Origin of the sequence: Salmonella sp. SAL04196, from assembly GCF_046550835.1 — a bacterium.
GTDB classification, from domain to species: domain Bacteria; phylum Pseudomonadota; class Gammaproteobacteria; order Enterobacterales; family Enterobacteriaceae; genus Salmonella; species Salmonella enterica.
Window position 1 is genome coordinate 1,373,410 of record NZ_JBGDXE010000001.1, and the last position, 115,343, is coordinate 1,488,752.

Genomic DNA, 115,343 nt, shown 5'->3' on the forward strand with positions numbered 1-115,343 from the left:
CTGGTCAGAACCCCGCCGGAAAAACGCGACCAGGCGGCAATTGAAGCCGGTATCGAAAAGTGTGACAGCCTGTTTGCGCTGCTTGATGATGCGCTGGCCCACCAGTCGTGGTTCTCCGGGGATAACTTTGGCACCGGCGATATCGCTATTGCGCCTTTCGTCTATAACCTGCTGAACGTGGGTCTGAAATGGACGCCGCGCCCGAATCTGGAACGCTGGTATCAACAGCTTACCGAGCGCCCTGCTTTTCGCAAAGTGGTGATGATCCCGGTGACCTAACGCGTGGCTGCAGGACTTACCTTGAGTAACTGCCCGTCGGACTCATCGGTTAACACATATAAGTAGCCGTCAGGTCCGACACGCACATCCCGAATACGCTGCTTTCTGTCACCCAGAATACGGCCTTCTTCCGTCACCGTATTGCCATCGACGCGCATCACAATGACCTCTTTATCTTTTAGCGCGCCGATAAACAGTTTGTGCCGCCACGGCGCAAAAACGTCGCTGGCATAAAAAGCCATCCCGCTGATCGCCGGAGAATCCTTCCAGTAGTAAACCGGTTGCTCCGTTCCCTCGACAATTTCACCTTTGGCTTCCGGCACTTTCAGACCACTATAGTTGACGCCCCATGTGGCCAGCGGCCAGCCATAATTTTTGCCTTTTTCCGGGATGTTAATTTCATCGCCGCCGCGCGGACCGTGTTCATGCAGCCATAGCGCGCCGCTCCAGGGATTGATGGCCAGCCCCTGCGGATTACGAATACCGTAAGACCAGATTTCCGGACGCGCGCCCGCCTGATGCACAAACGGATTATCCGGCGGAATTTCGCCCTGCCCGGTCAGGCGCACCAGCTTACCCTGTAATTTATCCAAATCCTGCGCGGTAGCGCGCTGGTTATTTTCACCCAGGGCAATAAAAAGAGATCCTTGCGCATCGAATACCATACGTCCGCCGAAATGGTTGCCGGTAGACAGCTTAGGCATCTGGCGAAACACGGTACGAAAATGCTCCAGACGCTGAAGATCGTCGCTCAGCCGTCCAAAACCGACTGCCGTACCGGCATTTCCTTCGCGGTCAGGTTCAGCATAGCTCAGCCAGACGCGGCGCGACTGGGCAAAGTCAGGCGCCAGCACGACGTCCAGCAAACCTCCCTGCCCGTTTGCCCACACTTTCGGTACGCCAGCCAGCGGATCGGAAAGTCCCTTCCCCGTCTGCCAGTGGCGCAGTTGTCCCCCTTTCAGGGTAATGAGCATCCCACGGTTATCCGGCAAAAAAGCCAGCGACCACGGGTGATCGAGTCGGGTTTGCAGCACCTCAACGTTCACCGGCGCAAGATTGGCGTTCGCCCATGAAGAGAAAAGAGAGAATGAAACTATCGCGAGAAGTATTCGACGCATACCGCCTCCTTCAGGGCTCTGCGTTAAAGCGTAGTCAGCATCGCAAGAGGTCGGGTTTATTTTTACAAAACATTAAGCGGCGCGGTTCGATAAAAAGGGGGAGTCGCCTCCCCCTTATTCAGACCTGTGTAAGCGGTGAATGTGCTTTCAGACTCTGAATACTCAGCGTCAAAGTTGTCAGACAGTTTTCAAGTTTATCTGCGTTGACGGCAATAAAGGTCGGACAATCATGGTGTCCGCTCATTAAACAAACGGCGGCGGCTGCAAGCGCGCCTTCGGCACGACGCAGCGCGTTCCACTCTTCCTGATCGAGATGCAGTCCCTGCCGTAAAGCGTGATCGTGGAGCTCGCGATTCAGTTCAAAAAAATTGTCACGCAGAGTGTCACTTTCGCTGACTGACATATACCCCTTCGCTTTTCGCAATTGCAGATAAGCGGCAAGATCGATACGCGCGTTTATCAGCTTGTTGAGAAGATCGGTTCTCAGTCTGTCAACGACCATACCTTTTTTCCTCCTCTTTTCTACCAGGGTTCAACTTAATAGTATGGTCGTTTTTTAGACAAAGGGGTGTCAGAGATCAAGAATTTTCTTAGAATTGCCCTTTTTCACCTTTTGCTGATAACCACAACGGTTGATGCCGCCGCTCACGATGAGATTGCGATACAATTTTTGTTCGGATATCTGTAGAATCCCTGCCCTGACCACTCCAATAAATGAACATTTTTTAAGCTATGAGTAATGTAACCCACCAGCCAAAGATCGGCTTCGTTTCCCTGGGCTGTCCGAAAAACCTCGTTGATTCGGAACGCATCCTGACTGAGCTGCGTACCGAAGGCTATGACGTTGTGCCACGCTATGACGATGCGGATATGGTTATCGTTAATACCTGTGGCTTTATTGACAGCGCGGTACAAGAGTCGCTGGAAGCCATTGGCGAAGCGCTGAACGAAAACGGTAAGGTAATCGTCACCGGCTGCCTGGGCGCAAAAGAAGATCAGATCCGCGAAGTGCATCCGAAAGTACTGGAAATCACCGGGCCGCATAGCTATGAGCAAGTTCTGCAGCACGTACATCATTACGTACCGAAGCCGAAGCACAATCCATTTTTAAGCCTCGTACCGGAACAGGGTGTAAAACTGACGCCGCGCCATTATGCGTATCTGAAAATTTCTGAAGGCTGTAATCACCGCTGCACGTTCTGCATCATTCCGTCGATGCGCGGGGATCTGGTCAGCCGTCCGATTGGCGACGTATTAAGCGAAGCGAAACGTCTGGTTGATGCCGGGGTCAAAGAGATTCTGGTGATTTCGCAAGATACCTCCGCCTACGGCGTAGATGTGAAGCACCGCACCGGATTCCATAATGGCGAACCGGTGAAAACCAGTATGGTGAGCCTGTGCGAACAGTTATCAAAACTGGGCGTCTGGACACGTCTGCACTACGTCTACCCCTACCCACACGTTGATGATGTGATTCCGCTAATGGCGGAGGGCAAAATCCTGCCCTATCTGGACATTCCGCTGCAACATGCCAGCCCGCGGATTCTTAAACTGATGAAACGTCCTGGTTCCGTTGACCGCCAGCTGGCGCGCATTAAGCAGTGGCGCGAAATCTGCCCGGAACTGACCTTACGCTCCACCTTTATTGTCGGCTTCCCCGGCGAAACGGAAGAAGACTTCCAGATGCTGCTCGACTTCCTGAAAGAGGCGCGCCTCGATCGTGTAGGCTGCTTCAAGTACAGTCCGGTGGAAGGCGCAGGCGCGAATGACCTGCCGGATCAGGTGCCGGAAGAGGTGAAAGAAGAGCGCTGGAACCGCTTTATGCAACTGCAACAGCAAATCTCCGCTGAGCGCTTGCAAGAAAAAGTGGGCCGCGAAATTCTGGTGATCGTCGATGAGGTTGACGAAGAAGGCGCTATCGGACGTAGCATGGCGGATGCGCCGGAAATTGACGGCGCGGTCTATTTGAACGGCGAAACCAACGTCAAGCCGGGCGATATCGTGCGCGTGAAAGTGGAAAACGCCGACGAATATGATTTGTGGGGCAGTCGGGTTTAACGCCACCTCCCCCGGCGCGGGTGCCGGATGTGTTACCCCACCTGGCGAGCCCGTTCCAGGCCCGCCAGGCGTCAACGCCACCGGGCTGGCTTACCCCTTAATCTTCGGGTCCAGCGCATCGCGCAACCCGTCGCCTAACAGGTTAAACGCCAGCACAGTCAGGAAAATCGCCACCGCCGGGAAGAGCGCTACGTGCGGCGCGATGACCATATCCGCCCGCGCTTCATTGAGCATCGCTCCCCACTCCGGCGTTGGCGGCTGCGCGCCTAATCCGAGAAATGACAGGCTTGCCGCGGAAATAATTGACGTACCGATACGCATCGTAAAGAAAACCACAATTGACGAGACCGTTCCCGGCAAGATATGGCTAAACAAAATCGTCGTGTCGCTGGCGCCGATACTGCGGGCAGACTCAATAAACGTCTGCTGTTTTAAGACCAGGGTATTTCCGCGCACCAGACGTGCAAACGCCGGAATAGAGAAAATCGCCACCGCAACGATCACATTAGCAATACCGCTGCCTAACACCGCCACAACGGCAATCGCCAGCAAAATGCCGGGGAAGGCGAACAGCACATCGCAAATGCGCATAATGAAACGATCCCACCAGCCTTCATAATATCCCGCTAGCAATCCCAACACCGTGCCGATTATCGCGCCGATAAATACCGCGAACACGCCCGCCGCCAGTGAGATCTGCGCCCCAACGAGAACCCGGCTAAAGATGTCTCTTCCCAGCGAGTCAACGCCAAACCAGTGCTGCAAAGAGGGGCCATTGTTCAGGCTATCGTAGTCAAAATAGTTTTCCGCATCGTAGGGCGTCAGCCAGCGGGCAAAAATCGCCACCAGAATTAACGCCAGTACGAATCCCCCGGCGACCAACGCGACATGCTGGCGGCGAAAACGACGCCAGAACTCCCGCCATGGCGTGCGTATCTGGTCGGGTTTTACCACCGGCATAGCATGTAAAATCGCCTGACGGCGCCAGTTAAATAATCGCATCCTTACTTATACCTGATAGCCGGATTAATGGCGGCATAGAGGACATCCACCACTAAGTTGATAAGAATAAATTCCAGAGAAAACAGCAGCACTTCCGCCTGAATCACGGGGTAGTCGCGCATGTCGACCGAGTCGACCAGTAATCGCCCAAGCCCCGGCCAGTTAAACACTTTTTCGACGACGATCGATCCGCCAAGCAGAAAGCCAAATTGCAGTCCCATCATGGTGACGACCGGGATCATCGCATTGCGCAGGCCATGTTTTAACACCACCCACGTTTCACTGACGCCTTTCGCCCGCGCGGTCCTCATGTAATCCTCGCTCAGGACATCGACAAACGAGGAGCGCGTAAAACGCGCCATGACGGAGGCCACCGCCGCGCCAAGCGTCAGGGAGGGTAAAATATAATGTTGCCAGCTATCCGCCCCCACGGTCGGTAGCCAGCCCAGATCCACGGAAAAAATCTGCATTAACAACATTCCCAGCGCAAAAGCCGGGAAAGAAATGCCGGTCACGGCAAGCGTCATTCCTACCCGGTCAGGCCAGCGATTACGCCACACGGCGGCGGCGATGCCGATCGCCATGCCAAACAGCACCGCCCATATCATACTGGTTATCGTCAGCCACAGCGTCGGCAAAAAGCGGCTGGCGATCTCCTCAGAAACCGGGCGGCGGGAAACCATTGACGTACCGAAATCGCCTTGTAAAACATGAGTGATGTAATGCCAAAACTGGACATGAAGCGGCTGATCAAGCCCCAGCTGCTGACGAACCAGCGCAATCACCTGCGCGTCGGCTTCTGGTCCGGCTATCAGCCGCGCCGGGTCGCCGGGCAACAAATGAACAAATAAAAACACCAGCACTGCCACAATCAACAGCGTAGGAATTAATCCCAGCAGGCGCTTGAGAACATAGTTAAGCATCACACGAACCTTTTACCGGATGGCGGACAACGCGCGCGCCATCCAGCCCCATCGCATTACTTACTTCAAATCCGCATCGTCAAAGCTGAAACCGGTATCCGGCATAATCCAGAAACCGGTCAAATTCTTACTGTGCGCAGAAACCAATTTCTCCACCACCAACGGTATCCAGGGCGACTCTTTCCAGATAATATCCTGCGCCTCTTTGTATAGTCGTGTTTTCTCCTGCGGATCGTTGGTCTTTAAGGCCGCCGCCAAATCGCTGTCGACCTGCTTGTTGCTGTAAAAAGCGGTATTAAACTGCGTCGGCGGCCAGTTTTGTGATGCGAAGAGCGGCGATAACGCCCAGTCAGCTTCGCCCGTCGACGCCGACCAGCCGGTATAGAACATTCGCACGCCGCTCTCTTTTTGCCCTTTGCCCTCAACTTCCGCGGCGCGCTGGCCGGCGTCCATCGCGGTTATCCGGGCTTTAATGCCAATCTGCGCCAGTTGCTGTTGGGTAAACTGCAACACTTTTTGCGCGGTGCTATGGTTGTGCGATGACCACAGCGTGGTACTGAAACCGTCTGGATACCCCGCCTCTTTCAACAGTTCGCGCGCTTTAGCCGGATCATAGGGCCACGGCTGATAGCTTTGCGCATAGGCTATCGACGGCGGCACCACGCCCGTCGCCGGCGTGGCGTATCCGGCAAACGCCACTTTAACCAGCGCCTGACGATTGATAGCGTAATTCAACGCCTCACGCACCTTAGGATTATCAAACGGCTTCTGCGTCACATTCATACTGATGTAACGCTGCATAATAGACGGGCTGGCGACCAGTTCGAGGTTTTTATTTTTCGCCAGTAACGCGGCCTGCTCATAAGGGATAGGAAAAGCAAATTGCGCTTCGCCGGTTTGCAGCATCGCCGCGCGGGTATTGTTGTCAGTAACCGGACGCCAGGTAATAGAATCCAGCTTGGGTAAGCCCTGCTGCCAGTAACCGGCGAACTTTTTCACTTTGACAAAGTCGGTCTGATTCCAGGTTTCAAGCTGGTATGGACCGGTACCGACCGGATGAAAACCAATATCCTTGCCATATTTTTCCAGCGCTTGCGGCGAGATCATCGCCGTCGCCGGGTGCGCCAGAATATTAATGAAAGCGGAGAACGGCTGTTTCAGGGTAATTTTTACCGTTGCCGGGTCGACAACCTCCGTTTTTGCGATATTTTTATACAGGTTATAACGCTTGAGGTGGTTATCCGGATTGCTGGCGCGATCGAGATTCGCTTTCACCGCCGCCGCATCAAAATCCGCGCCGTCCTGAAATTTCACCCCCTGCCGTAGGGTAATGGTGTAGGTCAGACCGTCATCAGAAACGGTGTAGCCCTCCGCCAGGACGTTTTTTACCTTCATGTCTTTATCCAGGCCAAACAGCCCCTGATAAAATGACTTCGCCACCGCCTGCGAGAGCGTATCGTTGGCGTCATACGGATCGAGCGTGGTGAAATTAGACCCTACCGCCACCACCACATCTTTGGCCGCCAGGGCCGGAAAAGCCGCAATGGATGAGGCCAGTCCCAGCGCCGCCAGCCATTTATGCGTAATAAATTGCGTCATGTTGTTCTCCTGAAACCCTGCCTGTCTGAATGTTATAAGCGCGAGAGCGCATTATCCTGCAGCGGCCGCGCAACATAATGTCCCGGCCCGACCAACTGCAATGAAACGGCGGGCGTCTCTTCGCCACGTTTATGAATATTGCTGGGTATATCATCTGATAGCAGAACGCGCCGCGGCCGGTGTCTGGAAGGATCGGCAACCGGCACCGCCGCCATCAATTTACGCGTATAAGGATGCTGCGGGTTTTCAAAAACGGCGCGCCGCGGCCCCATCTCAACAATTTGACCAAGATACATCACCGCCACGCGATGGCTAATTCGCTCCACGACCGCCATATCATGCGAAATAAACAGGTAGGCGATCCCCATTTCCCGTTGTAAATCGAGCAGTAAATTAATGATCTGTCCGCGAACGGAAACATCCAGCGCGGAGACCGCCTCATCGGCAATAATCACTTTAGGATTCAATGCCAACGCGCGAGCTATGCAGATGCGCTGACGTTGACCGCCGGAAAACTCGTGCGGATAACGCCAGGCATGTTCAGGACGTAATCCGACACGCTCAAGCAACCAGGCCACGCGCTTTGCCGCAGCGTCCCCCTGCCCCAGGCCATGAATCCGTAAAGGTTCCATAATGGAATACCCCACGGTCTGGCGCGGGTCGAGCGAGGCGTAAGGGTCCTGGAAAATACATTGAATATCGCGGCGCAACGGCTGGAGTTTACCCGCAGACAACGTGTCAATGCGCTGTCCGTTAAAGATAATCTCCCCCTGCCGGGATTCAACCAACCGCAGCAGCGCGCGTCCGGTCGTCGATTTTCCGCTACCGGACTCGCCCACCAGCGATAGCGTTTCGCCAGGCCAGAGATCGAAACTGATATTCTCAACGGCATGAACTTCACGCGTAACGCGGTTAAAGAGACCGCTACGCAGCGGGAATCGCGTCACCAGCCCCCGAACCTGGAGAATAGGCTCGCCTTCCACCACCGTGTCTTGCTCAATCTGCGATTCATAAAGGGCCGGTTCGTCAGCGGAAATCAACGGGAAACGGCGTGGCAGCGAGTGGTCGTGCATCGCGCCAAGCTGAGGGACGGCGGCCAGTAACGTTTGGGTATAAGGATGCGTCGGCGCATGGAAAATCTGCTCTACGCTGCCGGTTTCCACAGCCTCGCCCTGATACATCACCAGCACGCGATCGGCAATATCCGCCACGACGCCCATGTCGTGGGTGATAAAAATCACGCCCATCGACATCTCTTGCTGCAACACTGTGATAAGTTGCAGAATTTGCGCCTGGATAGTGACATCCAGCGCCGTGGTGGGTTCATCGGCAATCAATACCGCCGGACGGCAGGATAGCGCCATCGCGATCATGACTCGCTGGCGCATCCCACCGGAAAGCTGATGCGGATAACGCGATAAAATCGCCTGCGACTCCGGGATCCGTACCTGATCGAGCATACGTTTCGCTTCCGCCAGCGCCTCTTCGTGGCTGGCGCCCTGATGCAAACGAATAGATTCGGCAATTTGCTCGCCAACGGTAAATACCGGGTTGAGCGAGGTCATTGGCTCCTGGAAAATCATGGCGATATCCGCGCCGCGCACACGCCGCATCTGCGCGTCACTCTGCTCAGACAGCTCAATCACCTGGCGATTACGCCGACGCAACAGCATTTCGCCGCAGCGCACGTTCGCGCCCGACTGCTCAATCAGCCGCATTAACGCCAGCGCCGTCACCGATTTTCCCGATCCCGACTCGCCGACAATCGCCAGAGTCTCTCCACGCTTCAGGCGTAATGACACATTACGCACGGCGTCTACCTGTTGCCCTTCGTGGTGAAACGCGATATTCAGGCCACTGACGGACAGAACATCGCGGCTATCCAGTTCATCGCTGTGCGGCACCTGCGGCTCCTTATTCCCGGTAAATTCCTGTGGTAGGGGTATCCCCGGCATATCCCCAGGCGCGATACATCCCTTCGCTGTTAAACGGCAACGCGACATTACCTTCGTGATCAACGGCGATTAATCCACCGCTGCCGCCCAGTGCCGGTAATTTTTCCATCACCACGCGCTCACAGGCATCGGCAAGGCTGAGTCCGCCATATTCCATCAATGCGGCGATATCGTAAGCCGCGAGCGTGCGAATAAAGACCTCTCCCGTTCCGGTACAGGAAACGGCGACGCTGGCGTTGTTGGCATAACACCCGGCGCCGACCAGCGGGCTGTCGCCGACGCGCCCGGGCAATTTATTGGTCATCCCACCGGTAGACGTTGCCGCCGCCAGATTGCCGAATTTATCCCGCGCCACCGCGCCGACTGTACCCATTTTTTTCGTTTCGTCCAGCGGCGCGCCGCTGTGATCGAGCGCCATTTCGCCCGCCGCACGCGCCGCCAGCAATTGCTCGTAACGCGCCGGGGTGGAAAAGATATCCGGCGAAACGCGCGCCATCCCCTGTGAAAAGGCAAAGTTTTCCGCCCCTTCCCCCACCATGAGTACATGCGGGCTGCGCTCCATCACCAGTCTGGCGGCGAGCACAGGATGGCGAACATGACTCACGCCCGCGACGGCTCCGGCTTTCAGGGTATTGCCGTCCATCACGCAGGCATCCAGTTCATGAGTCCCGTCTCGGGTATAGACCGCGCCGATACCCGCATTGAAGAGCGGACACGCTTCCAGCAGGCGCACCGCTTCCGTCACTACATCAAGCGCGCTGTCACCTGCTTCCAGCATCTTTTGCCCGCTTTCGACAATCTCTGACAGCGCCTGGATATAGCGTAGCTCCTGCTCATGGCTCATTTGCGCGCGAGCAATCGCGCCTGCGCCGCCGTGAATCGCAATCACTGCTTTATTCATTTTTAGGGTCCATTAACGGTGGCACACAACTTTTACTATAACTATCAGAATTGTTGTGAGTTATTCATTCGATTTTTGAATATAGAAAGATGCGTAAGGTATGTAAAGGCGCAAGGCCGTCTCTAAGACCGAGGTAGCATACTGCCCGCCACTGTTTTCTGACATAATAGCCGGATTCGATTTTGCCTCGCAGGAGTATGTTCATGGAATTTTCCGCCGGATTGATGCCGCTTGAAACGGCGCTGACCCAGATGCTTTCACGTATTACCCCGCTCACCGCCGTAGAAACGTTGCCGCTGGTGAACTGCTTTGGCCGCATCCTGGCGACCGATATCGTTTCTCCCCTCGATGTCCCCGGCTTTGATAATTCAGCTATGGATGGTTATGCAGTACGCGTGGCGGATTTGTCCGCCGATAAGCCGCTGCCCGTCGCCGGCAAAGCATTTGCCGGTCAGCCTTACCAGGGAGAGTGGCCTGCGGGCACCTGCATTCGCATTATGACCGGCGCCCCGGTACCGGCAGGTTGCGAGGCGGTAGTTATGCAAGAGCAGACGGAACAAACCGATGATGGCGTGCGTTTTACCGCCGATGTTCGTTGCGGACAAAACATCCGCCGCCGCGGCGAGGATATTCGCCAGGATGCGGTGGTCTTTCCGGCCGGTACGCGCCTGACTACTGCCGAACTGCCGGTGCTGGCGTCGCTGGGAATTGCCGATGCGCAGGTTGTACGTAAAGTGCGCGTAGCGCTGTTCTCGACCGGCGACGAGCTCCAGCTTCCGGGCCAGCCGCTGGAGGCGGGACAAATTTATGACACTAACCGTTTAACCATACATTTGATGCTGCAACAGCTTGGCTGCGAAGTGATCAATTTAGGCATTATTCCTGACGATCCTGGTAAGCTCCGCGCCGCGTTTATCGACGCCGACAGCCAGGCCGATGTAGTGATAAGCTCCGGCGGCGTCTCGGTTGGTGAAGCGGACTATACCAAAACCATCCTTGAGGAGTTGGGCGAAATCGCCTTCTGGAAGCTGGCTATCAAGCCAGGCAAACCGTTTGCCTTCGGCAAACTCAGTAATAGCTGGTTCTGTGGCCTGCCGGGGAATCCAGTCTCTGCGGCGCTCACTTTTTATCAACTGGTTCAGCCTTTACTGGCGAAGCTTGGCGGCAACACGGCAAGCGCTGTACCGCCGCGCCAGCGTGTACGCACAGCATCTCGCCTGAAGAAAACGCCGGGGCGTCTCGATTTCCAGCGCGGCATCCTGCAACGTAGCGCCAACGGCGAACTGGAGGTCACGACCACCGGGCACCAGGGTTCACATATTTTCAGCTCGTTTAGTCTGGGCAACTGCTTTATTGTGCTGGAGCGTGAACGCGGCAATGTTGAGCCGGGAGAATGGGTGGAAGTCGAGCCGTTTAATGCTCTGTTCGGAGGCCTGTAATGGCGGAACTTAGCGACCAGGAGATGCTGCGCTATAACCGACAAATTATTCTGCGCGGCTTCGATTTTGAAGGGCAGGAAGCGTTAAAAGATGCGCGGGTATTAGTGGTCGGGCTGGGCGGACTCGGCTGCGCGGCAACGCAGTATCTGGCCGGCGCTGGCGTCGGGCAACTGACGCTACTCGATTTTGATACCGTTTCCGTTTCCAATCTCCAGCGTCAAACCTTGCACAGCGACGCCACGGTCGGGCAGCCAAAGGTAGAGTCCGCCCGCGACGCGCTGGCGCGAATCAACCCGCATATTACCATTACGCCCGTTAACGCGCGGCTGGACGACGACGCCATGACCAGCCTGATTGCCGGGCATTCGCTGGTACTGGACTGTACCGATAACGTTAGCGTACGTAATCAACTTAACGCCGGGTGCTATACCGCGAAAGTGCCTCTAATCTCCGGCGCGGCAATTCGTATGGAAGGACAAGTTACCGTCTTTACGTATCGGGAAAACGAACCCTGTTACCGCTGCCTGAGCCGTCTGTTTGGCGAAAACGCTCTGACCTGCGTAGAGGCAGGGGTGATGGCGCCGCTGATTGGCGTGATCGGTTCGCTACAGGCAATGGAGGCCATTAAGCTGCTGGCGCATTACGGTCAGCCTGCCAGCGGAAAAATCGTCATGTACGATGCGATGACCTGTCAGTTCCGCGAAATGAAGTTGATGCGCAACCCCGGCTGTGAGGTCTGCGGTCAGTAGTCACTTTACGGATAAACATACCGAAGCACGGTTTATGGCCGTGCTGTATCAACAGATAATTACTGTCATCAGACGCAAAGCCAGCTTACCCAAGCTCCGACTGACGATCGGCTCAAGCAGCGCGGCATCATCTTAAACGCCATATCACAGCCTCAAACCGTGATGTTGTACCTCATTTAACGCCTCTTTATCAGAACCTCTCCATTCGTTGACGCACATCAAGATAACTTTCATTCGAAAGTAGTTTAATCTTTATATGAAATAAGAGAGGCCGTTTATGATCTTCAATATTCAGCGCTATTCTACCCACGATGGCCCCGGTATCCGTACCGTAGTATTTTTCAAAGGCTGTTCGTTGGGCTGTCGCTGGTGCCAGAACCCGGAAAGCCGCGCCCGCGCTCAGGATCTGTTATACGACGCGCGGCTGTGTCTCGAAGGATGCGACCTGTGCGCGCAAGCCGCGCCGGACGTCATTGAGCGCGCGCTAAACGGCCTGCTCATCCATCGCGAGAAACTGACCGACGCCCATTTTTCCATCCTGGCGCATTGCTGCCCCACACAGGCGTTAACCGTGTGCGGCGAAATAAAAAGCGTGGATGAGATCATGGCGACGGTACTGCGCGATAAACCTTTTTACGATCGCAGCGGCGGCGGTCTTACGCTTTCCGGCGGCGAACCGTTTATGCAGCCGGAGCTGGCGGCAGAGCTGTTTAAAGCCAGCCATGACGCCGGTATTCATACTGCGGTTGAGACCTGTCTGCATGTCCCATGGAAATACATTGCGCCCTCACTGCCTTATATCGATCTGTTTCTGGCTGATTTAAAGCATGTCGCCGACGGGCCGTTTAAGCAGTGGACCGATGGCAGCGCCTCGCGGGTGCTGGAAAATCTCAGGAAACTCGCCGCCGCGGGCAAAAAAATGGTGATTCGCGTCCCGCTGATTCAGGGATTTAATGCCGATGAGGAGGCCATTAAAGCCATTACCGACTTTGCCGCCGACGAACTGCACGTCGGGGAAATTCATTTTCTGCCCTACCACACGCTGGGCATCAATAAATACCACTTACTCAGTCAGCCCTATCATGCCCCGGATAAACCACTGGATGCGCCGGCGTTACTTGATTTTGCCCAGAAGTACGCCTGCCAAAAAGGTTTAACCGCGACCCTACGAGGATAATTATCATGACCCAACTGAAACTGGACACGCTCAGCGACCGCATTAAGGCGCACAAAACCGCGCTGGTACATATCGTGAAACCGCCGGTCTGTACCGAACGCGCACAGCATTATACCGAAATGTACCAGCAGCATCTGGATAAACCGATTCCGGTACGCCGCGCGCTGGCGCTGGCCCATCACCTGGCGGAACGCACTATCTGGATAAAACACGATGAACTGATCGTCGGCAACCAGGCAAGTGAAGTCCGGGCCGCGCCGATTTTCCCAGAATATACCGTCTCGTGGATTGAAAAAGAGATCGACGACCTGGCGGACCGGCCCGGCGCAGGTTTTTCCGTAAGTGAAGAAAACAAACGTATTCTGCACGACATCTGTCCGTGGTGGCGCGGTCAAACCGTCCAGGATCGCTGCTACGGCATGTTTACCGATGAACAAAAAGGGCTTCTGGCGACTGGCATTATCAAAGCCGAAGGCAATATGACTTCCGGTGACGCGCACCTGGCGGTGAACTTCCCGCTGCTGCTGGAAAAAGGGCTTGATGGCCTGCGCGATAAAGTCGCCGAGCGCCGCTCACGCATCAACCTGACCGTGCTGGAAGATCTGCATGGCGAGCAGTTCCTGAAGGCGATTGATATAGTGCTGGACGCGGTAAGCCAGCATATCACGCGCTTTGCCGCGCTGGCGCGCCAGATGGCAAGCGAAGAGTCCCGTGAAAGCCGTCGTAAAGAACTACTTACCATCGCCGAAAACTGTGAGGTGATCGCCCACCAACCGCCGCAGACCTTCTGGCAAGCACTGCAATTGTGCTACTTCATTCAACTGATTCTACAAATTGAGTCTAACGGTCACTCGGTGTCATTTGGTCGTATGGACCAGTATCTTTACCCCTATTATCGTCGCGATGTCGAACTAAACCAGACGCTGGATCGTGAGCACGCCATTGAACTGCTGCACAGCTGCTGGCTGAAACTGCTGGAAGTAAACAAGATCCGTTCCGGTTCGCACTCTAAAGCTTCCGCGGGCAGCCCGCTGTATCAAAACGTCACCATTGGCGGTCAGAATCTCATCAACGGTCAGCCAATGGACGCAGTGAATCCGCTGTCTTACGCCATTCTGGAGTCCTGCGGACGTCTGCGTTCTACCCAGCCCAACCTCAGTGTGCGTTATCACGCCGGAATGAGTAACGATTTCCTTGACGCCTGCGTCCAGGTCATCCGCTGCGGCTTTGGGATGCCGGCGTTTAACAATGATGAAATCGTCATCCCGGAATTTATCGAGTTGGGGATCGAACCGCAGGACGCTTACGATTACGCGGCGATCGGTTGTATCGAAACCGCCGTCGGCGGGAAATGGGGTTATCGCTGCACCGGCATGAGCTTTATTAACTTCGCCCGCGTCATGCTGGCGGCGCTGGAAGGCGGTCGCGACGCCACCAGCGGCAAAGTATTTCTGCCGCAGGAAAAGGCGCTCTCCGCAGGCAACTTTAACAATTTTGACGAAGTGATGGCCGCCTGGGATACCCAAATTCGCTACTACACGCGCAAATCGATCGAAATTGAGTATGTGGTCGACACCATGCTGGAAGAGAATGTCCACGATATTCTCTGCTCAGCGCTGGTAGATGACTGTATTGAGCGAGCGAAAAGTATCAAGCAAGGCGGCGCGAAATATGACTGGGTATCCGGTCTGCAGGTCGGTATCGCCAACCTGGGCAACAGCCTCGCCGCCGTGAAAAAACTGGTCTTCGAACAGGGCGTTATCGGTCAACAGCAGCTTGCCGCCGCGCTGGCCGATGACTTCGACGGTCTGACTCACGAGCAGTTGCGCCAGCGTCTGATTAACGGCGCGCCGAAGTACGGCAACGACGATGACAGTGTCGATACCCTGCTGGCGCGCGCTTATCAGACCTATATTGATGAGCTGAAGCAATATCATAACCCGCGCTATGGTCGTGGCCCTGTCGGCGGCAACTATTACGCCGGTACGTCCTCTATCTCAGCAAACGTGCCATTTGGCGCCGCGACCATGGCTACCCCGGACGGTCGCAAAGCGCATACACCGCTGGCGGAAGGCGCAAGCCCTGCATCAGGTACGGATCATCTCGGCCCGACGGCGGTGATTGGTTCCGTAGGCAAATTACCTACCGGTTCCATTCTCGGCGGCGTGCTGCTCAACCAGAAACTGAACCCAACGACGCTGGAAAACGAATCCGACAAACAGAAACTGATGGTTCTGCTACGGACGTTCTTTGAGGTGCATAAAGGCTGGCATATTCAGTACAACATCGTGTCACGCGAAACGCTGCTGGATGCGAAAAAACATCCGGACCAGTACCGCGATCTGGTCGTGCGTGTGGCAGGCTACTCCGCCTTCTTCACCGCGCTGTCGCCGGATGCGCAGGACGATATCATCGCCCGTACCGAACATATGCTGTAATTTGCCCTGGCGCCATCGGCAATATGTCCGAATTGCCTGATGGCGCTACGCTTAACAGGCCTGCGCAGGCCTGTTAATCAGAAGGGATCGGTGCCGTCAAGCACGGCCTGAATGACGTTGAGCGCGCCTTGATGGTTATTATCATCAGTGTGATAGCGTGAAAGCGCTTTGATATTGTCTGCGGCATTGCCCATGGCAAAAGAGTAATGCGCCATTTTCAACATTTCCGCATCATTACCGCTGTCGCCAATGGCGACGACATTCTGTGGCGACCTGTTCCAGCGCTTTAACAGACGACTGATGCCATTCGCTTTATGCAGTCCCGGGATAATCAGGTCGATAAAACCGAAGCCGCTGGTGACGGGCTTCATGATGCCATCCAGAGATACGTGCAGTTTGTCGATAACCAGCGGAATTTGTTCATCAGGCAAATTCAGGGAGAACTTAAACAGGATATCGTCAATGTCGTGATAATCGTTTACCGGCTGCAGGCGGTGATAATGTTTGGCCATCAGCGCCACGAAAGTCTCGGGAGCGTTTTTGCTGACATAAGCGCTTTTCAGACCGCAGGCGACAAAATTAAGCTGCTTATCCTTCAGCAGTTCGCCAATCACAATACGCGATTCATGCCGGGTTAGCTCCCCGTGAAACAACTGTTTGCCATGTTCATACACCAGCGCGCCATTTTCTGCGACGAAGGAAATTTCGTCTTTCAGCTCGGGGAAGAAGGAGATCAACTGGTAGTACTGATTACCGCTAGCGACCACAAATTCGATATTACGTTTTTTCAGTTCCTGGTATTGCGCCATGAAGCGTACACGATCGTACTGCTTGGCATCGTCGAGAAAAGTGCCGTCCATATCGGTAACGACAACGTTAACGGTCATACTTAAGCTCCTAGCTGTAACTGCGACCAGAAACATTTTAATAACAATGTGAGCAGAACCACAAATTTATTTCGAATGAAAAGTGGCTGAACGAAAGGAATAGCCGCATAAGACATTAAGGCGTCCTGGCCACCTTACGTTTTCCTCTCGCTTCCCTCTTTGTATTCCCCTGCAATATTTTAAACTTGCATTAACCTTACTTTAACTTAAAGTATCACATGTAACTAATTTTACTTTCGAACGAAAGATGATGAGGTTGATATGACGACTCCTTTTACCCACGAAACGCTGCCCGCCGACCCAAAAGCGGCCATTCGTCAGATGAAGCAGGCGCTACGCGCGCAAATCGGCGACGTACAGGCGGTGTTCGACCGTTTGAGCGCCACCATAGCAGCCCGGGTGGCGGAAATTAACGATCTGAAGGCGCAGGGACAGCCGGTATGGCCAATTATCCCTTTTAGCGAACTGGCGATGGGCAACATTAGCGATGCCACCCGCGCCGAGGTTAAGCGCCGCGGGTGCGCGGTGATTAAAGGTCATTTTCCACGCGAACAGGCGCTGGCGTGGGACCAGTCGATGCTCGACTATCTGGACAAGAACCATTTTGACGAGGTGTATAAAGGACCGGGGGATAATTTTTTCGGTACGCTGAGCGCCTCCCGGCCTGAAATCTATCCTGTCTACTGGTCGCAGGCGCAAATGCAGGCCCGCCAAAGTGAAGAGATGGCGCTGGCGCAGTCGTTCCTCAACCGTCTGTGGCAGGTAGAGCACGACGGCAAGCGATGGTTTAATCCGGATATCAGCATCATTTATCCGGATCGCATCCGTCGCCGCCCGCCGGGCACCACATCCAAAGGACTGGGAGCGCATACCGACTCCGGCGCGCTGGAACGCTGGCTGCTGCCAGCCTATCAGCAGGTATTCGCCAGTGTGTTTAACGGCAACATCGAACAGTACGATCCGTGGAATGCGGCACACCGTACCGAAGTTGAAGAGTATACGGTGGATAACACCACAAAATGCTCGGTATTTCGCACCTTCCAGGGCTGGACCGCGCTCTCCGATATGCTGCCCGGTCAGGGGTTGCTTCATGTCGTCCCTATCCCGGAGGCGATGGCGTATATTCTGTTGCGCCCGCTGCTGGATGATGTCCCGGAAGATGAATTATGCGGCGTCGCGCCGGGCCGGGTGCTGCCGATTTCTGAACAGTGGCATCCTTTACTGATGGCGGCGTTAACCAGCATTCCGCCACTGGAAGCCGGGGATTCCGTGTGGTGGCATTGCGATGTCATCCACTCCGTCGCCCCCGTAGAAAATCAGCAGGGCTGGGGCAATGTGATGTACATTCCTGCCGCGCCAATGTGTGAGAAAAATCTGGCCTATGCGCGTAAGGTGAAAGCGGCGCTGGAGACAGGCGCATCACCGGGCGATTTCCCGCGCGAGGACTATGAAACCACCTGGGAAGGGCGCTTCACGCTGCGCGATCTGAATATTCACGGTAAACGGGCATTAGGTATGGACGTTTGATGGTCGTACAGCCCTGCCCGCTTAACTGCGGTGCGCCCTTTGTCTGGGCGCACCCGTCTTACCGGACCTACGCGCCAGGATACGTAGGCCCGGTAAGCACAACGCCACCGGGCGTCAGTGTTTAGCTTTCAATCCCTTTACTACGCAAATAATCGTCGTAGTTGCCGCTGAAGTCCACCACGCGCTCCGGCGTAATTTCAATGACGCGGGTTGCCAGCGAGCTGACGAACTCACGGTCGTGCGAAACAAAGATCAGCGTGCCCTGATACAGCTCCAGCGCCATATTCAGCGATTCGATCGACTCCATATCCAGGTGGTTAGTCGGTTCGTCCATAATCAGGATATTCGGCTTTTGCATCATCAGTTTGCCGAAAAGCATACGGCCCTTCTCGCCACCGGAAAGGACTTTCGCAGGCTTTTTGATATCATCCTGGCTAAATAGCAGGCGGCCCAGAATACTGCGCACTGCCTGCTCGTCGTCGCCTTCCTGCTTCCACTGACTCATCCATTCAAACACCGTCAGGTCATTTTCGAATTCATATTCGTGGTCCTGCGCGTAGTAACCAATACGCGCGTTTTCCGACCATTTAACGGTGCCATGATCGGCGTCCAGATCGCCAACCAGCGTCTTCAGCAGCGTAGATTTACCCACGCCATTGGTGCCGAGTACCGCCAGCTTCTCGCCGACTTCGAGCAGCAAATTGACATTTTTAAACAGCGGACCGTTATCAAAACCTTTCGTCAGCGCTTCCACTTCCAGAGCGTTACGGAACAGTTTTTTATCCTGCTCGAAACGGATGAACGGGTTCTGACGGCTGGAGGCTTTCACCTCTTCCAGCTTGATTTTATCAATCTGCCGCGCGCGCGACGTTGCCTGACGCGATTTAGAGGCATTGGCGCTAAAACGGCTAACAAAAGATTGCAGCTCGGCAATTTGCGCTTTTTTCTTCGCATTATCGGCCAACAGACGTTCACGCGCCTGAGTCGCCGCCGTCATATACTCATCATAGTTACCCGGATAGACGCGCAAGTCGCCGTAATCCAGATCCGCCATATGCGTACAAACCATGTTCAGGAAGTGACGGTCGTGCGAAATGATAATCATCGTGCTATCGCGCTCGTTCAGCACCTGCTCCAGCCAACGGATAGTATCAATATCCAGGTTGTTGGTCGGTTCGTCGAGCAACAGGATGTCCGGATTAGAGAATAACGCCTGCGCCAGCAGCACACGCAATTTCCAGCCTGGCGCGACTTCACTCATCAGACCGTAATGCTGCTCCAGCGGGATGCCCACCCCCAACAGCAATTCGCCTGCACGCGCCTCAGCGGAATAACCGTCCATCTCGCCGTATTTTACTTCCAGATCGGCGACTTTATAGCCGTCTTCTTCGCTCATTTCCGGCAAAGCGTAGATACGGTCGCGCTCCTGCTTGACTTCCCACAATTCGCCATGCCCCATAATGACAGTATCAAGTACGGTGAATGCTTCAAAAGCGAACTGGTCCTGACGCAGCTTACCGATGCGCTCATTCGGATCAAGGGAAACATTGCCCAGCGTCGGCTCCAGGTCGCCGCCGAGGATTTTCATAAAAGTGGACTTTCCGCTACCGTTGGCGCCGATCAGGCCGTAACGGTTGCCGCCGCCAAATTTGACGGAAATGTTTTCGAACAGCGGCTTACTGCCGAACTGCATGGTAACGTTGCTGGAAACTAACACAGGCTTATCCTGAAAAAAGATGTGACAAACCGCTTATTATGCCACAAGTCTGAAATAAGATCGCGCCCTGTACAAAGGGCTACACTGAACCGTAAGGGAAAAAAACGTGATTTCGTACACATCTGAATTCCCTGTTTACTGGAATGCACCTATAATGCGCTCCCAACATGACAGAATTCTCAACCTACTAGCCTGCTTGGCACAGAATCTCGCATAACATGAATATGAAATTAACAACGCTTTTCGCGGCGGCTTTCGCTGTAGTTGGTTTTTGTAAAACAGCCTCAGCAGTCACTTACCCGCTGCCTACCGATGGTAGCCGTTTAATTGGGCAAAATCAGGTCATCACCGTTCCGGAGGGCAATACCCAGCCGCTGGAGTATTTTGCCGCGGAGTATCAGATGGGGCTCTCCAACATGCTGGAAGCCAACCCGGGCGTGGATACCTTCCTGCCGAAGGGCGGTACCGTGCTGAATATTCCGCAGCAGCTGATCCTGCCGGATACCGTACACGAAGGCATTATCATTAATAGCGCGGAAATGCGCCTCTATTACTACCCGAAAGGCACAAACACCGTTATCGTCCTGCCGATTGGGATCGGTCAGTTAGGTAAAGACACGCCTATCAACTGGACGACCAAAGTTGAACGTAAAAAAGCCGGTCCGACCTGGACGCCTACGGCAAAAATGCACGCTGAATATCGCGCCGCCGGCGAGCCGCTGCCTGCGGTCGTGCCTGCGGGCCCGGATAACCCGATGGGCCTGTACGCGCTGTACATCGGTCGCCTGTATGCTATTCACGGCACCAACGCCAACTTCGGCATCGGGCTTCGCGTGAGCCACGGCTGCGTACGTCTACGCAACGACGATATCAAATTCCTGTTTGAAAATGTGCCGGTCGGTACCCGCGTGCAGTTTATCGATGAACCGGTAAAAGCCACCACCGAGCCGGACGGTAGCCGTTACATTGAGGTGCATAACCCGCTGTCAACGACGGAAGCGCAGTTTGAAGGTAAGGAAGCGGTGCCGATCACGCTTAATAAGAGTATCCTGGCCGTCACCAACGAGCCTGACGTTGATCAGACCGTCGTACAACAGGCAGTTCAGGATCGTTCCGGGATGCCGGTTCGTCTGAACTGACAGACTCTGCCTGCGAAGCCCGATAGACACTATCGGGCTTCTCTTACGGCATCAGTTGCAATAATCCATATCCCACCAGCGCCGCCCATGCCAGCATCGGCAGTGAATAGAAATGAAATCGCCACCAGATTCGGCGATCGTTCGCCATCCGTAAAGCAATAAGATTTGCCAGCGACCCCGGCAGCAGACCAAACCCGCCGATATTCACCGCCCACGCCAGCAGCGTCGAGGCCGGTACATAGTTCAGCAGGAGAATGGTACTGGGCACATTACTGATAACCTGAGACAAGCCGATAGCGGTTAGCCAAAGTCCCAGGTGAGACAGTGCGCCAACCTGGTTGAAAACGCCCTGCAACGCCGGCAATTGCGTTAGCAGATGGACATCAATAAACATCGCCATAAATACCAGCAGCAGCGTCCAGTCCACGCTGACTATCACCCTGCGCGCCAGCACAATAAACCCAGCCGCCACCAACACCAGTCCCCATAACTCTTGCCTGAGCTCCAGCGCGGTAAGAAAAACGACATATAATCCCAGGCAACTCCACACCAGACGGGGCTGCCACTGCGGCGAACGCGTACCGGTATGGTACTGTAACGCCCTACCCGGAAAACAAAACCAGCACAGGAGCAGTAACGTCAGCATCATCATGACGGCAAGCGGCGCCATTTGCCCGCTAAATTCAGCAAAGGTTAAGCCGGAGCGTCCCCACAACAGAATATTTTGCGGATTACCGACAGGCGTCAGCAGCGAACCGGCGTTCACCGCCAACGCCTCAAAAATAATCAATCGGTTGACCGGAATCGCACACAGTTTTTTCAACGTTATCGTCAGCGGCACAACGATAAACAGCGCGACATCGTTTGTCAGAAAGGTCGACAGCACCGCCGCAGCCAGCACCAGGAACATCGCCAGTTGCCGCTCGGTATGAAATCGGCGCGTCATCTTGCGTCCCAGCACATCGAAATAGCCGCTCAGCTCAACGCCTTTAGTGAGCAACATTAACCCACTGAGGGTAATAATGGTGTGCCAGTCAATCGCGCCAGGCCAGGCGCGAGGCGCAAAAGGAACAAACAGGCTTAACGCCATCCCCACAATGATCAACAACTGAAAAAAACGGTCACGCCGCAGCGCCCGTAAAAAAGCCAGATTCATTCTGCAGATGTTCCATGCTGTTGCGTGAAGGCCAAAAAGGCATCCAATGTCTCCTGGCTGACATGGTGTTCCATCCCTTCCGCATCACGACGCGCGATCTCCGGACTTACGCCTAACACCAGTAAAAAATTTTCGACAATTTGGTGCCGCTCGCGGCTTTCCTGCGCCAGCTTCTCCCCTTCCGGCGTCAGAAAAACGCCGCGCCAGGGGATCATTTGAATAAATCCTAACGATGCCAGGCGCTTAAGCATTTTGGCCACAGTTGGCTGGGAGACGCCGAGCCGAGCCGCCATATCCACCTGACGCGCTTCCCCTACCTCAATAATTAAATCGGAAATCAGCTCAACGTAATCGTCTATCAACTCACGGCGATGCGCCTCTCTGACCTGACGAAATCCTTCAACGTGTTCTTCTACGTTCACCAATTGCGTCACTTTTTTTGTTGTTGGCGTACCTGCGCGACGACCCATTTTGCTTCCTCGTTTCTGTGACGCGTTAACGCGTCAGCTGACAGAGCGCTCATTGTAAACCAGAGTTGTCCGGGCACAAAAAATTAACGTTTTAGCAATAGCTATAAAACATAGCCTGTGCTATATCTGTATGTAATGCAGACATCCCTCACGGATCGATGGGATAGAAACATCAGGAGGTTTATATGAACGAATTTAAGAGGTGTATACGCGTGTTCAGTCACTCTCCCTTTAAAGTCCGGTTAATGCTGCTCTCTATGTTGTGCGATATGATCAACGGCAAACCGGAACAGGATAACCCTTCCACGAAATAACGCGGCGGTGCGGTACGCCGCTTTATTTTGCATCCTCAACGGAAATGGCGCCCATTTCCCCTGTTTTTTTGTGGTTTTGCTATTCTCTTCGCAAAACATTTTCTTTCCGGCGGTTGACCTTCTTACCCGCACGCTCTATCTTCTGGCAGCCCTGAATATTTTGCGACTCGCCGTTGCGAACCCAATACCTTTTTTACGCATAATCAGGCAGGTAATGACCCTTCGCGCCAGGGTTAGCACATGGCGTTTTTGCAATAGTGGCATATGAATTCAACCCTTATCGATTCACTTCTCGCCCGTCGTCGGGCTGTAAGCCCGTGGGCGGGCCTCTACTTTTTACAGTCGCTGCTGATTAACCTCGCGCTCGGCTACCCCTTTAGCCTGCTTTATACCGCGGCGTTTACCTGCCTGTTGCTGCTGCTCTGGCGCTACCTGCCCCGCGGACAAAAAGCGCTGCTCGGCATCTGTTCGCTGGTAGCTGCTTGCTATTTTCCCTTTGGCCAGGCTTACGGCGCGCCGAACTTTAATACGCTGCTGGCGCTGCACTCCACCAATATGGAAGAGTCGAGCGAAATCCTGACCATCTTCCCGTGGTATAGCTACCTGACCGGACTTTTTATTTTTGCGCTGGGTATTATTGCGCTTCGCCGCCGAAAAGAAGAGGTCAGGCCGCGCTGGAATAGCCTCGACAGCCTGTGCCTGCTGATTAGCGTCGCGGCATTTTTCGTCGCGCCGGTACAAAATCTGGCATGGGGCGGCGTTTTTAAGGTTATTGATACCGGCTATCCGGTTTTTCGCTTCGCTAAAGACGTTATCGTCAATAACAACGAAGTCATTGAAGAGCAGCACCGTATGGCGCAGCTATCCGGCATAAAAGATAGCTGGACGGTTACTACGGTGAAACCCAGATATCACATCTATGTCGTGGTGATAGGTGAAAGCGCGCGACGGGATGCCATGGGCGCTTTCGGCGGCCACTGGGATAATACCCCCTTCGCCAGCCATGTGAATGGCGACTTCTTTATGGATTACATCGCCGCCAGCGGCTCAACGCAAAAATCGCTCGGTTTAACGCTCAATCGCGTGGTGGATAACAAACCGCAGTATCAGGATAACTTCGTCACGCTGGCTAACCGCGCCGGTTTTCAGACATGGTGGTTTTCCAATCAGGGGCAAATCGGTGAATACGACACGGCCATCGCCAGTATCGCCAAACGCGCCGATGAAGCGCATTTCCTGAAAAACGGCGATTTTGAAGCGGATAAAAATACTCGCGACGACGCGCTGTTAACCATGACGGCGCAGGTATTGGCGACAGAACGCACGCAACCGCAGTTGATTGTGTTGCATTTAATGGGATCGCATCCCCAGGCCTGTGACCGTACTCAGGGAAAATACGCGACGTTTGTCCAGTCGAAAGAGACGTCTTGTTATTTATACACCATGACGCAAACCGACGATTTGCTCCGTCAGCTCTATACTCAGCTTCGTCATAGCGGCGACAGTTTTTCGCTCGTGTATTTCTCCGATCACGGGCTGGCGTTTAAAGAGCGCGGCAAAGCGGTACAGTACCTGGCGCATGACGACAAATTCCAGCAAAACTTCCAGGTGCCGTTTATGGTGCTATCCAGCGACAGTAAAGCGCATCGGATCATTAAAGCTCGCCGTTCCGCGAACGATTTCCTGAGTTTTTTCTCGCAATGGACAGGAATTAGCGCTAAAGAGATCAAAAATCGCTATCGATTTATTTCGGAACAGAAAGCCGGGCCCGTTTATATCACCAATTTCAAATTACAGAAAGTGGACTATAACCATCTGGGCAGCGATATTTTTTCACTAAAATAATGCATGTTTCAGGCAAAAAAAATCCGCCCCGAAAGGCGGATTTTTCATTTTCACCGACGTGATTAGAAGCGGTAACCCACGCCAGCAATCCAGGTGCCAACGTCAACGCTACGAATACGGCTCTGCTCGTAAGAGAAGTCCAGAGCAACATTTTCCATCGGGTTGAATTGCAGACCAGCGCCATAGGAGAAGCCATAATCGCTGGTGTCATGCTTGTAGGTTGGGTAATCGGTCGTCTGGAATTTACCGTAACCCACACCGACTACGCCGTAGATGCTCGCCCAATCGTTCAGACGGTAAGCCGGGCCGGCAGTGATGCCGTAGTACTGACCTTTGTTGTAATCGCCCGCACCGTTAGTACGATCTTTTTCGGTGTAGGTGAAGGAACCGATTACGCCCAGCGGGTTGTCGTCCTGCTCGTAACGATACTTCAGGTTGAAACCGCTCATTTTATTCGCTACGCCCTGCGCGTCGCTCTGAGCGTAACCACCGGTAACGGTAGAAGTAGCAGCTACTGCAGTACCTGCGGAAAAAGCCAGAACAGCGGCCAGTGCTGAAAGACATGCAATTTTTTTCATAACCACCTCAAATGTGCTTCAAGTAAGTCCTAAGTTTTAAATATATCAAAAATTAATGGGAAACTCTTTGCGATTCACGGTGTCTAAGGGCTCCTTTCATGTAACAGAACGTTTCCATATCGCGCTATCTTATTCAATTAACATCACTTTTCCGGCTGATTGCACCAATAATGCGCGTGCGACGCGATACATTCATCCAGATTATTCCTAAACTAACAGTCTATTTATCCATCAATTTAAGTTCATTTTATGGAATCCTGGAAATTTTTTTTCAACGAATCCTCAACCGCCACGGGGAATTTCCATTACACTGCCACCTTTACTCGTACTGACATTTTTTGACAGGAGAAAGGATGCCGGGGTCAACACGTAAACTACCAGTCTGGTTGCCCATTTTGGTTTTGCTCATTGCCATGTCCTCTATTCAGAGTGGCGCTTCACTGGCGAAATCGTTATTTCCTCTTGTCGGCGCGCCGGGCGTAACGGCGCTTCGTCTGGCGTTGGGAACGCTTATCCTTATCGCCTTTTTCAAACCCTGGCGTTTGCGTTTTGCCAAAGAGCAGCGGCTGCCTTTACTGTTTTATGGTCTGTCGCTGGGCGGGATGAACTATCTATTCTATATGTCGATTCAGACGGTGCCGTTGGGTATTGCGGTCGCGCTGGAATTTACCGGCCCTCTGGCGGTCGCGCTGTTTTCATCCCGGCGGCCGGTAGATTTTATTTGGGTCGTACTGGCTGTGCTTGGACTCTGGTTCCTGCTGCCATTAGGGCAAGATATGTCTCACGTCGATCTTACCGGGGCCGCGTTAGCGCTCGGCGCTGGCGCCTGTTGGGCTGTCTATATTCTTACCGGCCAGCGAGCAGGCGCGGAACATGGTCCGGCCACGGTGGCGGTAGGCTCGCTGATTGCCGCCATCATTTTCGTGCCGATTGGCGCAGTTCAGGCTGGCGACGCGCTATGGCACTGGTCGATTCTTCCCTTAGGGTTAGCGGTCGCTGTGCTTTCTACGGCACTGCCTTATTCACTGGAAATGATTGCGCTGACGCGCCTGCCAACCCGCACCTTCGGTACGCTGATGAGCATGGAACCCGCGCTGGCCGCCGTTTCCGGGATGATTTTTCTGGGCGAAACGCTTACGGGCATACAAATCATGGCCCTGTGCGCCATCATTGCCGCCTCAATGGGATCTACCCTAACGATTCGTCGCGAACCGCAAATTAAACAAGTTGACGTAAAATAGTTTCTTATTCTGCATGATGTGCATAATCATGCAGAATATCACCTCGTTATTCACCTTTTATTATCGCGCTATTACTTCGTCATTTTTTGTCATATTTTTTCTCATTTTTTACATTAAAATGAGAATTATTACCCAACAAACAACAAGCTCACCTAACTAATTGATTTACAATCAAAATAAATATTAAATCTTGTCTGTACTATTAAAGTGATAGGTAAATTCAAAAAAGCAAAGTTAAAAACCGGTGCTATACTTATTTTCGTTAATTACCTGGGACACAAACATCAAGAGGATATGAGATTATGAGTACCGCTAAACTGGTAAAAACAAAAGCGTCTAATCTGCTTTATACCCGTAACGATGTATCAGAGAGCGATAAAAAAGCGACGGTTGAGTTGCTTAATCGTCAGGTGATCCAGTTCATTGACCTGTCGCTGATCACGAAACAGGCCCACTGGAACATGCGCGGTGCTAACTTTATTGCCGTTCATGAGATGCTGGATGGCTTCCGTACCGCACTGACCGATCATCTGGATACTATGGCCGAGCGCGCCGTACAGCTTGGCGGTGTGGCGTTAGGCACCACGCAAGTTATCAACAGCAAAACTCCACTGAAAAGCTATCCGCTGGACATCCATAACGTGCAGGATCACTTAAAAGAACTGGCCGATCGCTACGCTGTTGTCGCTAATGATGTTCGCAAAGCTATCGGTGAAGCCAAAGATGAAGACACTGCCGATATCTTTACCGCTGCATCACGCGACCTCGATAAATTCCTGTGGTTTATCGAATCCAACATCGAATAAATCTATCTCTACCCTGAATACTTCGAGTTGCAGGAAGGTACAAACGCAGCGAATCCGCAGGAGCCAGACTTCCGTCGGTAACTGAAGCGAACGCACCTGCAACTTGATGTACACAGGTATATAAGTCATCCCTATACCCCTGCCTGTCACAGGGGTTTTGCACTTAAATAGTGCACACGTCTTGTACTCCCCTCTGATAAAAGTGAATTATTTGTAATAATTACATCACACAATCGTTAATTAAAGATTGTTTTAACAACAATTTTTACGCTAAATAGACCCTGTATCTCTACTTTGTTATTCATGCACTAAATCAGTGCCCCAAAACGGTGCGGCATACTGGTTTTGCCCGACTTATTGTGCACAGGAATGATTGACGCTTCTGTTAAAACAATGAGTTACATAATTGGCATGATTTTTTCATTACGCTACATGTTCTCGCAGGGGATCGCCCCGTGGATAGAAAAGGAAATGCTATGAAGTCTCTATTAAAAGTTTCACTGGCTGCACTTACCCTGGCTTTTGCGGTGTCTTCGCACGCCGCGGATAAGAAACTCGTTGTGGCAACCGATACGGCGTTCGTTCCGTTTGAATTTAAACAGGGCGACAAATACGTCGGTTTTGATGTTGATCTGTGGGACGCTATCGCGAAAGAACTGAAGCTGGACTACACCCTGAAACCGATGGATTTCAGCGGCATTATTCCGGCATTACAAACCAAAAATATCGATCTGGCGCTGGCGGGTATTACGATTACAGACGAGCGTAAAAAAGCGATCGACTTTTCCGATGGCTATTACAAAAGCGGTCTGCTCGTGATGGTGAAAGCCAACAATAACGACATTAAAAGCGTTAAAGACCTCGATGGCAAAGTCGTTGCCGTGAAGAGCGGAACCGGGTCGGTGGATTACGCGAAAGCGAATATCAAAACCAAAGACCTGCGTCAGTTCCCGAACATTGATAACGCGTACATGGAATTAGGCACCAACCGCGCAGACGCCGTTCTGCACGATACGCCGAACATCCTGTACTTTATCAAAACCGCAGGCAACGGCCAGTTCAAGGCGGTAGGCGAATCGCTGGAAGCACAGCAATACGGAGTTGCCTTCCCGAAAGGCAGCGATGAACTGCGCGAGAAAGTCAACGGCGCGCTGAAAACGCTGCGTGAGAATGGCACCTATAACGAAATCTACAAAAAATGGTTCGGTACAGAACCTAAATAAAACGACCTGATGTTGGCTTGTGGCCCGGTAGTGAGGACGCTCACCGGGCCTACAGCTCTTTTCCGTGACGGATAAGACACTTTCACGCCATTTCCGCGCCGGATAGAGCATTTGACTATTTACACCACGGTAACAGGAACGACATATGCAGTTTGACTGGAGCGCCATCTGGCCCGCCATTCCGCTTTTACTTGAGGGCGCTAAAATGACCCTGTGGATCTCGGTCCTCGGTCTGGCTGGCGGCCTGGTTATTGGACTGGCGGCAGGTTTTGCCCGTACGTTTGGCGGCTGGTTCGCCAACCACATCGCCCTGGTTTTCATTGAAATTATTCGCGGCACGCCCATCGTTGTCCAGGTCATGTTTATCTACTTTGCCCTGCCGATGGCATTTAATGATTTGCGTATTGATCCGTTCAGCGCAGCGGTCGTGACAATTATGATTAACTCCGGCGCTTATATCGCGGAAATTACTCGCGGTGCAGTACTATCCATTCACAAAGGTTTTCGCGAAGCGGGTCTGGCGCTGGGCCTTTCTCGCCGGGAAACCATCCGCCATGTTATTTTACCGCTTGCTCTGCGCCGTATGCTGCCGCCGCTGGGCAACCAGTGGATCATTAGCATCAAAGACACCTCGTTGTTTATTGTTATCGGCGTAGCCGAGCTGACCCGTCAGGGCCAGGAAATTATTGCCGGTAACTTTCGCGCCCTGGAAATCTGGAGCGCCGTGGCCGTCTTCTATTTGATCATTACGCTGGTGCTGAGCTTTATTTTGCGTCGTCTTGAAAGAAGGATGAAAATCCTGTGATTGAATTTAAAAACGTCTCCAAGCACTTTGGCCCCACCCAGGTGCTGCATAACATTGATTTAAACATCCGTCAGGGCGAAGTGGTTGTGATTATCGGCCCTTCCGGTTCGGGTAAATCCACGTTATTACGCTGTATCAATAAACTGGAAGAGATCACCTCCGGCGATCTGATTGTCGATGGTCTGAAAGTCAACGATCCTAAAGTAGACGAACGGCTGATTCGCCAGGAAGCCGGCATGGTGTTTCAACAGTTTTATCTGTTCCCGCATCTGACCGCGCTCGAAAACGTGATGTTCGGCCCTCTGCGCGTGCGCGGCGTAAAGAAAGAAGAAGCGGAAAAACAGGCGAAAGCTCTGTTAGCGAAAGTTGGACTGGCGGAACGGGCGCACCACTACCCCTCCGAGCTTTCCGGCGGTCAACAACAGCGCGTCGCCATTGCCCGAGCGCTGGCCGTGAAGCCGAAAATGATGCTCTTTGACGAGCCAACCTCCGCTCTGGACCCTGAACTGCGCCATGAAGTGCTGAAAGTCATGCAGGATCTGGCGGAAGAAGGCATGACCATGGTCATTGTCACTCACGAAATCGGCTTTGCCGAAAAAGTCGCCTCACGGCTGATTTTCATCGATAAAGGCCGTATTGCCGAAGATGGCAGTCCGCAGGCGTTGATCGAAAACCCGCCAAGCCCACGTTTACAGGAATTTTTACAGCACGTCTCCTGAGATATCGCCCTTCCTGCCCTGCGGCAGGGAGGGCATCATGGAATAGTCCCATTTCATTTTCCCTTCCCTGCGCCATCTATACTTAGTGTTTTGCGTCTCTTTTCTCACTGGAGGAGTCATGCGGTGGACCCTGTTCATCCTTTTTTGTCTACTGGGCGCGCCTGCCCATGCGGTCGCCATACCCGGCGTGACCACGGGGACATCAACCAGCCAGCAAGCAGCGCCAGAGCCCAGTCCTGAACAAAAAAAAGCGGCCTATGCGGCCCTGGCTGACGTACTGGAGAACGAGGCTTCACGTAACGAATTAATAGCGCAACTCCGCGAAGCCTCAACCACGCCGCCGACCGAGCCAGCGCCAGCGCTTGCGCCGCCTGCGGCCAAAGATGAGAAAACGGTACTGGAGAACGTCACCACCGTTACCCGTCAGTACGGCGATGCTTTCGCTACCCGTTTCGCCCAGCTTTATCGCAACATCACCGATGCGCCGCACAAGCCGTTTAACTCGCAAACCTTCACCAACGCGTTAACCCACTTTTTATTTCTGGCCGTCGCGGTATTTGGTTTTTATAGCGTGATACGGCTTTGCGCCCTGCCGTTATATCGAAAAATGGGCCTGTGGGCACGCAAGAAAAACCGTGAACGCAGCAACTGGTTACAGCTCCCGGCGATGATCGTCGGCGCGTTTATTATCGACCTCCTGCTACTGGCGCTCACCTTATTTATCGGTCAGATGCTCAGTGATAATTTCCATGCGGGAAGTCGAACTATCGCTTTTCAGCAAAGCCTGTTCCTGAATGCCTTCGCGCTAATAGAGTTCTTTAAAGCGATTCTGCGGCTTATTTTTTGCCCTAATGTACCGGAGTTACGCCCATTCGCGATTCAGGATGCGACAGCGCGTTACTGGAATCGCCGTATGAGTTCCCTTAGCAGTTTGATTGGCTACGGGCTAATTGTTGCCGTTCCGATTATTTCCAACCAGGTGAATGTTCAGGTTGGCGCGATGGCTAATGTGGCGATCATGCTCTGCATCACCATCTGGGCGCTGTACCTGATCTTTAAAAACAAAGCGGAGATTACGCAACATTTATTAAGTCTGGCGGAACGATCATTAGCCTTTTTTAGCCTGTTTATCCGCGCCTTTGCGCTGGTGTGGCACTGGCTGGCCAGCGCTTACTTTATCGTGCTGTTTTTCTTCTCGTTATTCGACCCAGGCAATAGCCTGAAGTTTATGATGGGCGCGACCGTGCGCAGTCTGGCGATTATTGGCATCGCGGCGTTTATCTCCGGCATGTTTACCCGCTGGATAGCGAAAACCATCACCCTGTCGCCCCATACGCAGCGCAATTACCCGGAATTACAAAAGCGGCTTAACGGCTGGCTCTCCTCGGCGCTAAAAGTCGCACGCTTTTTGACCGTCTGCGTCGCCGTTATGCTGTTGCTCAACGCCTGGGGGTTATTCGATTTCTGGCACTGGCTACATTATGGCGCGGGGGAAAAGATGGTCGATATCCTCATCCGTATCGCGTTAATCTTATTCTTCTCCGCCGTGGGATGGACGATTCTCGCCAGTCTGATTGAGAATCGCCTGGCCTCCGATATTCATGGTCGCCCGCTACCCAGCGCCCGCACGCGCACGCTGCTGACGCTGTTCCGCAATGCGCTGGCAGTGATTATCAGTACCATAACCATCATGATCGTGTTATCGGAAATCGGCGTCAATATCGCGCCATTGCTGGCTGGCGCGGGGGCGTTAGGTCTGGCTATCTCTTTCGGTTCGCAAACCCTGGTGAAAGATATTATTACCGGCGTCTTTATTCAGTTTGAAAACGGGATGAATACCGGCGACTTAGTCACCATAGGCCCGCTGACGGGGACGGTCGAAAGAATGTCGATTCGTTCCGTCGGCGTGCGGCAGGATACCGGGGCATACCATATTATCCCGTGGTCCTCGATCACCACTTTCGCCAACTTTGTGCGCGGTATCGGCTCTGTTGTCGCCAACTATGACGTGGATCGCCATGAGGATGCGGATAAAGCGAATCAGGCGCTGAAAGACGCGGTAACGGCGCTGATGGAGACGGAGGATATTCGCGGGCTGATTATCGGCGAACCCACGTTCGCCGGTATTGTCGGTTTAACGAACACGGCGTTTACTTTACGCGTATCGTTCACCACCCTACCGCTCAAGCAGTGGACGGTGCGTTTTGCCCTTGATAGCCAGGTGAAAAAGCATTTTGATCTAGCCAATGTGCGCGCGCCGGTGCAAACGTATCAGGTTCTGCCCGCCCCCGCTGGCGGCCCGTCGCCTGATTCGCCGCCGCCGCGCGAACCGACGATTTAGCGTTTACGGGTGATAAAACGGCGACGCTGGTCGTCATCCATAAAGGTCCAGGCAATAAAGCGGCTTTGCTTTTGCCCCTGGGCCATCTCTTTTTTCACCACTTTCACCGCGCCAGCCTCCGTCAACGCCCGGTAAAGCGGCGGTAAATTCTCGCCGCGCGACACCAACGTCGTAAACCACAACACCTGACGGCGGAAGGATTGGCTTTCAGCAATCATTTTTTTAATAAAGGCGACTTCGCCGCCTTCGCACCATAGCTCCTGCTGTTGACCGCCAAAGTTCAGCGCATCATCTTTATTCTGCCCCAAATTGCGGCGCTTACGCTCGCTGCCCGCGCGGGCTGCGGCGGCGGAGTCGTGAAAAGGCGGGTTACAAAGCGTTGCGTCATAAAATTCATTTTTATGAATGATACCGGTAAAAATGGCTGCCGGATCTTTTTGCCGACGCAGACGAATGGCGCGGCTTAACCCCGTATTAGCCTGAATGATAGCCTGCGCGCTGGACATCGCTGCGTCGCTGACTTCACTACCGGTAAATCGCCAGCCATATTCATGAACGCCGATAAGCGGATAAATACAATTGGCGCCCACGCCCACGTCCAGAATAGTTGCCTGCGCCGGAATACTCCCTGTCGTTTCGCCAAGCAGATCCGCCAGATGATGGATATAATCCGCACGGCCAGGCACCGGCGGACATAAAAACCCTGGCGGAATGTCCCAGTGTGTGACGGCATAAAAATGCGCCAGCAACGCCTTATTGAGCGCTTTTACCGCTTGCGGATTAGCAAAATCAACGCTCTGTTCACCGGCGGGCGTGCGGATAAGAAAGGACGTCAATTCCGGCGTGGTCTGACACAGTGCGGCGAGATCATAACGGTGTTGATGGCGGTTGCGCGGGTGTAACCCCGATTTCTGGGCGGACATGGCATTCTCCTTTTAGCAGCGGCGTAAGATACCCGTATAACGCCACGGGGTAAATATACCACCGCGAATTCCCTGCCTCGCTCGTTTGATCGGATATCTGAATGACATTGGTTCTGCTCATGGTCTGAAAAGATCGCGCGATGCGATTTTTTCGCCTGACGGCGCTACACTTAACCTCAGGTACCCTAAAATCAGGAGAGCGTGATGGCATCCGGCTGGGCAAATGATGACGCAGTGAATGAACAAATCAACAATACCATTGAAGATGCCGTTGCCCGCGCTCGCGGCGAACTTCCCCACGGCGAAAGTCGCGATGAATGCGAATCGTGCGGCGACCCTATCCCTGAAGCGCGGCGTAAAGCCGTACCGGGCGTTCGGTTATGCATATCCTGCCAGCAGGAGAAAGATTTACATAACGCAACATTTTCAGGATATAATCGCAGAGGTTCAAAAGACAGCCAGTTACGCTGACTTTTCTTTACCGAAACCGCCAGTATTATCCATTCCTTTACGCTCATGCTTTTTAGCATTCTGCGTCGCAGAATGTGCCGTTAACCTCGACTCTGTAAAGCCAGATGACAAGAACGGTAAATGCCACCGTTGAATTAATTAATAATCAATATGTTATTTGTCATTCAAAAATTTTGAGCAAGGCCGTCAATTCTATTCGATTTTATCTTTCGCAAAAAACCGTGATACTCATCACATCGACGGAACATCGTCCCATAAACAGAATAACCTGCGAGAGATTAATCATGAAAACCATTAAATATGCTGTTGCAGCCATCGCGCTCTCCACCCTTTCTTTTGGCGCTTTTGCCGCAGAACCGGTTAGCGCGTCTCAGACGCAAAACCTGCATAAAATCGGCGTAGTGTCTGCCGATGGCGCCACCACGCTGGATGGCCTGGAAGCTAAACTGGCTGAAAAAGCCGCCGCTGCTGGCGCAAGCGCTTATAACATCACCTCCGCCGTAGGTAATGACAAAATGAGCGGCACTGCGGTGATTTATAAATAATTTACCTGCCCGCCAGATTTCAGGCTGTAACATCGCTGTTGTTTGAATTCTGACGGGTATTACCCTCGTCTGTTTGCCAACAGACCCACTGCTCCAACCCTCATTAACCCTGTTTGTTACCCTTATTTGCCCGTCCGCCACTGGACGGGCTTTTTTTATTCGCTAAAAGCCTGTTCGACGCGCGCAATCCCGTCTTCTAACGTCGCCGCCTCTCCCGTCGCAACCAGACAACAGACCATTTGCGTTTTTAATGATTGCGGCACCGGCTCGTGGCCGGCAAGGCAGCGCTCAATCCAGCGCGCGGTGATTTCAGGATCTTTAGTCGCAGGCAGTAAAAGCGGCTCGTCGTGCGTGTCGCTCTGACGCTCATGTAGTACCTGCACGCCACGGCTATCAATCAGGCTGATTTGCGGACAGCGTTGCGGGTTGGCATAGACTTCGCCTTCGGTACCATGCATCAGCAAAGCCCGCCCGCCAATGCGGCTAAAAAAGGTCGCCACACGCGGGACATATTCAGGGTGAGAAACGCTTGATAAACGCAGCGCGGCATCCTCAGCAAATGGCGTCGCCAGCTTGGCCAGTGAATGTGCGCTGTTGCGCACGCCCATCCGCCAGCGCATCGCCAGCTGTTTTTCCAGCGGCGGGCAGAGCGCGCTCACCGGGATAAACACCGGCTGGTGCCCGTCCAGTTTGGCCTGCGCTTGTCCACCGTGTAGAGTGGGGACAATCCCCATCAGCTCAAATATTGTTTCCGTCAGTACACGGGTCGGATCTTCACTGACGCCGTGTACTACGACTGGAAAGCCCAATTTATGCAGCAGGATAGCCAGCAGCGGCGTTAAATTCGCCTGTTTACGCGCGCCGTTATAGCTGGGAATAACGACCGGCAACGGCCTATCTGCGGGCGGTGTCAGTTTGATGGTATGATTCTGCATGGCTTCATAAAAGCCCAGCATTTCGGCTTCGCCTTCGCCTTTAATACGCAGCGCCATCAATATACTGCCCATTTCCAGGTCGGGGATGTCGCCATTCAGCATTCGGGTATACAAACCGCGCGCGGTGTCCAGATCCAGATCGCGGGCGTGATTTTTACCTCGCCCGATCTCTTTGATGATCTTGCGATAATCCATTGAAAGCTCCTTGAAGTGTGCTCACAGCATTAACGCCGTCGGCGGCGTGCAGGTTTTGCTTTTGGTTTTACTATAACGTCTGGCACGGCAGGCTGCTCTATCGGAAAAACAGGTAAGGCATTCAGTAAACGCTGTCCGTAGTTTTTGGTCAACAACCGCTTATCATAAATGACCACTTCTCCCCGACAGGCATGGCTACGGATCAATCGCCCTACCTGCTGAATTAAATTAAAAGACGCGCTTGGTAAGCTTTGTACCTCAAACGGATAACGATTCAGGCTTTTTAGCCATTCGCCTTCGGTGATCACGACCGGGCTGTCGATCGGCGGGAAGGCAATTTTATGGATATGGACCTGCGTCAGCAGCTCGCCTTTAAGATCCAGCCCTTCGGCAAAAGACTGAAGCCCAACCAGCACGCTGCGTTCGCCGCTCTCCACCCGTTTACGGTGCAGCTCCACCAGCCGGTAACGCGGCTGGTCGCCCTGGACCAGGAGGAGTAAGCGCACATCAGCGACATGCTCCAGAAAACGCTGCATCGCCCGCCCGCTGGCGAACAGTACCAGCATACCATGATGTTTTTTGCTCTCCAGTTGCTCACGAAAATAGGCCGCCATTTCGGCAATATGCTGCTCTTCGTTATCAATGGTGGGTTCGTAGCGCATTTGAGGAATCACCAGTTTCCCCTGTTCCACATGATTAAACGGCGAATCCAGCGCCACAAAGCGATCGCCGGCTTTTTCTTTTAAGCCGCTCATTTCCTGCAGGCGCGAAAAGCTATTGAGCGAGCGCAGTGTCGCCGAGGTGACAATAATGTGCGGTACGCTGCGCCATAACAATCTTTCCAGCTGATCGCTGACGCGGATACCGACACAATGGAACCAGACGTGGAGTTGCCCTTCGCGTATTTCACGCGTCGCCCATTTGGACACCGGCGCGCCTGAAGACTGCGCCATCGAAGCCAGCCGCCATAATTTACTTTGCGCCTCGAACATTCCCAGCGCCCGGTTCATCTGTAAAATCACCCGATGCAAACGCACAATATCGTGCGACCCGGTTTTTTCGCTGAGATCGTTGAGAAAGGATTCCGCCAGCCCACGCAGCGTCTCGGTCAGCTTCGCCAGTCGCTGACAGATTTCCATGACCTCATCAGGCAACTCGCCCATTGCAAAACGGTGCTCCGCCTCCTGCGCTGCGGGCATATACAGATTAAGAATGGCATTGAGCGAGGCGATCAGTTCGTATACCTCCTCGCAATGGGCGTTAAGTCGCTCAGGATTCGCTAACGGCGGCGTGGTTTTAGGGCGAAATTGCTCCATGCAGGTCGCCACCAGTTTGCTGAACAGATCCAGTTGCAAGCGATACCAGGAGGCGGTAATTTCCGCGCTCATCTCCAGCGCATCGCGAGCGACATCGGGCAGATGATGACCTTCATCCAGTACCAACAGCAGATGCTTTGGTTCCGGCAGTACGGCTTCACTTTCCATCGCCGCCATTACCAGCGCGTGATTCGCCACCACGACTTCCGCTTCCTGTATTTCACGTCGGGCGACAAAGAATGGACATTCGCGGTAATAGTGACAGTTGCGGTTCAGACAACTGGCTTTATCGGTACTTAATCGCCGCCACAGATCGTCGTCAATAGCAATGTCGGTATGATCCCGCAGACCATCCCATTTGTAACCGTCAAGATCCCCTTTCAGCCTGGCGCAGCGCTTTTGCTCTTCCTGGTTGTTAGGCGTCAGTTCGTCATCAAGAAAGGCGAGCAGATCCTGCTGCGTAGGCTCGCTACTGGCGAGCGCCGCCAGGTTTCGCGGACACACGTAGCGCCCGCGGCCAAAGGCGGCGGTAAAACGCAGATCGGGGATGATTTTTCGTAGCAGCGGCAAATCTTTGCTAAAGATCTGATCCTGTAACGCCACGTTAGCGGTACTGACCACCAGTGTTTTTTGCTCTTCCCGGGCAATGGCAATACCGGGAATAAGATAGGAGAGGGTTTTTCCGACGCCGGTCGGCGCTTCAATAGCCAGATGTCTCCCTTCTTCCCCGGCCAGCGTTCTGGCGACGTCAGCAATCATCTGCCGCTGCGGCGCACGGGGAATAAAGTCGGGAATCTGGTCCTGAAGCGCCTTATACCAGGCGGCGATTTGCGCTTTCAGCGCAGCGGTCAATGCCATGAGAAAACCTGAAGTACTGTATAAACAGCCACTATTGTGTCACATTTCAGGGGCGGGAAGTACCTTTTTTACCGGTTCTGGAAGGCGGCTCGCAACGCGATGTGTATTTTGCCGGATGACGGTGCAAGCACCTTATCCGGCCTACGTATTTGCATAGTCCGTAGGCCCGGTAAGCGTCGCGCTACCGGGCATGTTGCCGGATAAAATTTACTGGGCAGGCGTGATTCTGCGCGGGCGACGCGGCGGACGTGCTTTGTCGCCAGCGGGTTTCCCCTCGCCTGTGCGCGGTTTTGGTTTCGCCTTCGCCGCCCCGCTATCCTGACGTCGCGGCTGCTGACTGCGCCCCGCTCCCCCCTGATTTTGTCCGCGACCACGACCGCCGCCGCCGCGCTGCTGACGGCCATTCTGAATCGGCTCCGCTTTAATCGACGGGTCCGGCTCATAGCCCGGCGTCGTAATGCGTGGGATCTCTTTTTTCAGCAATTTTTCGATATCACGCAACAGTTTATGCTCGTCAACACAGACCAGCGACAGCGCCTCGCCAGTTGCCGCCGCGCGACCGGTACGGCCAATACGGTGTACATAATCTTCCGGCACGTTCGGCAGCTCATAGTTGACCACGTGCGGCAGCTCTTCAATATCCAGACCACGCGCCGCAATATCCGTCGCCACCAGCACGCGAATATCGCCGGATTTAAAATCGGCCAGCGCGCGGGTACGTGCGCCCTGCGATTTATTACCGTGGATCGCCGCGCTGCGAATACCGTCTTTGTTAAGCTGTTCCGCCAAATGGTTCGCGCCATGCTTGGTGCGGGTGAAGACCAACACCTGCTGCCAGTTGCCCTGGCCAATCATCTGCGACAACAGTTCACGTTTGCGTTTTTTATCGACAAAGTGCACGTGCTGCGTTACCTGCTCTGAGGCCGTGTTGCGGCGCGCCACTTCGATTTCCAGCGGGTTGCGCAACAGCTTTTCGGCAAGCGCTTTGATGTCGTCGGAGAACGTGGCGGAGAACAGCAGATTCTGACGCTTCGCCGGCAGTTTCGCCAGCACGCGACGAATGTCATGAATGAAGCCCATATCCAGCATACGGTCGGCTTCATCCAGTACCAGAATCTCAATCTGATCCAGCTTCACGGCATTTTGATGTTCCAGGTCGAGCAGACGTCCCGGCGTCGCCACCAGCACATCCACGCCGCCGCGCAGTTTCATCATCTGCGGATTGATGCTTACGCCGCCAAATACCACCAGCGAGCGAATGTTGAGATATTTACTGTAATCTCTGACGTTTTCGCCAATTTGCGCCGCCAGCTCGCGGGTTGGCGTGAGGATCAATGCGCGCACCGGGCGACGACCTTTAGCGTGCGGCTGATGGGTAATCAGATGCTGCAACAATGGCAGGGTAAAACCCGCCGTTTTACCGGTTCCGGTCTGGGCGCTGGCCATCAGATCGCGGCCTTCCAGCACGGCGGGAATCGCCTGTTGCTGAATAGGGGTAGGTTCACGGTAACCCTGCTCGGCAATGGCGCGCAGGATATCAGGGTTTAATCCCAGGGAATCAAAAGACATAACTACTCCGGACCGCCCCGACCGTTGCCGGTGTAGTTTTCAGGGAGATGCTCAAATTTGGAATGACAAAAACCACAATGTCATGAAGGGGCGGAGTGTAGCAGTTTTTGTGATGCGGCGCATAAATTATCCCGGAAGGTGGCAAAGACAAATTAATCGACCACACTGGACAAGTGCCATTATGAGTCATAATCTTAATCAATCGATTGATTAAAAATTAGGGCGTGTGATGAATATTCCCACCACGACCACCAAGGGCGAGCAGGCGAAAAGTCAGCTCATTGCCGCCGCGCTGGCGCAGTTTGGCGAGTATGGCCTCCATGCCACCACGCGCGATATCGCCGCGCTGGCGGGGCAAAATATTGCCGCTATTACTTACTATTTCGGCTCAAAAGAGGATTTATACCTCGCCTGCGCCCAGTGGATTGCCGATTTTCTTGGCGAAAAATTTCGCCCCCATGCTGAAAAAGCGGAACGTCTGTTTAGCCAGCCTGTCCCTGACCGGGACGCCATACGCGAGCTTATTCTGCTCGCCTGCAAGAACATGATTATGCTGCTGACGCAGGAAGACACCGTTAACCTGAGCAAATTCATTTCACGCGAGCAGCTCTCTCCCACGTCGGCCTATCAATTGGTTCATGAACAGGTTATCGATCCGTTGCATACCCATCTGACAAGATTGGTTGCCGCTTATACCGGCTGCGACGCCAATGATACGCGCATGATTTTGCATACCCATGCCTTACTGGGCGAAGTGCTGGCGTTTCGTCTCGGCAAAGAAACTATTCTGTTACGTACCGGCTGGCCGCAGTTTGATGAAGAAAAAGCGGAGCTGATTTACCAGACGGTAACCTGCCACATCGATCTTATTCTGCATGGTTTAACGCAAAGGAGTCTGGACTGATGAAAAAACCTGTCGTTATCGGACTGGCAATCGCAGCGATCGTCGCTGTGATTGCCGGTGGAACCTGGTGGTATCAAAGTCGGCAGGACGATGGGCTGACGCTATACGGTAATGTCGATATCCGTACCGTCAATATCAGCTTTCGCGTCGGCGGCAGGCTGGCGTCGCTGAATGTTGATGAAGGCGATGCCATCAAAGCCGGACAGGTGCTCGGCGAACTGGATCACGCGCCATACGAAAACGCGCTGATGCAGGCGAAAGCTGGCGTGTCGGTCGCGCAGGCGCAATATGATTTGATGCTGGCAGGCTATCGCGATGAAGAGATAGCCCAGGCCGCCGCCGCCGTCAGACAGGCACAAGCCGCCTATGACTACGCGCAAAACTTTTATAACCGTCAGCAAGGATTGTGGAAAAGCCGCACCATTTCCGCTAACGATCTGGAAAACGCCCGCTCATCGCGCGATCAGGCGCAGGCGACTCTGAAGTCCGCGCAGGATAAACTGAGCCAGTACCGTACCGGTAATCGTGAACAGGATATCGCCCAGGCGAAAGCCAGCCTGGAACAGGCAAAGGCCCAACTGGCGCAGGCGCAGCTTGATTTACAGGACACCACGCTTATCGCGCCTGCCAACGGAACCTTGCTCACCCGCGCGGTCGAGCCTGGCAGTATGCTGAACGCCGGCAGCACGGTATTAACGCTCTCGCTGACCCGCCCCGTCTGGGTGCGTGCCTATGTCGATGAACGCAACCTCAGTCAAACGCAACCGGGGCGCGACATTCTGTTGTATACCGACGGTCGTCCTGACAAACCTTACCACGGCAAGATTGGTTTCGTTTCGCCCACCGCGGAATTTACGCCGAAAACCGTCGAAACGCCGGATCTGCGTACCGATCTCGTCTATCGCCTGCGCATTATCGTCACCGATGCGGACGATGCGTTACGCCAGGGGATGCCAGTCACGGTGAAATTTAATGACGAGGCACGGCATGAGTGAGGCCGTTATTACGCTGCACGGTCTGACGAAGCGCTTTGCGGGAATGGATAAACCCGCCGTCGCGCCGCTCAACTGTACCATTCATTCCGGTTATGTCACCGGGCTGGTAGGGCCGGACGGCGCAGGAAAAACCACGCTAATGCGTATGCTGGCAGGCCTGCTCAAAGCCGATGGCGGCAGCGCGTCCGTATTGGGCTTCGACCCGATACAAAACGACAGCGAGCTGCACGCGGTTCTGGGCTATATGCCGCAGAAATTCGGTCTGTATGAAGATCTTACCGTCATGGAGAACCTTAATCTCTATGCCGATTTGCGCAGCGTTACCGGCGAGATACGGGAAAAGACCTTTGCCCGTTTGTTGGAGTTTACCGCCCTCGGCCCTTTCACTGGCCGTCTGGCGGGGAAATTGTCCGGCGGGATGAAGCAAAAACTGGGGCTGGCCTGTACGCTGGTCGGCGAACCGAAAGTGCTGCTGTTGGATGAACCGGGCGTTGGCGTTGACCCGATTTCACGGCGCGAGTTGTGGCAGATGGTCCACGAGCTGGCGGGGGATGGGATGCTAATCCTCTGGAGCACCTCCTACCTCGACGAAGCCGAACAGTGCCGCGATGTGCTGCTGATGAATGAAGGCGAGCTGCTCTATCAGGGCGAACCTAAAGCGCTGACGCAAACGATGGCCGGTCGTAGCTTTCTGATGAGCAGTCCACAGGAAAACAACCGTAAGTTACTACAGAGAGCGCTCAGACTGCCGCAGGTGAGCGACGGCATGATTCAGGGACGTTCGGTACGTCTGATCCTGAAAAAAGAGGCGACCGCAGCAGATATTCGTCAGGCCGAAGGGATGCCGGAAATCACCCTCAATGAGACCGCGCCGCGCTTCGAAGATGCGTTTATCGATCTGCTTGGCGGAGCGGGAACCTCGGAGTCTCCGCTGGGTTCAATCCTGCATACGGTTGAAGGCACTGCCGGCGAAACGGTGATTGAAGCGCAGGAACTGACAAAAAAATTTGGTGATTTCGCGGCCACGGACCATGTTAATTTCGTCGTACAACGCGGCGAGATTTTTGGCCTGCTCGGCCCGAACGGCGCGGGTAAATCAACCACCTTTAAAATGATGTGCGGCCTGCTGGTGCCGACATCCGGCAAGGCGCTGGTGCTGGATATGGATCTGAAAGTCAGCTCCGGCAAAGCCCGTCAGCATCTGGGATATATGGCGCAAAAATTTTCGCTTTACGGCAACCTGACGGTTGAGCAGAACCTGCGTTTTTTCTCCGGCGTCTACGGTTTGCGGGGCCGCGCGCAAAATGAAAAAATTCAGCGCATGAGTGAAGCGTTTGGTCTGAAAAGCATCGCGTCGCATCCCACCGATGCGCTGCCGCTGGGCTTTAAACAGCGACTGGCGCTGGCCTGCTCGCTGATGCACGAACCGGATATTTTATTCCTTGATGAACCAACGTCCGGGGTTGATCCCCTCACCCGCCGTGAATTTTGGCTGCACATTAATAGCATGGTGGAAAAAGGGGTCACGGTAATGGTGACGACCCACTTTATGGATGAGGCGGAATATTGCGATCGCATCGGACTGGTTTATCGCGGGAAGCTTATCGCCAGCGGTACGCCGGACGATCTCAAAGCGCAGGCCGCCGATGAGCAACAGGCCGATCCGACGATGGAGCAGGCCTTTATCACTCTCATCAATGACTGGGATAAGGAGCATACGCATGAGTAAGTCTCTCTCCTGGCGCCGCGTGCGTGCGTTGTGCGTCAAAGAGACGCGCCAGATCGTGCGCGATCCCAGTAGCTGGCTGATTGCGGTGGTGATCCCGCTGCTGTTGCTGTTTATTTTTGGTTACGGCATTAACCTTGACTCCAGCAAGCTGCGGGTGGGGATTCTGCTTGAACAGCAAAGCCAGGAGGCGCTGGATTTCACTCATGCGATGACCGGTTCACCCTATATCGACGCGACCATTAGCGATAATCGCCATGAATTAATTGAAAAAATGCAGGCCGGACGCATTCGCGGACTGGTGGTGATTCCGGTGGATTTCGCGCAGCAAATGGCGCGCGACGGTGACAGCGCGCCGATTCAGGTGATTACCGACGGCAGCGAGCCAAACACCGCCAACTTCGTTCAGGGTTATGTGGAAGGCATCTGGCAAATCTGGCAACAGCAGCGGGCGGAAGATCGCGGCGACACCTTTGAACCGCTCATTGACGTCCAGACGCGCTACTGGTTTAACCCGGCGGCGATCAGTCAGCATTTTATTATTCCCGGGGCGGTGACCATTATCATGACGGTAATTGGCGCAATCCTCACCTCGCTGGTCGTTGCCCGCGAATGGGAGCGCGGCACGATGGAGGCGCTGCTCTCAACCGAAGTGACGCGTGTTGAACTGCTGCTGTGTAAGCTTATTCCCTATTATTTTCTCGGTATGCTGGCGATGCTGCTCTGTATGCTGGTATCGGTGTTTATTCTCGGCGTGCCGTATCGCGGTTCGCTGGTGATTCTGTTTATTATCACCAGTCTGTTTTTACTGAGTACGCTGGGGATGGGGCTGTTGATTTCCACCATCACTCGCAACCAGTTTAACGCCGCGCAGGTGGCGCTGAACGCCGCCTTTTTACCCTCGATTATGCTGTCCGGATTTATCTTCCAGATAGACAGTATGCCTGCGGTGATCCGCGCGGTGACCTATATTATTCCGGCGCGCTATTTTGTCAGCACCCTGCAAAGTCTGTTTCTGGCCGGCAATATTCCGGTCGTGTTAGGCGTTAACGTACTGTTTTTAATCGCCTCGGCGGTGATGTTTATTGGCCTTACGTGGCTAAAAACCAAACGACGGCTGGATTAACTCTGGCGCTCGTATTTTGCCCGGTGGCGCTATGCTTACCGGGCCTACGGGCCATGTAGGTCGGGTTAGCGTAGCGCCACCCGACATGAGGAAGGTTCTATGTTTCATCGCTTATGGACATTAATTCGCAAAGAACTGCAATCGCTTTTACGCGAACCACAAACGCGCGCGATCCTGATTCTGCCGGTGCTGATTCAGGTCATCCTGTTTCCATTCGCCGCGACGCTTGAAGTCACTAACGCGACTATCGCTATCTACAACGAAGATAACGGCAAACATTCGGTAGAACTTACCCAGCGCTTTGCCCGCGCGAAAGCGTTTACCCATGTGCTATTGCTGAACAGTCCGCAGGAGATCCAGCCGACTATCGATACGCAAAAAGCGCTGCTGCTGGTGCGCTTCCCGGCGGATTTCTCGCGGAATCTGGATACCTTCCAGCCTGCGCCGATGCAACTCATTCTTGATGGACGTAACTCTAACAGCGCGCAAATCGCCGCCAATTATCTGCAACAGATCGTCAAGGAGTATCAGCAGACATTGATGGACGGCAAGCCAAAGCCCAACAATAGCGAACTGGTGGTACGCAACTGGTATAACCCGAATCTGGACTACAAGTGGTTTGTGGTGCCCTCGCTGATCGCCATGATCACCACTATTGGCGTGATGATCGTCACTTCGCTGTCCGTCGCCCGCGAGCGTGAACAAGGCACTCTGGATCAGCTGCTGGTCTCTCCGCTCACCACCTGGCAGATTTTCGTTGGTAAAGCGGTGCCGGCGCTGATTGTCGCGACCTTCCAGGCCACGATCGTGCTGGCTATCGGCATTTGGGCATACCAAATTCCCTTCGCCGGTTCGTTAGCGCTGTTTTATTTCACGATGGTGATTTACGGGCTGTCGCTGGTAGGCTTTGGCTTGCTGATATCATCGCTTTGCGCCACGCAACAGCAGGCGTTTATCGGCGTCTTTGTCTTTATGATGCCGGCGATTTTGCTCTCGGGTTATGTCTCGCCGGTGGAAAATATGCCGGTCTGGCTGCAAAACCTGACGTGGATAAACCCTATCCGCCACTTTACTGATATTACCAAGCAAATTTATCTTAAGGATGCGAGTCTGGGGATTGTCTGGGGAAGTTTGTGGCCGCTACTGGTGATAGCGGCCACCACGGGTTCAGCGGCGTATGCGATGTTTAGACGCAAAGTGATGTAGCTTTTTATCTTTCGCCAGTAGCGAGACCACGGCGGGCCCGGCCAGGATAGCCAGCCCCGCCAGCGCCAGTAAGACATTGTTTTGCAATACGCGGGATAGCAGCCAGAGGACAATCAGCGCGGTGCCGAAGTACCAGGTGGTAGTCAGCTCTTCCAGCACATCCGCCACATCGCGCCAGCGTTGCTCATGATGGCGCTGCAACGCCAGCATCAGCAGTACCGTCACGCCATAAAGCACGCATAATCCCAGGCCGACGCGCACTAATGTGCCGCTCATCCAGCCTATTACCAGCATCGCCACTACCAGTAAATGCAACATAATCTGCCAACAACCGAGGCCGGTTGCGACACGAACGCGTTGTTGCCACTTCATGGCTTTTCTCCTGAAGCATTTTTCTCTCATTATTCAGAGTACCGAACTTTACGGAAAATTCCGTAAGACCGCATCTTTTTGTGACGACGACTACACTATTTCAATCAGGATAGTGACGCGGACAGGAAGAAAATGACTCAACACACGCGAAATTTTTCATTCAAAGTGCTCACAATTAATACGCACAAAGGTTTTACCGCCTTTAATAAACGCTTCATCCTGCCGGAGCTGCGCGACGCCGTCAGAACGGTCGGCGCCGATATCGTCTGTCTGCAAGAAGTGATGGGCGCGCATGAAGTACATCCGCTGCATATCGAAAACTGGCCGGACACTACCCACTATGAATTTTTGGCCGACACCATGTGGAGCGATTTCGCCTATGGCCGCAATGCGGTCTATCCGGAAGGCCATCACGGTAACGCGGTTCTTTCTCGCTATCCCATTGAACATTATGAAAATCGCGACGTCTCGGTCGGCGGTAGCGAAAAACGCGGCGTGCTCTATTGCCGCATTACGCCGCCCATGCTCAACCGCCCTATCCACGTCATGTGCGTACATCTCGGCCTGCGGGAGAGCCACCGCCAGGCACAGTTAACCATGCTGGCGGGATGGGTGAATGCCTTGCCGGAATCAGAACCGGTGCTGGTGGCCGGAGACTTTAATGACTGGCGGCAAAAGGCCGGCCCGCCGTTAAACGCGGCCGGGCTGGAGGAGATATTCACCCGTGCCCATGGCCGACCGGCGCGCACATTCCCGGTGAGTATGCCGCTGCTGCGACTCGATCGTATTTACGTCAAGAATGCGAACGCCAGTTCTCCTACGGCACTACCGCTGCGGAACTGGCGACATTTATCAGACCATGCCCCCCTTAGCGCGGAGATCCATCTATGAAATGCGGCTGGCGTGAAGGTAATCAAATTCAGCTACTGGAAAACGGCGACCAGTTCTATCCTGCCGTGTTTGAGGCTATCGCTCAGGCACAGCAAAAAATCATTCTGGAAACCTTTATCTTGTTTGAAGATGAGGTGGGTAAAAAACTCCATGCCGCTCTGCTAAAAGCCGCACAGCGCGGCGTAAAAGCCGAAGTATTACTCGACGGCTACGGCTCTCCCGATCTCAGCGACGCGTTTGTCGGCGAATTAACCTCGGCGGGCGTGATTTTCCGCTATTACGACCCCCGCCCGCGTCTACTGGGGTTGCGAACCAATATCTTCCGCCGAATGCACCGCAAAATTGTGGTAATTGATGATCGTATTGCCTTTGTCGGCGGCATTAACTACTCCGCCGAGCATATGTCGGATTACGGCCCGCAGGCGAAACAAGACTACGCGGTACGGGTCGAAGGGCCTGTTGTGGCCGATATCCTGCAATTCGAAGTCGAGAATCTGCCGGGGCAAAGCCCCGCGCGCCGCTGGTGGAAGCGCCATCACCAGGCTGAAGAAAACCGTCACCCCGGCGAAGCGCAGGCGCTGTTTGTCTGGCGGGATAACGAAGAGCACCGTGACGATATCGAACGTCATTATCTGAAAATGCTGACCCAGGCAAAGCGTGAAGTGATTATCGCTAACGCCTATTTTTTCCCCGGCTATCGCTTGCTCCACGCAATGCGTAAAGCCGCCCGCCGTGGCGTGAGCGTAAAACTGATTGTCCAGGGGGAACCAGACATGCCGATAGTCAAAGTCGGCGCGCGGTTGCTCTATAACTATCTGGTGAAGGGCGGCGTGCAGGTTTATGAATACCGACGCCGTCCGCTGCATGGCAAAGTGGCGCTGATGGACGATCACTGGGCCACGGTAGGGTCGAGTAATCTCGATCCGCTCAGCCTGTCGCTTAACCTTGAAGCTAACCTGATCATTCACGATCGTACCTTTAACCAGACCCTGCGCGATAATTTACAAGGCATCATCGTGAACGATTGTAAGCAGGTCGATGAGTCTATGCTGCCGAAACGCACCTGGTGGAACCTGACCAAAAGCGTGCTGGCGTTCCACTTTTTACGTCATTTCCCGGCGCTGGTCGGCTGGCTACCTGCGCATACCCCGCATCTGGCGCAGGTTCCCCCGCCTGCCCAGCCAGAAATGGAAACCCAGGATCGCGTTGATCCAGAAAATACAGGAGTGAAGCCCTAATGGCTAAATCGCATCCGCGCTGGCGGCTGGCTAAAAAAGTGCTGACCTGGCTGTTTTTTATTGCGGTCGTCGTTCTGCTGGTGGTTTATGCTAAAAAGGTCGACTGGGGTGATGTCTGGACCGTCATCCGCGACTATAACCGCACGGCGCTTTTAAGCGCTGTAGGACTGGTGATCGTTAGCTATCTTCTGTACGGCTGCTACGACCTGCTTGGACGGCTTTATTGCGGCCATAAACTGGCGAAGCGACAGGTGATGTTGGTATCGTTCGTCTGCTATGCCTTTAACCTGACGCTCAGCACCTGGGTCGGCGGGATCGGGATGCGTTACCGACTATACTCTCGCCTCGGGTTGCCCGGCAGTACTATCACGCGCATTTTCTCGCTCAGCATTACCACTAACTGGCTGGGCTATATTCTGCTGGGCGGCATCATTTTTACCTTCGGCGTTGTCCAGCTTCCCGACCACTGGTATATCGATGAAGGCACGCTACGTATTCTCGGTATCGTTTTATTGTTGATTATCGCGGTCTATCTGTGGTTTTGCGCCTTTGCAAAGCGGCGGCATATGACGATTAAAGGGCAGAAACTGGTGCTGCCATCATGGAAATTCGCGCTGGCGCAGATGGCGATCTCCAGCGCGAACTGGATGGCGATGGGCGCCATCATCTGGCTGCTGATGGGTCAGGATGTGAACTATTTCTTTGTGCTGGGCGTACTGCTGGTGAGCAGTATCGCGGGCGTCATCGTGCATATTCCGGCAGGCATCGGCGTGCTGGAGGCCGTATTCATCGCGTTGCTGGCGGGCGAACATACGTCGCAAGGCACGATTATCGCCGCCCTGCTCGCGTACCGCGTGCTTTACTATTTTATTCCCCTGTTGCTGGCGCTGGTGTGCTACCTGATCCTGGAAAGCCGGGCGAAGAAGCTGCGGGCGAAAAACGAGCGGGCGATGGCGAAATAAATTTAAGCAGACGCGTTTTCGCTTTCCAGCACAACGCGTTTTATCCGGTAAAAATAAACATATGCTGAGAAAAAAGACGTATTCATCTGTAAGCGGGAAAAAAGCAGCAATGACCAGCTAAACAGCAGCAGGAGCACTTCGTTAAACTCACCCATGAATACTGATGACAGGGTACAGAACGTTGCCAACGTAACGGAAATAATGGCCAGCAATAGCGCATAGCGGTAAATAATGACCCCGCTCATTCTTCCTTTAAGCAGCAGCTGATTTGACGGGGTAAGAAAAGCGATATAGCCCACGGCCAGGAAGAAGACCAGCTCCAGATGCTTTTTATTGTGCAGCTCAAACTGCGCAATAATCATGTTTATACTGACGATCCATGTCATCGTCATCATGATCGCCGTAAGCCCGATAACGCCTCCGTGAGGAATACCTTGTTCATACCAGTTTTTTTTGTAGTGGCTGGCCGGATACACAGGTAACTTAATCTCTGGCGGGATCAACTGCCCTTTTTTCACCAGCTCCGCCAGTGTTTTTCCTGTTAGCCACGTCATCAGGTTCATGGGCTTATCATTTCCTTGTCTGTGAGGTGAGATATTTTTGTAATGCGACTCGCACTAATCGACGCCCCAGGCAGAAACGAATCATCATCGTAAACGTTTCGCCATTCATCACCCAGCGGCAAAGCACAACCATAATAATCGCGATAACCAGATCGCCCCTTAATTCACCATTTTGCTGGCACAACACGTCAAATAATCCAGTACCGCAGAATACAATGTTTAATAAAAGCAGTAAAACGCAGAGGCGCAAACCCAGGATAAAACCTTTGGCAATAAGCCATAGCTCAGCCATAACGCATAACACCATACCTATAGCACTGCCAAAATAAATGATTATATTTAGCGGCCAATATAGAATAAACTTATCGAAAGCAAAATGCGCACTGCACACACCTCCCACAAGAAGCATAAAACTAAACGCGCAAACAGGCGCAGGATTGGGTAATGAATATTCCCATGACAATCCGTTAATAAAATGAGAAATCAGCGCTGGCGGGCATTTCTTATTAAAATCCTCGCCGCCATTTTTAATGGCGCGAGTGACGTCTTTAGCTTCACAAAACGCTAACCAAAATTGTTTGCCACATAATTTACTCATTATACCCATCATCACCAACCTGAATAAAAAACCTGCAACGCCTACGGCCTGAAAGATAATAGTATTTCCAGAATCATCAAAATGATATAACGACACAGCGTAACCACAGCATTAATAATGCCAAGGTAAAGCGTCAGCGCGCCAAATAAAGCGCAACGAGACAGGGATGAAAACTCGCTGTGGTATAACATGCGGGCATAACCATGAAGTGTCGATTTTTCTAGCGCTGTAATCAATGTCCACACCAATACCGTCACCACACTGACTATCCAGACCAGAGTGCTACTGGCCACCAGGCTATTGACAACTATCGCAGCGATGATCCCGCTTACCGCCATAAAAATTAACGGCCTGAATAGACCAGAACTGATATTCAGGTAGAAAATAAATAAAGCATTAAGACTAAACATGATTCCAACAATCACGAAAATGGTCGCGCCACCTGAGAAAAAGTAAGCTAATGACACGCCGGTAAGCGTAATGATGGCAATATATATCAACGTTACGGCAACAGTGCCAAAGCGGGAAAGACAGGTAACGGCCCCATACCCCAGGCCAAGCAAAAGTGCTGATACCCACAAAACAACAACAGGTTGAACGTAGGTTATCAAAAAATGAGTATACAACGTTAACCATATAATGCCGGCGGTACACCATAGTCCCAACGCAGTATACCAATAGGTAAGGGATAACATTGTCGCGGGAATAAATGCTATTTGCCGTATACGTATTGCAGCCAGAGGGCCCACTTGTCATTTATCACTCTTCACATGATCACGGTGATAAGAATGGCAAGCGCAGGAAAACATTTCTAAGATATTTATGCTGTTTCGCCCTAAATATATTCCTAAAAAAATCCTGGCGCAGGGCCAGGATTTTAAGAGATCAATATAATTAGCGGCGATTGCCAAAAATACGCAGTAACATCAGGAACAGGTTGATAAAGTCCAGGTACAGCGTTAACGCGCCGAGAATCGAATATTTACGCAGATTAGCGCTATCGCGGGTATCTATTTGCTCGCCGATATTCTTCAGTTTCTGCGTGTCATAGGCCGTCAGACCGACAAACACCACCACCCCGATATAGGTTACCGCCCACATCAGCGCTTCACTTTTCAGCCAGAAATTGACCAGCGAGGCCAGAACGATACCAATAAGCGCCATAAACAGCATATTGCCGAAACCGCTAAGATCGCGCTTAGTGGTGTACCCGTACAGGCTCATGGCGCCAAACATTCCCCCCGTCACCACAAAGGTGCTGGCGATAGAGGAGTAGGTGTAAACGATAAAAATACTGGATAACGTCAATCCGGTTAGCGCCGAATAGAGCATAAACAGCGTGGTCGCCATTCCGGCGCTAAGTTTATGCACCAGTCCCGACAGAACAAACACCAGCGCAAGCTGGGCAATAATTAAGCCAAAGAAGGTGATCTTACTGGAAAAGACAAACATCATGACGGCTGGCGTATTAGCCGCATACCACGCGATAAACGCGGTCAGTAACAGTCCGACCGTCATCCAGCCATACACTTGCGCCATATAGGTCTGCAGGCCGGACCGCGCCTGCACTATTGAATCAGATCGTGGAAATCTGTCCATGATGAACTCCTGTGTGGAAATGATACCCTAAAGCGTATCACATTCTGCTACCAACGTTTCGCCGACTGCTGGTCGCTGTCGCGCGCTTCGACCCAGCGATCGCCTTCCGGCGTGGCTTCACGCTTCCAGAACGGCGCACGGGTTTTCAGATAATCCATAATGAACTGGCCGGCGTCGAACGCGCTACTGCGGTGCGCGCTGGTGACGCCGACAAACACAATCTCATCGCCCGGCCATAATTCGCCAACGCGATGAATCACCGTGACCCGCCCCAGCGGCCAGCGGGAACGCGCCTTCGCGACGATCTCCGCCAGAGCTTTCTCAGTCATGCCGGGATAATGCTCCAGCGTCAGCGCCTTAACGCTATCGCCCAGGTTATGATTGCGCACTTTTCCGGTAAAGGTGACGACCGCGCCGTCTTCGTCGCGCGCCGCCAGCCAGGAATATTCCTCCCCGACGCTAAACGGCGCAGGGCCGACTACAATTCGCGTTTCGCGCATGTTAGCCCCCCGTGACTGGCGGGAAAAACGCCACTTCATCGCCCGCCGTCAGCGGATGGTCAAAACTTACCAGCGTCTGGTTGACCGCCGCCAACAGCTTGCCGTCTTCCAGCGCCAGCGCCCAACGATCGCTCTTTGTCGCCAGATGCTGTCGCAGCGACTCAACGGTGGAAAAATCTGCTGGAAGCTCCAGCGCGTCAGTTCCTGTAAGCTCGCGAACCTGGGCGAAGAAAAGCACCTTAATCATGCGCATCCACCTTAAAATCCCCCGATTTGCCGCCGCTTTTCGCCAGCAGGCGCACCGGACCAATTACCATATCTTTTTGTACCGCTTTGCACATGTCGTAGATGGTTAACGCCGCGACGGACGCCGCGGTTAATGCTTCCATTTCGACGCCGGTTTTACCGGTCAGACGGCACAGAGACTCAATACGCACACGGTTATGCTCCGGCTCGGCCTGAAGCTGAATCTCCACTTTACTTAGCAGTAGCGGGTGGCACAGCGGGATCAGCTCCCAGGTGCGTTTGGCGGCCTGAATACCGGCAATACGGGCGGTCGCGAAAACATCGCCCTTGTGGTGTTTGCCATCAACAATCATCGCCAGCGTTTCACTACGCATGGTAACGAATGCTTCCGCCCGTGCTTCACGAACGGTTTCCGCTTTCGCGGAAACGTCCACCATGTGCGCTTCGCCTGCGGCGTTTATATGGGTTAATTGCGACATCGTTATTTCTTTAAATGAGGGTGAAAATTACATGGGCGTGTACGGGCATCCAACTGCGGCGCAATGATATTCTCCCATGCGGTTCTGCACGCTTTTGTGGAGCCCGGCATGGCGAAAATCAAGGTGTTATTCGCCACGCCAGCTACCGCGCGCGACTGCAGAGTTGCGGTGCCGATCTCTTCAAACGAGAGCATGCGAAACACTTCGCCAAATCCTTCCACTTCACGATCGAACAGCGGCAACAGCGCTTCCGGCGCCTGATCGCCTTCGGTCAAACCGGTCCCACCAGTTATCAATACGACCTGCACCTCATCACTGGCGATCCAGGCGGAAACCTGGGCGCGAATCGCGTAACGGTTCTCTTTAACGATGGCTTTCGCCACCACTTCATGCCCGGCCTCCTGCGCCGAATCACGCAGATAATGACCGGAGGTGTCGTCTTCTTCGCCGCGTCGGCTGGAAACAGTAAGAATAGCGATGCGGGTCGGGATAAATTCAGCGCTGACCTGACTCATCTGAAATCTCCTTATTAAGGATTAACCGCCAATGTAAGATAAATTTTGCGTAATACCAGTATTGCTCTGGTGAAGGAAATGGGTCTGCTTTTTCTCCCGCAACGCGTCGGAAATACGTTCCTCAAGCGCGTATTGCTGCGCATCATCCTGTAACAGGTCGCGTAAACTTACGCCGCCGTCGCCAAACAGACATAAATGCAGCTTACCGACAGACGAAACACGCAGGCGATTACAGGTGGCGCAGAAATCTTTTTCATACGGCATAATGAGGCCGATCTCACCGGCGTAATCGGGATGACAAAAAACCTGCGCCGGGCCATCGCTGCGCAGGCGTTGCTGGTGGATCCAACCGCGCTTAATCAGCTCGTCGCGTAATACCTGACCCGAAATATGATGTTTGCGGAAGAGATCGCTCCCCTCGCCCGTCTCCATAAGTTCAATGAAGCGTAGCTGAATGGGGCGAGGCTGAATCCAGGCAAGGAAGGTATCCAACTGATGGTGATTCACGTCGCGCATCAGCACGGTGTTGACTTTCACCTTTTCGAAACCGGCGTCAAAGGCGGCATCGATGCCCGCCATCACCTGGCGGAATTTGTCCTGACCGGTAATCGCATGGAACTGACGCGCATCCAGACTATCCACGCTAACATTGACGCCCGTCAGCCCCGCTTCGCGCCAGTTCGCGGCATCGCGCGCCAGTCGATAACCGTTAGTGGTCACCGCGATCTGGCGAATAGCATCATTTTCACCCACGGCGGCAATGATGTCGGTAAAATCGCGGCGTAATGAAGGCTCGCCGCCGGTAAGACGCACCTTTTCCGTGCCAAGACTGGCAAAAGCGCGCGTAACGCGACGAATTTCATCGACGGTAAGGAAACCGTTGTTAGTGACGCCGCCAGGTTTGTAGCCATCCGGCAGGCAGTAGGTGCAACGAAAGTTACACACATCGGTAATCGACAAACGCAAGTAGTAAAACTTACGCGCGAAAGCATCGGTAAGTTGTGAAGCCATGTACACCTTTCCAAATACGGGAGGCGGAGTCATTTCTTCCTGCGCCCTGGTGGCAAACGTTAAACGTTGTCACGGCCAAAGCACCGTATCAAAAATGACCCAGGTGCAGAGGCTAGAGTGTTTACTGTGGTTACGCCGATACTAGCGTGTAAATGACAATTTCGCCATCACGCTTTCGCTATATAAACATATACATAGCGATATGATCGTGCTATTTAGCGACAGAATACGTGAAAATCACACTTTTACATTGATATATATCATTTAGCCGTGGTAACGCCCTCGCTATAAAGGGGTAGTCGGGAATAATTAATTGTCTTTTAGCCGGTCGGCTAATTGCTGAAAACCCGCGACTTGCGCTACTGTAGCGCTGCTTATTTGACTTCAGGAATTTTTATGCGCAATCGTACGCTGGCTGACCTTGATCGTGTCGTTGCCCTCGGCGGAGGGCATGGATTAGGACGCGTCCTCTCCTCGCTTTCTTCTTTAGGTTCGCGCCTGACCGGCATTGTGACTACCACAGATAACGGGGGGTCAACTGGCCGTATTCGCCGCTCGGAAGGCGGGATCGCCTGGGGCGATATGCGCAACTGTCTGAATCAGTTAATTACCGAACCCAGCGTCGCATCCGCTATGTTTGAGTATCGTTTTGGCGGTAATGGCGAACTTTCTGGTCATAACCTCGGAAATTTGATGTTAAAGGCGTTAGATCACCTGAGCGTGCGGCCTCTGGAAGCGATTAATTTAATTCGTAATCTGCTTAAAGTGGACGCGCAGCTGATCCCGATGTCGGAGCTACCGGTAGATCTGATGGCGATTGACGAACAGGGGCATGAGATTTACGGCGAGGTGAATATCGATCAGTTAGCGACGCCGCCGCAGGAGATCATGTTAACGCCGAACGTGCCGGCGACGCGGGAAGCGGTACAGGCCATTAATGACACGGATCTGATTCTGATTGGCCCTGGCAGTTTTTATACCAGCCTGATGCCTGGCCTGCTGCTGGATGAACTGGCGCAGGCGCTGCGGCGCACCCCGGCGCCAATGGTGTATATCGGCAATCTGGGCCGCGAACTAAGTCTGCCCGCCGCCAGTTTAACGCTGGTCGATAAGCTGGCGATGATGGAGCAATATATTGGCAAAAAAGTCATTGACGCAGTGGTGGTTGGACCGCAAGTTGACGTCAGTGCGGTGAACGATCGGGTGGTGATTCAGGAAGTGCTGGAGGCCAGCGATATCCCCTATCGCCACGATCGTCAGTTATTACATAACGCGCTGGAAAAAGCGCTACAGGCGTTGGGTTAAGCCCGTTTACCGACGACGCTGCGCTTATCAGATGCCTGTTTACACCGAAGGGTAAACAGGCTCTCTCCCCCTTCTGATAAACTGCGTTCAGCTATCGCCAGTAGGCGCTCATGAGCGAGCTCACCTCTTTTTTCAGCAATATATTCTCCATGATCCCAGTAAAGTGGGTCTGATTGATCTCTTCCATTATCCGCATCCCAGCCATGCGCTCTGCGTCAGGATCACCCGCTATTCCTAACGCTTCCAGTTCAGCATTGACCCGGCTCTGATACTCATCCGTTTCAATATACTCAGCCCTTTTAGCCATCATTTCACGCCACTCTTCTGGCGCTATACGCTCCAGCACTTTATGCCACGGCCCCCACAGCGCAAACCATTTGTGAAAATTCCTATTTTCAGCAATTTTTATCCTTAATTCCGCCTCGTCAAGGTCAGACTCAGTGATACCCGAAACGTTATAAAATCGCATATCCTGGGTCATTGTTGTCAGCGACAGCGACTCTCGTAACTGATTCTGAAAACCCAGAAATACTTCGATTTCGTCAATAAAAAACAGCCGTTTTACCTTTTCTCTCGCGAGCGATTCTATTTGCTCCAGCCGAAAGATTTCACGCCCCGCCATAATCAGTTCCGCTAAGTGGCTATCAAAGGCGCCTCTTTCAGCATCATGAACCAACGTCGCTTCCTGCATTTGGTGGTATGCCAGTGTGACCCGATCTTCACAGCTTATCGTTGCATCCATCGCTATAATAAATGCGGTTTCTCTTAGTGTGCTATCATCAGCCAGGCGCATTAGCCAGGCGGAGACTTGCTCCTTAAAATCCGAATGTCGGGTGTTCTGCGTATCGCCAAGACGATCCAGAAACATGCTGAAGGCTGCCGCGTTTACTTCCGTCTCAAACGCCCGCCATTGGTTGACGTCTTCCTCCTCGAGATTGGTTAGCCACCCCCGGACAGCTTGATGCAGTGGTCGAGTTACCCGAACAATTGAAAAGTCGCCCATGGCAAACAATACCCGGGGTCCCTGATAACCCGCAGAGGACATTAGCCGCTGCATATTCTGTATTGTTCGTTCTGAAAAAGGATTACGTTCTACGATTATTCTTGTAGGTTGAGGTCCTTCACCACGAAAATGGGGTAACGACTCCGGGAGACGGACCAGGCGATTGCGAGAGGCCTGCATTATTTGTAATGCCGCCGGGAGGTTTTCCGGTAGATTACTCAATGCGTTACGGGAAACGTCCAGCGTTGTTATCGTGGGAGGTAGTGTTTCAGGCAGAACAGTAATCTGATTTTTACTTACATCCAGGAACTGTAATTCTGGTGGTAACGATGCGGGCAGACTGGTTAAGGCATTTTCGCCGGCCTCCAGATTCTTCAGGCCCGGCGGCAATGTTTCAGGCAGAGCGGTTAACGAATTACTCTGCACATTCAAATGGGTAATCCCTGACGGAAGATGTTCTGGCAGTGTCCTTATGCGGTTATCATAAACGCTCAGGTACCGAAGTTCCTCAGGTAGATTTTCAGGTAAGGAACTAATTTTATTATGAAAAAGATCCAGCGATTGAAGCGCTGAAGGCAAACGTTCCGGTAATTCAGTAATACGGTTAATGCTCAGCTCCATTTTCTGTATGGTATCCGGTAACGTGGCAGGGATACTGGTTAGCCGATTACTGCTGGCATACAGGGTCTTTATATTTCCCTGTAAATTTTCCGGCAAACTTTTCAGTTCATTGTTATCGAGTGTCAGAGTAGTTATCTGCTCAGGAATACAGGCGGGTATAGTGGTAAGTCCTAATATTTTCAGACGGAGTTCCGTCTTATTATTTTTCAGGCAGTCACGCATCCGTTGTACGGCTTCTTCACGATTTGCTGCCTCTTCCGCTGGTGCCTCTTTTACCCACTCAGACCAGATTAACTCATAATTCACAGCAACTTTGGAGCCGGAAGCGCTACTCGCCTGCTCGCTTTCTGTTACACGGGTATAGGTGACTGACTTTCCCCCTCCCTCAACGGTATAGCCCTCTGTATTAAAAATTATAGACAGAATTTCCTGACTATTTTCATTCAAAATACAGTATTGGTCTGTCCCCCCTCTATTACTCTGAATATTATCCGCATACGCCGGGAAGGCTAACTCCCTCAAACATTCAAACTTGCTTTTGATCTCTTCTGGCGAGGCGGTTTCAGGTGGATGACAAAGATAAGCGATGCAGCTTTGTGCTTCAACCTGATGTTCTGAAGAGAAAAAGGCACTTATTTTATTCCATATCTCTTCTTTTAAAGGCACCTCTGTTAATGCCTCATTGCTAATACTTTGATGCCTTGCCGTAGATTGTATATTAGTAATATTAAACATATTTTCCCTACCTGATCTGAACGTAACCTAAAGTAACAGATAAGGATATTCTCAACTTTAAACAAGAGGTCATAGTCGTCATTATTTCGGACAAATCATTCAGTATTTGCAGCGCTTGACTTATAAATGCTCGCGCTTCCATCACCTCTTTTTTAAGTAGAATGATGTAATCTGTTGCCATGACACGCTTTCAACGAACTCACATAAGATTAAAATGACGATCATAAGGATAGCTATACCGATAATACGGGGCGTTTTTTTCATAGCCGAGGAGAGAGGGAAAATTAGCGTTGGGTTCAGCCTCAACGCTAATTTTCTTCAGTGGTGATTAAACTAGCTACCCCATTGATGTTTTGAGTTTTTCGACAATCTCGTTAGTCAAAGCCTGTCACTGTTTTTCATTCCTGACTGACTTAGCCCTTACTATTGCACTGAAATTCTCAAAAGCGAGCCATGGTAACGATAACTCGCTGGCGATCGACACATTGTCAGGACGCCGCGATAAACAACTCGCGTAACTGGTGCAACTGGTCGCGAATTTGCGCGGCTTCTTCAAACTCCAGATTTTGCGCGTGCTGCATCATTTGCCCTTCCAGTTCATGAATTTTCTGCTGCAACGCTTTCGGCGTCATATCCAGTTCGACAATTCCGGCTTTTGCCGTAGAACGGCCCTTGCCTTTCCCCTTCGCTTTGGTTTTCGCAATGTTCTGCCCCAGAGCCAGGATGTCGACCACTTTTTTGTTCAGCCCCTGCGGAGTGATACCGTGCTCTTCGTTGTACTTCTGCTGCTTCTCGCGACGTCGCTCGGTTTCGCCAATCGCCTTCGCCATCGACGGCGTGATTTTATCGCCATACAGAATCGCTTTACCGTTAACGTTACGCGCCGCGCGTCCTATGGTCTGAATCAGGGAGCGCTCGGAGCGCAGGAACCCTTCTTTGTCAGCGTCCAGAATCGCCACCAGCGAGACTTCCGGCATATCCAGCCCTTCGCGCAGCAGGTTAATCCCCACCAGAACGTCAAACTCGCCCAGACGCAAATCGCGGATGATTTCCATGCGCTCCACGGTATCAATATCTGAGTGCAGGTAACGCACGCGCTCGCCGTGCTCTTCCAGATATTCGGTCAAATCTTCCGCCATCCGTTTGGTGAGCGTAGTGACAAGGACACGCTCATTAATGGCCGCACGCTGACGAATTTCGGACAGCAGATCGTCCACCTGGGTCGCCACCGGACGCACTTCAATAATCGGGTCCAGCAGCCCGGTCGGTCGCACGACCTGATCCACCACCTCATCACCAGATTTTTCCAGCTCATAGTTGCCGGGCGTGGCGGAAACATAGATAGTTTGCGGCGCTAAGGCTTCAAACTCCTCAAACTTCAGCGGACGGTTATCCAGCGCCGAAGGCAGACGGAAGCCATACTCGACCAGCGTCTCTTTGCGCGCCCGGTCGCCGCGGTACATGCCGCCTATCTGCGGGATGGTGACATGAGACTCATCCACCACCAGCAGTCCGTCGGCGGGCAGATAATCGAACAAGGTTGGCGGCGGTTCGCCCGGCCCGCGGCCCGACAGAAAGCGGGAATAGTTTTCAATGCCTGAGCAGTAGCCCAGCTCGTTCATCATCTCTAAATCGAACTGCGTGCGCTGGCTTAATCGCTGCTCTTCAAGCAGCTTATTATTCGCCAGCAAGACCTTACGCCTGTCCGCCAGCTCATCTTTTATCTCTTCCATCGCCTGCAGAATACGCTCGCGCGGCGTTACGTAGTGCGTTTTGGGATAGATAGTATAACGTGGCACCGTTGACTCTACCTGCCCGGTTAACGGGTCGAACAGCGACAGGCGTTCCACTTCTTCATCAAATAGCTCAACGCGTAGCGCGATGTCGTCAGATTCAGCCGGGAAGATGTCGATCACTTCGCCGCGCACGCGAAAGGTACCACGCTGAAAAGCTTGATCGTTACGGGTGTATTGCAATTCCGCCAGCCGACGCAAAATCGCGCGCTGGTCAATCAGCATTCCCACCGTCAGATGCAGCATCATTTTCAGGTAGAGATCCGGATCGCCCAGACCGTAAATCGCGGACACGGAAGCCACCACCACGACATCGCGTCGCTCAAGCAACGCTTTCGTTGCCGACAACCGCATTTGCTCAATATGTTCGTTTACCGAAGCGTCTTTTTCGATAAACGTATCCGAACTTGGCACATACGCTTCCGGCTGATAGTAGTCATAGTAGGAGACGAAATACTCCACCGCGTTTTCCGGGAAAAACTCTTTCATTTCGCCGTAGAGCTGCGCCGCCAGGGTTTTATTGGGCGCAAGCACCATCGTTGGCCGCTGCAAGTCCGCAATGACGTTGGCGATGGTGAATGTCTTCCCGGAGCCGGTCACGCCCAACAACGTCTGATGCGCCAGCCCGTCCTCCAGCCCCTCTTCCAGACGACGTATAGCGTCCGGCTGATCGCCAGAAGGTTTAAAAGCGGAATTCAGTTTGAACGGTTTACTCATGAGCGGCTACCTGAAGGAGTGAGCGGGCAGGGGTGTAATTTTACTCTCGACGGTGAATATTGCCAATAAAAAATACTGGATGAAAAAACAGTAACACTCCAGTGTATAATGGCTATCGGCAGATATCCCACGCTATTTAGAGGTAAAACATAGACAGTCGCGGGGTAAAATTCCAGCAGTGTGCTGGTTATCCCCAGACCAGAGTCTTTTTTAACATTTGTCAAGTCGGATGATGAAAGTTTTATGTCAACGTATCCCCCTTCCTTTACAACCATTGATTTTATATAACTTGCTGTCTAAAAAGGGATATTTTCTCAAGCCGTCTTTCGCGCCAATTTAGTCGCAGGCCGCGTCGCCTCTCGCTTACGTTGTGTTTTCTAACTCTAATACACAAGGTTATCCACAGGAATAGTGGATAACTGCTTCCAGCCCGTATCCCCTGCCGCCTGGCAAAATCAGCCCCTGACGTTTTCGCCGGGCGATAAAAAAAAATTATCGCTATTTTTGGCAGATTATTGGCTAACGAGAAGGGAAAAATTGAGGCGTAGACGCTCACATTTTGCACATTTTTAGCCTGGCGACGTCAGGAGGGTCTGGCGAAAGAACAGCAGGATCGTCTGATCCTGCAAGAAGGCGGTTTTTAAGCGCGGTCAGGCGCGTTCCAGGGGGCTAAGGTCCAGATACTGTCCTGTCGCCGCCTGCGATGGAGAAACGCCCAGCCACGGGATTTCCCCTAACAGCGGGGCCGGGATGACGCGGCGAAGCGTCGCGAGATATTCACCATGACGCGCGCCCGGCGGCTGTACGTCGTTGGCTATCCATCCGACAAGCGGTAATCCGGCCTGTTCTACCGCCAGCGCCGTCAGCATGGCGTGATTAATACAGCCCAGCTTGACGCCAACAACCAGAATCACCGGCAGCTGCTCCGTCTGTACCCAGTCGGCAAACGTCAGCGTGGCAGAGAGCGGTGTAAACCAGCCGCCCGCCCCTTCTGTCAATACCCAGTCTGCCTGCGCCTCCAGCGTTCGCAATCCGCGTGATAACACCGCCGCGTCTATCGCCCGGCCTTCGTCGGCGCTAACGATGTGGGGAGAGGTAGGCTCGGCAAAAGTATAAGGATTGATAGCGGAATAAGGTTGCGGCAGGCTGCTGTTACGCTGCAAGGCCAGGGCATCGCTATTGCGTAGCCCGTCGGTTGTCATTTCGCTGCCGGAAGCGACGGGCTTATAGCCTACGGTTTGATAACCTAACTGCGTTGCGGCCTGCAATAAGGCGCAACTGGCGACCGTTTTACCGACTTCAGTATCAGTACCGGTGACAAAATAGCATTTAGTCACGTTCAATCACTCCCATAAAAAGATGGTACGTCAGCGGATATTTCCCCTGCCGCTGCGGCCATGCCAACTGAATCTGTCTAAGCCGGGCGCGGGTTAATACATCCGACTCCCGCCCTTCATGAAGATGGGTGGCGCCAATGCCTTTAAGCGAGCGCATCGCACTCAGGGCATCCTCAAACCACAATGTCATCGCCTGAGTATGACGAGACGCCCGCCAGCCGCGCAGCGCGTGGTCAATTGCCTCTTCCGGCAAAAAGCTATTCGCGTGAGCGCGATTATCGACGGCCTGCCATGCCTGACGCAGTTCCGGCAACGACCCCTGGCACAAGGTGGTAAACGCCACCACGCCGCCGGGCCGTACAACCCGATACAACTCGCTCAACGCATCACGTAAATCGCCGCACCACTGGACCGCCAGGTTGCTCCAGGCCAGGTCAAAAACTTCGGCGTCATGGGGAATCGCTTCGATATCCGCCAGCAAATAGTGATGCGCCGCCTGACGATCGCGCGCCTGTTGCAGCATCGCCAGCGAAAGATCCAGGGCGGTCACTTCGCTCCCCCGCTCTCGCCAGTAACGACTCATACGTCCAGGGCCGCAGCCTGCGTCCAACACACTGGCAAACTGGCGGCCTGCCAACAGCGTCAGCAGCGCATCCGCGCTGTGTTGCTGCAAAGAGGCGTGTTGTTCATATTGCGATGCGGCCCGGCCAAACGCCGCCGCAATAGCCTGCTTATTCACCTGCGCCATGCAGCACCTCCAGCAGACGGTCGATATCGCACGCTTCATGCGCCTGCGTTAACGTTAAGCGCAGGCGCGCCGTACCGACAGGCACCGTCGGCGGACGAATCGCCGTCGCCCAGCATCCTTGTTGACGCAGCGCCTCCGCCAGGCGCAATGCACGGCTGTTATCGCCCACGATTAACGGCTGGATGGCGCTATGGGCATTCAGTAGCGTAAATCGGGACGCGTTAACGCCGGCCCGAAAGCGCTGAACCAGAGCGGCGAGTTTTTCGCGCCGTTCACCACCTTCATCGCTACGGATCACCGCCAGCGAGGCGCTTAACGCCTGCGCCTGGGCGGGCGGCATACTGGTGCTGTAAACCAGATGGCGGGCGAATTGCAGCAGATAATCCGCGACGCTTTCCGAGCAGAGCACCGCTGCGCCGCTGACGCCAAACCCCTTACCGAAAGTCACCACCAGCAACTCAGGCTTCACCCCCCGTTGCCAGCAGGTGCCCCGCCCCTCATCGCCAGTCACGCCGATGCCGTGCGCATCATCAACCAACAGCCAGGCATGATGCCTGCGGGCAATGTGCTGGATTTCCGCCAGCGGCGCGCTGTCGCCGTCCATGCTGTATACACCTTCTGTCACCACCAGTTGCTGACCCACGCAGGGCGATTGCAGTAAACGCGACAGATGCTGCGTATCGTTATGGATAAAGCGGCGAATCTGCGCCGGACTCAGATTAGCGGCTTCCAGCAGGGAAGCATGACTCAACCTGTCGGCCACAATCCGGTCATTTTTTTTCATTAAGGCGGTAATGACCGCCTGATTCGCCGCAAAGCCAGAGATAAACAGTAGCGCGCGCGGATATCCTAACCATTGCGCCAGTTCCTCCTCTAACGCCTGGTGCGCCACGGAATAACCGCTGATATGACCCGACCCGCCGCTGCCGACGCCAAAACGCGTCGCTGCCTGTTGCCAGGCGCGAATAATCTGCGGGTGTTGACTTAAGCCGAGGTAATCATTGCTGGAGAAGTTAAGATACTGTCGCCCGTTCGCTACCAGCCAGCGTCCGGCGCCCTGCGACACCACATAGCGGCGGCGCAATGTATCCGTCGCCCGACGCGCCGTCAGCGCATCGTCGACGCGTTGTTGCCAACTCATAAGGCTGCCGCGTTGTAATAATCATCGGTGTCAGGCGTCATCAGCGTCTGCTCCAGACGTTGCTGCTGCTCGTTATCGCCCGCCAGCACCCTGGTCTGCTGCGGATTCAGCCCCAGCTTACGGAATAACTGCAGATCCTTGTCCTCTGCCGGATTTGGCGTAGTTAACAATTTGCAGCCATAGAAAATCGAGTTCGCCCCGGCCATAAAGCACATCGCCTGGGTCTGCTCGTTCATCTGTTCACGTCCTGCGGAAAGACGCACGTATGAGGTCGGCATCATGATGCGCGCCACGGCGATAGTACGAATAAAATCAAACGCATCCACGTCATCGTTATCCGCAAGCGGTGTGCCTTTCACCTTCACCAGCATGTTGATTGGCACGCTTTCCGGCGGCGTCGGCAGGTTCGCCAACTGCAACAACAGTCCGGCGCGATCGGTAACCGTTTCGCCCAGACCCACAATGCCGCCGGAGCACACTTTAATCCCTGCTTCACGGACTTTTTCCAGCGTGTCGAGGCGCTCCTGATAGGTACGGGTAGTGATGATATTGCCGTAAAACTCCGGCGAGGTATCGAGATTGTGGTTGTAGTAATCCAGCCCGGCGTTAGCCAGACGCTGCGCCTGGCTCTCGTTCAACATGCCGAGCGTCATACAGGTTTCCAGCCCCATCGCTTTGACGCCCTGTACAATCTGCTCCAGATAAGGCATATCGCGTTCATGCGGATTCTTCCAGGCCGCCCCCATACAGAAGCGGGTCGAACCGGCGTTTTTCGCTTTACGGGCGGAGTCCAGTACCTGCTCTACTTCCATTAAACGCTCGGCTTCCAGCCCGGTTTTATAGCGCGAGCTCTGCGGGCAGTATTTACAATCCTCCGGGCAGGCGCCGGTTTTGATCGACAGCAGCGTACTAACCTGTACCTGCTGCGGATCGAAATGCTGGCGATGAATTTGCTGCGCTTCAAACAGCAATTCCAGCAGTGGTTTTTCAAATAATTCGGTTACTTGCGACAGTGTCCAGCGTGGGTGGCGAGCCATCGGGCTTCTCCAAAATATGTTGTTTGTTTTTGATATGGTGTAGACTCGTAAACCTAAATCTTTTTAATTTGGTTTACAAGTCGATTATGACAACGGACGATCTGGCCTTCGATAAACGCCATATTTGGCATCCTTACACTTCCATGACCTCGCCGCTGCCGGTATATCCCGTTGAGCGGGCCGAAGGCTGCGAGCTGGTTCTCGCCTCGGGCGAACGCCTGATTGAGGGGATGTCCTCCTGGTGGGCGGCCATTCATGGTTATAACCACCCGCAATTGAACGCGGCGATGAAAGCGCAAATTGACGCCATGTCGCATGTCATGTTCGGCGGCATAACCCATCAACCTGCGGTGAATCTGTGCCGTAAGCTGGTCGCGATAACGCCTGAGCCGCTGGAGTGTGTCTTTCTGGCCGACTCTGGTTCGGTGTCGGTAGAAGTGGCCATGAAGATGGCGCTGCAATACTGGCAGGCGCGGGGCGAATCGCGTCAGCGTTTTCTGACGTTTCGCCACGGTTATCATGGCGACACGTTCGGCGCGATGTCGGTGTGCGATCCGGATAACTCCATGCACAGCTTGTGGAAAGGCTATCTGCCGGAAAATCTGTTCGCGCCGGCGCCGCAAAGCCGGATGGATGGCGAATGGGATGAAAGCGACATCGCGCCATTTGCCCGCCTGATGGCCGCGCATCGCCATGAAATAGCCGCCGTGATTCTGGAACCTATCGTTCAGGGCGCGGGCGGGATGCGCATATATCATCCACAATGGCTCAGGCGTATTCGTAACATGTGCGATCGCGAAGGCATTCTGCTGATTGCCGATGAAATAGCCACCGGGTTTGGCCGTACCGGCAAACTGTTCGCCTGCGAGCACGCCGGGATCGCGCCGGATATTCTGTGTCTCGGCAAAGCCTTAACCGGCGGCACCATGACCCTCTCGGCAACGCTCACGACACGCCAGGTTGCAGAGACTATTAGCAACGGCGAGGCGGGGTGTTTTATGCATGGCCCGACGTTTATGGGGAATCCGCTGGCCTGCGCCGTCGCCTGCGCCAGCCTGACGCTGCTGGAGAGCGGCGAATGGCGTCAGCAGGTGGCGTCTATCGAGTCTCAGTTACGTGCTGAGTTAGCCCCCGCGCAAAGTTCGCCCTGGGTGGCGGATGTGCGGGTGTTGGGCGCGATTGGGGTGGTTGAAACCACGCATCCGGTCAATATGGCGGCGCTTCAACGCTTCTTCGTCGGGCAAGGCGTCTGGATCAGGCCGTTCGGCAAGCTAATCTACCTGATGCCGCCCTACATTATTCGACCGGATCAACTGCGCCGTTTGACCCAGGCGGTCAATGACGCGGTACACAATGAAACATTTTTTAGCCATTAATCAGCGGTAAGCGATGCTGCTTCTGGCTACACTTCTGGTGAGTCAAAAGGAGAGCGCATGAAACTTATCAGCAACGATTTGCGCGATGGAGATAAACTTCCTCATCGCCACGTTTTTAACGGTATGGGCTATGATGGCGATAATATTTCGCCGCATCTGGCCTGGGACGACGTGCCGATGGGCACCAAAAGTTTTGTCGTGACCTGTTACGATCCCGACGCGCCGACCGGCTCCGGCTGGTGGCACTGGGTGGTGGTGAACCTCCCGGCGGATACGCGCGTACTGACCCAGGGGTTCGGCTCAGGCCTGGTGGCCGTACCAGACGGCGTCATTCAGACGCGTACCGATTTCGGTAAAGCGGGCTACGGCGGCGCGGCGCCGCCTAAAGGGGAAACGCACCGCTATATCTTTACGGTTCACGCGCTGGACGTCGAGCGTCTTGACGTTGATGAAGACGCCAGCGGCGCGATGGTCGGCTTTAACGTGCATTTCCATTCGCTCGCCAGCGCCTCGATCACGGCGATGTTCAGTTAAACGCTGTGCCGGATGGCGGCGTAAACGTCTTACCCTACCAACGAGTTGGGTAAGCCGAATAAGCGCCTCGCCATCCGGCAGCATTCACATAAAGTCCGGCACCAGACGCTGTAACGCGCCTTGCGCCAGCAGCGCCGTCGCACACTCAATATCGGGTGCGAAAAAACGATCCTGCGTATAGTGCGCCACCCGCTCGCGCAGTGTCTGCCGCGCCTGTTCCAGTAACGGGCTGGAGGTTAACCCTTCCCGTAAATCTATCCCCTGACAGGCAGCCAGCCACTCCACGGCAATGATGCCGCGGGTATTCGCCGCCATTTCCCAGAGTCGTCGCCCTGCCGCCGGGGCCATTGAGACATGATCTTCCTGATTCGCCGAGGTCGGCAGGCTATCCACGCTGTGCGGGTGCGCCAGCGCTTTATTCTCGCTGGCGAGCGCTGCGGCGGTGACCTGGGCAATCATAAAACCGGAATTAACGCCGCCATTTTTCACCAGAAACGGCGGTAACTGCGACATATGTTTATCCATCATCAGCGCGATGCGCCGCTCCGATAGCGCGCCGATTTCCGCTATCGCCAGCGCCAGATTATCCGCCGCCATGGCAACCGGTTCAGCATGGAAGTTACCGCCGGAGATCACCTCCCCCGCATCGGCAAAGACCAGCGGATTATCGGACACCGCGTTGGCCTCAGCCAGCAGTACCTCTTTCGTCTGACGTAACTGGGTCAGACAAGCGCCCATTACCTGCGGCTGGCAGCGAAGGGAATACGGGTCCTGAACTTTATGACAATGGTGATGTGATTCAGCAATGGCGCTGGTATCGGTCAGCAGATGCCGGAACAACCGCGCGACGTCAATTTGCCCCTGTTGTCCGCGCGCGGCATGAATGCGCGCATCAAAAGGACGGCGCGATCCCAGTACGGCTTCGGTAGTCAGCGCGCCGCAGACAACGGCGGAGGCAAATAACTCCTGTGCCTCAAACAAACCGCGCAGCGCGAAGGCCGTCGACGCCTGGGTGCCGTTAAGCAGCGCCAGCCCCTCTTTGGCCGCCAGCGCGACAGGCTCCAGTCCGGCCTTTTTTAGCGCCGTCTGCGCCGGAAGCCATTCGCCCTGCCAGCGCGCTTTTCCTTCGCCAAGCAGCGTCAGCGACAGATGCGCCAGCGGCGCTAAGTCGCCCGACGCGCCAACCGACCCTTTTGCCGGAATCAGCGGATACACGCCGGCATTCACCAGAGCGATGAGCGCTTCTATCACGCTCAACCGAATCCCGGAAAACCCGCGCGCCAGACTATTGATTTTCAATACCATGATCAGACGCACCATCGCGTCATCCAGTGGGTCGCCTACGCCCGCGGCGTGAGACAGCACCAACGATCGCTGTAGATTTTGCAAGTCTTCATCAGCGATGCGCGTCTGCGCCAGCAGGCCGAAACCGGTGTTGATGCCGTAGGCGGTACGCCCTTCGGCAACGATATCATTGACGCACGCGACGCTGGCGTTAATGCCGTCAATGGCGCTGGCGTCCAGCCGAAGCTGTACCGGATGACGCCAGACATCGTACAGTTGAGAGAGGCTTAACTGCCCCGGAGTGAGTGTTATGGTGTTCATATCAGCCTTTCCCCTGCGTCGCCGCAACCATCGGTAAATTCAGACCTTGCTCAACAGCGCATTCCACCGCGAGATCATATCCGGCATCGGCATGGCGCATGACGCCCGTCGCCGGATCGTTGTGTAACACGCGGCGAATACGCGCGGCGGCCTCGTCAGTGCCATCACAGACAATCACCATACCGGCGTGTTGCGAAAACCCCATCCCCACCCCGCCGCCATGATGGAGCGATACCCATGTCGCCCCGCTGGCGGTATTCAGCAACGCATTTAACAGCGGCCAGTCGGAAACCGCGTCGGAACCGTCGCGCATCGCTTCGGTTTCACGGTTAGGGCTGGCGACAGAACCGGAATCCAGGTGATCGCGGCCAATCACAATAGGCGCGGATACCTCACCGCAACGCACCATTTCGTTGAATGCCAGCCCCAGTTTTTGCCGCCACTCCAGGCCTACCCAGCAGATACGCGCCGGTAACCCCTGAAAATGAATGCGCTCGCGCGCCATATCCAGCCAGTGATGCAGATGTTTATCCTCAGCCACTATCTCTTTGACTTTGGCATCGGTTTTATAGATATCCTGCGGATCGCCGGACAGCGCCACCCAGCGAAACGGCCCGATGCCACGACAGAACAGCGGACGAATATAGGCTGGCACAAATCCCGGAAAATCAAAGGCGTTTTCCACCCCCATCTCTTTCGCCATCTGGCGAATATTGTTGCCATAGTCAAAGGTCGGCACGCCCATTTGACTGAACGCCAGCATCGCCCGAACATGTGCCGCCATGGAACGTTTCGCTGCCTGCATCGTCCCGTGGGGATCGGATTGCGCGTTTTTCTGATACTCCTCCCAGCGCCAGCCGGAGGGTAAATAGCCATGTAGCGGATCGTGGGCGCTGGTCTGATCGGTCACCAGGTCCGGGCGCACGCCGCGATTAACCAGTTCCGGCAGGATATCCGCCGCGTTCGCGCACAGGGCGACGGACACGGCTTTCCCCTCGCGGGTGTAGCGCGTAATGCGGGCCAGCGCGTCATCCAGCGTGGCGGCCTGCTCATCCACGTAACGAGTACGCAGACGAAAATCGATACGGCTTTGCTGGCATTCAATCGTCAGCGAACACGCTCCGGCCAGCGTCGCGGCTAGCGGTTGCGCGCCGCCCATGCCGCCCAGCCCGGCGGTCAGCACCCAGCGTCCCGCCAGCGTGCCGTTATAGTGCTGACGCCCCGCCTCGACAAAGGTTTCGTATGTTCCCTGCACGATTCCCTGGCTGCCGATATAGATCCAGCTTCCGGCCGTCATCTGACCGTACATCGCCAGCCCTTTCGCATCCAGTTCGTTAAAATGTTCCCATGTCGCCCAGTGGGGAACCAGGTTGGAGTTGGCGATTAATACCCGCGGCGCGTTGTCGTGCGTTTTAAATACGCCGACCGGTTTGCCAGACTGAATAAGCAACGTTTCGTCCGCCTCCAGCCGGGTGAGCGCATCAACAATAGCGTCATAGCATTCCCAGTTGCGCGCGGCGCGACCAATCCCGCCGTAGACCACCAGCTCATGCGGATTTTCCGCCACGTCAGGATCGAGATTATTCATTAACATCCGCAGCGGGGCTTCTGTCAGCCAGCTTTTCGCCGTTAATACCGTGCCTCGGGGCGCGCGGATAGTCTGCTGACGATACTTGCTTTCAGGCATAGCAATGACTCCTCATTGTTATCGGTCTGCCATCGCCAAATAACGCTAAAACGCCACTATCAGGCACCGCCGCAGACCCACAGATAAGAATCAGACATATACTTGTCTATACAAGTAAGCACAAGAATAGAATCAACAAAAATGATACAATTTTGTTATATTGTGTCAGCAATCACGTTTTCCGGCAGCAGTCCGCTCAGGAGATAAATCGTCCCTGTAGCCGGTAGCGCGACCCGGGGAAAAGTAAGCGGGCGTGAGAAACAATCCGCGACGCGGACCAGGTTGTACGACGAATGAGCAGACAAGGCTCATGCTCTTTGATAGTTAACCACGCGCACTCTTGCGCCGTGGCGCGCACCGCCTCCACAATATGTTCCCCTTCCGTTAGCGGCGCGATCCGCGACAAATAAGCGTGCGGCGTGGTCTGACGGTAATCTTGCGTCAGGTAATCCACGGCAATATCCGCATTCACGCAGCGATCTTCAATTTGTACCGGCAGATCGTTTTCATAATGCACCATGATGGAATGGAAAATGACATCGCTCTCATTGACGTTGAGAGCGCTGGCCTGGATGGCGTTTGCCCGCACGCGCTCCAGCGTGAGCACCTCACAACGATGCTGATGACGGCGGGCGGCAATCTCCTCGGCGATACTGCGGACTTCAAACAGCGCGGACTGGCCTTTTGGTTCGGCGACAAACGTCCCCACGCCCTGTAAACGCACCAGCCACCCTTCATCCGTCAGCTCACGCAGCGCCCGGTTGATGGTCATTCGGCTAAAGCCATACTGCGCGACCAGTTCAGCTTCCGACGGAATGCGATCGTGCGGCTGCCAGACGCCGTCGGCTATTTTTTTACAGATGTCCTGTTTCACCGTTTCGTAAAAAGGCGCAGGCGCAGAACGGGAGCGGGATGAATACATGCGTGAAGCCTTCCTTATGCGGATAGTGTTTTCCGGATGACAGATTAACGCCACCAGTGCGCGATTTGCCAGCCAAGCCGCGCCGCCACGCGCGCCGCTGCGCCATCTTCATCAAAGCGTGGATTAAATTCAACCAGATCCGCCGCCTGTAATTTTCCGCTGCGGCAAACCGGCTCAATTAAACGCAGAACCTGTATCAGTGGCACGCCCAGCGCTGCGGGAGCGGAGACGGCCGGCATTTCCCAGACAGGCAATACGTCGAGATCGATAGTCAGATAAATTTTATCCACCTTGTCGATAAACTGCGCCATCTGCGCCAGCGCGTCATGGCAGTCCAGATCCTCCACCACGGTAGCATTCCGCCACTGCGCTTCCCGCCACAACGCCTGCGTATTTGCCGCACGGCTCACGCCGAAACAGGCATAATGAAACGCGCGGCTCTGCGCGTCGCATAGCTGCGCCAGTTGACGAAACGGCGTCCCGGATGTTGCCCGGTCGGTCTGACGGAGATCCAGATGCGCATCAAGATTAATGATCCCTACGCTTTCCTGCGCAAACGCGTCCAGCACCCCCGCGCCGTGTCCAAACGCGGTTTCATGCCCGCCGCCCAGCACCAGCGTGCGCATCCCGGCCCGCAGACAGCGGCTTACCGCATCGCGCAAGGCCTGCTGCGCGCCTTCCAGATCGGGCGTCGGCGCAACCCAATTGCCTAAATCCACCAGCCGTTCATGTCCCTGGTGGCTGGCCATATTCGCCAGCGCTTTACGCAACGCGTCCGGGCCGCCTGCCGCGCCGGGACGACCTGCATTGCGTTTTACCCCCTCGTCGCAGGCAAATCCCATTAACGCTATCTTTTGCTGCCAGTTGTCGGGGGAAAAGGTCTCGCTGCGCGTGACAGTCTGAAACAGACGCCGCGCATCCGGCGCTTCTATACTGTCATCGCGCCCCTGCCAGAGCGCCGGAGAAGCCGGATACCATTGCGTCATGAGATTTGTCCTCTGTATACCCGCAGATATAAAGGGTTACGCCCCGGCTCATACACAATCTCTACCGGCTGTTCAGCATCCCACACCACAAAATCTGCCCGGTAGCCGGCCCTGAGCTGCCCATGCGTCGCCTGTCTTCCCAGCGCGCGTGCGGCATGGCGCGTAACGCCCGCCCATGCCTCTTCCGGCGTCAGACCAAACTGTACGCAGGCCATATTCATCGCCAGATGCAAACTGCAAAACGGGCTGGTGCCGGGATTGAAATCGCTGGCGACGGCGACAGGCACCTGATAGCGGCGCAGCAGTTCAACCGGCGGGCGCTGCGTCTCGCGCAGAAAATAAAACGCACCGGGCAACAACACGCCGACAGTACCGCCGTCACGCATCGCCGCGACGCCAGCTTCATCAAGATATTCGATATGATCCGCCGATAAACCCTGATAACGGCTCACTAGCTGCGCGCCGCCCAACAGCGAAAGCTGCTCAACATGGCCTTTAACGGGAATACCTAACGCCTTCGCCGTCTGCAATACGCGCTCACTCTGCGCCACATTAAAGCCGACGCTCTCGCAAAAGAGGTCTACCGCATCAAATAACCCTTTTTGCCAGAGCTGCGGAATCATCGTCTCGCAGACCAGAGTGATGTAGCCGTCCGGGTCGTCACGATACTCCGCTGGCGTAGCATGAGCGGCAAGTAGCGTGGGGCTAATGTCGATAGCGTTTTCGGCGGCAAGTTTTGCAGCGACGCGCAACAGCTTTTCTTCTGTCGCCAGCTCCAGACCATAGCCGGATTTAATCTCCAGCAGCGTAACGCCTTCGCTGGCAAGGCGCATCATGCGTTCGCGCGCCAGCAGGTAGAGCGTCTCTTCCGCACAGGCGCGGGTTGCTGATACCGTCGCGTTAATGCCGCCGCCCTGAGCGCTAATATGCTGGTATGACGCGCCGTTAAGCCGCTGCTCCCACTCTGCGGCGCGGTTACCGGCAAACACCAGATGCGTGTGGCAATCGATAAGTCCCGGGGTTACCAGTCGTCCCTGCATATCATGGATATTGTCCCCGCTGACAGGAAGCTGCGTCTCTGGCACGATATCGCAAATATGCCCTTCGCGTACAATCAGCGCCTGGTTATCCACCAGCCCATACGGGGCTTGCCGCTGCGGGTCCATTGTCGCCAGCCTGATGTTTCGCCAGACAGTATCGCCCGGTAAAAGTTGCCGCATTCCTGTCGCTCTCTTGCCTGTCATGAGTTGTATAGACATTTATTTTCTTTCTGCTCCGGATTGTCAACTCAAAGCGCGAAAGTTGTTGCTTAATTGTGATAAAACTATCTGATGCTACAGGTGTTTCCAGCCTGAAAAGGAACTTTTTACCTTTTCGCCTTCCCGTTTCGTTCAACTTAGTATAAAAAAGCAGGCTTCAATGGATGTCATTTAACTTTTTCAAGCCCGGAGCAACCTGTGAATACATTATCGGTTTCCCGTCTGGCGCTGGCACTGGCTTTTGGCGTGACGCTGAGCGCCTGTAGCTCTACGCCACCCGATCAGATCCCTTCCGATCAAACCGCGCCTGGCACCGCCTCGCGCCCAATTCTGTCGGCAAATGAAGCGAAAAACTTCGTTGCGGCGCACTATTTTGCCTCCCTGACGCCGAATACCGCCCCGTGGTCGCCGTCGCCGATTACCCTGCCCGCACAGCCTGACTTTGTGGTAGGGCCGGCAGGTACGCCAGGCGTTACGCACACCTCGATTCAGGCCGCGGTCGATGCGGCAATGGTTAAACGCACGAACAAACGCCAGTACATTGCTATTATGCCGGGCGACTATCAGGGGACCGTGTATGTTCCCGCCGCGCCGGGAAGTTTGACCCTGTACGGGACCGGTGAAAAACCGATCGATGTGAAAATTGGGATGGCGATTGATGGTGAAATGAGCGTCGCTGACTGGCGCCGCGCGGTGAATCCCGGCGGGAAATATATGCCTGGTAAACCCGCCTGGTATATGTTCGATAACTGCCAAAGCAAACACGCCGCGACGATCGGTGTGATGTGTTCTGCCGCGTTCTGGTCGCAGAATAACGGTCTGCAGCTACAAAATCTGACCATCGAGAACACGCTGGGCGACAGTGTCGATGCCGGAAACCATCCGGCGGTGGCGCTGCGTACCGATGGCGACAAAGTCCAGATTAACAAGGTCAATATCCTTGGCCGCCAGAACACCTTCTTTGTGACCAACAGCGGCGTGCAGAACCGTCTGCAAACCGATCGTCAGCCGCGTACGCTGGTGACGAACAGCTATATTGAAGGCGATGTGGATATGGTGTCCGGACGCGGCGCCGTGGTGTTCGATAACACCAACTTCCAGGTCGTCAACTCCCGCACACAGCAGGAAGCCTACGTCTTCGCCCCGGCTACGCTGTCCAATATTTACTATGGCTTTTTGGCGATCAACAGCCGCTTTAACGCCTCCGGCGATGGCGTTGCGCAGCTTGGCCGCTCGCTGGATGTCGACGCCAACACCAACGGTCAGGTAGTGATCCGCGACAGCGTGATTAACGAGGGCTTTAACGTTGCCAAACCGTGGGCCGACGCGGTCATCTCGAAACGTCCGTTTGCCGGAAATACGGGAACCGTGGATGACAAAGGCGAGGTGCTGCGTAATCTGAACGACACTAACTACAACCGCATGTGGGAATACAACAACCGCGGTGTAGGCAGTAAAGTGGTGGCGGAACCTAAGCAGTAATCGCCGTTCCGGTTCAGGCTTATAAACGGGCCGCCGCAGCAGATGTGGCGGCCCGTGGTTTTACTGCAAGCGATGTTTATTGAAATTAATCAGGCATCCTGCCCTGATGAGCTCCAGCCCGCCGCCCTCCGGCACACAGCGCTTTAGTACGCGTTCACCACAACCCACATTGGCCCCTGGCCGACGGCATAACGACCTTTTTCCGTCAGCAACCCCTGAGTGCCCGTAATTTCATAGACCGCGATATGATGTGATTTTTGACCCGCAGCAATCAGGTATTTTCCGCTATTGTCGATATTAAAGCCGCGCGGTTGGGCTTCCGTCGGCTGGAAGCCTTCAACGCTCAGTACGCTGCCGTCTTCGGAGACACTAAAGACGGTAATCAGACTGGCGGTGCGGTCACAGGCATACAGATGCCGTCCATCCGGCGTAATATGAATATCCGCCGCCCAACGGGTATCGGAAAAATCGGCGGGCATCATATCCAGGGTTTGTACGCACTCTATCTCGCCATGCGGATTTTTAAGCTGCCAGACATCCACCGAACTGTTCAGTTCATTGACGCAATACGCATATTGTCGATTCGGGTGGAAGACCATATGACGCGGGCCTGCCCCTTCGACTGTATTTACTTCCGCCGGCTCCTGGGCCACCAGATGGCCGTCATCGCTTAGCGTAAACAGACAAATGCGATCCTGTTTTAGCGCAGGCACCCACAGGGTACGGTTATCAGGCGTAATATTTGCCGAGTGGCAGCCATCCAGCCCCTCCACCACATCCACCAGCTCAACCGGCAGGCCATCCTGTAAACGCGTCACGCTGACATTACCGGCGTTATACGATCCGACAAAGACAAAACGACCATGATGATCGGTAGAAATATGGGTCGGGCTACCCGGCAGGGCGGATTCGGCGGCAAACGTCAGCGCGCCATCATCCGGCGCAATACGATACGCCAGGACACGAAACTCCGGGCGCACGCCGACATAGAGGTAGCGTTTATCCGGACTGACCACCATCGGCTGAACCTGACCGGGCACATCCACGACCTGCACCAGCGTCAGCGTCCCTTCGTGGTTCAGGCTCCAGACGTGAATTTGCTGACTCTCAGGGCTGGCGGTATAGACTGTTTGTTTCATGAATACTCCTTTGCATATGGCATGTAGCTGCAATAACAGGACACAGCTTAACGTAGTCGCTTTTGACGGCGAATGCTGAATTCAGACGCAGAATTTTGTCTGCTTACCGTCCCGGTGTACCATGCCGACAGACGGAATTATTACTCTTAATCTGGAAAAAATTATGACTGCACGCGTGATTGCCCTCGATTTAGACGGAACGTTATTAACCCCGCATAAAACCTTACTCCCCTCCTCGCTTGACGCGCTATCACGCGCCAAAGAGGCGGGCTTTCAACTTATCATTGTCACTGGTCGCCATCACGTTGCTATTCATCCTTTTTATCAGGCGCTGGCGCTGGAAACACCTGCTATTTGCTGCAACGGCACCTATTTGTATGATTATCAAGCTAAAACTGTCCTGGATGCCGATCCTATGCCCGTGGATAAGGCGTTGCAGTTGATTGATTTACTGGATGAGCATCAGATTCACGGCCTGATGTATGTTGATGACGCTATGCTTTACGAACACCCAACCGGTCACGTCGTGCGTACCTCCCGGTGGGCGCAGACCTTGCCGCCGGAGCAACGTCCGACCTTTACACAGGTCTCTTCGTTGGCGCAGGCGGCGCGCGACGTGAATGCCGTGTGGAAGTTTGCGCTTACCGATGAAGATATTCCCAGACTACAGCGGTTCGGTCAGCATGTTGAACAGGCGCTTGGCCTGGAGTGCGAATGGTCATGGCACGATCAGGTGGATATCGCGCGCAAAGGCAACAGTAAAGGCAAGCGCCTTACCCAGTGGATAGAAGCGCAGGGAGGGTCAATGAAAAATGTGATCGCTTTCGGCGATAACTACAACGACATCAGTATGCTGGAGGCGGCAGGCACCGGCGTTGCGATGGGCAACGCCGATGAGGCGGTGAAAGCGCGCGCTGACGTTGTGATCGGCGATAACACTACCGATAGCATCGCCAAATTTATTTACACCCACCTGCTATAGTCAGGCGGTGATAGAAACGCTTTTCACCTGCGCGTAAAGCCACAGGCCAGGCTTGATATTCAGCTCATCCCTGGCCCACGGGCTTATTCGCGCCCACAGCGTTCTGCCGCCTATCTCAAGCTGGACTTCCACCTGTCCGTTATCGTCATAACAATTCGCCACTTTTGCCCGCAATACGTTGCGGATACTGGTCTGCTGCGGCGGCTGTAGTACCAGCGAGACATCCGACGCCTGTATACGAATACGCAGTGTGGATTGCAGCGGCTGATTGAGTTTATTTACCCACAGGTGCTGGTCGCCAAGCGCCAGAGCGGTCATGGCATAATGCGGGTGATGCTCCAGCACGCTGACTTTCAGAATACTGCTCTGTTGCTCTTTCGGCAGCCACGGGTGCATAACGCTGCTTCCCCAGACCTCCTCCAGCGGGCCAAACGCTTTAACCTGTCCATCCTCCAGCACCATGACTTTATCCGCCAGGTGGAGAATTTCATCGAGAGAATGGCTGACATACAGCATGGGAATATTGATTTCCCGCGCCAGCCGTTGCAGGTACGGCAGTAATTCGCGTTTTCGCGGGATATCCAGCGAGGCCAACGGTTCGTCCAACAGCAGCAACTCCGGGGCGGTGAGCAATGCCCGGCCTATCGCTACGCGCTGTTTTTCTCCGCCGGACAGGCTCCCCGGCAGGCGATCAAGCAACGCTTCAATTCCCAGCAGCGACACCAGCTTATCAAACTGACCGGTCATGCTTTTCGCCATACCGTAGCGCAAATTGCCGCGTACTTTGTAATGGGGGAACAGGCGCGCATCCTGGAAAACATAACCGATGCGGCGCTTTTCCGGCGTTAAACAGATACCGTTTTCCGCGTCATGCAACACCCGACCATTCAGCGCGATGCGTCCTTTTTGCGGGCGAGTCAAACCGCTGATGGCATTAATCAGCGAGGTTTTTCCCGCGCCGGAGACGCCAAAGATAGCCGTGATCCCACTGGCTGGCAGCGTTTCGTTGAGGGTTAAACAGTGCGTTCCCAGCGTCTGGGAAAAATTAAGCTCCAGCATGGTTAGCGCCCCGTCCGTTCACGGCTAATCCGCGCCAGCCATTCAGAAATCAACAGCGAAATCAGCGCTAATACAATCGAAATCACGCACAGCCTCGCCGCCGCGCTCTCCCCGCCAGGCGTCTGAATCAAAGTATACATGGCGGAAGGTATGGTGCGGGTTTCGCCCGGAATATTGGAAACAAAGGTAATGGTCGCGCCAAATTCGCCAAGCGAACGGGCAAACGCCAGCACCGTACCAACAATAATACCCGGCAGGGTAAGCGGTAAGGTGATAGTCAGAAAAACGCGCCAGCGCCCGGCGCCCAGCGTTCTGGCGGCCTGTTCAAGCTTGATATCCACCCCCTCCAGCGCCAGCCGAATGGCCCGCACCATCAGCGGGAAGGACATCACCGCCGCCGCCAGCACGGCGCCGCGCCAGCTAAAGGCAAACGTGAGACCGAACCAGTCATACAGCCACTGGCCAATAAATCCGCGTCGCCCCATCGACACCAGCAGCAGATAGCCGACCACCACCGGCGGCAGCACCAGCGGCAGATGCAGGACGCTATCAAGTAAGGCTTTGCCCGGAAACCGGCATCGCACCAGTAACCAGGCAAAAAAGATCCCAAACGGCAGGCTAAACAGCACGGCCAGGGAAGACACTTTCAGGCTAAGAAGGACAGCCTGCCATTCTGGATCGGTCAGTATCATTACTTCGTCGTAAATCCATAACGTTTAAAGATTGCCGAGGCCTGCGGTCCTTTCAGGTAATCATAGAACGCGCTGACGGTCGCATTTTTATGCCCCTCCACGATAGCGATGGGGTATTCCACTTTTTTATGTGAATCTTCCGGGAACGTCGCCACCACGTTGACCCCCTTGCTGGCGACCGCATCAGAACCGTATACAATGCCCAAAGGCGCTTCGTTACGTTCGACCAGCGCCAACGCGCCGCGCACATCCTCGCCCGGCGCCAGTTTCGGTTCAAGCGTTTGCCATGCGCCCAACTTTTGCAGCGCTTCTTTGGCATAAATTCCCGCCGGTACGTGTTGCGGATCGCCCACTGCCAGACGTCCGCCGTTCAGCAGACGAATCCAGTCCGTTTTGTTGTCGATGGTAAACGGTTTTTGCTCGCTGGCTTTCGGCGCCACCACCACCAGGCTATTGCCAAGCAATGTTTCGCGCGTCGTGGTATCCACCGCTTTTTTATCGGCTGCGTAATCCATCCATTTCTGGTCAGCAGAGATGAACAGATCCGCCGGCGCGCCCGCTTCTATCTGGCGCGCCAGCGTTGAAGAGGAGGCGAATGAGGAGACCACATCCACATTTTTCTCTTTTTTATATTCTGCCGCAATGTCTTGCATCGCGTTCGTTAGCGACGCGGCGGCAAATACGGTGATCTTGCCTTCATCCGCCAGCGCATGACCAGCGATGACGAAAGATAATGTCGCCCCTGCGACCAGGCGTAACCAGGAATGCGCCATCTGTAACTCCTTGTGCGTTTCGTTATGTAAACGATAATATAACGATAATCTCAGGGGTTTCCCAGCGGTTATTCATACCCATTAACGATTAAACACAGAAAATATCGGCAGGAAAAGCAGGATCTTGAGTAACAAAAACGCCCGACTGAGCGGGCGTTTGGGGAAATCAGCGGTTCTGTCTGGACTGGTCTTTCTGACCGATACCGGAAAAAATGTTGAACACCTCACCCAGACCGTAAATCAGACCGAGGATGATGGCCATCACTACCGGTACCATGATGACGGCGAATACCAGACTTTTTAATAACTCTAACATGGGCAACTCCAGATATAGTCCTCTTTGTATTTTAACCGCATCACACAGAAAAGCACTCCCCTTTTGTGCGGTCGGCTTTGCGCTGACGCGCTTTTCAGTCACAATAGTCTTTTTACCAGGAGCTGGTTATGCAGGCCGAAATCCTTCTTACCCTGAAACTTCAGCAAAAGCTTTTTGCCGATCCCCGACGTATCTCTCTGCTGAAACACATTGCGCTTTCCGGCTCGATTAGTCAGGGCGCGAAAGACGCGGGAATCAGCTATAAGAGCGCCTGGGATGCGATAAACGACATGAACCAGCTTAGTGAACATATGCTGGTTGAACGCGCAACGGGCGGCAAAGGCGGCGGCGGCGCGGTATTAACCCGCTATGGTCAGCGTCTGATCCAGCTTTACGATTTGCTGGGCCAAATTCAGCAAAAAGCGTTCGATGTGTTAAGCGACGATGACGCCCTGCCGCTTGACAGTCTGCTGGCCGCTATTTCCCGCTTTTCACTGCAAACCAGCGCCCGAAATCAGTGGTTCGGCACCATTACCGCCCGCGATCGCGATCAGGTGCAACAGCATGTCGATGTGCTGCTGGCCGACGGCAAAACGCGGCTTAAAGTCGCGCTGACGGCGCAAAGCGGCGAGCGTCTCGGCCTGGAGGAAGGTAAAGAAGTGCTGATCCTGCTAAAAGCGCCGTGGGTTGGCATTACCCGGGATGCAGCCGTTGCGCGCGCCGCTGACAATCAGTTGTCGGGAACGATCAGCCATATCGAGCGCGGCGCGGAACAGTGTGAAGTGTTGATGGCGCTGCCGGACGGCCAGACGCTGTGCGCCACGATACCGACTTCAGATGCCGCCACGTTAAAGGAAGGCGATGACGTGATTGCCTGGTTTAATGCGGACAGAGTGATTATTGCAACGTTGTGCTAAGCACATTGACATCCGTTGCCGAAAGACGTATCCCTGTCATTCATCGCTGCAAAAAATGGGATGCAAAATGTCATCGTTGCAAATTTCGCAAGGCACGTTTCGTCTGAGCGATACAAAAACACTTCATCTGGATTCGCTGACGCTCAATGCGGGCGATAGCTGGGCATTCGTTGGGGCTAACGGGAGCGGGAAGTCGGCGCTCGCCCGCGCGCTGGCGGGTGAACTGCCGTTATTAACAGGCGAGCGCCAGTGTCGGTTTACCCGCATTACTCGTCTGTCCTTTGAACAATTGCAAAAGCTGGTCAGCGATGAGTGGCAACGTAATAACACCGATATGCTCAGTCCTGGCGAAGACGATACCGGGCGCACTACCGCGGAAATTATTCAGGATGAAGTTCACCATCCTGCCCGCTGTGCGATGCTGGCGCAGCAGTTCGGCATTTCCGCTTTACTCAACAGGCGTTTTAAATACCTTTCTACCGGCGAGACGCGAAAAGCGCTGCTGTGTCAGGCGCTGATGTCTGAGCCGGAGTTATTGATCCTTGATGAACCGTTCGACGGACTTGACGTGACCGCCCGTCAACAACTGGCGCAACGCCTGACGGCGTTGAACCAGGCGGGTATGACCCTGGCGCTGGTACTCAACCGTTTTGATGAGATCCCGGACTTCGTGCAGTTTGCCGGCGTGCTTGCCGACTGTACGCTGGCGGAGACCGGAACGACGACAGAGTTACTGCAACGGGCGTTGGTCGCTCAACTCGCGCACAGCGAGCGTCTGACCGACGTACAATTACCCGAACCGGACGAACCTTCCGCCCGCCATGCGTTACCCGATGGCGAACCACGGATCGTACTTAACGATGGCGTAGTCTCGTATAACGATCGCCCTATCCTCCACCACCTAAGCTGGCGAGTAAATCCAGGCGAACACTGGCAGATCGTCGGTCCTAACGGAGCGGGTAAGTCTACATTGCTTAGCCTTATTACTGGCGATCACCCGCAAGGCTACAGCAACGATCTTACGCTGTTCGGGCGGCGGCGAGGAAGCGGCGAAACAATCTGGGATATCAAAAAACATATCGGCTACGTCAGCAGCAGTTTACATCTGGATTACCGCGTCAGTACCACGGTACGCAATGTCATTCTCTCCGGCTATTTCGATTCTATCGGCATTTACCAGGCCGTTTCAGACAGGCAACGAAAACTGGCGCAACAGTGGCTGGATATTCTGGGAATCGATAAGCGCACGGCGGATGCCCCTTTCCACAGTCTCTCCTGGGGACAGCAGCGGCTGGCGCTGATCGTGCGCGCGCTGGTTAAACATCCGACAGTGTTGATTCTGGATGAACCGCTGCAAGGGTTGGATCCGCTGAACCGCCAACTGGTACGCCGTTTTGTGGATGTATTAATTCGCCAGGGAGAGACCCAACTGCTGTTCGTTTCCCATCATGCAGAGGATGCGCCTGCCTGTATTACCCACCGACTGGAATTTGTACCAGAGGGCGAAAGCTATAAGTACGTTTCCGGACGATGCAATAATTAAATGTATTATCAGAATGGCGCCGCGCGCCATTCTGGAACCGCTCTCCTTTTATTAAGAATAATAATAACGGTCGATAAGCTTACTATCTCTTGAATCGCTGACCGCCTCATTGTCATAATAATCCTGAAATTTTCGACAATGATGTCGTATGTGAATATAAGGGATTCATTATGGCTTTTCGTTTTCCACAAATAATACTATTTTTACTGGCAGCCATGTTATTTTGCCCCGGCAGTTATGCTGAGCAAAAGCCGACCGCTGCGCAGGAAGCACGTAAAACCGCCGTTGAGGTCGCTGTTGAAGGCATGAGTCGCGCCGCCGTTGCGGGTCCGACAAAGATTAGTTTAGGTGATAAAGCCACGCTTAATCTGCCGGAAGGATTTACCTGGATACCCGCAAAAGAAGCGGCGGTATTTATGCGTGAAATTGGTAACTATGTTGACGATGAATATTTTTACGGTCTCGTATTTAAAAAGGAAATGAATGGATTTATTTCTATCGAATATGATGATTCTGGTTATGTAAAAGATGATGATGCAAAAAATTGGGATGCCGATGAATTAATGGATAACCTGCGCAAAGGCACAAAAGAAGCGAATAAAGATCGTATTGCAAAAGGCATTGAGCCGATAGAAATTATTGGCTGGATCGAGAAGCCTACCTACGATGCAACCAATCATCGTCTGATCTGGTCCGCCGCCATCCATGATATCGGCACCAACGAACCACTGAATGAACAAGGCGTGAACTACAACACCTATCTGCTGGGACGTGAAGGCTATTTTTCTTTAAATCTGGTGACCGACAGAGGTTCTGTTGACCACGAAATCCCGCTGGCGAAAAGAATTCTCAGTTCCGTCAAGTTCAACCCTGGACAACGCTACGCTGACTTCAACGAATCAACGGACAAAATAGCGGAGTATGGGCTCGCCGCGCTGATTGGCGGTATCGCGGCCAAAAAAGTAGGTCTGCTTGCTATGCTCGGTATCGCGTTACTTAAATTCTGGAAAGTGACCGCCATCGGCGTCGTCGCTGTCGGGGCGCTCGCCAGGAAGCTACTCTCGCGTAAAAAAGACTGACAGCTCCTGCCCCGTCCGTTTCATTCCCAGGCGCGTAACGCGCCTTTTTTTCGGATAAAAAGCAGAAGCATTCTCAAGCCAGATGATTTGTAATCATTTAATTGATATAAATGCGTAAAATCACCAGCGTGTAAACGATTCCACTAATTTATTACATGTCACACTTTTCGCATCTTTGTTATGCTATGGTTATTCCATACCATAGGCTTAACGGAGCGAATTATGAGAGTATTGGTTACAGGTGGTAGCGGTTACATTGGAAGTCATACCTGCGTACAATTGCTGCAAAATGGTCATGACGTCGTCATCCTCGATAACCTCTGCAACAGCAAGCGCAGCGTGCTGCCCGTTATTGAACGTCTGGGCGGTAAGCACCCGACCTTTGTCGAAGGCGATATTCGCAACGAAGCGCTTATAACCGAAATTCTGCACGATCACGCGATTGATACCGTGATTCACTTTGCCGGCCTGAAAGCCGTCGGCGAATCGGTCGCCAGGCCGCTGGAGTACTATGACAACAACGTCAACGGTACGCTGCGGTTGGTCAGCGCCATGCGTGCGGCCAACGTTAAAAACCTTATTTTTAGCTCCTCCGCCACCGTTTATGGCGATCAGCCCAAAATTCCTTACGTCGAAAGTTTTCCTACCGGCACGCCGCAAAGCCCCTACGGCAAAAGTAAATTGATGGTAGAACAGATCCTCACCGATCTGCAAAAAGCCCAGCCGGAGTGGAGTATTGCGCTGCTGCGTTATTTCAATCCGGTCGGCGCGCACCCGTCGGGCGACATGGGAGAAGATCCGCAAGGTATTCCGAATAACCTGATGCCCTATATCGCCCAGGTCGCCGTGGGTCGTCGCGAATCGCTCGCCGTTTTCGGCAACGATTACCCGACCGAGGATGGCACCGGCGTACGCGATTACATTCACGTTATGGACTTAGCCGACGGGCACGTCGTGGCGATGGAAAAACTGGCGGACAAATCCGGCGTACATATTTATAACCTCGGCGCGGGTGTCGGCAGTAGCGTCCTGGATGTGGTCAACGCCTTTAGTAAAGCCTGCGGTAAACCCATTAATTACCACTTCGCGCCGCGTCGCGACGGCGATCTCCCGGCGTATTGGGCGGATGCCAGCAAAGCCGATCGCGAGCTGAACTGGCGCGTCACCCGCACGCTTGACGAAATGGCGCAGGACACCTGGCACTGGCAGTCACGCCATCCGCAGGGATACCCAGATTAAGGATGTTGTTATGACCCCATTTAATCCCATCGATCATCCGCATCGCCGTTATAACCCGCTTACCGGCCAGTGGGTTCTGGTTTCGCCGCATCGCGCAAAACGCCCCTGGCAGGGGGCGCAGGAAACGCCGTCTCAGCAAATGCTGCCGGCCCACGATCCGGACTGCTTCCTGTGTGCGGGCAATACGCGTGTCACCGGCGATAAAAATCCCGATTACAAAGGGACTTACGTCTTTACTAACGATTTCGCGGCGCTGATGGCCGACACGCCGGATGCGCCGGACAGCCACGATCCGCTGATGCGCTGTCAGAGCGCGCGCGGCACCAGCCGCGTGATCTGTTTTTCTCCCGATCACAGTAAAACGCTGCCGGAGTTGAGCCTGCCCGCGCTGACGGAAATCGTCAGAACCTGGCAGACGCAGACCGCCGAGTTAGGCAAAACCTATCCGTGGGTGCAGGTCTTTGAAAATAAAGGCGCAGCGATGGGCTGTTCGAACCCGCATCCACATGGACAGGTCTGGGCCAACAGCTTCCTGCCGAATGAGGCCGAACGCGAAGATCGTTTACAAAAAGCCTACTTCGCCGAGCAGCGCTCGCCAATGCTGGTGGATTATGTCCAGCGGGAACTGGCGGACGGCAGCCGCACCGTGGTCGAAACCGAACACTGGCTGGCGGTGGTGCCTTACTGGGCGGCGTGGCCGTTCGAAACGCTACTGTTACCCAAAACGCATGTCCTGCGCATTACCGATTTAAACGACGAGCAGCGCGACTCTCTGGCGCTGGCGTTGAAAAAGCTGACCAGTCGTTATGATAACCTGTTCCAGTGTTCCTTCCCCTACTCAATGGGCTGGCACGGCGCGCCGTTTAACGGTGAAGAAAACGCACACTGGCAGTTGCACGCGCACTTTTATCCGCCGCTGCTGCGCTCTGCGACCGTCCGCAAATTTATGGTCGGCTATGAAATGCTGGCGGAAACCCAGCGTGATTTAACCGCAGAACAAGCGGCTGAACGCCTGCGCGCGGTCAGCGACATCCATTTTCGCGAATCCGGAGTATAAAAATGAATCTGAAAGAGAAAACGCGCGCGCTGTTTGCTGAAATTTTCGGCTACCCTGCCACCCACACGATTCAGGCGCCAGGCCGCGTCAATCTGATCGGCGAGCACACTGATTACAATGATGGTTTTGTTCTGCCCTGCGCTATCGATTACCAGACCGTAATTAGCTGTGCGCCGCGCGACGATCGTACCGTACGGGTGATTGCCGCCGATTACGACAATCAGGTGGACGAATTTTCACTGGATGCGCCGATCGTGACCCACGATAGCCAGCAGTGGTCTAACTATGTGCGCGGCGTAGTGAAACATCTGCAACAGCGTAACAACGCGTTTGGCGGCGTGGATATGGTCATCAGCGGCAATGTGCCGCAGGGTGCCGGGTTAAGCTCCTCCGCCTCGCTGGAAGTGGCGGTGGGCACCGTCTTCCAGCAGCTTTATCACCTGCCGCTGGACGGCGCGCAAATTGCGCTCAACGGACAAGAGGCCGAGAACCAGTTTGTCGGCTGTAACTGCGGCATTATGGATCAGCTCATCTCTGCGCTCGGCAAAAAAGATCATGCGTTGCTGATTGATTGCCGTACGCTCGGCACCAAAGCGGTTTCCATGCCGAAAGGTGTGGCCGTGGTGATCATCAACAGTAACTTTAAGCGCACTCTGGTGGGCAGCGAGTATAATACCCGCCGTGAACAGTGCGAAACCGGCGCCCGTTTCTTCCAGCAGCCGGCCCTGCGCGATGTCAGCCTTGAGGCGTTCAATGCCGTTGCCAGCGAACTGGACCCGGTAGTCGCAAAACGCGTTCGCCATGTATTGAGCGAAAATGCGCGCACCGTTGAAGCGGCAAGCGCGCTGGAGAAAGGTGATTTGCAACGTATGGGCCAACTGATGGCGGAGTCCCATGCCTCAATGCGCGATGATTTCGAAATTACCGTCCCGCAGATAGACACGCTGGTAGACATTGTCAAAGCGACCATCGGCGATCAAGGCGGCGTGCGCATGACCGGCGGCGGCTTTGGCGGGTGTGTTGTCGCGCTGATCCCGGAAGATCTGGTTCCCGCTGTTCAGCAGGCCGTTGCGCAACAGTACGAAGCGAAAACCGGAATCAAAGAAACCTTTTATGTATGCAAACCGTCACAAGGAGCAGGACAGTGCTAAATGAAACGCCCGCACTGGCCCCCGATGGTCAACCGTACCGCCTGCTAACCCTGCGCAACAGCGCAGGGATGGTGGTAACGCTGATGGACTGGGGAGCCACTCTTCTTTCCGCCCGTATACCGCTGTCTGACGGCAGCGTTCGGGAAGCATTACTGGGCTGCGCCAGCCCGGAACACTACCCTGAACAGACGTCGTTCCTCGGCGCCTCTATTGGCCGTTACGCGAACCGTATCGCCAATAGCCGTTATACGTTTGCCGGCGAAACCGTACAGTTAAGCCCAAGCCAAGGCGAGAACCAGCTACACGGCGGACCGGAAGGCTTTGACAAGCGCCGCTGGCAAATTGTGAACCAGAACGATCGCCAGGTATTATTCGCGCTCACCTCTGATGACGGCGACCAAGGTTTTCCCGGCCATCTTTGCGCCACGGCGCAATATCGTCTGACCGATGACAATAGAATCTCCATCACTTACCGGGCAACGGTCGATAAACCCTGTCCGGTGAATTTGACCAACCACGTCTATTTTAATCTGGACGGCGATCGGACCGACGTGCGCCAACATAAGCTGCAAATTCTGGCGGATGAGTATCTGCCGGTAGATGAATCCGGTATTCCACGCCAGGGGCTAAAATCGGTAGCCAATACCTCGTTTGACTTCCGGATGCCAAAAGTCATTGCCAGCGAGTTTCTCGCCGATGACGATCAGCGCAAGGTTAAAGGCTACGATCATGCTTTCCTGCTACAGACGCAGGGTGATGGCAAAAAGCCGGCGGCCCGTCTGTGGTCACAGGATGGAAAGCTACAAATGATGGTTTACACCACCGCCCCGGCGCTACAGTTTTATTCCGGCAATTATCTGGCGGGTACACCTTCCCGCGGGCCGGAACCTTATGCCGACTGGCAAGGGCTGGCGCTGGAGAGCGAACTGCTGCCGGACAGCCCGAATCATCCTGAATGGCCGCAGCCTGACTGTATCCTTCGCCCTGGCGAGGAGTACGCCAGCCTGACCGAGTATCAGTTTATTCCGTTCTAACGATATGCCGCTACATGCCCGATGACGCAAGCTTATCGGGCCTACGCGCCATTGCCCTGCTCAAACCTCCACCACTTAAAGACAAAATCGCAACTCTGAGTTCACAAGAACCTTACACTGCGCCACTATTTTCGCTATGGTTATGCGTAAGCATTGCCGCCAACACCTCGCGGCAATATAATGAGAATTATTATCATTACATATGATTTATAGGAGTGAGAGTATGGCTGTAACTAAGCTGGTTCTGGTACGTCACGGTGAAAGTCAATGGAACAAAGAGAACCGTTTCACCGGCTGGTATGATGTTGACCTGTCTGAAAAAGGCGTAAGCGAAGCAAAAGCAGCGGGTAAACTGCTAAAAGAAGAAGGTTTCAGCTTTGATTTTGCCTACACTTCCGTACTGAAACGCGCTATCCATACGCTGTGGAACGTACTGGATGAACTGGATCAGGCGTGGCTGCCGGTGGAAAAATCCTGGAAACTCAATGAACGTCACTATGGCGCGTTGCAGGGGCTGAATAAAGCGGAAACGGCAGAAAAATATGGTGACGAGCAGGTTAAACAGTGGCGCCGCGGTTTTGCCGTGACGCCGCCGGAACTGACTAAAGATGATGAGCGTTATCCGGGTCACGATCCACGTTATGCCAAACTGAGCGAGAAAGAGCTGCCGTTGACCGAAAGTCTGGCGCTGACCATCGACCGCGTTATTCCTTACTGGAACGACACCATCCTGCCGCGTATGAAGAGCGGTGAGCGCGTGATCATCGCCGCTCACGGTAACTCATTGCGTGCGCTGGTGAAATACCTGGATAACATGAGTGAAGATGAGATTCTTGAGTTAAACATCCCGACCGGCGTGCCGCTGGTGTATGAGTTCGACGAAAACTTCAAGCCGATCAAACATTACTATCTGGGTAACGCTGACGAAATCGCCGCGAAAGCGGCTGCCGTGGCGAATCAGGGTAAAGCGAAGTAATCACCTTTGCCGGATGGCGGTATAACTGCCTTATCCGGCCTACGAGCAATGGGTAGGCCGGATAAGCGCAGCGCCATCAGGCAATATGTCTTAAACAGCGATCACGCCGTCCAGCACCACCTGCAATTTCCCCTGCGAACAGCGCTCCACGCGTCCTCGTACCCGGTACACTTCAGCCAGACGCTCCGCAGTAATCACCGTCTCCGGCGCGCCGCTGGCGACCAGCCTGCCGTCTTTTAGCATCAGGACATGGTCACCATGACGCAGTGCAATATTAATGTCATGCGCCACGACTATCGTTACCCTATTTTGCGCCTGGGTATCCCGACGCACGAGATCCATTACGTGAAACTGATAGTTTAAATCCAGCGCGCTGAGCGGCTCATCCAGCAACAGAAGTTCAGGGCGACGAATCAGCGATTGCGCCAGCCCCACTAACTGCCGCTGACCGCCGGAAAGCTGGTCGAGATACTGCAACGCCAGATGCGTTATGCCCAATTGCTCAAGGATAGCCAGTATCTGCGCTCTGCCCTGCGCATTGTCTCTGCCGCCTGATGCCCGCAGTACCACGATAATCGACTCCAGTACATGCAGATGCACGCCCTGCGGTAATGACTGCGGCAAAAACACAACTTTCTGCGCCCGCTCGGCAAACGATAACGACATGAGATCCTCGCCATCAAGCAGCGCCTCGCCGTCGGCGTTATTCAGCCCGGCCAGCGAACGTAGTAACGTCGATTTACCACAGCCGTTCGGCCCCAGCAAAATGGTAATTTTCCCGCGCGGCAGTAAGGGAACGTTGAGATCTGCAATAACCGGCTGAGTGGAATAGCCGGCGCTAAATGAGCGGAGCATTAACCCGCGCATCAGAGACTCCCCCGATGTCGCAATACAATGCTTAAAAAGAACGGAACCCCGACCAGCGAGGTGACAATCCCCACCGGCACCATGACGCCCGGAATACTATTTTTCGCCGCAATAGAGGCCAGCGATAACACCAGCCCGCCTATCAGCACGCTGCCCGGAAGGTAGAAACGGTGATCTTCCCCCAAAAGTATTCGCGCAATGTGCGGCGCAACGAGACCAATAAAACCAATCGGCCCGACGAAAGCTACCGCCAGCGCTGATAACAAGCTGATACGCAACAATGACAGCAGGCGTAAACGGCGGACATGAACCCCAAAGCTCATCGCCCTCTCTTCGCCCAGACGTAATGCCGTGAGTTGCCAGGCGCTTCGTAACGCGCAAAAAAGCACAGCAATAAACACCACGGCCAGTACGCCCAATTTTTCCCACGACGCGCGGACCAGGCTCCCCATCGTCCAGAATACCAGCCCCTGCAGCGTATCTTCATCAGCCACAAACTGCATAATGGCGACCAACGCGTTAAAGGTGAATACCAACGCAATACCGAACAACACCACTCCGGATGCGGCGACGCCTGTCCAACGGGTAATACCGTCCAGGAGTAACGCGGATAAAAGCGCAAAGATGAACGCATTGGCCGGGATAAACCAGGCGGCAGGAATACCGGGAATACCGATCCCCAACACAATCGCCAGCGCAGCGCCAAAAGCCGCCGCGGACGATACGCCGAGGGTAAACGGCGTCGCCAGCGGATTATTTAAAATGGTTTGCATTTCGGCGCCCGCTAACCCTAACGCCATGCCTACCAGCAGCGCCATCAGGGCATAGGGTAAACGAATATCCCAGACAATAACGTGTATGCCCGCATTCACCTTTTCCGGCTGGAAAAGGGCCTGCCACAGCGCACTGAGCGGTAAACCAGAAGACCCACAGGTTACATCCACCATCAGTGAAGCCATCATCGCCAGCGCAATAGCTAACATGAGCACGGCCCGTTTGCGTATGAGCTGGCGATAGCGCGGAATGACGGGCGTGGAAGCGAGAGCGGGGGCTAAAAGTGATTTGTCCTGACAGGTCATGGTTCGGGCTACGTTATTAATCAGAGGAGAATTATAGCGCCGAATTATTTCGTTATATATTTATTTATATTTCGATTGATGACACGGTGGCCTATCTCACCGGTTTCCAAATAAAAAACCGGCCTTACGGGCCGGTTTAAGACGTAATGAAGATTAACCACGACGGGCTTTTACCGCTGCCGACAACTGACGAAGCAGCGCATCGGTATCTTCCCAGCCAATACAGGCGTCAGTAATGCTTTTACCGTAGGTCAGCGGCTGACCGCTTTCCAGACTCTGGTTTCCTTCTACCAGATGACTCTCTACCATCACGCCAATAATCGCTTTTTCACCGCCCGCTATCTGCTGACAGACATCGGCGCAAACCTCCATCTGCTTTTGAAATTGCTTACAGGAGTTGGCATGGCTGAAATCGATCATGACCTGCGGCGTCAGTCCCGCTTTGGTGAGGCCTTCTTTCACCTCAGCAACATGTTGCGCACTATAGTTTGGCGCTTTACCGCCGCGCAGAATGATATGGCAGTCGCCGTTGCCGCTGGTATTCACAATCGCCGAATGACCCCATTTAGTGACGGAGAGGAAGCAATGCGGCGCGCCGGCGGCGTTGATGGCGTCAATGGCGACTTTAATCGTGCCATCAGTACCATTTTTAAAACCGACCGGACAAGAGAGGCCAGACGCCAGTTCGCGATGAACCTGGGATTCAGTAGTCCGCGCGCCAATGGCACCCCAGCTCATCAGATCGGCCAGATATTGCGGCGTGATCATATCGAGGAATTCGCCGGCGGCAGGCAGGCCGCTGTCGTTAATATCCAGCAGCAGTTTACGCGCAATACGCAGACCGTCGTTAATCTGGAAGCTGTTATCCATGTGCGGATCGTTAATCAGCCCTTTCCAGCCGACGGTAGTACGCGGTTTCTCAAAATAGACGCGCATGACAATTTCAAGCTCGCCTTGAAGCTCATCGCGTAGCGCCAGCAAACGGGCGGCATACTCTTTCGCCGCTGCCGGATCATGAATTGAACAAGGACCGATCACCACCAGCAGACGATCGTCATTGCCTTTGAGAATTTTATGGATGGCTTTGCGCGCGTGAGCAACGGTATTCGCTGCATTTTCCGTAGCGGGAAACTTTTCCAGCAGCGCGACCGGAGGTAATAACTCGTTGATTTCTTTAATGCGTAAATCGTCGTTCTGATAATTCATGTTTATTCCAGTGTTGCCGTACTTATCCCAATGAATGCAATCCCTCCAATCTATCTCTTCAATTAAATAGTGTAAACGGGCTTTTACACTTTGAACGGAATAATCCTGGAATTCAGGAAAAAAACGCACAAATGTAGCGAAAAATGGGATCTAACCTACACTTTTTAACTGTAACCACTCTGTTTATGAATTATTGCAAGATTCTCTGCTGCGTTAACCCGCGGCGGCGAACGCTTTTTATCCCTTATTTGAGGATTTGACTGACACGTGCACTGTTGGAAGAGGTTATCCGACATATCCACCATAACAGGAGCATCTTATGAAAATGACAAAACTGACTACGCTTTTACTGACCGCTACCCTCGGCCTTGCCAGCGGCGCAGCGTTAGCTGCTGAATCTAACGCGCAATCCAGTAATGGCCAGGCGAACTCGGCGGCAAATGCCGGTCAGGTTGCCCCGGACGCCCGCCAGAATGTTGCGCCGAATGATGTGAATAACAACGACATCAATACCAACGGCAATACTAACAGCACGATGCAGCATCCAGACGGTTCAACCATGAATCATGACGGAATGACCAAGGATGAAGAGCATAAAAATACCATGTGTAAAGACGGTCGCTGCCCGGATATTAATAAAAAAGTGGAAACCGGTAATGGCGTCAATAATGACGTGAATACCAAAACCGACGGTACCACACAGTAATGCAGAAAAAAGTCTGATAACGGGAGAGCTTTCGCTCTCCTTTTTATTTTGTCAGCGAAAAATCAGTATGATGTCTACAGTATTGATGAGAATAACAAAGGAATGACGTTATGGCGCACTCACACTCTCATGCCGATTCACACCTGCCGAAAGATAATAATGCTCGTCGCCTGCTTTTCGCCTTTATCGTCACTGCCGGATTTATGCTCCTTGAGGTGGTGGGCGGGATACTCTCCGGCTCTCTGGCGTTGTTGGCGGATGCGGGACATATGCTCACCGACGCGGCGGCCCTTCTCTTTGCGCTGCTGGCGGTTCAATTTTCCCGTCGCCCCCCGACTGTTCGCCACACTTTTGGCTGGCTAAGACTCACCACACTGGCGGCCTTTGTGAATGCCATTGCGTTGGTGGTCATTACCCTTCTCATTGTCTGGGAAGCGATAGAGCGCTTTTACACGCCACGTCCGGTGGCAGGTAATCTGATGATGGTGATTGCGGTCGCGGGTCTGCTGGCGAACCTGTTTGCATTCTGGATTCTCCATCGGGGAAGCGATGAAAAAAATCTGAACGTGCGCGCTGCCGCGCTACATGTGATGGGCGATTTGCTGGGTTCCGTCGGCGCAATAGTCGCCGCGTTGATCATTATCTGGACGGGCTGGACGCCAGCGGACCCGATTCTCTCTATTCTGGTTTCGGTACTGGTGTTACGCAGCGCCTGGCGTTTGTTAAAAGATAGCGTCAACGAATTGCTGGAAGGCGCGCCGGTTTCACTGGATATTAATGCCTTACAGCGCCATTTAAGCCGGGAAATCCCCGAAGTCCGCAACGTACACCATGTGCATGTCTGGATGGTCGGCGAAAAACCGGTCATGACATTGCACGCTCAGGTCATTCCGCCACACGACCATGATGCGCTGCTGGAACGTATCCAGGATTTCCTGATGCACGAATACCATATTGCGCACGCTACGATTCAAATGGAGTATCAAGTGTGCCACGGCCCGGACTGTCATCTGAATCAGACGCCATCCGGGCATGTTCATCACCATTAACGGGAAAGCGCGCGCGATCCTCGCTCCCGCGCGCTGTTTATCCACAGGCGGCTACCGTTCACGGCGATAAATGTCAGGATCAGATATTCCAGCGACATCGCATAGACGCCCTGCAAAGCAAAAATCACCACACTGATCACGTTGATTATCACCCACAGGAGCCAGTTTTCGACATATTTGCGTGTCATCAGAATCATCGCCGCGATAGACAGCACCATCATGCAAGAGTCCCAGAACGGGAAGGCGTCCGGTTGCAGTACGGGCATTGTCACCTGTAATCCCAGCATCTGCATAATGGCGACGGCCACGCGCGTCAGGACGGCGAATACGGGATCGATATATCGCGTCATCAAACCGATAGCTATCACACATATCGCCAGCCATGCCATTGCTTTTGGCAACGGCAGCCAGCGGATTTTAAGCTCGGCTTGATTATCCTTTGTTTGCCGCGACCACGCATACCAGCCATAAATATTGGCGGCAAAGAAAAAGAGTTGCAGCAACAGGCTGGCATAAAGCTGGATCTGAAAGAAAATAATCGCAAACAGGGTGACGTTAACCAGTCCAAAAAAGTAGTTGCTGATCTTCTCCAGACTGGCAAGCCAAATACAGAGCAGGCCGGCGATGGTTCCTACCGCTTCGATCCACGAGAGATCGTACCCGCCAGCGCCAATCGGAATATGAATCAGTATGTTGTGCGTACTAAAAAAATCCATTCTCTCCCCCAAAGATTTCCGTCTTTACGCCCGAAGTGTAGCCGCAAAATCCAGCATCCGGTTGAGCGGCAGTAATGCGCCCTCGCGTAGCGCCGCATCAACCTGTATTTCATGCGCCGCGCCTCCCTGCTCCAGCCCTTCAGCAATGGCTTTCAGGCCATTCATCGCCATCCACGGACAGTGCGCGCAGCTACGGCAGGTCGCCCCCTCGCCAGCCGTGGGCGCTTCAAGCAGTTCTTTTTCAGGCACCGCCTGCTGCATTTTGTAGAAGATGCCGCGATCGGTCGCCACGATAAGCTGTCTGTGCGGCAGCGTTTTTGCCGCCTTAATAAGCTGACTGGTGGAGCCCACCGCATCGGCCATCTCGACAATGGACTGCGGCGATTCAGGGTGAACCAGAAGAGCGGCATCGGGATAGATTTTTTTTAAACGGGTCAACGCCTGGGTTTTAAACTCGTCATGCACGATACACGCCCCTTGCCAACACAGTACATCGGCCCCAGTCTGTTTTTGCACGTAATTCCCCAGGTGTCTGTCCGGCGCCCAGATAATTTTTTCCCCCAAACTATCCAGATGCTCAATCAATTCTACGGCGATACTGGAGGTCACAACCCAGTCCGCACGCGCTTTAACAGCAGCCGAGGTGTTAGCGTAGACCACTACGGTTCTGTCAGGATGCGCATCACAAAAAGCGCTAAATTCGTCTATTGGGCAGCCTAAATCCAGCGAACATTCCGCCGCCAGGGTAGGCATAAGAATGGTCTTTTCCGGGCTGAGGATTTTGGCGGTTTCCCCCATAAACCGTACGCCCGCTACCAGCAGCGTGGATGCGGCGTGCTTCGCGCCGAAACGGGCCATTTCCAGTGAGTCGGAAATACAGCCGCCGGTTTCTTGTGCTAACTGTTGTATTTCCGGATCGGTGTAGTAGTGCGCCACCATGACGGCATTGCGCTCTTTGAGCAACCGCTTGATTTTCTCACGATAAAATTGCTTTTCATCGTCGTTCAACGGCGTTGGTTTCGGCGGGAACGGGTAGATTGCGGCTTGTGGGTCAAACATTACGCTCATCGTGGCTTCTCGTTTTACTGACTTAACGAAACAACCGAATGAAAGCGTAATAAACGCCACAATCGGTTAATTTGTTTTATATGCTAAACAAGATAGCTGATTCAATAAGGAAAGTCACAATAATTACGTAGCCCCGTATCTGATGGCGGCGTAACGTCTTATCTGGCCTACGTGAGCGGTGCCGTCTGTAGGCCTGATAAGCGCAGCGCATCAGGCAAGACCCGAACCTGCGGCAGGTTCGAATCTTCCATATTGCAGATAGCAAAAAGGCGCCTTTAGGGCGCCTTTTTACATTGGTGGGTCGTGCAGGATGACTCGGCTTCGCCTCGCCCTACGGGCCGTCGCTGACGCAACGTTATCCTTCACGCTCAACATCTGAGTTTGATGTTAAATTGGTGGGTCGTGCAGGATGACTCGCTTCGCTCGCCCTTCGGGCCGTCGCCGTAAACGGCTCCGTTGTCTCACTGCGTTCGACCCGAACCTGCGGCAGGTTCGAATCTTCATATTGCAGATAGCAAAAAGGCGCCTTTAGGGCGCCTTTTTACACTGGTGGGTCGTGCAGGATTCGAACCTGCGACCAATTGATTAAAAGTCAACTGCTCTACCAACTGAGCTAACGACCCCTTGGATAAGGGTTACTGCTTCAATCATTCAGGATGGTGGGTCGTGCAGGATGACTCGGCTTCGCCTCGCCCTTCGGGCCGTTGCTAAAGCAACATTATCCTTCACGTTCTCTACCAGTTACCACCTTGTATATTGGTGGGTCGTGCAGGATTCGAACCTGCGACCAATTGATTAAAAGTCAACTGCTCTACCAACTGAGCTAACGACCCATACGGGTGCTGCCTGAAAGATTTTACTCGGACCATCTAAAGATGGTGGGTCGTGCAGGATGACTCGGCTTCGCCTCGCCCTACAGGTTGCTGACGCAACGTTATCCTTCACGTTCAACATCTGAGTTTGATGTTAAATTGGTGGGTCGTGCAGGATTCGAACCTGCGACCAATTGATTAAAAGTCAACTGCTCTACCAACTGAGCTAACGACCCGAGTGGTGGGTGATGACGGGATCGAACCGCCGACCCCCTCCTTGTAAGGGAGGTGCTCTCCCAGCTGAGCTAATCACCCGATACTACGCTGGATATTACTGACTAACCGAAGTTAGTGGTGGGTCGTGCAGGATTCGAACCTGCGACCAATTGATTAAAAGTCAACTGCTCTACCAACTGAGCTAACGACCCACTTTTACGTTGCTTTCGAGTTGTTTAATATCCCGTGGCAACGGCGGCATATATTACTGATTTCAGATTTGAGCGCAACAAAAATTTCGACGCAGGGGGCTCAACTGCTTAGGAATCGCACGACGCGACCAGAAAAAAGGCGTTTTCTGGTCGCATGGTACGCATTACATCGCGTTAAGACGCTTTTGCGCCTGTTTCGCGCCATCAGTGCCAGGATATTTGTTAATCACCTGCTGATAAACCGCTTTCGCTTTTGCCGTATCACCTTTGTCCTGCATGATAACGCCAACTTTGTACATCGCGTCCGCAGCCTTCGGCGACTTAGGATAGTTTTTTACTACCGAGGCGAAATAATAGGCGGCATCATCTTTTTTACCCTTGTTGTAATTCAACTGGCCCAGCCAGTAATTGGCGTTCGGCTGATAAGTAGAATCAGGGTATTTCTTGATGAAGTTCTGAAACGCCACAATCGCATCATCCTGGCGAGACTTATCCTGCACCAGCGCAATTGCCGCATTGTAATCGGTATTCGCATCGCCACTTTGTACCGGCGCCCCTGAGGTTGCCGTACCGGCATCCGGAGCGGAGGTCGCAGCGGTTGCCGCCCCACTCTGGTCACCAGCTGCTGGCTGCGCTGCGCCGCCATTATTTAAGCTCCCCAGCTGCAGCATAATTTGCTTCTGGCGTTCCATCACCTGATTCAGTTGATACTGATTTTCCTGGATTTGGCCGCGCAAAGAATCGATATCGGACTGATTATCGGAGAGCTGCTGCTGAAGTTGGGTTAAAAGCTGGCTGTGAGCGTTAGAGATACGCTCAAGTTGAGTGACGCGGTCTTCGACCGAGCCTGAGCCGACACTACTGATTGGCGCCTGAGCAAAAGCGGCCCAGGGGGCCGCTATGCCAACCAGTAACGACAGACTCAACAGGTGATGTCTGAAGTTACTGCTCATGCAATTCTCTTAGTAAACCAGTACAGCGCGACGGTTCTTAGCGTAAGCCGCTTCGTCGTGGCCCAGTACGGCAGGTTTTTCTTTACCGTAAGAAACGATGGAGATCTGGTCAGCGGAAACACCTTTACCCTGCAGGTACATTTTAACGGCGTTTGCACGACGTTCGCCCAGGGAGATGTTGTATTCAGGCGTACCACGTTCGTCCGCGTGACCTTCTACGGTGACTTTGTAAGACGGGTTGCTACGCAGGAAGTTAGCGTGCGCATCCAGCATTGCCGCGAAGTCAGAACGGATATCGTACTTGTCGAGATCGAAGTAAACGATGTTGTTCTGCTGCAGCTGCTGCATCTGCAGACGCGCTTGCTCTTCAGATGACATGTTGCCGTTGCCGTTAGCGTCCATACCAGTGCCGGCGCCGTTCAGCATGCCGCCTTCGCTACCGTCATTGCTGGCGTTCTTGTTGGAAGAACATGCCGCGATTGCCATAACAGGCAGGGCAATCATCAGGCCCTTCAGCACTTTGTTCAGTTGCATTTCTTTAATTCCTTTAGTAATCAATTAATTATTATCACAGATACGGCGACCAGGCAGGCGATTTCACCTGACCATCAGTTGCCGGAAGACGCGCTTTGAAACGCCCATCTGTAGAAACCAAATTCAGCACAGATCCCATCCCCTGAGAAGAGCTGTAGATTACCATCGTGCCGTTAGGTGCCAGACTTGGCGTTTCATCCAGGAACGTTGACGACAGAACCTGTACGCCACCCGTCACCAGATCTTGTTTGGCAATGTGCTGCTGCCCGTTATTTGAGCTTACCATTACCATAAATTTACCGTCGCTGCTGACATCCGCATCCTGGTTTTGCGAACCTTCCCAGGTAATACGCTGCGCCGCACCGCCGTTAATGTTCATTTTATACACTTGCGGACGTCCAGCCTGGTCAGAGGTAAAGGCCAGAGTCTGGCTGTCCGGGAACCAGGTCGGCTCCGTATTGTTGCTACGCCCGTCCGTTATCTGACGAATCTGGCCGGAGGCGAGATCCATAACGTACAGGTTCAGACTTCCGGTTTTCGATAACGCGAACGCCAGTTTCGTCCCATCCGGCGAGAAGGCCGGCGCGCCGTTGTGACGCGGGAAGGACGCAACCTGACGCACTGCGCCGTTTGCCAGCGTCTGGATAACCAGCGCGGAGCGACCGCTTTCAAATGTCACGTAAGCCAGTTTTGAGCCGTCCGGAGACCACGCCGGAGACATCAACGGCTGCGGAGAACGGTGCACTACGAACTGATTGTAGCCATCGTAATCCGACACACGCAGTTCATACGGGAACTGACCGCCGTTAGTCTGTACCACATAGGCGATACGAGTACGGAACGCGCCCTTAATGCCCGTCAGTTTTTCAAAGACTTCGTCACTGGCGGTATGACCTGCATAACGCAGCCACTGCTTGTTCACTTTATAAGAGTTTTGCGCCAGTACAGTCCCCGGCGCACCTCCAGTGTCAACCAGCTGATAAGCAACATTGTAGGAACCGTCCGGATTCGGCGTGACCTGTCCAACGACGACGGCATCAATACCCAGCGCAGACCATGCGGTAGGCTGAACTTCCTGAGCGGTGGCTGGCTGCTGCGGCAGTCGGGACCGGTCTAACGGATTAAATTTACCGCTATTGCGTAAATCTGCCGCCACGATGCCGCCGATATCTTCAGGCGCAGCGCCCGGCCCGGCCCATTTAAAAGGCACAACGCCAATCGGTCGCGCCGAGTCCACCCCCTGGGTGATCTCGATACGGACTTCTGCGTGCAGCACCGCCGCCCACAGCATCAGAAAACCAAATGCTACTCGTAATGCCTGCTTCATCATATCTCCCATACCTGGGCCTGCGACCCACGATAATTTAGCAGAATGTTAACAAACTCAAATACACAAAACCACCAGGACCAGTAACAACTCAACTGCTCCAACTTCCATAAAGAAAAGTATCTACAGTTTAAAGTCTAGTTTGGCATCCTTTATTTTCTCATAAACAGCCTGGCTTGGCGGTTTAGGAATTTTCGCGGTTTTTGCCGCCATTAACGCCGCCTGACAAAGCGCCGGATCGCCGCCCTCAGACGTAATGCTTTTTAATGAGCCATCCGGCGCCAGGCTAATATGCAAGACACATTGTTTGCCCTGATACAGGCTCGCATCATACAGACGGCTCTGAATGGCGACCTGAATCTGTTTCGCGTAGGCGCTGATATCAGCGCCTGTCGTCCCACCGTTAGCGCCCGATGTACCGCTATCTTTCGATGGCTGACCATTCCCTTTCGCGCCGCCGCCGGTTTTCGGCGCATTCTTACCCGAGCTGAGATCGCCAAGCAGATCGTCGACGCCTTCTGCGGCGGCCGCTTTTTCAGCAGCGGCTTTTTCGGCAGCCGCTTTCTTCTTCGCGTCCGCCGCTGCTTTCGCCGCCTCGGCATCCGCTTTCTTCTTCGCCTCCGCCGCTGCTTTCGCCGCCTCGGCCTCTGCTTTCTTCTTCGCATCCGCCGCCGCTTTCGCCGCCTCGGCTTCCGCTTTCTTCTTCGCGTCCGCCGCTGCTTTCGCCGCTTCGGCCTCTGCTTTCTTCTTCGCATCCGCCGCCGCTTTCGCCGCTTCGGCCTCTGCTTTCTTCTTCGCGTCCGCCGCCGCTTTCACCGCCTCGGCCTCCGCTTTTTTCTTCGCGTCCGCCGCCGCTTTCGCCGCTTCTTCGGCCTGTTGCTGCTGCTGTTGCGCCAGTTTTGCCGCTTCTTCAGCCTGCTTTTGCTGCTCCTGAGCCGCTAAACGTTCTTTCTCAAGTTGTTTCAACCGCTCCTGTTCGGCAGCCTGCTTCTGCTGCAGCTCCTCTGCTTGCTGCTGTTGCAGCTTTTTACGCTCTTCTTCCGCGCGTCTGGCGCTGGCCTGTTGATCCTGTTGACGGTTGTACTGCTGCACAACGGCGCCAGGATCGACCATCACCGCGTCGATAGCGGAACCGCCGCCGCCGCCGGCAGAAGCCTCTATATGCTCATCAAACGAACTCCAGATCAGCACTGCAAATAAGATGATATGCAGCACGGCTGAAATAATTATCGCCCGTTTGAGCTTGTCGTTTTGTTCGGTTGCCTTTGACACTCTCGGTTCCCAAAAAACTGTTCGCCTGTTACTCGCCGTCTTTCAAGCCAACGGGACGCAGACTTCAGATTGGCTGCGTCATTAAGCCAACCGATTTTACGCCCGCGCTGTGTAACAAGTTCAGCGCTTTAATTATTTCATCGTACGGCACCTCTTTCGCGCCGCCGATTAAAAAGACTGTTTTCGGATTAGCCTGCAGATGACGCTTTACTTCTGCGATCACCTGTTCAGACGGCAGTTGATCCATTCGATCTTTATCAACCACTACGCTGTATTGCCCTACTCCGGAAACCTCAATAATGACCGGTGGATCGTCGTTACTACTGACCGCCTGCGACTGATTCGCCTCCGGCAAGTCGACTTCCACGCTCTGGGTAATGATCGGCGCGGTTGCCATAAAGATCAGCAGCAGCACCAACAGTACGTCGAGCAGCGGTACAATATTGATTTCGGACTTAAGTTCGCGACGACCTCGTCCACGCGTTCTGGCCATGGCTTACCCCTTGTTGCTTTCGCTTACGGTAAACGCCTGGCGGTGCAGAATCGCGGTGAACTCTTCCATAAAGTTGTCGTAATTCAGTTCCAGCTTGTTCACGCGCTGATTCAGTCGGTTGTAAGCCATAACCGCAGGGATGGCGGCAAACAGACCAATCGCCGTGGCAATCAATGCTTCGGCAATACCCGGCGCAACCATTTGCAGAGTCGCCTGTTTTACCGCGCCCAGGGCGATAAACGCATGCATAATCCCCCATACGGTGCCAAACAGACCGATATAAGGACTGATAGAGCCTACCGTGCCAAGAAACGGGATATGCGTTTCCAGCGTTTCCAGCTCTCGGTTCATGGAGATGCGCATCGCACGCGACGCCCCCTCTACCACTGCCTCCGGCGCATGGCTGTTGGCGCGATGGAGCCGGACAAACTCTTTGAACCCGCTATAAAAGATTTGTTCCGAGCCCGACAGACTATCGCGTCTCCCCTGGCTTTCCTGGTACAGACGCGATAGTTCGATTCCGGACCAGAATTTATCTTCAAACGCTTCCGCCTCACGCGCAGCGGCGTTCAGGATACGCGTTCGCTGGATAATGATGGCCCAGGATGCTATTGAAAAACCAATCAAAATCAACATGATAAGTTTAACCAGAAGGCTTGCCTTCAGGAACAAATCAAGGATATTCATGTCAGTCACTGCTTAAACTCCGCGACAATAGACTTAGGAAGCGCACGAGGCTTCATTTTGAGTGGATCAACGCAAACAATCAGAACCTCTGCTTCATTTAGCAGCGTGTTCTCTGCGTTGACAATGCGTTGCGTGAAAACCAAAGCGGTGCCACGCATTGACGTAATTTCTGTTTGAACTTCAAGCATATCGTCGAGCCGCGCAGGCGCATAGTATTCCAGCGTCATCTTGCGCACCACAAAGGCGACCCGCTCCGCCAGCAGCACCTGTTGGCTGAAGTGATGGTGACGCAGCATCTCCGTGCGCGCTCTTTCATAAAAAGCGACATAGCTGGCGTGATAAACCACACCGCCGGCGTCCGTGTCTTCGTAATAAACTCGAATTGGCCATCGAAACATATACTTATTCATCCCTGCAGCCTCTTTGTTGGCGTCATCCGCTTGCCGCCGTAATGCCTCAAGAATGCCGTTGTATATCGCCTTGTATTCACTTTACATCCCGGTAATGCAACAAAAGTAGAGCTTTTAAACGTTGCTACTATACGCGCGGGAATGAGGCTTGGGAATGGGGGGAAGTTAAGGGAGAGTAAAAATATATGGGCTTATGCAAGCCCCTATATTTTTAAGGAGGTTTCTTATTCACAAGAAGAAGAAAATCAGGCCGACGATAAGGACAATATCCGCAAGGAGCGGACAAAAAATCCCTTGCCAGTGTACGGATTCAGGGCGAAAACCCACGCCGTGGATTATGCCTGCGCAAACCGCCCACATCAGCAGTAATCCGTGCCAGATTTCAAGCGTGCTGGTCCTGGCGGCAAACCGTGACGGGTCCCAGAACATACATCCTGCCAGCACTATCGCCATCACGAAGGAAAGCGCCCTTAACGGGCGCTTGTCCATTACCGCATACAGTTTTGCGATAATATGGGTCATTAGCTTTCTTCTTGACCGGTTTTACCCGCTTCAACGTGCTCAAGCGCCAGGGCGGTAATGATCCCGAATGCACAGGCAAGAAGCGTTCCCAGAATCCATGCGAAATACCACATTTTAAGCTCCTTACTTAGTACAGAGAGTGGGTGTTGCTTTCAATATGTTCTTTAGTGATACGACCGAACATTTTCCAGTAACACCAGCTGGTGTAGATCAGAATGATCGGTACGAACACCGCCGCAACCCAGGTCATCAGGTTCAGCGTCATCTGGCTGGATGTCGCATCCCACATGGTCAGACTGGCATTCATCATCGTGCTGGACGGCATCACAAACGGGAACATAGCGATACCCGCCGTCAGAATAATGCAGGCCAGGGTCAGCGAAGAGAACAGGAATGCCCACGCGCCTTTCTCCATACGGGAAGTCAGGATAGTCAGCAGCGGCAGAACCACGCCCAGAGCCGGAACCAACCACAGGATCGGAGCATTATTAAAGTTCACCAGCCAGGCGCCAGCTTCACGCGCCACTTCTTTAGTCAGCGGGTTAGAGGCGGCATGATGATCAATCGCGGATGTCACGACATAACCATCAATACCATACATTACCCAAACGCCCGCCAGCGCAAAGCACACTAATGTCACCAGCGCCGCAATCTGCGAGGTGGCGCGCGCGCGCAGGTGCAGTTCGCCAACGGTACGCATTTGCAGGTAAGTCGCCCCCTGCGTGATGATCATGCCTACGCTTACGATACCCGCCAGCAGACCAAACGGGTTCAGCAACTGGAAGAAGTTACCGGTGTAGTACAGACGCAGATACTCATCCACATGGAACGGTACGCCCTGCAACAGGTTGCCAAAGGCCACGCCAATCACCAGCGGCGGCACAAAGCTACCGATGAACACGCCCCAGTCCCACATGTTGCGCCAGCGCGGGTCTTCAATCTTGGAACGGTAATCAAAACCGACCGGACGGAAGAACAACGACGCCAGCACCAGGATCATCGCCACATAGAAACCGGAGAACGCCGCAGCGTAAACCATCGGCCAGGCAGCAAACAACGCGCCGCCCGCGGTGATCAACCACACCTGGTTACCGTCCCAGTGCGGGGCGATAGAGTTAATCATAATTCGACGTTCGGTGTCGTTACGACCGAGGAAACGGGTGAGCATCCCCACCCCCATGTCGAACCCATCGGTGACAGCGAAACCAATTAGCAAAATGCCAACCAGCAGCCACCAGATAAAACGTAGTACTTCATAATCGATCATTTGACGACTCCTGTCTTAGCGTGCCGGCTGAGAAGTCACGGTGGACTGCTCAAAGTGATAGCGACCGGTTTTCAGGCTGCTTGGGCCAAGGCGTGCAAATTTGAACATCAGGAACAATTCTGCCACCAGGAACAGGGTATACAGGCCGCAAATCAGGAACATGGAGAACAGCAGATCGCCCACGGTCAGCGATGAGTTCGCCACGGCTGTCGGCAACACTTCGCCGATCGCCCACGGCTGACGACCATACTCGGCGACGAACCAACCTGCTTCAACCGCAATCCACGGCAGTGGAATACCGTACAGCGCCGCGCGCAACAGCCATTTTTTCTCACCGATGCGGTTACGAATCACGCTCCAGAAGGAAAGTGCGATGATCGCCAGCAGCAGGAAGCCGCACGCCACCATGATACGGAAAGCGAAGTACAGCGGCGCAACGCGAGGAATGGAATCTTTCGTCGCTTGCTGGATCTGCGCTTCGGTCGCGTCAGTCACATTAGGCGTATAGCGTTTCAGCAGCAGGCCGTAACCGAGATCTTTCTTCATGCTGTTGAACTGGTCGCGAACGGCCTGGTCGGTAGAACCGGCGCGCAGCTGCTCCAGCAGTTCATAGGCTTTCATCCCGTTACGGATACGCTCTTCATGCTGAACCATGAGATCTTTCAGGCCAATAACCGGCGTGTCCACGGAACGCGTAGCGATAATACCGAGCGCATAAGGGATCTGAATCGCCAGATGGTTTTCCTGTTTGTCCTGGTCAGGAATACCGAACAAGGTAAAGGAGGCCGGAGCAGGTTGCGTTTCCCATTCAGCTTCAATCGCAGCGAGCTTGGTTTTCTGCACGTCGCCCATTTCGTAACCGGATTCGTCGCCGAGTACGATAACGGACAGTACGGCAGCCATACCGAAGCTGGCGGCAATAGCAAAGGAGCGTTTAGCAAAGGCGAAGTCACGACCTTTCAGCATGTAGTAAGCGCTGATACCGAGGATGAACATCGCGCCGGTGACATAGCCGGACGCCACAGTGTGAACAAATTTCACCTGTGCTACCGGGTTCAGCACCAGTTCAGAGAAGCTCACCATTTCCATACGCATGGTTTCGAAATTGAAATCCGCAGCGATTGGGTTTTGCATCCAGCCGTTCGCTACCAGAATCCACAACGCGGAGAGGTTGGACCCCAGAGCCACCAGCCAGGTGACGCACATATGCTGAACTTTACTCAGACGATCCCAGCCGAAGAAGAACAGACCTACAAAGGTGGATTCGAGGAAGAAGGCCATCAAACCTTCGATGGCCAGCGGCGCACCGAAGATGTCCCCAACATAGTGGGAGTAGTACGACCAGTTTGTCCCGAACTGGAACTCCATGGTCAAACCGGTAGCCACACCCAGAGCAAAGTTGATACCAAACAACTTGCCCCAGAACTTGGTCATATCTTTATAAATCTGTTTGCCGGAAAGGACGTATACCGTTTCCATAATGGCCAGCAGGAACGCCATACCGAGCGTTAGCGGCACAAACAGGAAGTGGTACATCGCGGTCAAGGCAAACTGTAAGCGCGACAGTTCGACTATATCTAACATCATGACTCCTTGCTCATCGCATGAAGACTCCGAGAGTGAACCCCGTTAGAAAGGGTCACACGCATGCCCCAATACAAATTTATTTGCGGCCTTCCATCGTACTATCCCCTCGGGAAGGAAACAGTAATGATGAAAGGTTACAAACATGTTAATAAAAAACCCAAATTGATCCCGCAAATATATTACGCCGTAAAACCCTTACAATAAACAGGTTTTTAGTGGGTCAGATTTGCTTTTTTCGACAGCGATCAATTTATGGCTAATCTATCGCTTTTCAGGGAATTTGATCACGGACAATTTAACCAGTTTTGATGCTCTTTTCCAACATTTAAATATTGATTAAAATCAATTTTTGAAGTTAATGTTAATAATGTTTATTCATTGAATGCATGGTGAATTTTTTGTTAACTTTTTGTTTTTGCAAAGAGTAATTTCAAACCCCCTGTAAAAAGAGGCTTATTCGGTAAGGCTAAACATTTTGTGCGTTTTTTACTGCCCCTCATCCAGTAAAAAACATTCCACATTGATGTTCAATTATTGCTAAATAGCTCACAGATTTTTTCTGTAGGTTATCAACACTTATTATTTTATACATTTAGTCTATTTTTATTTTACTTATAATTAACACCGCAAAGAAACTATCTCATTGCACACGCGCCATCATCCCACCGGGATTACCCTGCCCCAACTTCCCTTTCCCGACGACTAACGGCCAGGATCATCTTGCCAGGTTATCGCCTTAATTATCGCTAATAAGCTTTCCAGATAGCCAGAAACAAACATTTTATTCGCTAATTTTTCTTTATTTCAATAACACCGTATTTGCCTCTCTATAATTATTATAGTGAAGATTCTGTTATCACCTTCACAGATTTACCCTCAATTTCTACGTCACTCATAGTGATAATTCTGTTTATTCGCAGCCATAAATACCCTTTAAACATGATTAATCACGAACGAATAGTGTCAATAAGTTCTTAATAATTTTTAAAGTTAACCTCTTTTAACCAGCAAAAGTTCATATAATTTATTAAACGATATCTTTAATACTTCAGGGAAATAATGCCGGTACTCTTATGATTAAAATAGCTGTTTTATTCTGCCATTAAACAAGCAGTCTGTGTAAGCGCGATACATCTGAGGAGACATGTAGTTCGCGCTCAGGCAAACATGCGCGGCCACAGAGTCAAGCGTCAATTTACTATAGAGGTTAGCGTCAACATAGTGTAATACTGCAATGCGTTTTTTTCATGGCGGAAAGCGCATAATCCGTCTCCAGTGAGGTCGGCAGGTCTTTCACTAAGACAGCATCTGTATTTGCTGCAAAAGAGTTAACCGGCAAACTGAGTAAATTTACTGCCGCTGCCAGACGGTTATTATCAATTATTTTTAGACTCCACCATGTTTTTTAATGAGGCATTATTTTCCTATAGTTCAATATTTACAAAGCCAATAATTTTATATCCCGGATGCTTCACCCGTACTTTGCCACAAACAATAAAGCCATAAAAAAGGCCACCGTAAAGGTGGCCAACCATGTCGAAAACGGACATTTATCTGTTCCCGCAGGAACAGCGAGTTTTATTTTATAATTGCTTTCAGCGCTTCGCCGATATCGGCCAGGCTGCGAACGGTTTTCACGCCCGCGGCTTCCAGCGCGGCGAATTTTTCATCCGCAGTGCCTTTACCACCGGCAATGATGGCGCCAGCGTGGCCCATACGCTTGCCTTTCGGCGCGGTAACACCCGCGATATAGCCAACAACCGGCTTGGTCACGTGGTCTTTAATATAAGCCGCCGCTTCTTCTTCTGCGCTACCGCCGATCTCGCCGATCATCACGATCGCTTCAGTCTGCGGATCTTCCTGGAACAGTTTCAGGATGTCGATGAAGTTAGAGCCCGGAATCGGGTCACCGCCGATACCCACACAGGTGGACTGGCCGAAACCGTAGTCGGTGGTCTGCTTAACCGCTTCATAGGTCAGCGTGCCGGAACGGGAAACGATACCCACTTTACCCGGCTTATGAATGTGACCCGGCATGATGCCGATTTTGCATTCGCCCGGGGTGATCACACCTGGGCAGTTCGGGCCGATCATGCGTACGCCCGCTTCGTCCAGCTTCACTTTCACGGTCAGCATATCCAGCGTCGGAATACCTTCGGTGATGGTGATAATCAGTTTGATGCCTGCGTCGATCGCTTCCAGAATGGAGTCTTTGCAGAACGGCGCCGGGACGTAGATAACGGATGCAGTCGCACCGGTAGCTTCTACCGCTTCGCGCACGGTGTTGAACACCGGCAGACCCAGATGCGTAGTGCCGCCTTTGCCCGGCGTTACGCCGCCGACCATTTGCGTACCGTAAGCAATCGCCTGTTCGGAGTGGAAAGTCCCCTGGCTACCGGTAAAGCCCTGGCAGATAACCTTGGTATCTTTATTAATTAAAACGGACATTATTTCCCCTCCACTGCGGCAACAACCTGCTGAGCTGCATCCGTCAGACTTTTCGCTGCAATAATATTCAGGCCACTGTCAGCCAGTTTCTTCGCGCCGAGTTCGGCGTTGTTGCCTTCCAGACGCACCACCACCGGAACATTCACGCCCACTTCTTCCACCGCGCCGATGATACCGTCGGCAATCAGGTCACAACGGACGATACCGCCGAAGATGTTAACCAGAACCGCTTTCACGTTGTCATCCGAGAGGATGATTTTAAACGCTTCGGTGACGCGCTCTTTGGTTGCGCCGCCGCCCACGTCAAGGAAGTTAGCCGGTTCGCCGCCATGCAGCTTAACGATGTCCATAGTGCCCATCGCCAGGCCCGCGCCGTTCACCATGCAACCGATGTTGCCGTCCAGCGCGACGTAGTTCAGTTCCCACTGCGCCGCCTGCGCTTCACGCGGATCTTCCTGAGACTGGTCACGCATTTCACGCAGATCCGGCTGGCGGAACAGCGCGTTGCCGTCAGCGCCCAGCTTGCCGTCGAGGCAAATCAGATCGCCCTGCTTAGTGATCACCAGCGGATTAATTTCGATTAGCGCCAGGTCGCGCTCAAGGAAAATGGTTGCCAGGCCCATAAAGATTTTGGTGAACTGCTGCACCAGTTTACCTTCCAGACCCAGTTTGAACGCCAGTTCACGCCCCTGATACGGCATCGGGCCGGTCAGCGGATCGAGCGCGACTTTATGGATCAGATGCGGGGTTTCCTCCGCGACTTTTTCGATCTCTACGCCGCCTTCGGTAGACGCCATAAAGACCACGCGACGAGAACTACGGTCAACTACCGCGCCGAGGTACAGTTCTTTGCCGATGTCGGTCGCCGCTTCAACCAGAATCTGGTTTACCGGTTGGCCATTAGCGTCTGTTTGATAGGTCACCAGACGTTTGCCCAGCCAGTTTTCCGCAAAGGCGCGAATCTCTTCCTTGCTTTTTACTACCTTCACACCGCCCGCTTTGCCGCGGCCGCCAGCGTGAACCTGACATTTCACTACCCACGGGCCGGCGCCGATTTTAGACGCGGCTTCTTCGGCTTCACGCGGAGTAGTACAGGCATAACCCACCGGCGCCGGTAAGCCATAGCGGGCAAAAAGTTGTTTTGCCTGATATTCATGTAAGTTCATGTGTTCTGTCCATCCTTCAGGTAATCGTTATCTTTAGACCTGTAGGCCTGAAAGCTGCGCGCCATCAGGCATTACACCATCGCCGGATGGCGGCGTGAACGCCTTGTCCGGCCTACAGGTAGCAGGTGATGCTCTTGCTGACTACACGTCCAACAGCAGACGGGTCGGATCTTCCAGCAACTCTTTGATGGTGACCAGGAAGCCCACGGATTCGCGACCATCGATCAGGCGATGATCGTAAGAGAGCGCCAGGTACATCATCGGCAGGATTTCTACCTTGCCATCCACCGCCATCGGCCTGTCTTTAATAGCATGCATTCCCAGAATCGCGCTCTGCGGCGGGTTGATGATCGGGGTAGACATCAGCGAACCGAATACGCCGCCGTTGGTAATGGTAAAGTTACCGCCGGTCAGGTCTTCTACGGTCAGCTTGCCGTCGCGGCCTTTGACAGCCAGTTCTTTAATTTTTTTCTCAATGTCAGCCATGCCCAGCGTATCCACGTCACGCAGGACCGGCGTGACCAGGCCGCGCGGCGTAGACACCGCCATGCTCACATCAAAGTAGTTGTGATACACCACGTCATCGCCGTCGATAGAGGCGTTCACTTCCGGATAACGCTTCAGCGCTTCCACTACCGCTTTCACGTAGAAGGACATAAAGCCCAGGCGGATACCATGACGTTTTTCAAACACTTCGCCATACTGCTTACGCAAATCCATAATCGGCTTCATGTTGACTTCATTGAAGGTCGTCAGCATGGCGGTGGAATTTTTCGCTTCCAGCAGACGCTCGGCCACGCGCTTACGCAGGCGGGTCATTGGCACGCGTTTTTCGCCGCGCGCGCCCAGAGCGGGTTGTGCTGCAGGTTCAACAGCGGGTGCTTTAGACTCGCCTTTCGCCAGATGTTTTTCCACATCTTCACGGGTCAGACGCCCACCCACACCAGTGCCTTTAATGGCGCTGGCTTCCAGATTGTGTTCAGCCAGCAGGCGACGGATCGCCGGGCTGAGCGCATCGTTGTTTTGTTCTTCCAGCGACGCCTGCTGGCGCTGTGCCGGCGTAGACGCTTTCTCTTCAGATTTCGCGCTGGTCTCTTTACCCGCGCTGTTGCCTTCACGCAGGCGACCCAGGATCTGGCGAGAGGTGACAGTCGTCCCCTCTTCTTCCAGAACCGCATCCAGAATGCCGTCCGCTGATGCCGGTACTTCCAGTACCACTTTGTCAGTTTCGATTTCTACCAGCACTTCGTCACGAACAACCGCATCGCCCGGTTTTTTATGCCAGGTGGCGACGGTCGCGTCCGCTACGGACTCAGGCAGGTCGGGAACAAGAATATCTACGCTACTCATTATTTATCCTTTATTTAATCGACGTTCAGCGCGTCATTAACCAGATCTTGTTGCTGTTTCTGGTGAACGGACATATACCCTACCGCCGGAGAGGCGGAGGCCGGGCGACCTGCATAACGCAGAGCGGCCCCAAACGGAATCACTTCACGGAAATGATGCTGGCTGCAGTACCATGCGCCCTGGTTGAGCGGCTCTTCCTGGCACCAGACAAAATCATGGACGTGAGCGTATGGTTGCAGCGCTTCCTGCACCGCTTTATGCGGGAACGGATAGAGCTGTTCGATGCGCACGATAGCGACATCTTTCTGGTCGTTTTTGCGACGTTGTTCCAGCAGGTCGTAATAAACCTTACCAGAACACATTACCACGCGTTTTACGGCTTTAGGGTCCAGCTCGTCAATTTCGCCAATGGCCGGCTGGAAGGAACCGTTCGCCAGTTCATCAAGCGTGGAAACCGCCAGCGGGTGACGCAGCAGCGATTTCGGCGACATCACCACCAGCGGACGACGCATCCCGCGCAGCGCCTGACGGCGCAGCATATGGTAGACCTGCGCCGGAGTGGACGGCACGCAAACCTGCATATTCTGCTCGGCGCAAAGTTGCAGATAACGTTCCAGACGCGCGGAGGAGTGCTCCGGCCCCTGCCCTTCATAGCCGTGCGGCAACAGCATCACCAGACCGCACATCCGACCCCATTTCTGCTCGCCGGAGGAGATGAACTGGTCAATCACCACCTGCGCGCCGTTGGCAAAATCGCCAAACTGCGCTTCCCAGATAGTCAGGGTACGTGGTTCCGCCGTGGCATAACCGTATTCAAAAGCCAGCACCGCTTCTTCAGACAGCACGGAGTCCCAGACTTTAAACTGTCCCTGACCGCTGTGAATATGCTGCAACGGCGTATACGTTGAGCCGTTCGTCTGGTTGTGGATCACCGCATGACGATGGAAAAAGGTGCCGCGACCAGAGTCTTCCCCGGACAGGCGCACCGGAATGCCTTCATCGACCAGCGTGGCGTAAGCCAGATTTTCCGCGCCGCCCCAGTCAAACAATTTCTCGCCTGCCGCCATTGCCTGACGGTCGCCATAAATTTTCGCCACGCGAGACTGCATTTCAATGGCTTCCGGCACGGTGCTGATACGTTTTGCCAGCTCCTGCAGGCGCTTCATTTCTACCTTGTTCGGGTATGCTTCATCCCATTCGTGGTTTAGATACGGCGACCAGGTGAACGAGTGCATATTCATCGGACGCCACTCTTTCACCACGCATTCGCCTGCATCCAGCGCATCGCGATAGAGGTTGACCATTTCGGTGGCATCTTCCAGCGTTGCGACCTTATCAGCTTCCAGTTTGTCGGCGTAGATTTTACGCGGCGTCGGATGCTTTTTGATTTTCTGGTACATCAGCGGCTGGGTTGCGCTTGGCTCGTCGGCTTCGTTGTGGCCGTGACGGCGGTAGCACACCAGATCGATGAACACATCGCGTTTAAAGGTATTACGGAAGTCCAGCGCCAGACGGGTCACAAAAGCTACGGCTTCCGGATCGTCCGCATTGACGTGGAAAATCGGCGCCTGGACCATTTTACCGATATCGGTGCAGTAAGGCGTTGAACGCGCATCCAGTGGGTTAGAGGTGGTGAAACCCACCTGGTTGTTGATAACGATACGTACCGTACCGCCCACTTCGTAACCGCGCGCTTTCGACATGTTCAGGGTTTCCTGAACCACGCCCTGGCCGGTCACCGCGGCGTCGCCGTGAATAGTGATCGGCAACACTTTGTTGCTGCTCGGTTCGTCCAGTCTGTCCAGACGGGCGCGCACGGAGCCCATCACCACCGGGCTCACAATTTCCAGATGCGATGGATTAAACGCCAGCGCCAGGTGAACCAGACCGCCTTCGGTTTCGATATCTGACGAGAAGCCCATGTGATACTTCACGTCGCCGGTACCCAGATGTTCTTTATGCTTACCGGCAAATTCGTCGAACAGATCCTGCGGTTTTTTACCCAGTACGTTGATCAGCACGTTCAGGCGACCGCGGTGCGCCATCCCCAGCACCACTTCGCGAGTGCCGCTGTTACCCGCATGGCGAACCATCTCTTTCAGCATGGGTATCAGCGCATCTCCCCCCTCGAGCGAGAAACGTTTCGCACCCGGGAATTTGGCACCCAGATAACGTTCCAGCCCTTCAGCGGCGGTCAGCTCGTTCAGGAAGCGTTTTTTCTCGTCAGCGCTAAAGGCCGCGCGACCGGATTCGATGCGCTGTTGGATCCAGCGTTTCTCTTCGGTGCTGGTGATGTGCATATACTCAGCGCCAATCGGGCCGCAGTAGGTCTGTTTGAGCGCGTCGAGCAGCTCGCCCAGCTTCATCGTCTCTTTGCCGCTGGCAAAGGAGCCGACATTGAAGGTTTCCTGGAAATCGGCCTCGGTCAAATCATGGAAAGAAGGATCCAGATCCGCCACGCGTTCTTGTTTCCACAGTCCCAGCGGATCGAGGTTTGCATGCTGATGGCCACGGAAACGATAAGCGTTGATAAGCTGCAGGACTTTAACCTGCTTCACATTGGTGTCAGGGTCGGAAATCGTAGAAGAGTGACGTGAGCCAGCCAACGCCTGCCGCCGGAAATATTCACGTGTTTTTGAATGGAGTTGATCCGGTTTGACTCCGGTACCAGGTAACTGCTGGAACGTCAAACGCCAGTTAGCGTCTACCGAGTCAGGATCGGTTAAGAAGTCTTCATAGAGCTGTTCTATCCAGCTCTGATTCGAACCAGAGAGGTAAGAAGAGTCCAACCAGGCTTTCAAAGCGCTGTTCTGCATCGTGATCCCTTAAGCATCTTTTCTGCTTATTTAATACTCTAAATAGGTCACGTTTCAGGAAGGCGGCAAGCTTGCGAATCCCTGGGAGCTTACATCCAGTAAGTGACCGGGGTGAGCAAGTGCAGCCAACGCACATGCAACGTGATCTATGACGAGTATTTCGCCGTGGATACTAACCACGCATACGCTGTATGCGTGCCGGGGTTCACTTGTTGCGGACTGTCGTGTCATCTGCGTCCGCTAAGGAACCTTTAAAAACTGTCTAATAATCTTCGCTGTTCAGGCTACGACTGCGTTGCGGCCTTCGCTCACTCCGGTCACATAGTTAACTATGCTCCCGAAGATTCGTTCAGACCGCGCCTTGTCTCGCTCTGAACATCTCGATTATTACTAATCATATGGCAGTTTTTAGAGGTTTCCTGCACTTCTATTGCCTGATGGCGCTGCGCTTATCAGGCCTACGGGATTGCGCCTGTAGGCCGGATAAGACGGTACGTCGCCATCCGGCAACCACTACAACTACTTACGCACTACGCTGCAACAGCATCGACTTAATATGGCCGATAGCGCGCGTCGGGTTCAGTCCCTTAGGACATACACTGACGCAGTTCATAATGCTGTGACAGCGGAATACGCTGAATGCATCGCTCATCCCTTCCAGACGACTATCGGTCTCGGTATCACGGCTATCGATCAGGAAGCGATACGCCGCGAGCAGACCCGCCGGACCGATAAACTTATCCGGGTTCCACCAGAATGACGGGCAGGATGTTGAGCAACAGGCGCAAAGAATACATTCATACAGCCCATCGAGTTTTTCACGCTGCTCCGGCATCTGCAGATGCTCACGAGCCGGTGGATTTTGCCCATTATTCAATAAGTAAGGCTTAATCTTCTCATATTGTGCGTAGAATTGCCCCATGTCTACCACCAAATCGCGGATCACCGGCAAACCGGGTAGCGGGCGAATCACAATCTTCTTACCCGGCTGAGTCAGCGCCGAAATAGGGGTAATACAGGCCAGACCATTCTTACCGTTCATATTCAAACCATCAGAACCACACACGCCTTCGCGGCAGGAACGGCGGAAAGAAAGGCTGGGATCTTTTTCTTTAAGCTGGATTAACGCATCCAGCAGCATCATGTCACGCCCTTCTTCGCCTTCCAGGGTGTAGTCCTGCATACGCGGAGCGTTATCGACATCCGGGTTATAACGATAAATCGAAAATTCGAGTTTCATCATCCTGTCTCCGCAATTAATAAGTACGAATCTTCGGCGGGAACGCCGGACGCAGTTTCGGTTCCATATTGACGCTTCGGCGCGTCATGGATTCCGTTTGCGGTTGATACAGGGTATGACACAACCAGTTGGCATCATCACGCTCCGGGAAATCGAAGCGGCTATGCGCGCCGCGGCTTTCCGTCCGGAAGTTGGCTGATACGGCAGTGGCGTAGGCGGTTTCCATCAGGTTATCCAGCTCCAGACACTCAACACGCTGGGTATTAAACTCGCTGGACGTGTCATCCAGACGGGCGTTTTTCAGACGCTCGCGGATCACTTTCAACTGCTCAAGCCCTTTCGCCATCGCGTCGCCTTCACGGAATACGGAGAAGTTATGCTGCATACACTCCTGCAACGCTTTGCGGATAGCCACCGGATCTTCGCCATTGCGGTTATTGTTCCAGCGATTCAGGCGCTCCAGAGAACCTTCAACGTCAGACTCGCTGGCGTCGCGCAGCACGCCCTGCTCGGCGATGGATTCCTGTAAATGCAGCCCCGCCGCACGGCCAAAGACCACCAGATCCAGCAGTGAGTTACCGCCCAGACGGTTGGCGCCGTGAACCGATACACAGGCGATTTCGCCTACCGCAAACAGCCCCGGAATCACCACATCTTCGCCCTGCTCGTTCACGGTCAGCGCCTGACCGGTCACTTTAGTCGGAATACCGCCCATCATGTAGTGGCAGGTCGGGATAACCGGAATCGGCTCTTTCACCGGGTCAACGTGGGCAAATGTGCGGGACAGCTCCAGGATACCCGGCAGGCGAGATTCCAGCACCTCTTTACCCAGGTGATCCAGTTTCAGTTTAGCGTGCGGCCCCCACGGACCATCACAGCCGCGACCTTCACGGATTTCGATCATGATGGAACGCGCCACCACGTCACGACCCGCCAGGTCTTTGGC

106 protein-coding genes, 5 tRNA genes, 1 other RNA gene and 1 riboswitch (2 of these 113 only partly in view) are annotated in these 115,343 nt (G+C 53.8%); of the genes, 41 read left to right on the forward strand and 71 right to left on the reverse strand.

Going from position 1 to position 115,343, the window contains the following annotated elements; genetic code table 11:
• A protein-coding gene (locus ACLJPE_RS06985; RefSeq protein WP_039513058.1) for a glutathione S-transferase family protein crosses the window boundary here: on the forward strand, positions 1-279 show its 3' end. It extends 348 nt beyond the left edge of the window; 279 of the gene's 627 nt are visible here — the last part of the coding sequence; its start codon lies beyond the left edge, outside the window; its stop codon occupies positions 277-279.
• Here the strand turns inward: ACLJPE_RS06985 and ACLJPE_RS06990 are convergent.
• Positions 276-1,397 (reverse strand): PQQ-dependent sugar dehydrogenase, encoded by a 1,122-nt coding sequence (locus ACLJPE_RS06990; RefSeq protein ID WP_039513055.1) that lies wholly within the window; start codon positions 1,395-1,397, stop codon positions 276-278. The genes ACLJPE_RS06985 and ACLJPE_RS06990 overlap by 4 nt on opposite strands.
• Before the next feature lie 118 nt (positions 1,398-1,515).
• On the reverse strand, positions 1,516-1,899 hold the full coding sequence (gene bssR / locus ACLJPE_RS06995; RefSeq protein ID WP_000259651.1) for a biofilm formation regulator BssR: 384 nt from the start codon (positions 1,897-1,899) through the stop codon (positions 1,516-1,518).
• Between the two features lie 230 nt (positions 1,900-2,129).
• Here bssR and rimO point away from each other — a divergent pair, with 230 nt between their 5' ends.
• The gene (gene rimO / locus ACLJPE_RS07000) at positions 2,130-3,455 is read left to right on the forward strand and encodes a 30S ribosomal protein S12 methylthiotransferase RimO (RefSeq protein ID WP_000073314.1); all 1,326 of its coding nucleotides are present in this window, start codon (positions 2,130-2,132) and stop codon (positions 3,453-3,455) included.
• A 90-nt stretch (positions 3,456-3,545) separates the two neighbouring features.
• On the opposite strand, the gene gsiD is transcribed toward rimO, so the two are convergent.
• From gsiD to iaaA, 5 genes are read right to left on the reverse strand one after another with little or no spacing between them, the layout of a single operon-like run.
• A complete protein-coding gene (gsiD, locus tag ACLJPE_RS07005; RefSeq protein ID WP_001236024.1) occupies positions 3,546-4,457 on the reverse strand; it encodes a glutathione ABC transporter permease GsiD in 912 nt (303 codons plus the stop codon).
• 2 nt (positions 4,458-4,459) lie between these two features.
• Positions 4,460-5,380 carry a glutathione ABC transporter permease GsiC gene (gene gsiC, locus ACLJPE_RS07010; protein WP_000936066.1) on the reverse strand — a complete coding sequence of 307 codons (921 nt, stop codon included), beginning with the start codon at positions 5,378-5,380 and terminating at the stop codon, positions 4,460-4,462.
• Positions 5,381-5,440: 60 nt separating this feature from the next.
• Positions 5,441-6,979, reverse strand: coding sequence for a glutathione ABC transporter substrate-binding protein GsiB (gene gsiB, locus ACLJPE_RS07015; protein ID WP_000191427.1), 1,539 nt, complete (start codon positions 6,977-6,979; stop codon positions 5,441-5,443).
• Positions 6,980-7,011: 32 nt separating this feature from the next.
• Positions 7,012-8,883 carry a glutathione ABC transporter ATP-binding protein GsiA gene (gene gsiA, locus ACLJPE_RS07020; protein ID WP_023212633.1) on the reverse strand — a complete coding sequence of 624 codons (1,872 nt, stop codon included), beginning with the start codon at positions 8,881-8,883 and terminating at the stop codon, positions 7,012-7,014.
• A gap of 10 nt (positions 8,884-8,893) precedes the next feature.
• Complete coding sequence (gene iaaA, locus ACLJPE_RS07025; protein WP_001030503.1) at positions 8,894-9,835, reverse strand: beta-aspartyl-peptidase; 942 nt, start codon at positions 9,833-9,835, stop codon at positions 8,894-8,896.
• Positions 9,836-10,038: 203 nt separating this feature from the next.
• Here iaaA and moeA point away from each other — a divergent pair, with 203 nt between their 5' ends.
• The 4 genes from moeA to ACLJPE_RS07045 all read left to right on the forward strand — a co-directional run bounded on the left by moeA (position 10,039) and on the right by ACLJPE_RS07045 (position 15,638).
• Positions 10,039-11,274 (forward strand): molybdopterin molybdotransferase MoeA, encoded by a 1,236-nt coding sequence (moeA, locus tag ACLJPE_RS07030; protein ID WP_000395790.1) that lies wholly within the window; start codon positions 10,039-10,041, stop codon positions 11,272-11,274.
• Entirely contained in the window at positions 11,274-12,023 is a 750-nt protein-coding gene (gene moeB / locus ACLJPE_RS07035) for a molybdopterin-synthase adenylyltransferase MoeB (RefSeq protein ID WP_000829280.1), read from the forward strand. The genes moeA and moeB overlap by 1 nt, the downstream gene beginning before the upstream one ends.
• Before the next feature lie 277 nt (positions 12,024-12,300).
• Positions 12,301-13,200, forward strand: a complete 900-nt coding sequence (locus tag ACLJPE_RS07040) for a glycyl-radical enzyme activating protein (RefSeq protein WP_023212634.1) — start codon at positions 12,301-12,303, stop codon at positions 13,198-13,200.
• Between the two features lie 5 nt (positions 13,201-13,205).
• Positions 13,206-15,638, forward strand: a complete 2,433-nt coding sequence (locus ACLJPE_RS07045) for a glycyl radical protein (RefSeq protein WP_023212635.1) — start codon at positions 13,206-13,208, stop codon at positions 15,636-15,638.
• 77 nt (positions 15,639-15,715) lie between these two features.
• Here ACLJPE_RS07045 and ACLJPE_RS07050 read toward each other — a convergent pair whose 3' ends face one another.
• Positions 15,716-16,525, reverse strand: a complete 810-nt coding sequence (locus ACLJPE_RS07050; RefSeq protein WP_000217910.1) for a Cof-type HAD-IIB family hydrolase — start codon at positions 16,523-16,525, stop codon at positions 15,716-15,718.
• Between the two features lie 261 nt (positions 16,526-16,786).
• Here ACLJPE_RS07050 and ACLJPE_RS07055 point away from each other — a divergent pair, with 261 nt between their 5' ends.
• Complete coding sequence (locus ACLJPE_RS07055) at positions 16,787-18,052, forward strand: DUF1479 domain-containing protein (protein ID WP_000210949.1); 1,266 nt, start codon at positions 16,787-16,789, stop codon at positions 18,050-18,052.
• Between the two features lie 121 nt (positions 18,053-18,173).
• Here the strand turns inward: ACLJPE_RS07055 and ACLJPE_RS07060 are convergent, their stop codons facing one another.
• Positions 18,174-19,769: an ABC-F family ATPase gene (locus ACLJPE_RS07060; RefSeq protein ID WP_000961434.1), complete on the reverse strand. Its 1,596-nt coding sequence runs from the start codon at positions 19,767-19,769 to the stop codon at positions 18,174-18,176.
• A gap of 218 nt (positions 19,770-19,987) precedes the next feature.
• Between ACLJPE_RS07060 and ldtB the strand changes: the two genes are divergently transcribed.
• Positions 19,988-20,908, forward strand: a complete 921-nt coding sequence (ldtB, locus tag ACLJPE_RS07065; RefSeq protein WP_001056404.1) for a L,D-transpeptidase — start codon at positions 19,988-19,990, stop codon at positions 20,906-20,908.
• Between the two features lie 43 nt (positions 20,909-20,951).
• Here the strand turns inward: ldtB and ACLJPE_RS07070 are convergent, their stop codons facing one another.
• Both ACLJPE_RS07070 and mntR read right to left on the reverse strand, forming a co-directional pair.
• On the reverse strand, positions 20,952-22,064 hold the full coding sequence (locus ACLJPE_RS07070) for an anion transporter (RefSeq protein WP_001046525.1): 1,113 nt from the start codon (positions 22,062-22,064) through the stop codon (positions 20,952-20,954).
• A complete protein-coding gene (mntR, locus tag ACLJPE_RS07075; RefSeq protein ID WP_000533542.1) occupies positions 22,061-22,534 on the reverse strand; it encodes a manganese-binding transcriptional regulator MntR in 474 nt (157 codons plus the stop codon). The genes ACLJPE_RS07070 and mntR overlap by 4 nt, the downstream gene beginning before the upstream one ends.
• A gap of 185 nt (positions 22,535-22,719) precedes the next feature.
• Here mntR and mntS point away from each other — a divergent pair, with 185 nt between their 5' ends.
• Entirely contained in the window at positions 22,720-22,848 is a 129-nt protein-coding gene (gene mntS / locus ACLJPE_RS07080; protein ID WP_001001755.1) for a manganase accumulation protein MntS, read from the forward strand.
• A gap of 264 nt (positions 22,849-23,112) precedes the next feature.
• Positions 23,113-24,693: a phosphoethanolamine transferase gene (locus ACLJPE_RS07085; protein ID WP_023137168.1), complete on the forward strand. Its 1,581-nt coding sequence runs from the start codon at positions 23,113-23,115 to the stop codon at positions 24,691-24,693.
• 62 nt (positions 24,694-24,755) lie between these two features.
• On the opposite strand, the gene ompX is transcribed toward ACLJPE_RS07085, so the two are convergent.
• Positions 24,756-25,271: an outer membrane protein OmpX gene (gene ompX, locus ACLJPE_RS07090; RefSeq protein WP_000716763.1), complete on the reverse strand. Its 516-nt coding sequence runs from the start codon at positions 25,269-25,271 to the stop codon at positions 24,756-24,758.
• A 353-nt stretch (positions 25,272-25,624) separates the two neighbouring features.
• Here ompX and rhtA point away from each other — a divergent pair, with 353 nt between their 5' ends.
• The 6 genes from rhtA (at position 25,625) to ybiO (ending at position 32,406) form a co-directional block, all read left to right on the forward strand.
• On the forward strand, positions 25,625-26,512 hold the full coding sequence (gene rhtA, locus ACLJPE_RS07095; protein ID WP_023232776.1) for a threonine/homoserine exporter RhtA: 888 nt from the start codon (positions 25,625-25,627) through the stop codon (positions 26,510-26,512).
• Positions 26,513-26,814: 302 nt separating this feature from the next.
• On the forward strand, positions 26,815-27,318 hold the full coding sequence (dps, locus tag ACLJPE_RS07100; protein ID WP_000100805.1) for a DNA starvation/stationary phase protection protein Dps: 504 nt from the start codon (positions 26,815-26,817) through the stop codon (positions 27,316-27,318).
• A gap of 476 nt (positions 27,319-27,794) precedes the next feature.
• A complete protein-coding gene (glnH, locus tag ACLJPE_RS07105) occupies positions 27,795-28,541 on the forward strand; it encodes a glutamine ABC transporter substrate-binding protein GlnH (RefSeq protein ID WP_000838671.1) in 747 nt (248 codons plus the stop codon).
• A gap of 145 nt (positions 28,542-28,686) precedes the next feature.
• Entirely contained in the window at positions 28,687-29,346 is a 660-nt protein-coding gene (gene glnP / locus ACLJPE_RS07110) for a glutamine ABC transporter permease GlnP (protein ID WP_001159076.1), read from the forward strand.
• Positions 29,343-30,065 carry a glutamine ABC transporter ATP-binding protein GlnQ gene (glnQ, locus tag ACLJPE_RS07115; protein ID WP_000569093.1) on the forward strand — a complete coding sequence of 241 codons (723 nt, stop codon included), beginning with the start codon at positions 29,343-29,345 and terminating at the stop codon, positions 30,063-30,065. Before glnP ends, glnQ begins: the two co-directional genes overlap by 4 nt.
• Positions 30,066-30,183: 118 nt before the next feature.
• On the forward strand, positions 30,184-32,406 hold the full coding sequence (gene ybiO, locus ACLJPE_RS07120; protein WP_001267703.1) for a mechanosensitive channel protein: 2,223 nt from the start codon (positions 30,184-30,186) through the stop codon (positions 32,404-32,406).
• Here the strand turns inward: ybiO and rlmF are convergent.
• Positions 32,403-33,329, reverse strand: a complete 927-nt coding sequence (gene rlmF / locus ACLJPE_RS07125) for a 23S rRNA (adenine(1618)-N(6))-methyltransferase RlmF (RefSeq protein WP_001275974.1) — start codon at positions 33,327-33,329, stop codon at positions 32,403-32,405. The genes ybiO and rlmF overlap by 4 nt on opposite strands.
• 204 nt (positions 33,330-33,533) lie before the next feature.
• Here rlmF and ACLJPE_RS07130 point away from each other — a divergent pair, with 204 nt between their 5' ends.
• Both ACLJPE_RS07130 and ybiJ read left to right on the forward strand, forming a co-directional pair.
• The gene (locus ACLJPE_RS07130) at positions 33,534-33,800 is read left to right on the forward strand and encodes a DksA/TraR family C4-type zinc finger protein (RefSeq protein ID WP_000146332.1); all 267 of its coding nucleotides are present in this window, start codon (positions 33,534-33,536) and stop codon (positions 33,798-33,800) included.
• A gap of 284 nt (positions 33,801-34,084) precedes the next feature.
• Positions 34,085-34,345: a DUF1471 family protein YbiJ gene (gene ybiJ, locus ACLJPE_RS07135; RefSeq protein ID WP_000849089.1), complete on the forward strand. Its 261-nt coding sequence runs from the start codon at positions 34,085-34,087 to the stop codon at positions 34,343-34,345.
• 155 nt (positions 34,346-34,500) lie between these two features.
• Here ybiJ and ybiB read toward each other — a convergent pair whose 3' ends face one another.
• From ybiB to rhlE, 3 genes are all read right to left on the reverse strand, one after another.
• On the reverse strand, positions 34,501-35,475 hold the full coding sequence (gene ybiB, locus ACLJPE_RS07140; protein WP_023230665.1) for a DNA-binding protein YbiB: 975 nt from the start codon (positions 35,473-35,475) through the stop codon (positions 34,501-34,503).
• Positions 35,476-35,504: 29 nt separating this feature from the next.
• Positions 35,505-37,649 carry an ATP-dependent DNA helicase DinG gene (gene dinG / locus ACLJPE_RS07145; RefSeq protein ID WP_001218630.1) on the reverse strand — a complete coding sequence of 715 codons (2,145 nt, stop codon included), beginning with the start codon at positions 37,647-37,649 and terminating at the stop codon, positions 35,505-35,507.
• A 207-nt stretch (positions 37,650-37,856) separates the two neighbouring features.
• Positions 37,857-39,218, reverse strand: a complete 1,362-nt coding sequence (gene rhlE, locus ACLJPE_RS07150; RefSeq protein ID WP_000007065.1) for an ATP-dependent RNA helicase RhlE — start codon at positions 39,216-39,218, stop codon at positions 37,857-37,859.
• Positions 39,219-39,447: 229 nt separating this feature from the next.
• On the opposite strand from rhlE, the gene cecR reads away from it, so the two are divergent.
• The 5 genes from cecR to ACLJPE_RS07175 all read left to right on the forward strand — a co-directional run bounded on the left by cecR (position 39,448) and on the right by ACLJPE_RS07175 (position 45,175).
• A complete protein-coding gene (cecR, locus tag ACLJPE_RS07155; protein ID WP_001025260.1) occupies positions 39,448-40,122 on the forward strand; it encodes a transcriptional regulator CecR in 675 nt (224 codons plus the stop codon).
• On the forward strand, positions 40,122-41,117 hold the full coding sequence (hlyD, locus tag ACLJPE_RS07160; RefSeq protein ID WP_000743431.1) for a secretion protein HlyD: 996 nt from the start codon (positions 40,122-40,124) through the stop codon (positions 41,115-41,117). The genes cecR and hlyD overlap by 1 nt, the downstream gene beginning before the upstream one ends.
• Complete coding sequence (locus tag ACLJPE_RS07165; RefSeq protein WP_001287621.1) at positions 41,110-42,846, forward strand: ATP-binding cassette domain-containing protein; 1,737 nt, start codon at positions 41,110-41,112, stop codon at positions 42,844-42,846. Before hlyD ends, ACLJPE_RS07165 begins: the two co-directional genes overlap by 8 nt.
• Positions 42,839-43,969, forward strand: a complete 1,131-nt coding sequence (locus ACLJPE_RS07170; protein WP_000045765.1) for an ABC transporter permease — start codon at positions 42,839-42,841, stop codon at positions 43,967-43,969. The genes ACLJPE_RS07165 and ACLJPE_RS07170 overlap by 8 nt, the downstream gene beginning before the upstream one ends.
• A 99-nt stretch (positions 43,970-44,068) precedes the next feature.
• Positions 44,069-45,175: an ABC transporter permease gene (locus ACLJPE_RS07175; protein WP_000469050.1), complete on the forward strand. Its 1,107-nt coding sequence runs from the start codon at positions 44,069-44,071 to the stop codon at positions 45,173-45,175.
• Here the strand turns inward: ACLJPE_RS07175 and ACLJPE_RS07180 are convergent.
• Positions 45,137-45,547 carry a YbhQ family protein gene (locus ACLJPE_RS07180; protein ID WP_000871970.1) on the reverse strand — a complete coding sequence of 137 codons (411 nt, stop codon included), beginning with the start codon at positions 45,545-45,547 and terminating at the stop codon, positions 45,137-45,139. The genes ACLJPE_RS07175 and ACLJPE_RS07180 overlap by 39 nt on opposite strands.
• Positions 45,548-45,679: 132 nt before the next feature.
• On the opposite strand from ACLJPE_RS07180, the gene ACLJPE_RS07185 reads away from it, so the two are divergent.
• Genes ACLJPE_RS07185 through ACLJPE_RS07195 form a run of 3 tightly spaced genes read left to right on the forward strand, consistent with a single transcriptional unit; the run spans position 45,680 to position 48,638 of the window.
• Entirely contained in the window at positions 45,680-46,438 is a 759-nt protein-coding gene (locus ACLJPE_RS07185) for an endonuclease/exonuclease/phosphatase family protein (RefSeq protein ID WP_000192039.1), read from the forward strand.
• Positions 46,435-47,676, forward strand: coding sequence for a cardiolipin synthase ClsB (gene clsB, locus ACLJPE_RS07190; protein ID WP_000649639.1), 1,242 nt, complete (start codon positions 46,435-46,437; stop codon positions 47,674-47,676). The genes ACLJPE_RS07185 and clsB overlap by 4 nt, the downstream gene beginning before the upstream one ends.
• On the forward strand, positions 47,676-48,638 hold the full coding sequence (locus ACLJPE_RS07195; RefSeq protein WP_023215095.1) for a YbhN family protein: 963 nt from the start codon (positions 47,676-47,678) through the stop codon (positions 48,636-48,638). The genes clsB and ACLJPE_RS07195 overlap by 1 nt, the downstream gene beginning before the upstream one ends.
• Before the next feature lie 2 nt (positions 48,639-48,640).
• On the opposite strand, the gene ACLJPE_RS07200 is transcribed toward ACLJPE_RS07195, so the two are convergent.
• From ACLJPE_RS07200 to moaA, 9 genes are all read right to left on the reverse strand, one after another.
• Positions 48,641-49,201, reverse strand: a complete 561-nt coding sequence (locus tag ACLJPE_RS07200; protein ID WP_023215096.1) for a hypothetical protein — start codon at positions 49,199-49,201, stop codon at positions 48,641-48,643.
• Positions 49,202-49,208: 7 nt separating this feature from the next.
• Positions 49,209-49,817: a hypothetical protein gene (locus ACLJPE_RS07205; protein WP_077911112.1), complete on the reverse strand. Its 609-nt coding sequence runs from the start codon at positions 49,815-49,817 to the stop codon at positions 49,209-49,211.
• 23 nt (positions 49,818-49,840) lie between these two features.
• Positions 49,841-50,548 carry a Bax inhibitor-1 family protein gene (locus ACLJPE_RS07210; protein WP_023215098.1) on the reverse strand — a complete coding sequence of 236 codons (708 nt, stop codon included), beginning with the start codon at positions 50,546-50,548 and terminating at the stop codon, positions 49,841-49,843.
• Between the two features lie 145 nt (positions 50,549-50,693).
• The gene (locus ACLJPE_RS07215) at positions 50,694-51,398 is read right to left on the reverse strand and encodes a Bax inhibitor-1 family protein (RefSeq protein ID WP_000373611.1); all 705 of its coding nucleotides are present in this window, start codon (positions 51,396-51,398) and stop codon (positions 50,694-50,696) included.
• Positions 51,399-51,445: 47 nt separating this feature from the next.
• Entirely contained in the window at positions 51,446-51,898 is a 453-nt protein-coding gene (gene moaE, locus ACLJPE_RS07220) for a molybdopterin synthase catalytic subunit MoaE (RefSeq protein ID WP_001209385.1), read from the reverse strand.
• A gap of 1 nt (position 51,899) precedes the next feature.
• Positions 51,900-52,145: a molybdopterin synthase sulfur carrier subunit gene (gene moaD / locus ACLJPE_RS07225; RefSeq protein ID WP_000598599.1), complete on the reverse strand. Its 246-nt coding sequence runs from the start codon at positions 52,143-52,145 to the stop codon at positions 51,900-51,902.
• Positions 52,138-52,623, reverse strand: a complete 486-nt coding sequence (gene moaC / locus ACLJPE_RS07230) for a cyclic pyranopterin monophosphate synthase MoaC (RefSeq protein WP_000080894.1) — start codon at positions 52,621-52,623, stop codon at positions 52,138-52,140. The genes moaD and moaC overlap by 8 nt, the downstream gene beginning before the upstream one ends.
• A gap of 2 nt (positions 52,624-52,625) precedes the next feature.
• On the reverse strand, positions 52,626-53,138 hold the full coding sequence (gene moaB, locus ACLJPE_RS07235; protein WP_000084604.1) for a molybdenum cofactor biosynthesis protein B: 513 nt from the start codon (positions 53,136-53,138) through the stop codon (positions 52,626-52,628).
• A gap of 21 nt (positions 53,139-53,159) precedes the next feature.
• Positions 53,160-54,149, reverse strand: a complete 990-nt coding sequence (gene moaA, locus ACLJPE_RS07240; RefSeq protein ID WP_000168182.1) for a GTP 3',8-cyclase MoaA — start codon at positions 54,147-54,149, stop codon at positions 53,160-53,162.
• Positions 54,137-54,281, reverse strand: a riboswitch (molybdenum cofactor riboswitch). (Overlaps the previous gene by 13 nt.)
• A 264-nt stretch (positions 54,282-54,545) precedes the next feature.
• On the opposite strand from moaA, the gene yvcK reads away from it, so the two are divergent.
• Entirely contained in the window at positions 54,546-55,454 is a 909-nt protein-coding gene (gene yvcK / locus ACLJPE_RS07245; RefSeq protein ID WP_039513036.1) for a uridine diphosphate-N-acetylglucosamine-binding protein YvcK, read from the forward strand.
• A 91-nt stretch (positions 55,455-55,545) separates the two neighbouring features.
• Here the strand turns inward: yvcK and slrP are convergent, their stop codons facing one another.
• From slrP to bioB, 7 genes are all read right to left on the reverse strand, one after another.
• Positions 55,546-57,813 carry an SPI-1 type III secretion system effector E3 ubiquitin transferase SlrP gene (gene slrP / locus ACLJPE_RS07250; RefSeq protein WP_039513033.1) on the reverse strand — a complete coding sequence of 756 codons (2,268 nt, stop codon included), beginning with the start codon at positions 57,811-57,813 and terminating at the stop codon, positions 55,546-55,548.
• Between the two features lie 7 nt (positions 57,814-57,820).
• Positions 57,821-57,994 (reverse strand): hypothetical protein, encoded by a 174-nt coding sequence (locus tag ACLJPE_RS07255; RefSeq protein WP_001603763.1) that lies wholly within the window; start codon positions 57,992-57,994, stop codon positions 57,821-57,823.
• 307 nt (positions 57,995-58,301) lie between these two features.
• Positions 58,302-60,323: an excinuclease ABC subunit UvrB gene (gene uvrB, locus ACLJPE_RS07260; RefSeq protein ID WP_000042502.1), complete on the reverse strand. Its 2,022-nt coding sequence runs from the start codon at positions 60,321-60,323 to the stop codon at positions 58,302-58,304.
• Between the two features lie 650 nt (positions 60,324-60,973).
• Positions 60,974-61,660: a dethiobiotin synthase gene (gene bioD / locus ACLJPE_RS07265; protein ID WP_039513030.1), complete on the reverse strand. Its 687-nt coding sequence runs from the start codon at positions 61,658-61,660 to the stop codon at positions 60,974-60,976.
• Complete coding sequence (gene bioC / locus ACLJPE_RS07270; RefSeq protein WP_000079904.1) at positions 61,653-62,408, reverse strand: malonyl-ACP O-methyltransferase BioC; 756 nt, start codon at positions 62,406-62,408, stop codon at positions 61,653-61,655. The genes bioD and bioC overlap by 8 nt, the downstream gene beginning before the upstream one ends.
• Complete coding sequence (bioF, locus tag ACLJPE_RS07275; RefSeq protein WP_039513028.1) at positions 62,392-63,549, reverse strand: 8-amino-7-oxononanoate synthase; 1,158 nt, start codon at positions 63,547-63,549, stop codon at positions 62,392-62,394. The genes bioC and bioF overlap by 17 nt, the downstream gene beginning before the upstream one ends.
• Positions 63,546-64,586, reverse strand: a complete 1,041-nt coding sequence (gene bioB / locus ACLJPE_RS07280; protein WP_000090727.1) for a biotin synthase BioB — start codon at positions 64,584-64,586, stop codon at positions 63,546-63,548. Before bioB ends, bioF begins: the two co-directional genes overlap by 4 nt.
• Positions 64,587-64,672: 86 nt before the next feature.
• On the opposite strand from bioB, the gene bioA reads away from it, so the two are divergent.
• The gene (gene bioA / locus ACLJPE_RS07285; RefSeq protein ID WP_000205503.1) at positions 64,673-65,962 is read left to right on the forward strand and encodes an adenosylmethionine--8-amino-7-oxononanoate transaminase; all 1,290 of its coding nucleotides are present in this window, start codon (positions 64,673-64,675) and stop codon (positions 65,960-65,962) included.
• Positions 65,963-66,019: 57 nt separating this feature from the next.
• On the forward strand, positions 66,020-66,496 hold the full coding sequence (locus tag ACLJPE_RS07290; protein WP_000767403.1) for a kinase inhibitor: 477 nt from the start codon (positions 66,020-66,022) through the stop codon (positions 66,494-66,496).
• Positions 66,497-66,580: 84 nt separating this feature from the next.
• Here ACLJPE_RS07290 and hutH read toward each other — a convergent pair whose 3' ends face one another.
• From hutH to hutI, 5 genes are all read right to left on the reverse strand, one after another.
• Complete coding sequence (gene hutH, locus ACLJPE_RS07295; RefSeq protein ID WP_001092486.1) at positions 66,581-68,101, reverse strand: histidine ammonia-lyase; 1,521 nt, start codon at positions 68,099-68,101, stop codon at positions 66,581-66,583.
• 1 nt (position 68,102) lies between these two features.
• On the reverse strand, positions 68,103-69,788 hold the full coding sequence (hutU, locus tag ACLJPE_RS07300) for a urocanate hydratase (protein ID WP_001115217.1): 1,686 nt from the start codon (positions 69,786-69,788) through the stop codon (positions 68,103-68,105).
• 196 nt (positions 69,789-69,984) lie between these two features.
• Positions 69,985-70,710: a histidine utilization repressor gene (locus tag ACLJPE_RS07305; RefSeq protein ID WP_000287407.1), complete on the reverse strand. Its 726-nt coding sequence runs from the start codon at positions 70,708-70,710 to the stop codon at positions 69,985-69,987.
• 44 nt (positions 70,711-70,754) lie between these two features.
• On the reverse strand, positions 70,755-71,696 hold the full coding sequence (hutG, locus tag ACLJPE_RS07310; RefSeq protein WP_039513025.1) for a formimidoylglutamase: 942 nt from the start codon (positions 71,694-71,696) through the stop codon (positions 70,755-70,757).
• The gene (gene hutI, locus ACLJPE_RS07315; protein ID WP_039513022.1) at positions 71,693-72,916 is read right to left on the reverse strand and encodes an imidazolonepropionase; all 1,224 of its coding nucleotides are present in this window, start codon (positions 72,914-72,916) and stop codon (positions 71,693-71,695) included. Before hutI ends, hutG begins: the two co-directional genes overlap by 4 nt.
• 237 nt (positions 72,917-73,153) lie before the next feature.
• On the opposite strand from hutI, the gene ACLJPE_RS07320 reads away from it, so the two are divergent.
• Positions 73,154-74,437, forward strand: coding sequence for a putative acyl-CoA thioester hydrolase (locus tag ACLJPE_RS07320; protein ID WP_001094763.1), 1,284 nt, complete (start codon positions 73,154-73,156; stop codon positions 74,435-74,437).
• A gap of 143 nt (positions 74,438-74,580) precedes the next feature.
• On the opposite strand, the gene pgl is transcribed toward ACLJPE_RS07320, so the two are convergent.
• Complete coding sequence (pgl, locus tag ACLJPE_RS07325) at positions 74,581-75,576, reverse strand: 6-phosphogluconolactonase (protein ID WP_000815468.1); 996 nt, start codon at positions 75,574-75,576, stop codon at positions 74,581-74,583.
• Between the two features lie 163 nt (positions 75,577-75,739).
• On the opposite strand from pgl, the gene ACLJPE_RS07330 reads away from it, so the two are divergent.
• Positions 75,740-76,558, forward strand: a complete 819-nt coding sequence (locus tag ACLJPE_RS07330) for a pyridoxal phosphatase (protein ID WP_001748281.1) — start codon at positions 75,740-75,742, stop codon at positions 76,556-76,558.
• On the opposite strand, the gene modC is transcribed toward ACLJPE_RS07330, so the two are convergent.
• The 4 genes from modC to ACLJPE_RS07350 form a co-directional block, all read right to left on the reverse strand.
• A complete protein-coding gene (gene modC, locus ACLJPE_RS07335) occupies positions 76,559-77,617 on the reverse strand; it encodes a molybdenum ABC transporter ATP-binding protein ModC (RefSeq protein ID WP_000891710.1) in 1,059 nt (352 codons plus the stop codon).
• Between the two features lie 2 nt (positions 77,618-77,619).
• A complete protein-coding gene (gene modB, locus ACLJPE_RS07340) occupies positions 77,620-78,309 on the reverse strand; it encodes a molybdate ABC transporter permease subunit (RefSeq protein WP_000604026.1) in 690 nt (229 codons plus the stop codon).
• The gene (gene modA, locus ACLJPE_RS07345) at positions 78,309-79,082 is read right to left on the reverse strand and encodes a molybdate ABC transporter substrate-binding protein (protein WP_000951416.1); all 774 of its coding nucleotides are present in this window, start codon (positions 79,080-79,082) and stop codon (positions 78,309-78,311) included. Before modA ends, modB begins: the two co-directional genes overlap by 1 nt.
• Positions 79,083-79,248: 166 nt before the next feature.
• Positions 79,249-79,398 (reverse strand): AcrZ family multidrug efflux pump-associated protein, encoded by a 150-nt coding sequence (locus tag ACLJPE_RS07350; RefSeq protein ID WP_000891513.1) that lies wholly within the window; start codon positions 79,396-79,398, stop codon positions 79,249-79,251.
• 128 nt (positions 79,399-79,526) lie between these two features.
• Between ACLJPE_RS07350 and modE the strand changes: the two genes are divergently transcribed.
• From modE to gpmA, 8 genes are all read left to right on the forward strand, one after another.
• Positions 79,527-80,315, forward strand: a complete 789-nt coding sequence (modE, locus tag ACLJPE_RS07355; protein WP_001147418.1) for a molybdenum-dependent transcriptional regulator — start codon at positions 79,527-79,529, stop codon at positions 80,313-80,315.
• 67 nt (positions 80,316-80,382) lie between these two features.
• On the forward strand, positions 80,383-81,858 hold the full coding sequence (modF, locus tag ACLJPE_RS07360; protein ID WP_039512985.1) for a molybdate ABC transporter ATP-binding protein ModF: 1,476 nt from the start codon (positions 80,383-80,385) through the stop codon (positions 81,856-81,858).
• A gap of 170 nt (positions 81,859-82,028) precedes the next feature.
• Positions 82,029-82,937: a DUF2167 domain-containing protein gene (locus ACLJPE_RS07365; protein WP_000885516.1), complete on the forward strand. Its 909-nt coding sequence runs from the start codon at positions 82,029-82,031 to the stop codon at positions 82,935-82,937.
• 222 nt (positions 82,938-83,159) lie between these two features.
• Entirely contained in the window at positions 83,160-84,176 is a 1,017-nt protein-coding gene (galE, locus tag ACLJPE_RS07370; protein ID WP_001265465.1) for a UDP-glucose 4-epimerase GalE, read from the forward strand.
• Positions 84,177-84,186: 10 nt separating this feature from the next.
• On the forward strand, positions 84,187-85,233 hold the full coding sequence (gene galT, locus ACLJPE_RS07375) for a galactose-1-phosphate uridylyltransferase (RefSeq protein WP_000187471.1): 1,047 nt from the start codon (positions 84,187-84,189) through the stop codon (positions 85,231-85,233).
• A 2-nt stretch (positions 85,234-85,235) separates the two neighbouring features.
• Positions 85,236-86,384, forward strand: coding sequence for a galactokinase (gene galK / locus ACLJPE_RS07380; protein ID WP_001049369.1), 1,149 nt, complete (start codon positions 85,236-85,238; stop codon positions 86,382-86,384).
• Positions 86,378-87,418, forward strand: a complete 1,041-nt coding sequence (gene galM, locus ACLJPE_RS07385; RefSeq protein WP_000931428.1) for a galactose-1-epimerase — start codon at positions 86,378-86,380, stop codon at positions 87,416-87,418. The genes galK and galM overlap by 7 nt, the downstream gene beginning before the upstream one ends.
• 223 nt (positions 87,419-87,641) lie before the next feature.
• Positions 87,642-88,394, forward strand: coding sequence for a 2,3-diphosphoglycerate-dependent phosphoglycerate mutase (gpmA, locus tag ACLJPE_RS07390; RefSeq protein WP_000301554.1), 753 nt, complete (start codon positions 87,642-87,644; stop codon positions 88,392-88,394).
• A 90-nt stretch (positions 88,395-88,484) separates the two neighbouring features.
• Here gpmA and ACLJPE_RS07395 read toward each other — a convergent pair whose 3' ends face one another.
• The 3 genes from ACLJPE_RS07395 to aroG form a co-directional block, all read right to left on the reverse strand.
• Positions 88,485-89,261, reverse strand: a complete 777-nt coding sequence (locus tag ACLJPE_RS07395; RefSeq protein ID WP_001214710.1) for an ABC transporter ATP-binding protein — start codon at positions 89,259-89,261, stop codon at positions 88,485-88,487.
• On the reverse strand, positions 89,261-90,340 hold the full coding sequence (locus ACLJPE_RS07400; RefSeq protein ID WP_039512982.1) for a FecCD family ABC transporter permease: 1,080 nt from the start codon (positions 90,338-90,340) through the stop codon (positions 89,261-89,263). The genes ACLJPE_RS07395 and ACLJPE_RS07400 overlap by 1 nt, the downstream gene beginning before the upstream one ends.
• 153 nt (positions 90,341-90,493) lie before the next feature.
• Positions 90,494-91,546, reverse strand: a complete 1,053-nt coding sequence (gene aroG / locus ACLJPE_RS07405; RefSeq protein ID WP_001109234.1) for a 3-deoxy-7-phosphoheptulonate synthase AroG — start codon at positions 91,544-91,546, stop codon at positions 90,494-90,496.
• A gap of 319 nt (positions 91,547-91,865) precedes the next feature.
• Between aroG and ACLJPE_RS07410 the strand changes: the two genes are divergently transcribed.
• Entirely contained in the window at positions 91,866-92,252 is a 387-nt protein-coding gene (locus tag ACLJPE_RS07410) for a YbgS-like family protein (RefSeq protein WP_000784380.1), read from the forward strand.
• Positions 92,253-92,362: 110 nt separating this feature from the next.
• Positions 92,363-93,301, forward strand: coding sequence for a CDF family zinc transporter ZitB (gene zitB / locus ACLJPE_RS07415; RefSeq protein ID WP_000951250.1), 939 nt, complete (start codon positions 92,363-92,365; stop codon positions 93,299-93,301).
• On the opposite strand, the gene pnuC is transcribed toward zitB, so the two are convergent.
• The 25 genes from pnuC to sdhA form a co-directional block, all read right to left on the reverse strand.
• Positions 93,298-94,017, reverse strand: coding sequence for a nicotinamide riboside transporter PnuC (pnuC, locus tag ACLJPE_RS07420; protein ID WP_000345365.1), 720 nt, complete (start codon positions 94,015-94,017; stop codon positions 93,298-93,300). The two genes, zitB and pnuC, sit on opposite strands and share 4 nt — an antisense overlap.
• Positions 94,018-94,041: 24 nt before the next feature.
• A complete protein-coding gene (nadA, locus tag ACLJPE_RS07425) occupies positions 94,042-95,085 on the reverse strand; it encodes a quinolinate synthase NadA (protein WP_024797675.1) in 1,044 nt (347 codons plus the stop codon).
• 393 nt (positions 95,086-95,478) lie between these two features.
• Positions 95,479-95,603: non-coding RNA, RtT sRNA (locus ACLJPE_RS07430), on the reverse strand.
• Positions 95,604-95,632: 29 nt separating this feature from the next.
• Positions 95,633-95,708 (reverse strand) — tRNA-Lys (locus ACLJPE_RS07435).
• Between the two features lie 134 nt (positions 95,709-95,842).
• A tRNA-Lys gene (locus ACLJPE_RS07440) sits at positions 95,843-95,918 on the reverse strand.
• Positions 95,919-96,057: 139 nt separating this feature from the next.
• A tRNA-Lys gene (locus ACLJPE_RS07445) sits at positions 96,058-96,133 on the reverse strand.
• Positions 96,134-96,136: 3 nt separating this feature from the next.
• Positions 96,137-96,212, reverse strand: a tRNA-Val gene (locus tag ACLJPE_RS07450).
• A gap of 37 nt (positions 96,213-96,249) precedes the next feature.
• Positions 96,250-96,325 (reverse strand) — tRNA-Lys (locus ACLJPE_RS07455).
• A 164-nt stretch (positions 96,326-96,489) separates the two neighbouring features.
• On the reverse strand, positions 96,490-97,278 hold the full coding sequence (cpoB, locus tag ACLJPE_RS07460) for a cell division protein CpoB (protein ID WP_000097551.1): 789 nt from the start codon (positions 97,276-97,278) through the stop codon (positions 96,490-96,492).
• Positions 97,279-97,287: 9 nt separating this feature from the next.
• Positions 97,288-97,812: a peptidoglycan-associated lipoprotein Pal gene (gene pal, locus ACLJPE_RS07465; protein ID WP_001176621.1), complete on the reverse strand. Its 525-nt coding sequence runs from the start codon at positions 97,810-97,812 to the stop codon at positions 97,288-97,290.
• 34 nt (positions 97,813-97,846) lie between these two features.
• Complete coding sequence (gene tolB / locus ACLJPE_RS07470) at positions 97,847-99,139, reverse strand: Tol-Pal system beta propeller repeat protein TolB (RefSeq protein WP_001562341.1); 1,293 nt, start codon at positions 99,137-99,139, stop codon at positions 97,847-97,849.
• Between the two features lie 123 nt (positions 99,140-99,262).
• Positions 99,263-100,411, reverse strand: coding sequence for a cell envelope integrity protein TolA (tolA, locus tag ACLJPE_RS07475; protein ID WP_080073462.1), 1,149 nt, complete (start codon positions 100,409-100,411; stop codon positions 99,263-99,265).
• Positions 100,412-100,475: 64 nt separating this feature from the next.
• Entirely contained in the window at positions 100,476-100,904 is a 429-nt protein-coding gene (tolR, locus tag ACLJPE_RS07480) for a colicin uptake protein TolR (RefSeq protein WP_000124676.1), read from the reverse strand.
• A gap of 3 nt (positions 100,905-100,907) precedes the next feature.
• On the reverse strand, positions 100,908-101,600 hold the full coding sequence (gene tolQ, locus ACLJPE_RS07485; RefSeq protein WP_000131318.1) for a Tol-Pal system protein TolQ: 693 nt from the start codon (positions 101,598-101,600) through the stop codon (positions 100,908-100,910).
• On the reverse strand, positions 101,597-102,001 hold the full coding sequence (gene ybgC, locus ACLJPE_RS07490; RefSeq protein WP_001046240.1) for a tol-pal system-associated acyl-CoA thioesterase: 405 nt from the start codon (positions 101,999-102,001) through the stop codon (positions 101,597-101,599). Before ybgC ends, tolQ begins: the two co-directional genes overlap by 4 nt.
• 228 nt (positions 102,002-102,229) lie before the next feature.
• Positions 102,230-102,523, reverse strand: coding sequence for a cyd operon protein YbgE (gene ybgE, locus ACLJPE_RS07495; RefSeq protein ID WP_000148790.1), 294 nt, complete (start codon positions 102,521-102,523; stop codon positions 102,230-102,232).
• Positions 102,523-102,636 carry a cytochrome bd-I oxidase subunit CydX gene (gene cydX / locus ACLJPE_RS07500; protein WP_000270278.1) on the reverse strand — a complete coding sequence of 38 codons (114 nt, stop codon included), beginning with the start codon at positions 102,634-102,636 and terminating at the stop codon, positions 102,523-102,525. The genes ybgE and cydX overlap by 1 nt, the downstream gene beginning before the upstream one ends.
• Positions 102,637-102,650: 14 nt before the next feature.
• Complete coding sequence (gene cydB, locus ACLJPE_RS07505) at positions 102,651-103,790, reverse strand: cytochrome d ubiquinol oxidase subunit II (RefSeq protein WP_000568258.1); 1,140 nt, start codon at positions 103,788-103,790, stop codon at positions 102,651-102,653.
• Positions 103,791-103,805: 15 nt separating this feature from the next.
• The gene (cydA, locus tag ACLJPE_RS07510) at positions 103,806-105,374 is read right to left on the reverse strand and encodes a cytochrome ubiquinol oxidase subunit I (RefSeq protein ID WP_000884369.1); all 1,569 of its coding nucleotides are present in this window, start codon (positions 105,372-105,374) and stop codon (positions 103,806-103,808) included.
• A gap of 1,581 nt (positions 105,375-106,955) precedes the next feature.
• The gene (sucD, locus tag ACLJPE_RS07515) at positions 106,956-107,825 is read right to left on the reverse strand and encodes a succinate--CoA ligase subunit alpha (RefSeq protein WP_000114631.1); all 870 of its coding nucleotides are present in this window, start codon (positions 107,823-107,825) and stop codon (positions 106,956-106,958) included.
• Positions 107,825-108,991 (reverse strand): ADP-forming succinate--CoA ligase subunit beta, encoded by a 1,167-nt coding sequence (sucC, locus tag ACLJPE_RS07520; RefSeq protein WP_001048590.1) that lies wholly within the window; start codon positions 108,989-108,991, stop codon positions 107,825-107,827. Before sucC ends, sucD begins: the two co-directional genes overlap by 1 nt.
• Before the next feature lie 141 nt (positions 108,992-109,132).
• Complete coding sequence (gene odhB / locus ACLJPE_RS07525; protein ID WP_000099858.1) at positions 109,133-110,341, reverse strand: 2-oxoglutarate dehydrogenase complex dihydrolipoyllysine-residue succinyltransferase; 1,209 nt, start codon at positions 110,339-110,341, stop codon at positions 109,133-109,135.
• A gap of 14 nt (positions 110,342-110,355) precedes the next feature.
• Entirely contained in the window at positions 110,356-113,157 is a 2,802-nt protein-coding gene (gene sucA / locus ACLJPE_RS07530) for a 2-oxoglutarate dehydrogenase E1 component (RefSeq protein ID WP_001181500.1), read from the reverse strand.
• 523 nt (positions 113,158-113,680) lie between these two features.
• The gene (gene sdhB, locus ACLJPE_RS07535) at positions 113,681-114,397 is read right to left on the reverse strand and encodes a succinate dehydrogenase iron-sulfur subunit SdhB (protein ID WP_001537859.1); all 717 of its coding nucleotides are present in this window, start codon (positions 114,395-114,397) and stop codon (positions 113,681-113,683) included.
• Between the two features lie 16 nt (positions 114,398-114,413).
• A protein-coding gene (sdhA, locus tag ACLJPE_RS07540; protein WP_000775561.1) for a succinate dehydrogenase flavoprotein subunit crosses the window boundary here: on the reverse strand, positions 114,414-115,343 show its 3' portion. Its footprint extends 837 nt past the window's final position; the window shows 930 of its 1,767 coding nt (coding positions 838-1,767); its start codon lies beyond the right edge, outside the window — the gene reads right to left on this strand; its stop codon occupies positions 114,414-114,416.

What these genes read in the sequence shown, in the direction of transcription:
- hlyD (WP_000743431.1), top strand. Translation starts at nt 40,122, where the DNA reads ATGAAAAAACCTGTCGTTATCGGACTGGCAATCGCAGCGATCGTCGCT.
- pnuC (WP_000345365.1), bottom strand. Translation starts at nt 94,017, where the DNA reads ATGGATTTTTTTAGTACGCACAACATACTGATTCATATTCCGATTGGC.
- ACLJPE_RS07395 (WP_001214710.1), bottom strand. Translation starts at nt 89,261, where the DNA reads ATGCGCGGGTTAATGCTCCGCTCATTTAGCGCCGGCTATTCCACTCAG.
- ybgE (WP_000148790.1), bottom strand. Translation starts at nt 102,523, where the DNA reads ATGACCCATATTATCGCAAAACTGTATGCGGTAATGGACAAGCGCCCG.
- pgl (WP_000815468.1), bottom strand. Translation starts at nt 75,576, where the DNA reads ATGAAACAAACAGTCTATACCGCCAGCCCTGAGAGTCAGCAAATTCAC.
- nadA (WP_024797675.1), bottom strand. Translation starts at nt 95,085, where the DNA reads ATGAGCGTAATGTTTGACCCACAAGCCGCAATCTACCCGTTCCCGCCG.
- ACLJPE_RS07175 (WP_000469050.1), top strand. Translation starts at nt 44,069, where the DNA reads ATGTTTCATCGCTTATGGACATTAATTCGCAAAGAACTGCAATCGCTT.
- cecR (WP_001025260.1), top strand. Translation starts at nt 39,448, where the DNA reads ATGAATATTCCCACCACGACCACCAAGGGCGAGCAGGCGAAAAGTCAG.
- sucC (WP_001048590.1), bottom strand. Translation starts at nt 108,991, where the DNA reads ATGAACTTACATGAATATCAGGCAAAACAACTTTTTGCCCGCTATGGC.
- ACLJPE_RS07290 (WP_000767403.1), top strand. Translation starts at nt 66,020, where the DNA reads ATGAAACTTATCAGCAACGATTTGCGCGATGGAGATAAACTTCCTCAT.
- clsB (WP_000649639.1), top strand. Translation starts at nt 46,435, where the DNA reads ATGAAATGCGGCTGGCGTGAAGGTAATCAAATTCAGCTACTGGAAAAC.
- modA (WP_000951416.1), bottom strand. Translation starts at nt 79,082, where the DNA reads ATGGCGCATTCCTGGTTACGCCTGGTCGCAGGGGCGACATTATCTTTC.
- moeB (WP_000829280.1), top strand. Translation starts at nt 11,274, where the DNA reads ATGGCGGAACTTAGCGACCAGGAGATGCTGCGCTATAACCGACAAATT.
- aroG (WP_001109234.1), bottom strand. Translation starts at nt 91,546, where the DNA reads ATGAATTATCAGAACGACGATTTACGCATTAAAGAAATCAACGAGTTA.
- galE (WP_001265465.1), top strand. Translation starts at nt 83,160, where the DNA reads ATGAGAGTATTGGTTACAGGTGGTAGCGGTTACATTGGAAGTCATACC.
- hutH (WP_001092486.1), bottom strand. Translation starts at nt 68,101, where the DNA reads ATGAACACCATAACACTCACTCCGGGGCAGTTAAGCCTCTCTCAACTG.
- modB (WP_000604026.1), bottom strand. Translation starts at nt 78,309, where the DNA reads ATGATACTGACCGATCCAGAATGGCAGGCTGTCCTTCTTAGCCTGAAA.
- uvrB (WP_000042502.1), bottom strand. Translation starts at nt 60,323, where the DNA reads ATGAGTAAACCGTTCAAACTGAATTCCGCTTTTAAACCTTCTGGCGAT.
- odhB (WP_000099858.1), bottom strand. Translation starts at nt 110,341, where the DNA reads ATGAGTAGCGTAGATATTCTTGTTCCCGACCTGCCTGAGTCCGTAGCG.
- ACLJPE_RS07365 (WP_000885516.1), top strand. Translation starts at nt 82,029, where the DNA reads ATGGCTTTTCGTTTTCCACAAATAATACTATTTTTACTGGCAGCCATG.
- ACLJPE_RS07085 (WP_023137168.1), top strand. Translation starts at nt 23,113, where the DNA reads ATGAATTCAACCCTTATCGATTCACTTCTCGCCCGTCGTCGGGCTGTA.
- iaaA (WP_001030503.1), bottom strand. Translation starts at nt 9,835, where the DNA reads ATGAATAAAGCAGTGATTGCGATTCACGGCGGCGCAGGCGCGATTGCT.
- bioF (WP_039513028.1), bottom strand. Translation starts at nt 63,549, where the DNA reads ATGAGTTGGCAACAACGCGTCGACGATGCGCTGACGGCGCGTCGGGCG.
- dps (WP_000100805.1), top strand. Translation starts at nt 26,815, where the DNA reads ATGAGTACCGCTAAACTGGTAAAAACAAAAGCGTCTAATCTGCTTTAT.
- glnH (WP_000838671.1), top strand. Translation starts at nt 27,795, where the DNA reads ATGAAGTCTCTATTAAAAGTTTCACTGGCTGCACTTACCCTGGCTTTT.
- ACLJPE_RS07180 (WP_000871970.1), bottom strand. Translation starts at nt 45,547, where the DNA reads ATGAAGTGGCAACAACGCGTTCGTGTCGCAACCGGCCTCGGTTGTTGG.
- ACLJPE_RS07185 (WP_000192039.1), top strand. Translation starts at nt 45,680, where the DNA reads ATGACTCAACACACGCGAAATTTTTCATTCAAAGTGCTCACAATTAAT.
- modE (WP_001147418.1), top strand. Translation starts at nt 79,527, where the DNA reads ATGCAGGCCGAAATCCTTCTTACCCTGAAACTTCAGCAAAAGCTTTTT.
- rlmF (WP_001275974.1), bottom strand. Translation starts at nt 33,329, where the DNA reads ATGTCCGCCCAGAAATCGGGGTTACACCCGCGCAACCGCCATCAACAC.
- bioC (WP_000079904.1), bottom strand. Translation starts at nt 62,408, where the DNA reads ATGGCGCAGGTGAATAAGCAGGCTATTGCGGCGGCGTTTGGCCGGGCC.
- bioA (WP_000205503.1), top strand. Translation starts at nt 64,673, where the DNA reads ATGACAACGGACGATCTGGCCTTCGATAAACGCCATATTTGGCATCCT.
- pal (WP_001176621.1), bottom strand. Translation starts at nt 97,812, where the DNA reads ATGCAACTGAACAAAGTGCTGAAGGGCCTGATGATTGCCCTGCCTGTT.
- ompX (WP_000716763.1), bottom strand. Translation starts at nt 25,271, where the DNA reads ATGAAAAAAATTGCATGTCTTTCAGCACTGGCCGCTGTTCTGGCTTTT.
- ACLJPE_RS07055 (WP_000210949.1), top strand. Translation starts at nt 16,787, where the DNA reads ATGACGACTCCTTTTACCCACGAAACGCTGCCCGCCGACCCAAAAGCG.
- ACLJPE_RS07165 (WP_001287621.1), top strand. Translation starts at nt 41,110, where the DNA reads ATGAGTGAGGCCGTTATTACGCTGCACGGTCTGACGAAGCGCTTTGCG.
- ACLJPE_RS07050 (WP_000217910.1), bottom strand. Translation starts at nt 16,525, where the DNA reads ATGACCGTTAACGTTGTCGTTACCGATATGGACGGCACTTTTCTCGAC.
- rhtA (WP_023232776.1), top strand. Translation starts at nt 25,625, where the DNA reads ATGCCGGGGTCAACACGTAAACTACCAGTCTGGTTGCCCATTTTGGTT.
- sucD (WP_000114631.1), bottom strand. Translation starts at nt 107,825, where the DNA reads ATGTCCGTTTTAATTAATAAAGATACCAAGGTTATCTGCCAGGGCTTT.
- yvcK (WP_039513036.1), top strand. Translation starts at nt 54,546, where the DNA reads ATGCGCAATCGTACGCTGGCTGACCTTGATCGTGTCGTTGCCCTCGGC.
- cpoB (WP_000097551.1), bottom strand. Translation starts at nt 97,278, where the DNA reads ATGAGCAGTAACTTCAGACATCACCTGTTGAGTCTGTCGTTACTGGTT.
- sdhB (WP_001537859.1), bottom strand. Translation starts at nt 114,397, where the DNA reads ATGAAACTCGAATTTTCGATTTATCGTTATAACCCGGATGTCGATAAC.
- dinG (WP_001218630.1), bottom strand. Translation starts at nt 37,649, where the DNA reads ATGGCATTGACCGCTGCGCTGAAAGCGCAAATCGCCGCCTGGTATAAG.
- ybiJ (WP_000849089.1), top strand. Translation starts at nt 34,085, where the DNA reads ATGAAAACCATTAAATATGCTGTTGCAGCCATCGCGCTCTCCACCCTT.
- ACLJPE_RS07215 (WP_000373611.1), bottom strand. Translation starts at nt 51,398, where the DNA reads ATGGACAGATTTCCACGATCTGATTCAATAGTGCAGGCGCGGTCCGGC.
- cydA (WP_000884369.1), bottom strand. Translation starts at nt 105,374, where the DNA reads ATGTTAGATATAGTCGAACTGTCGCGCTTACAGTTTGCCTTGACCGCG.
- ybiO (WP_001267703.1), top strand. Translation starts at nt 30,184, where the DNA reads ATGCGGTGGACCCTGTTCATCCTTTTTTGTCTACTGGGCGCGCCTGCC.
- moaD (WP_000598599.1), bottom strand. Translation starts at nt 52,145, where the DNA reads ATGATTAAGGTGCTTTTCTTCGCCCAGGTTCGCGAGCTTACAGGAACT.
- sucA (WP_001181500.1), bottom strand. Translation starts at nt 113,157, where the DNA reads ATGCAGAACAGCGCTTTGAAAGCCTGGTTGGACTCTTCTTACCTCTCT.
- ACLJPE_RS06990 (WP_039513055.1), bottom strand. Translation starts at nt 1,397, where the DNA reads ATGCGTCGAATACTTCTCGCGATAGTTTCATTCTCTCTTTTCTCTTCA.
- mntR (WP_000533542.1), bottom strand. Translation starts at nt 22,534, where the DNA reads ATGGGTCGTCGCGCAGGTACGCCAACAACAAAAAAAGTGACGCAATTG.
- rhlE (WP_000007065.1), bottom strand. Translation starts at nt 39,218, where the DNA reads ATGTCTTTTGATTCCCTGGGATTAAACCCTGATATCCTGCGCGCCATT.
- ACLJPE_RS07400 (WP_039512982.1), bottom strand. Translation starts at nt 90,340, where the DNA reads ATGACCTGTCAGGACAAATCACTTTTAGCCCCCGCTCTCGCTTCCACG.
- zitB (WP_000951250.1), top strand. Translation starts at nt 92,363, where the DNA reads ATGGCGCACTCACACTCTCATGCCGATTCACACCTGCCGAAAGATAAT.
- moaB (WP_000084604.1), bottom strand. Translation starts at nt 53,138, where the DNA reads ATGAGTCAGGTCAGCGCTGAATTTATCCCGACCCGCATCGCTATTCTT.
- gsiC (WP_000936066.1), bottom strand. Translation starts at nt 5,380, where the DNA reads ATGCTTAACTATGTTCTCAAGCGCCTGCTGGGATTAATTCCTACGCTG.
- cydX (WP_000270278.1), bottom strand. Translation starts at nt 102,636, where the DNA reads ATGTGGTATTTCGCATGGATTCTGGGAACGCTTCTTGCCTGTGCATTC.
- ACLJPE_RS07305 (WP_000287407.1), bottom strand. Translation starts at nt 70,710, where the DNA reads ATGTATTCATCCCGCTCCCGTTCTGCGCCTGCGCCTTTTTACGAAACG.
- hutU (WP_001115217.1), bottom strand. Translation starts at nt 69,788, where the DNA reads ATGCCTGAAAGCAAGTATCGTCAGCAGACTATCCGCGCGCCCCGAGGC.
- galT (WP_000187471.1), top strand. Translation starts at nt 84,187, where the DNA reads ATGACCCCATTTAATCCCATCGATCATCCGCATCGCCGTTATAACCCG.
- moaC (WP_000080894.1), bottom strand. Translation starts at nt 52,623, where the DNA reads ATGTCGCAATTAACCCATATAAACGCCGCAGGCGAAGCGCACATGGTG.
- ACLJPE_RS07045 (WP_023212635.1), top strand. Translation starts at nt 13,206, where the DNA reads ATGACCCAACTGAAACTGGACACGCTCAGCGACCGCATTAAGGCGCAC.
- modC (WP_000891710.1), bottom strand. Translation starts at nt 77,617, where the DNA reads ATGCTGGAGCTTAATTTTTCCCAGACGCTGGGAACGCACTGTTTAACC.
- bioB (WP_000090727.1), bottom strand. Translation starts at nt 64,586, where the DNA reads ATGGCTCGCCACCCACGCTGGACACTGTCGCAAGTAACCGAATTATTT.
- tolR (WP_000124676.1), bottom strand. Translation starts at nt 100,904, where the DNA reads ATGGCCAGAACGCGTGGACGAGGTCGTCGCGAACTTAAGTCCGAAATC.
- hutG (WP_039513025.1), bottom strand. Translation starts at nt 71,696, where the DNA reads ATGACGCAATGGTATCCGGCTTCTCCGGCGCTCTGGCAGGGGCGCGAT.
- ACLJPE_RS07255 (WP_001603763.1), bottom strand. Translation starts at nt 57,994, where the DNA reads ATGGCAACAGATTACATCATTCTACTTAAAAAAGAGGTGATGGAAGCG.
- hutI (WP_039513022.1), bottom strand. Translation starts at nt 72,916, where the DNA reads ATGCGGCAACTTTTACCGGGCGATACTGTCTGGCGAAACATCAGGCTG.
- tolB (WP_001562341.1), bottom strand. Translation starts at nt 99,139, where the DNA reads ATGAAGCAGGCATTACGAGTAGCATTTGGTTTTCTGATGCTGTGGGCG.
- modF (WP_039512985.1), top strand. Translation starts at nt 80,383, where the DNA reads ATGTCATCGTTGCAAATTTCGCAAGGCACGTTTCGTCTGAGCGATACA.
- ybgC (WP_001046240.1), bottom strand. Translation starts at nt 102,001, where the DNA reads ATGAATAAGTATATGTTTCGATGGCCAATTCGAGTTTATTACGAAGAC.
- bssR (WP_000259651.1), bottom strand. Translation starts at nt 1,899, where the DNA reads ATGGTCGTTGACAGACTGAGAACCGATCTTCTCAACAAGCTGATAAAC.
- ACLJPE_RS07200 (WP_023215096.1), bottom strand. Translation starts at nt 49,201, where the DNA reads ATGAACCTGATGACGTGGCTAACAGGAAAAACACTGGCGGAGCTGGTG.
- mntS (WP_001001755.1), top strand. Translation starts at nt 22,720, where the DNA reads ATGAACGAATTTAAGAGGTGTATACGCGTGTTCAGTCACTCTCCCTTT.
- gsiD (WP_001236024.1), bottom strand. Translation starts at nt 4,457, where the DNA reads ATGCGATTATTTAACTGGCGCCGTCAGGCGATTTTACATGCTATGCCG.
- gsiB (WP_000191427.1), bottom strand. Translation starts at nt 6,979, where the DNA reads ATGACGCAATTTATTACGCATAAATGGCTGGCGGCGCTGGGACTGGCC.
- ACLJPE_RS07330 (WP_001748281.1), top strand. Translation starts at nt 75,740, where the DNA reads ATGACTGCACGCGTGATTGCCCTCGATTTAGACGGAACGTTATTAACC.
- ACLJPE_RS07040 (WP_023212634.1), top strand. Translation starts at nt 12,301, where the DNA reads ATGATCTTCAATATTCAGCGCTATTCTACCCACGATGGCCCCGGTATC.
- ACLJPE_RS07350 (WP_000891513.1), bottom strand. Translation starts at nt 79,398, where the DNA reads ATGTTAGAGTTATTAAAAAGTCTGGTATTCGCCGTCATCATGGTACCG.
- ACLJPE_RS07410 (WP_000784380.1), top strand. Translation starts at nt 91,866, where the DNA reads ATGAAAATGACAAAACTGACTACGCTTTTACTGACCGCTACCCTCGGC.
- moaA (WP_000168182.1), bottom strand. Translation starts at nt 54,149, where the DNA reads ATGGCTTCACAACTTACCGATGCTTTCGCGCGTAAGTTTTACTACTTG.
- moeA (WP_000395790.1), top strand. Translation starts at nt 10,039, where the DNA reads ATGGAATTTTCCGCCGGATTGATGCCGCTTGAAACGGCGCTGACCCAG.
- ACLJPE_RS07130 (WP_000146332.1), top strand. Translation starts at nt 33,534, where the DNA reads ATGGCATCCGGCTGGGCAAATGATGACGCAGTGAATGAACAAATCAAC.
- ACLJPE_RS07195 (WP_023215095.1), top strand. Translation starts at nt 47,676, where the DNA reads ATGGCTAAATCGCATCCGCGCTGGCGGCTGGCTAAAAAAGTGCTGACC.
- rimO (WP_000073314.1), top strand. Translation starts at nt 2,130, where the DNA reads ATGAGTAATGTAACCCACCAGCCAAAGATCGGCTTCGTTTCCCTGGGC.
- ACLJPE_RS07170 (WP_000045765.1), top strand. Translation starts at nt 42,839, where the DNA reads ATGAGTAAGTCTCTCTCCTGGCGCCGCGTGCGTGCGTTGTGCGTCAAA.
- galK (WP_001049369.1), top strand. Translation starts at nt 85,236, where the DNA reads ATGAATCTGAAAGAGAAAACGCGCGCGCTGTTTGCTGAAATTTTCGGC.
- ybiB (WP_023230665.1), bottom strand. Translation starts at nt 35,475, where the DNA reads ATGGATTATCGCAAGATCATCAAAGAGATCGGGCGAGGTAAAAATCAC.
- ACLJPE_RS07070 (WP_001046525.1), bottom strand. Translation starts at nt 22,064, where the DNA reads ATGAATCTGGCTTTTTTACGGGCGCTGCGGCGTGACCGTTTTTTTCAG.
- slrP (WP_039513033.1), bottom strand. Translation starts at nt 57,813, where the DNA reads ATGTTTAATATTACTAATATACAATCTACGGCAAGGCATCAAAGTATT.
- glnP (WP_001159076.1), top strand. Translation starts at nt 28,687, where the DNA reads ATGCAGTTTGACTGGAGCGCCATCTGGCCCGCCATTCCGCTTTTACTT.
- gpmA (WP_000301554.1), top strand. Translation starts at nt 87,642, where the DNA reads ATGGCTGTAACTAAGCTGGTTCTGGTACGTCACGGTGAAAGTCAATGG.
- moaE (WP_001209385.1), bottom strand. Translation starts at nt 51,898, where the DNA reads ATGCGCGAAACGCGAATTGTAGTCGGCCCTGCGCCGTTTAGCGTCGGG.
- cydB (WP_000568258.1), bottom strand. Translation starts at nt 103,790, where the DNA reads ATGATCGATTATGAAGTACTACGTTTTATCTGGTGGCTGCTGGTTGGC.
- ldtB (WP_001056404.1), top strand. Translation starts at nt 19,988, where the DNA reads ATGAATATGAAATTAACAACGCTTTTCGCGGCGGCTTTCGCTGTAGTT.